The 112,789-nt window shown below is 68.9% G+C and carries 79 protein-coding genes and 2 pseudogenes (1 of these 81 cut by a window edge); 39 read left to right on the forward strand and 42 right to left on the reverse strand.

The window, feature by feature from the left end; genetic code table 11:
• The 6 genes from IEX18_RS16800 to IEX18_RS16825 all read left to right on the forward strand — a co-directional run.
• A protein-coding gene (locus tag IEX18_RS16800) for a 2Fe-2S iron-sulfur cluster-binding protein (protein WP_188660568.1) crosses the window boundary here: on the forward strand, positions 1-180 show its 3' end. The gene continues 360 nt to the left of window position 1, outside the view; only the last 180 of its 540 coding nucleotides appear in the window; the start codon falls outside the window, past its left edge; the stop codon is at positions 178-180.
• Positions 177-1,163: an FAD binding domain-containing protein gene (locus IEX18_RS16805; RefSeq protein WP_188660571.1), complete on the forward strand. Its 987-nt coding sequence runs from the start codon at positions 177-179 to the stop codon at positions 1,161-1,163. The genes IEX18_RS16800 and IEX18_RS16805 overlap by 4 nt, the downstream gene beginning before the upstream one ends.
• Positions 1,163-3,400 (forward strand): xanthine dehydrogenase family protein molybdopterin-binding subunit, encoded by a 2,238-nt coding sequence (locus IEX18_RS16810; RefSeq protein ID WP_188660840.1) that lies wholly within the window; start codon positions 1,163-1,165, stop codon positions 3,398-3,400. Before IEX18_RS16805 ends, IEX18_RS16810 begins: the two co-directional genes overlap by 1 nt.
• 126 nt (positions 3,401-3,526) lie before the next feature.
• The gene (locus IEX18_RS16815; protein WP_188660575.1) at positions 3,527-4,519 is read left to right on the forward strand and encodes an MBL fold metallo-hydrolase; all 993 of its coding nucleotides are present in this window, start codon (positions 3,527-3,529) and stop codon (positions 4,517-4,519) included.
• 154 nt (positions 4,520-4,673) lie between these two features.
• The gene (locus tag IEX18_RS16820; protein ID WP_188660578.1) at positions 4,674-5,297 is read left to right on the forward strand and encodes a hypothetical protein; all 624 of its coding nucleotides are present in this window, start codon (positions 4,674-4,676) and stop codon (positions 5,295-5,297) included.
• A 124-nt stretch (positions 5,298-5,421) separates the two neighbouring features.
• Positions 5,422-7,338: a hybrid sensor histidine kinase/response regulator gene (locus IEX18_RS16825; protein ID WP_188660581.1), complete on the forward strand. Its 1,917-nt coding sequence runs from the start codon at positions 5,422-5,424 to the stop codon at positions 7,336-7,338.
• Positions 7,339-7,534: 196 nt separating this feature from the next.
• On the opposite strand, the gene IEX18_RS16830 is transcribed toward IEX18_RS16825, so the two are convergent.
• Entirely contained in the window at positions 7,535-10,324 is a 2,790-nt protein-coding gene (locus IEX18_RS16830; protein ID WP_229664669.1) for a M16 family metallopeptidase, read from the reverse strand.
• A 273-nt stretch (positions 10,325-10,597) separates the two neighbouring features.
• Between IEX18_RS16830 and IEX18_RS16835 the strand changes: the two genes are divergently transcribed.
• Entirely contained in the window at positions 10,598-13,525 is a 2,928-nt protein-coding gene (locus IEX18_RS16835) for a TonB-dependent receptor domain-containing protein (protein ID WP_188660589.1), read from the forward strand.
• A 67-nt stretch (positions 13,526-13,592) separates the two neighbouring features.
• Here IEX18_RS16835 and IEX18_RS16840 read toward each other — a convergent pair whose 3' ends face one another.
• Positions 13,593-15,398 (reverse strand): DUF885 domain-containing protein, encoded by a 1,806-nt coding sequence (locus tag IEX18_RS16840; RefSeq protein WP_188660592.1) that lies wholly within the window; start codon positions 15,396-15,398, stop codon positions 13,593-13,595.
• 108 nt (positions 15,399-15,506) lie between these two features.
• Positions 15,507-16,847, reverse strand: coding sequence for a chloride channel protein (locus IEX18_RS16845; RefSeq protein WP_188660842.1), 1,341 nt, complete (start codon positions 16,845-16,847; stop codon positions 15,507-15,509).
• A gap of 148 nt (positions 16,848-16,995) precedes the next feature.
• Between IEX18_RS16845 and IEX18_RS16850 the strand changes: the two genes are divergently transcribed.
• The 12 genes from IEX18_RS16850 (at position 16,996) to IEX18_RS16905 (ending at position 29,930) form a co-directional block, all read left to right on the forward strand.
• Entirely contained in the window at positions 16,996-18,162 is a 1,167-nt protein-coding gene (locus IEX18_RS16850) for a DUF389 domain-containing protein (protein WP_188660595.1), read from the forward strand.
• A 3-nt stretch (positions 18,163-18,165) separates the two neighbouring features.
• The gene (locus IEX18_RS16855; RefSeq protein ID WP_188660598.1) at positions 18,166-18,477 is read left to right on the forward strand and encodes a hypothetical protein; all 312 of its coding nucleotides are present in this window, start codon (positions 18,166-18,168) and stop codon (positions 18,475-18,477) included.
• A 75-nt stretch (positions 18,478-18,552) separates the two neighbouring features.
• Positions 18,553-19,536, forward strand: coding sequence for an SDR family oxidoreductase (locus IEX18_RS16860; protein WP_188660601.1), 984 nt, complete (start codon positions 18,553-18,555; stop codon positions 19,534-19,536).
• Positions 19,536-19,724, forward strand: coding sequence for a hypothetical protein (locus tag IEX18_RS16865; protein WP_188660604.1), 189 nt, complete (start codon positions 19,536-19,538; stop codon positions 19,722-19,724). Before IEX18_RS16860 ends, IEX18_RS16865 begins: the two co-directional genes overlap by 1 nt.
• A 55-nt stretch (positions 19,725-19,779) precedes the next feature.
• Positions 19,780-20,391 carry a TetR/AcrR family transcriptional regulator gene (locus IEX18_RS16870; protein WP_188660609.1) on the forward strand — a complete coding sequence of 204 codons (612 nt, stop codon included), beginning with the start codon at positions 19,780-19,782 and terminating at the stop codon, positions 20,389-20,391.
• 319 nt (positions 20,392-20,710) lie between these two features.
• Positions 20,711-21,100 carry a hypothetical protein gene (locus IEX18_RS16875; protein WP_188660615.1) on the forward strand — a complete coding sequence of 130 codons (390 nt, stop codon included), beginning with the start codon at positions 20,711-20,713 and terminating at the stop codon, positions 21,098-21,100.
• 90 nt (positions 21,101-21,190) lie between these two features.
• Positions 21,191-21,556 (forward strand): hypothetical protein, encoded by a 366-nt coding sequence (locus tag IEX18_RS16880; RefSeq protein WP_229664670.1) that lies wholly within the window; start codon positions 21,191-21,193, stop codon positions 21,554-21,556.
• Positions 21,557-21,567: 11 nt separating this feature from the next.
• Positions 21,568-23,163: a methyl-accepting chemotaxis protein gene (locus IEX18_RS16885; RefSeq protein WP_188660622.1), complete on the forward strand. Its 1,596-nt coding sequence runs from the start codon at positions 21,568-21,570 to the stop codon at positions 23,161-23,163.
• Positions 23,164-23,292: 129 nt separating this feature from the next.
• Positions 23,293-25,518 carry a glycoside hydrolase family 3 N-terminal domain-containing protein gene (locus tag IEX18_RS16890; RefSeq protein WP_188660625.1) on the forward strand — a complete coding sequence of 742 codons (2,226 nt, stop codon included), beginning with the start codon at positions 23,293-23,295 and terminating at the stop codon, positions 25,516-25,518.
• Between the two features lie 204 nt (positions 25,519-25,722).
• Entirely contained in the window at positions 25,723-26,820 is a 1,098-nt protein-coding gene (locus tag IEX18_RS16895) for a helix-turn-helix domain-containing protein (RefSeq protein WP_229664671.1), read from the forward strand.
• Positions 26,821-26,904: 84 nt separating this feature from the next.
• On the forward strand, positions 26,905-28,362 hold the full coding sequence (locus IEX18_RS16900) for a S41 family peptidase (RefSeq protein WP_188660629.1): 1,458 nt from the start codon (positions 26,905-26,907) through the stop codon (positions 28,360-28,362).
• Positions 28,363-28,466: 104 nt separating this feature from the next.
• Positions 28,467-29,930 carry an MDR family MFS transporter gene (locus tag IEX18_RS16905; protein WP_229664672.1) on the forward strand — a complete coding sequence of 488 codons (1,464 nt, stop codon included), beginning with the start codon at positions 28,467-28,469 and terminating at the stop codon, positions 29,928-29,930.
• Between the two features lie 42 nt (positions 29,931-29,972).
• On the opposite strand, the gene IEX18_RS16910 is transcribed toward IEX18_RS16905, so the two are convergent.
• Genes IEX18_RS16910 through IEX18_RS16945 form a run of 8 tightly spaced genes read right to left on the reverse strand, consistent with a single transcriptional unit; the run spans position 29,973 to position 37,759 of the window.
• Positions 29,973-31,649, reverse strand: a complete 1,677-nt coding sequence (locus IEX18_RS16910; RefSeq protein ID WP_188660637.1) for a GMC family oxidoreductase — start codon at positions 31,647-31,649, stop codon at positions 29,973-29,975.
• 27 nt (positions 31,650-31,676) lie between these two features.
• The gene (locus IEX18_RS16915) at positions 31,677-32,510 is read right to left on the reverse strand and encodes a sugar phosphate isomerase/epimerase family protein (protein WP_188660639.1); all 834 of its coding nucleotides are present in this window, start codon (positions 32,508-32,510) and stop codon (positions 31,677-31,679) included.
• Positions 32,507-33,082 (reverse strand): gluconate 2-dehydrogenase subunit 3 family protein, encoded by a 576-nt coding sequence (locus IEX18_RS16920; protein ID WP_188660641.1) that lies wholly within the window; start codon positions 33,080-33,082, stop codon positions 32,507-32,509. Before IEX18_RS16920 ends, IEX18_RS16915 begins: the two co-directional genes overlap by 4 nt.
• Positions 33,079-33,909 (reverse strand): 3-keto-disaccharide hydrolase, encoded by an 831-nt coding sequence (locus IEX18_RS16925; protein ID WP_188660847.1) that lies wholly within the window; start codon positions 33,907-33,909, stop codon positions 33,079-33,081. Before IEX18_RS16925 ends, IEX18_RS16920 begins: the two co-directional genes overlap by 4 nt.
• Complete coding sequence (locus IEX18_RS16930; RefSeq protein WP_188660644.1) at positions 33,909-34,298, reverse strand: c-type cytochrome; 390 nt, start codon at positions 34,296-34,298, stop codon at positions 33,909-33,911. The genes IEX18_RS16925 and IEX18_RS16930 overlap by 1 nt, the downstream gene beginning before the upstream one ends.
• Complete coding sequence (locus IEX18_RS16935) at positions 34,295-35,443, reverse strand: Gfo/Idh/MocA family protein (protein ID WP_188660647.1); 1,149 nt, start codon at positions 35,441-35,443, stop codon at positions 34,295-34,297. The genes IEX18_RS16930 and IEX18_RS16935 overlap by 4 nt, the downstream gene beginning before the upstream one ends.
• A 4-nt stretch (positions 35,444-35,447) precedes the next feature.
• Entirely contained in the window at positions 35,448-36,512 is a 1,065-nt protein-coding gene (locus IEX18_RS16940; RefSeq protein WP_188660650.1) for a sugar phosphate isomerase/epimerase family protein, read from the reverse strand.
• Positions 36,509-37,759, reverse strand: a complete 1,251-nt coding sequence (locus IEX18_RS16945; RefSeq protein ID WP_308419359.1) for an MFS transporter — start codon at positions 37,757-37,759, stop codon at positions 36,509-36,511. The genes IEX18_RS16940 and IEX18_RS16945 overlap by 4 nt, the downstream gene beginning before the upstream one ends.
• A gap of 122 nt (positions 37,760-37,881) precedes the next feature.
• Between IEX18_RS16945 and IEX18_RS16950 the strand changes: the two genes are divergently transcribed.
• Both IEX18_RS16950 and IEX18_RS16955 read left to right on the forward strand, forming a co-directional pair.
• On the forward strand, positions 37,882-38,895 hold the full coding sequence (locus IEX18_RS16950) for a LacI family DNA-binding transcriptional regulator (RefSeq protein ID WP_188660653.1): 1,014 nt from the start codon (positions 37,882-37,884) through the stop codon (positions 38,893-38,895).
• Positions 38,896-39,089: 194 nt separating this feature from the next.
• Positions 39,090-42,056 carry a PAS domain S-box protein gene (locus tag IEX18_RS16955; RefSeq protein ID WP_188660665.1) on the forward strand — a complete coding sequence of 989 codons (2,967 nt, stop codon included), beginning with the start codon at positions 39,090-39,092 and terminating at the stop codon, positions 42,054-42,056.
• Between the two features lie 51 nt (positions 42,057-42,107).
• On the opposite strand, the gene IEX18_RS16960 is transcribed toward IEX18_RS16955, so the two are convergent.
• Positions 42,108-42,479, reverse strand: coding sequence for a hypothetical protein (locus IEX18_RS16960; protein ID WP_188660669.1), 372 nt, complete (start codon positions 42,477-42,479; stop codon positions 42,108-42,110).
• A gap of 107 nt (positions 42,480-42,586) precedes the next feature.
• Here IEX18_RS16960 and IEX18_RS16965 point away from each other — a divergent pair, with 107 nt between their 5' ends.
• The 3 genes from IEX18_RS16965 to IEX18_RS16975 all read left to right on the forward strand — a co-directional run bounded on the left by IEX18_RS16965 (position 42,587) and on the right by IEX18_RS16975 (position 48,380).
• The gene (locus IEX18_RS16965) at positions 42,587-43,426 is read left to right on the forward strand and encodes a hydroxypyruvate isomerase family protein (protein ID WP_188660672.1); all 840 of its coding nucleotides are present in this window, start codon (positions 42,587-42,589) and stop codon (positions 43,424-43,426) included.
• 258 nt (positions 43,427-43,684) lie between these two features.
• Positions 43,685-46,243, forward strand: coding sequence for a TonB-dependent receptor domain-containing protein (locus tag IEX18_RS16970; RefSeq protein WP_229664675.1), 2,559 nt, complete (start codon positions 43,685-43,687; stop codon positions 46,241-46,243).
• An 85-nt stretch (positions 46,244-46,328) separates the two neighbouring features.
• Entirely contained in the window at positions 46,329-48,380 is a 2,052-nt protein-coding gene (locus tag IEX18_RS16975; protein WP_188660678.1) for a hypothetical protein, read from the forward strand.
• On the opposite strand, the gene IEX18_RS16980 is transcribed toward IEX18_RS16975, so the two are convergent.
• From IEX18_RS16980 to IEX18_RS17025, 10 genes and pseudogenes are all read right to left on the reverse strand, one after another.
• The gene (locus IEX18_RS16980) at positions 48,355-49,023 is read right to left on the reverse strand and encodes a DUF6445 family protein (RefSeq protein ID WP_188660681.1); all 669 of its coding nucleotides are present in this window, start codon (positions 49,021-49,023) and stop codon (positions 48,355-48,357) included. The genes IEX18_RS16975 and IEX18_RS16980 overlap by 26 nt on opposite strands.
• Positions 49,020-50,525: a tryptophan halogenase family protein gene (locus IEX18_RS16985; RefSeq protein ID WP_188660684.1), complete on the reverse strand. Its 1,506-nt coding sequence runs from the start codon at positions 50,523-50,525 to the stop codon at positions 49,020-49,022. Before IEX18_RS16985 ends, IEX18_RS16980 begins: the two co-directional genes overlap by 4 nt.
• Before the next feature lie 42 nt (positions 50,526-50,567).
• Entirely contained in the window at positions 50,568-52,679 is a 2,112-nt protein-coding gene (locus IEX18_RS16990) for an acetyl-CoA carboxylase biotin carboxylase subunit (protein WP_229664683.1), read from the reverse strand.
• 74 nt (positions 52,680-52,753) lie between these two features.
• A complete protein-coding gene (locus IEX18_RS16995) occupies positions 52,754-53,017 on the reverse strand; it encodes a DUF2442 domain-containing protein (RefSeq protein ID WP_188660690.1) in 264 nt (87 codons plus the stop codon).
• A pseudogene (locus tag IEX18_RS17000) lies at positions 53,001-53,207 on the reverse strand (DUF4160 domain-containing protein). Before IEX18_RS17000 ends, IEX18_RS16995 begins: the two are co-directional and overlap by 17 nt.
• A 25-nt stretch (positions 53,208-53,232) precedes the next feature.
• Positions 53,233-54,234, reverse strand: a complete 1,002-nt coding sequence (gene bioB, locus IEX18_RS17005) for a biotin synthase BioB (RefSeq protein ID WP_188660693.1) — start codon at positions 54,232-54,234, stop codon at positions 53,233-53,235.
• Entirely contained in the window at positions 54,231-56,471 is a 2,241-nt protein-coding gene (gene scpA / locus IEX18_RS17010) for a methylmalonyl-CoA mutase (protein ID WP_188660696.1), read from the reverse strand. The genes bioB and scpA overlap by 4 nt, the downstream gene beginning before the upstream one ends.
• Positions 56,472-56,595: 124 nt before the next feature.
• A complete protein-coding gene (gene mce / locus IEX18_RS17015; protein WP_188660855.1) occupies positions 56,596-57,015 on the reverse strand; it encodes a methylmalonyl-CoA epimerase in 420 nt (139 codons plus the stop codon).
• Positions 57,012-57,263: a hypothetical protein gene (locus IEX18_RS17020; RefSeq protein ID WP_188660699.1), complete on the reverse strand. Its 252-nt coding sequence runs from the start codon at positions 57,261-57,263 to the stop codon at positions 57,012-57,014. The genes mce and IEX18_RS17020 overlap by 4 nt, the downstream gene beginning before the upstream one ends.
• Entirely contained in the window at positions 57,260-58,786 is a 1,527-nt protein-coding gene (locus tag IEX18_RS17025; RefSeq protein WP_188660702.1) for an acyl-CoA carboxylase subunit beta, read from the reverse strand. Before IEX18_RS17025 ends, IEX18_RS17020 begins: the two co-directional genes overlap by 4 nt.
• Before the next feature lie 117 nt (positions 58,787-58,903).
• Between IEX18_RS17025 and IEX18_RS17030 the strand changes: the two genes are divergently transcribed.
• From IEX18_RS17030 to IEX18_RS17040, 3 genes are all read left to right on the forward strand, one after another.
• Positions 58,904-60,274, forward strand: a complete 1,371-nt coding sequence (locus tag IEX18_RS17030; protein ID WP_188660705.1) for a helix-turn-helix domain-containing protein — start codon at positions 58,904-58,906, stop codon at positions 60,272-60,274.
• A gap of 106 nt (positions 60,275-60,380) precedes the next feature.
• A complete protein-coding gene (locus IEX18_RS17035; RefSeq protein ID WP_188660708.1) occupies positions 60,381-61,916 on the forward strand; it encodes an alpha-L-fucosidase in 1,536 nt (511 codons plus the stop codon).
• 38 nt (positions 61,917-61,954) lie between these two features.
• On the forward strand, positions 61,955-64,030 hold the full coding sequence (locus IEX18_RS17040) for a beta-galactosidase (RefSeq protein WP_188660710.1): 2,076 nt from the start codon (positions 61,955-61,957) through the stop codon (positions 64,028-64,030).
• Between the two features lie 6 nt (positions 64,031-64,036).
• Here the strand turns inward: IEX18_RS17040 and IEX18_RS17045 are convergent, their stop codons facing one another.
• The 4 genes from IEX18_RS17045 to IEX18_RS17060 form a co-directional block, all read right to left on the reverse strand.
• Positions 64,037-64,855 carry an IclR family transcriptional regulator gene (locus IEX18_RS17045; protein ID WP_229664676.1) on the reverse strand — a complete coding sequence of 273 codons (819 nt, stop codon included), beginning with the start codon at positions 64,853-64,855 and terminating at the stop codon, positions 64,037-64,039.
• 44 nt (positions 64,856-64,899) lie between these two features.
• Complete coding sequence (locus tag IEX18_RS17050; protein WP_188660713.1) at positions 64,900-66,396, reverse strand: tryptophan halogenase family protein; 1,497 nt, start codon at positions 66,394-66,396, stop codon at positions 64,900-64,902.
• Between the two features lie 253 nt (positions 66,397-66,649).
• Positions 66,650-69,679, reverse strand: a complete 3,030-nt coding sequence (locus IEX18_RS17055; RefSeq protein WP_188660716.1) for a TonB-dependent receptor — start codon at positions 69,677-69,679, stop codon at positions 66,650-66,652.
• A gap of 238 nt (positions 69,680-69,917) precedes the next feature.
• Complete coding sequence (locus tag IEX18_RS17060) at positions 69,918-72,230, reverse strand: glycoside hydrolase family 31 protein (protein ID WP_373284596.1); 2,313 nt, start codon at positions 72,228-72,230, stop codon at positions 69,918-69,920.
• Between the two features lie 214 nt (positions 72,231-72,444).
• Between IEX18_RS17060 and IEX18_RS17065 the strand changes: the two genes are divergently transcribed.
• Positions 72,445-73,455, forward strand: coding sequence for a zinc-binding alcohol dehydrogenase family protein (locus tag IEX18_RS17065; protein WP_188660722.1), 1,011 nt, complete (start codon positions 72,445-72,447; stop codon positions 73,453-73,455).
• Positions 73,456-73,532: 77 nt separating this feature from the next.
• On the opposite strand, the gene IEX18_RS17070 is transcribed toward IEX18_RS17065, so the two are convergent.
• Positions 73,533-75,176 carry a DUF5597 domain-containing protein gene (locus IEX18_RS17070; protein WP_188660726.1) on the reverse strand — a complete coding sequence of 548 codons (1,644 nt, stop codon included), beginning with the start codon at positions 75,174-75,176 and terminating at the stop codon, positions 73,533-73,535.
• A gap of 10 nt (positions 75,177-75,186) precedes the next feature.
• The gene (locus IEX18_RS17075; RefSeq protein WP_229664677.1) at positions 75,187-76,785 is read right to left on the reverse strand and encodes a GH39 family glycosyl hydrolase; all 1,599 of its coding nucleotides are present in this window, start codon (positions 76,783-76,785) and stop codon (positions 75,187-75,189) included.
• Positions 76,786-76,941: 156 nt separating this feature from the next.
• Between IEX18_RS17075 and IEX18_RS17080 the strand changes: the two genes are divergently transcribed.
• Both IEX18_RS17080 and IEX18_RS17085 read left to right on the forward strand, forming a co-directional pair.
• The gene (locus tag IEX18_RS17080) at positions 76,942-78,321 is read left to right on the forward strand and encodes a mannitol dehydrogenase family protein (RefSeq protein ID WP_188660729.1); all 1,380 of its coding nucleotides are present in this window, start codon (positions 76,942-76,944) and stop codon (positions 78,319-78,321) included.
• Between the two features lie 125 nt (positions 78,322-78,446).
• Positions 78,447-79,646: an MFS transporter gene (locus IEX18_RS17085; RefSeq protein ID WP_188660732.1), complete on the forward strand. Its 1,200-nt coding sequence runs from the start codon at positions 78,447-78,449 to the stop codon at positions 79,644-79,646.
• 41 nt (positions 79,647-79,687) lie between these two features.
• Here IEX18_RS17085 and IEX18_RS17090 read toward each other — a convergent pair whose 3' ends face one another.
• A complete protein-coding gene (locus tag IEX18_RS17090; protein ID WP_188660735.1) occupies positions 79,688-80,857 on the reverse strand; it encodes an NF038122 family metalloprotease in 1,170 nt (389 codons plus the stop codon).
• Between the two features lie 365 nt (positions 80,858-81,222).
• Between IEX18_RS17090 and IEX18_RS17095 the strand changes: the two genes are divergently transcribed.
• Together IEX18_RS17095 and IEX18_RS18680 are read left to right on the forward strand one after the other, a co-directional pair.
• Positions 81,223-81,468 carry a hypothetical protein gene (locus IEX18_RS17095; RefSeq protein ID WP_188660737.1) on the forward strand — a complete coding sequence of 82 codons (246 nt, stop codon included), beginning with the start codon at positions 81,223-81,225 and terminating at the stop codon, positions 81,466-81,468.
• Between the two features lie 32 nt (positions 81,469-81,500).
• A pseudogene (locus IEX18_RS18680) lies at positions 81,501-82,019 on the forward strand (SDR family NAD(P)-dependent oxidoreductase); the annotation flags it as partial.
• Here IEX18_RS18680 and IEX18_RS18685 read toward each other — a convergent pair.
• The gene (locus IEX18_RS18685) at positions 81,936-82,199 is read right to left on the reverse strand and encodes a hypothetical protein (RefSeq protein WP_229664685.1); all 264 of its coding nucleotides are present in this window, start codon (positions 82,197-82,199) and stop codon (positions 81,936-81,938) included. The pseudogene IEX18_RS18680 and the gene IEX18_RS18685 overlap by 84 nt on opposite strands.
• Before the next feature lie 202 nt (positions 82,200-82,401).
• Positions 82,402-83,901 carry a glucuronyl esterase domain-containing protein gene (locus IEX18_RS17105; protein ID WP_229664678.1) on the reverse strand — a complete coding sequence of 500 codons (1,500 nt, stop codon included), beginning with the start codon at positions 83,899-83,901 and terminating at the stop codon, positions 82,402-82,404.
• Positions 83,902-84,091: 190 nt separating this feature from the next.
• Between IEX18_RS17105 and IEX18_RS17110 the strand changes: the two genes are divergently transcribed.
• Positions 84,092-84,238, forward strand: coding sequence for a hypothetical protein (locus IEX18_RS17110; RefSeq protein ID WP_188660740.1), 147 nt, complete (start codon positions 84,092-84,094; stop codon positions 84,236-84,238).
• 11 nt (positions 84,239-84,249) lie between these two features.
• Here the strand turns inward: IEX18_RS17110 and cobA are convergent, their stop codons facing one another.
• From cobA to IEX18_RS17145, 7 genes are all read right to left on the reverse strand, one after another.
• On the reverse strand, positions 84,250-85,035 hold the full coding sequence (gene cobA, locus IEX18_RS17115) for a uroporphyrinogen-III C-methyltransferase (protein ID WP_188660743.1): 786 nt from the start codon (positions 85,033-85,035) through the stop codon (positions 84,250-84,252).
• Positions 85,025-87,613 carry a nitrate reductase gene (locus IEX18_RS17120; protein WP_188660746.1) on the reverse strand — a complete coding sequence of 863 codons (2,589 nt, stop codon included), beginning with the start codon at positions 87,611-87,613 and terminating at the stop codon, positions 85,025-85,027. The genes cobA and IEX18_RS17120 overlap by 11 nt, the downstream gene beginning before the upstream one ends.
• 40 nt (positions 87,614-87,653) lie before the next feature.
• Positions 87,654-87,992, reverse strand: a complete 339-nt coding sequence (gene nirD, locus IEX18_RS17125) for a nitrite reductase small subunit NirD (protein WP_188660749.1) — start codon at positions 87,990-87,992, stop codon at positions 87,654-87,656.
• Complete coding sequence (gene nirB / locus IEX18_RS17130) at positions 87,989-90,469, reverse strand: nitrite reductase large subunit NirB (protein WP_188660753.1); 2,481 nt, start codon at positions 90,467-90,469, stop codon at positions 87,989-87,991. Before nirB ends, nirD begins: the two co-directional genes overlap by 4 nt.
• A gap of 21 nt (positions 90,470-90,490) precedes the next feature.
• Complete coding sequence (locus IEX18_RS17135; RefSeq protein ID WP_188660757.1) at positions 90,491-91,726, reverse strand: nitrate/nitrite transporter; 1,236 nt, start codon at positions 91,724-91,726, stop codon at positions 90,491-90,493.
• A 281-nt stretch (positions 91,727-92,007) separates the two neighbouring features.
• Positions 92,008-93,219, reverse strand: coding sequence for an ABC transporter substrate-binding protein (locus IEX18_RS17140; protein WP_188660759.1), 1,212 nt, complete (start codon positions 93,217-93,219; stop codon positions 92,008-92,010).
• Complete coding sequence (locus IEX18_RS17145) at positions 93,216-93,797, reverse strand: ANTAR domain-containing response regulator (protein WP_188660762.1); 582 nt, start codon at positions 93,795-93,797, stop codon at positions 93,216-93,218. Before IEX18_RS17145 ends, IEX18_RS17140 begins: the two co-directional genes overlap by 4 nt.
• Positions 93,798-94,009: 212 nt before the next feature.
• On the opposite strand from IEX18_RS17145, the gene IEX18_RS17150 reads away from it, so the two are divergent.
• From IEX18_RS17150 to IEX18_RS17160, 3 genes are all read left to right on the forward strand, one after another.
• A complete protein-coding gene (locus IEX18_RS17150; RefSeq protein ID WP_188660765.1) occupies positions 94,010-96,634 on the forward strand; it encodes a TonB-dependent receptor in 2,625 nt (874 codons plus the stop codon).
• Between the two features lie 10 nt (positions 96,635-96,644).
• Positions 96,645-97,856, forward strand: coding sequence for a histidine-type phosphatase (locus IEX18_RS17155; RefSeq protein WP_188660768.1), 1,212 nt, complete (start codon positions 96,645-96,647; stop codon positions 97,854-97,856).
• Between the two features lie 113 nt (positions 97,857-97,969).
• Positions 97,970-98,470, forward strand: a complete 501-nt coding sequence (locus tag IEX18_RS17160) for a DUF2721 domain-containing protein (RefSeq protein WP_188660771.1) — start codon at positions 97,970-97,972, stop codon at positions 98,468-98,470.
• A gap of 83 nt (positions 98,471-98,553) precedes the next feature.
• Here IEX18_RS17160 and IEX18_RS17165 read toward each other — a convergent pair whose 3' ends face one another.
• Positions 98,554-101,013 (reverse strand): glycoside hydrolase family 3 protein, encoded by a 2,460-nt coding sequence (locus IEX18_RS17165; protein WP_188660868.1) that lies wholly within the window; start codon positions 101,011-101,013, stop codon positions 98,554-98,556.
• Between the two features lie 212 nt (positions 101,014-101,225).
• Here IEX18_RS17165 and IEX18_RS17170 point away from each other — a divergent pair, with 212 nt between their 5' ends.
• Together IEX18_RS17170 and IEX18_RS17175 are read left to right on the forward strand one after the other, a co-directional pair.
• Positions 101,226-104,606 (forward strand): glycosyl hydrolase 2 galactose-binding domain-containing protein, encoded by a 3,381-nt coding sequence (locus IEX18_RS17170; RefSeq protein WP_229664679.1) that lies wholly within the window; start codon positions 101,226-101,228, stop codon positions 104,604-104,606.
• On the forward strand, positions 104,603-106,090 hold the full coding sequence (locus tag IEX18_RS17175) for a carboxylesterase/lipase family protein (RefSeq protein WP_188660777.1): 1,488 nt from the start codon (positions 104,603-104,605) through the stop codon (positions 106,088-106,090). The genes IEX18_RS17170 and IEX18_RS17175 overlap by 4 nt, the downstream gene beginning before the upstream one ends.
• 57 nt (positions 106,091-106,147) lie before the next feature.
• On the opposite strand, the gene IEX18_RS17180 is transcribed toward IEX18_RS17175, so the two are convergent.
• Positions 106,148-107,068, reverse strand: a complete 921-nt coding sequence (locus IEX18_RS17180) for an ROK family protein (RefSeq protein WP_229664680.1) — start codon at positions 107,066-107,068, stop codon at positions 106,148-106,150.
• A 225-nt stretch (positions 107,069-107,293) separates the two neighbouring features.
• Here IEX18_RS17180 and IEX18_RS17185 point away from each other — a divergent pair, with 225 nt between their 5' ends.
• Positions 107,294-108,532 (forward strand): ROK family transcriptional regulator, encoded by a 1,239-nt coding sequence (locus IEX18_RS17185; RefSeq protein ID WP_188660782.1) that lies wholly within the window; start codon positions 107,294-107,296, stop codon positions 108,530-108,532.
• 7 nt (positions 108,533-108,539) lie between these two features.
• Here IEX18_RS17185 and IEX18_RS17190 read toward each other — a convergent pair whose 3' ends face one another.
• A complete protein-coding gene (locus IEX18_RS17190; RefSeq protein ID WP_188660784.1) occupies positions 108,540-109,562 on the reverse strand; it encodes a cupin-like domain-containing protein in 1,023 nt (340 codons plus the stop codon).
• 103 nt (positions 109,563-109,665) lie between these two features.
• A partial coding sequence (locus tag IEX18_RS17195) for a TonB-dependent receptor (RefSeq protein WP_188660786.1) occupies positions 109,666-112,789 on the reverse strand: 3,124 nt, incomplete at its 5' end.

Below are 112,789 nucleotides of genomic sequence, written 5' to 3' on the forward strand. Positions count from 1 at the left end.
CACGTCTCGCCCGATCTCGCCGCGCCGGAACTGTCGACCGAGGAGATCGCCGAACGGATGAGCGGCAATGTCTGTCGCTGCGCCGCCTATCCCAATATCCGCGCCGCGATCGCCGAGGTCGCGGAGGATGGCGGCCTGGAGGCGGCCCCCGAACCCCGTCGGCAGGAGGCGCTCGCATGAGGCTGTTCCAGTATGAGCGCGCCGCGACGCCTGAGGCGGCGGTCGCCGATTGCCTGGCGGAGGACGCGCGCTTCATCGCCGGCGGCACCAACCTGCTCGACCTGATGAAGCTCCAGATCGAGACGCCGGCCAAGCTGGTCGATATCAGCCGGCTCGATCTCGGCGCGATCGAGGAGGCGGAGGATGGCGGGCTGCTGATCGGCGCGCTAGTGCCGAACAGCGATCTCGCCGCCGACCCGCGCATCGTCGCACGCTACGAGGTGCTGGCGCGCGCGCTGCTTGCGGGGGCAAGCGGGCAGCTGCGCAACAAGGCGACGACCGGGGGCAATCTGCTGCAGCGGACCCGCTGCTATTATTTCTACGATCGCCATACCCCGTGCAACAAGCGCGAGCCGGGATCGGGCTGTTCGGCGATCGGTGGCGAGAACCGCATCCTGGCGGTGCTCGGCACCAGCGAGCATTGCATCGCCACGCACCCGAGCGACATGGCGGTGGCGATGCGCGCGCTCGACGCGACGGTGGTGACACTGAAGCGCGACGGCGACAGACGGCGGATTCCGCTCGGCGACTTCTACCGCCTGCCGGGCGACACGCCGCAGATCGAGACGGTGCTGGAGCCGGGCGAACTGATCACCCATGTCGCGCTGCCGCCCGCGGTCGACGGTGCGCGCCACGTCTATCGCAAGGTGCGCGACCGCGCCTCCTATGCCTTCGCCCTCGTCTCGGTCGCGGGCGTGGTGCGGATGGATCAGGGACGAATCGCGGCGGCGCAGCTCGCCTTCGGCGGACTGGCGCCGATGCCCTGGCGCAACGCGGAAGTCGAGGCCGCGCTGGTCGGGCAGGAGCCTTCGCCGGCGCTGTTCGAGCGCGCGGCCGATATCCTGCTCGCCGACGCGCGCGGGCAGGGCAGCAACGATTTCAAGATCCCGCTCGCCCGGCGCACCCTCGCCGCGACGCTGCGCGAGCTGACGGAGGCACGATGATGTTCGGTTTCGGCGAGGACAACGTAACGCTGACCATGGACAAGCCCCAGCCGGTGAGCCGGCTGGACACGACCGTGCAGGGTCTGGTCGGCACCGGCGTGGAACGGGTCGACGGGCCGGCCAAGGTCTCGGGTCGCGCGACCTATGCGGCGGAATACCGGATCGACGATGTCGCCTATGGCGTGCTGGTCGGCGCGGGGATCGGCAAGGGCAAGGTCGTGTCGATCGATGCCGATGCGGTGAAGAGCCTGCCCGGCGTGATCGACGTGGTCACCGACTACGATACCTTCATCCGCGTGTCGCAGCAGGGCGGCGAGACGGAGGCGCCGACGCAAGGTGTTCGCGATGTCGAATATTTCGGTGAGATCGTCGCGATCGTGCTCGGCGAGACCTATGAGGCGGCGCGCGACGCGGCGCTGCGGCTGCCGATCGACTATGAGACGGAGGAAGGCGTCTTCGCCTTCTCGATGGAGGCGGAGCGTGACGGCGACCTGCCGCCGAACAACACGCCCGCCCAGTCGGCGCAGGGCGATGTCGAGGCGGCGATGGCCAAGGCGGCCGTCACGATCGATGCGACCTATACCACGCCGAGCCAGAATTCGGCGGCGATGGAGCCGCACGCCAGCCTCGCCATGTGGGGCGAGGACGGGTCGCTGACGCTCTATGGCGCCTATCAGATGCCGACGTCCGATGCGCAGCAGCTCGCCGACGCGCTCGGCCTGTCCAAGTCGAAAGTGCGGATCGTCTCGCGCTATATCGGCGGCGGTTTCGGCTCGAAGCTGGGCATCGCCCCCGAAAGCGTCGCGGCGGCGGTCGCGGCGAAGCGGCTCGGCCGTCCGGTCAAGGCGGTGATGATGCGCCAGCAGGTGTTCGATGCGACCGTGCGCCGCTCCAATACCTCGCAGCGGATGCGGCTCGCCGCGACCGCCGACGGGCGGCTGACCGCGATCGGTCACGAGACCACCGCCTCGAACCTGTCGACCGAAGACTATTTCGAACCCGCCGGCATCTCCACCCACTTCCTCTATGCCGGTGAGAACCGGCTGATCAGCCACGATCTGGTGCGGGTGAACTGGCTCCTGTCGGGCTCGATGCGCGCGCCCGGCGAGGCGGTCGGCCTGCTGGGCCTCGAATGCGCGATGGACGAGCTGGCGGAGGCGCTGGCGCTCGATCCGATCGAGCTGCGCATCCGCAACGATCCGGGGCGCGATCCGGAAAAGGACGTACCCTTCTCGTCGCGGGCGCTCAAGGAAGCGCTTCGCCACGGCGCCGACCATTTCGGCTGGGACAGGCGGCAGGCGGCGGGCACGCGACGCGAGGGCGACTGGCTGGTCGGCATGGGGGTCGCCTCGGCGGCGCGGGCCAATATCCTGATGAAGGGTTCGGCCAAGGTCGCGCTCGATCCCGACGGGACGGCGACGGTCACCTCGGCGATGACCGATATCGGCACCGGCAGCTATACCATCCTCGCGCAGATCGCGGCCGACATGCTCGGCCTGCCGCTCGATCGCGTCCGGGTGGAACTGGGCGACACCAACCATGTGCCGAGCGGCGGCTCGGGCGGGTCCTGGGGCGCGGCCTCGTCGGGCTCGGCGGTCTATCTGGCAGCCCAGGCGCTGCGCGCCAAGCTCGCCAAGGCGATGGGCGTGGAGGAAGAGGAGCTGACGCTCAAGGACGGACAGGCGATCGGCGCCAACCGCCAGGTGGCGCTGGCCGAGCTGCTCGACGGCAAGCCGATCGAGGCGGTCGGCACGATCGACAAGGGCGCGCAGGAGAAGCTGACGACCCAGGCGTCCTACGGTGCGCATTTCGCCGAAGTGGCGGTGGACGTCGTCACCGGGGAAGTGCGGGTGCGGCGGATGCTCGGCGTGTTCGCCGCCGGGCGCATCCTCAACCAGCAGACCGCGCGGTCGCAGTGCCTGGGCGGCATGACCTTCGGGATCGGCGGGGCCCTGCACGAGGAGCTGATGCACGACGCGCGGACCGGCAAGCTCGTCAATCGCGATCTTGCCGAATATCACGTGCCGGTGAACGCCGACGTGCCCGATCTCGAGGTGATCTTCCTGCCCGAGCGCGACATCCACGCCAATCCGATCCACGCCAAGGGCATCGGCGAGCTCGGCATCTGCGGCGCGGGCGCGGCCGTCGCCAATGCGATCTACAATGCCACCGGGGTTCGCATCCGCGACTTTCCGATCACGCTCGACAAGCTGCTGCCGCACCTGCCGGCGATGTGAGGGAAGGGGGTCATCGGCCCCCTCCCAATCCGAGCACCGGAAATAACTGGCCTCTCGACGGATGACGCTGGCGAGCGGCCCCCTCCCTCCTCGCCCTGACGAGGTTCGCATGCCATAGGCATCACCATGAAGCGCAACCGCTATTATGACGGTCCGCCGTCCGACCATTATGACGGCACCCGCTTCTTCAACCCCGGCCAGCCCGCGACCGACCGCGGCCTGCGCGACATGCTGCGGTGGAAGCTGGCGGGCGGTGCGGCGACGTGGCCGCGATCCGTACCCGTCACGCCGGCGAAGCCCGAGGCGCGGGTGGACGGACTGCGCGTCACCATGGTCGGTCATGCCGCCCTGCTGGTGCAGGCCGCCGGGGTCAATCTGCTCACCGATCCGGTCTGGTCGGAGCGCGCGAGCCCGTTCCGCTTCGCCGGGCCGCGGCGCGTCACGGCCCCGGGCATCGCCTTCGACGACCTGCCGCCGATCGATGCGGTGCTGCTGAGCCATTGCCACTACGATCATTGCGACGTGGCGACGCTGCGCAGGCTGCACGATCGCGACGCCCCGCTGATGGCGATGCCGCTTGGCAACGACGCGATCGTCCGCGCCGCAATCCCCGGCGCGCGATGCGTGACGGGCGACTGGTGGGAGCGCTTGCCGCTCGCCGACAGAATCTCGTCCACGCTGACGCCCGCCTATCATTGGGCGAACCGCTGGCCGAGCGACGTGCGCATGGCGCTCTGGTCGGGCCACTGGCTCGACACGCCGGCAGGGCGGATCTGGTTCGTCGGCGATACCGGCTATGGCGACGGGGCGATCTTCGGCGAGATCCACGCGCGGCTGGGCGCACCCGATGTCGCGCTGATCCCGATCGGGGCCTATGAGCCGCGCTGGTTCATGGCTGCCCAGCATGTCAATCCGGCCGAGGCGGTGCGCATCCTGCGCGAGGTGGATGCCGGCCATGCGCTCGGCATCCATTGGGGCACGTTCCAGCTGACCGACGAGCCCCGCGAGGCCCCGCGGCTCGCGCTCGCCTCCGCGCTTGCCGCCGCCGGCATCCCGCCCCGCCGGTTCGTCGCGGCGCAGGTCGGAGGCACCTACGACTTCGATCCCGTTCGGCGTTGAACGGACGGGCCAGCAGCACCCGCGCACCTGCCATCTGTGTCACTTTACCCGCCACCGCCGGGTAAAGTGACATGGGTGTCAAAAGGCGAGGCCGCCCTTGCTTCCGCCATTTGGGGGATTCACACGAGTCGGCTTTTGTGCTGGATTCGTTCGCATGTTCCAGCCCGACCTTTTCGCCGCGCCGCCCCCCCGGCCCCGGCCCGTCGCGATGGGCCTGGCCGATGTCGTCCGCCGGATCGCAGAGCATTCGGCGCGCCCGCGCTATACGTTCATGGTGCTCGACCTGATCGCCCGGATCGCCCGGCCGAACGGCGAGGCGGGACCGCTGGTGCGGGACGGCGCGGCGCTGGTGCCGATCCGCGAATGGCTGGCCGCCGCGATCGCACCGAGCAGCCATCGCCATTCCAGTCGGCGTGCCGCGAGCGAGAAGGTGCGCCGCGCGCTGGCGGCGGCGGGCGCGCTGCCGGCCGATCCCGAGGATGCGGAGCGGCTGGTCGAGCAACAGGTGCAGGAGCGGCTGCGCGACACGGGCAAGACCGCGGTCAGCCGCGCCGTATCCGAACTGGTCGCGGCCGGGCTGGTCCGCCGCCACTATCAGGGTCATGTCGTCGATCACGAGAATCGCGGGGCGCAGCGGCACGCGGTCTACAGCGTCACCCCCGCCGTGCGGGCGGCGCTTGGCGGGACCGTCCCGACCAGCGAGGACCGGCGCGATGTCTATAGCCGTGGCACCCATGGTCACCCGCAGGCGGGCAGTGGCCGCCGCCGCCATCCTTAATCTGCGGCTATAACAGTTTTGTTGACGCTAAGCCGCTACGTGTCCGAAAGCGGAGGCGAGAGGATCGTGGCCCGCTCGGACGGGATTTCCCGCGGCGTACCTCCGGCAGGCAAGAGCGGTTGGCGTGAACGATTGGCAGATACCGGTTGAGTTGAGCGGTTCGGAGCGGTTCGAGCGGCTGGTCAACTCGATCAGGGACTATGCCATCTACCTGCTCGATCGCGACGGGCATGTCGCCAGCTGGAATGCCGGTGCGGAACGCTTCAAGGGCTATACCGCGTCCGAGATCATCGGCCAGCATTTCTCGCGTTTCTATACCGAAGAGGATCGCGCCGCCGGTCTGCCGGCGCGCGCGCTGCGGATCGCTGCGGAGACGGGCACCTTCGAGGCGGAAGGGTGGCGAGTCCGCAAGGACGGCACCCGCTTCTGGACGAGCGTGGTGATCGATCCGGTGCTCGACGAGACGGGCCGGCTGATCGGCTTCGCCAAGGTGACCCGCGACGTGACCGACAAGCGCGCCGCGGCGCGCGCATTACTGGAGAGCGAGCAGCGTTTCCGCCTGCTGGTGCAGGGCGTGCGCGACTATGCGATCTACATGCTCGATCCGGAAGGTTATGTCACCAACTGGAACCGCGGCGCGCAGGCGATCAAGGGCTATGCCGCCGAGGAGATCATCGGCCGGCATTTTTCCACCTTCTATACCGAGGAAGACCGGCAGGCCGGCGAACCGGCGCGGGCGCTGCGCGTCGCGATCGAGCAGGGCAAATATGAGGTCGAGGCCTGGCGAGAGCGCAAGGGCGGGCAGCGCTTCCGCGCCGGGGTGCTGATCGATCCGATCCATGACGAAGAAGGGCGGCTGATCGGTTTAGCCAAGATCACCCGCGACCTGACCGAGCGCTGGCAGGCGCAGCAGGCGGTGGAGCGCGCGCGGGAGACGATGGCGCAGGCGCAGAAGATGGAGGCGGTCGGCCGGCTGACCGGCGGCGTAGCGCATGATTTCAACAATCTGCTGACGATCATCCGTTCCTCCGCCGACCTGCTCAAGCTGCCGACCCTGTCCGCCGAGAAGCGCGACCGCTATGTCGACGCCATTGCCCAGACGGCCGATCGCGCCGCGGCGCTGACCTCGCAGCTCCTCGCCTTCTCGCGGCGCCAGCCGCTCAAGCCCGAACTGTTCGACGTCGGCGAGCGGTTGGCGGCGATGCAGCCGCTGATCCAGACCAGCGTCGGCCCGACCATCGACATCGCGATCGGCGCCGGCGAGGGGACGGTGGTGAACGCCGACCGCAACCAGTTCGAGACGGCGATCCTCAACTTGGTGATCAACGCACGCGACGCGATGCCGGCAGGCGGCGCCTTGTCGCTGACGCCGGGGATCGTCGATGCGCTGCCTGCGGCGCGCGGCCATGGCGGGGCGGAGGGACGGTTCGTCGCCGTGCGCATCGCCGATACCGGCAGCGGCATCGCGCCGGACACGCTGGAGAAGATCTTCGAGCCCTTCTTCACCACCAAGGCGCTCAACAAGGGCACCGGACTGGGATTGAGCCAGGTCCACGGTTTCGCCAAACAGTCGGGCGGCGATATCGATGTGCAGAGCGAACCGGGCGTCGGCACCGCCTTCACCCTCTATCTGCCGCAGGTCGCGCATGTCGGGGCGCTTCAGCCATTGTCCGAGCGCATCGGCGATCGCACCATGGCGACCCGGCGTGTCCTGCTGGTCGAGGACAACGAGGCGGTCGGCCAGTTCGCGCGCAGCCTGTTCGAGGAGCTCGGCCAGATCGTCACCTGGGTGCAGCACGGCGAGGCCGCGCTGGAACTGCTGGAACGGGCGCACGACAAGATCGATCTCGTCTTCACCGACGTGATCATGCCCGGAATCAGCGGCCTCGATCTGGCGCGCAGCATCCGCGAGCGGTGGCCCGCCCTCCCGGTGGTGCTGACCACCGGATACAGCCACGCCTTGGCCGCCGAGCAGGATCACGGGTTCCCGCTGCTGCGCAAACCCTATTCGGTCGAGGGCATCGTCGAGATTCTGGGCTGAGTCTGGATCGGCCGTTACGAAGCGTCGTCACGGAAATGGCCGGTGCCCCGGGGGAGCCGATGCTGGAGTCAGTGCGAGGAAGCCGCAGGCTTAGGCGGAACGACGACCTGCCGGGATTGATCGGATCGAAGGAGAGGTCCGGAAGTGGGCGGTGTTGGGGCGCACCCGCCCCGACACCGCCCACCGCCATCGCCGATCAGCGAATGCGATGGCCGTAGACGTCCTGCACCTCGACGGGGCCGAGATTGAGCGCGCGGATCTCCGGCTCGATCTTGCGCAGGTCGCCCGCGATCGCCCACACGAAGTCGTCGGCATGGAAGGTCTCGCGCGCGACCTTCTGGGCCTCGTCGAGCGTGATGCTGTCGATCACCGCGGGCATCGACTGCAGATAGTCGAGCGGCATGCCGCGTTCCTGCGCGTCCATCATCGCCATCACATAGTTGCGATTGCTGGTCAGCACGGTCTTGAGCTTGTTGAGCACCGTGGTCTTCTGATCCTGCAGCTCGGTGGCGGTCAGCGGCCGATCGGCGTTGAAGTCGCGGATCTCGCGCAGCACCTCCCGGATCGCATCGGCGGTGTGATCGGCCTGGATCGCTCCCTTGACATAGAAGGTCCGCTGCGACCGCAGCGATCCGCCCAGGTTCGAGCGGATGCCATAGGTCCAGCCCTTGTCCTCGCGCAGGTTGAGGTTGATCCGGCTGGTGAAGGCGCCGCCCAGCGCGCCGTTCGCCAGCACCTCCGCCATCGAGCGGCGCGGCTCCCACATCTCCATCAGCCGGCCGCCGAGCACCTGGCTCTGCGTCGCGCCGGGAATATCGATCAGCACCACCCGCACGCCGGTCGGCCGGGCGGCCGGAACGTCGACGGTCGGCGCCGGCTTGACGCCCTGATGCCAGCCGGCGAGGTTCGCCTCCATCAGCGCCCGCGCATGCTCCAGGGTGATGTCGCCGACGAAATAGGCGGTCATGTTCGCCGGGCTGAGTTCGTGCTGGTAGAAATCGAGCATCGCCGCCCGCGAGATCGACTTGGCCTCGTCCCGCGTTTCGATATGGCCGACCGGATGGTCCTTGCCCCATAGCGCCTGGCTGAACACCGCCTCAAGCGCCCCGGACGGATTGCGTTCGTAGCTGTCGAAGCTCTGATCGACCGCCAGCCGATGCTCGTCGACCTTCTTCTGCGGGAAGAGCGGCTCGCGCAGCACCTCGGTCGTGAAGGCGGTCGCCTGGTCGAGACTGGCGCTGTCGGTCGAGAAGGTGACCGAGCTTTGCCGCTGGTCGCCGATGCCGACGGGATAGAGGGCGAGATCGCGCATCGTCGCCTTGATCGTCTCGGCCGGGTAGCGCTTGCTACCCTCGAACAGGCTGCCCAGCGTGAGGCTCGACAGGCCGCGCGGATAGTCACGGCCGATGAAGCGGCCGGTCGCGAAGGCGAAGGTCACCGACACGAGCGGCAGCTTGGGCCGGCGTACGACGACCAGCTGTGCTCCGTTCGACAGCGTCGCCCGCTCGATCGGCGGCAGCGTTGCGGGCGACGCGCCCGTCACCGCGGGGGTCGCGGCGACGGCCGGCGAACGGGTGCGATCGACGCTGTCGGCCACGGCCGGCGTGGTCGTCGGCTCGGGATCGGTCCGCGTCGTGATGTAGGGGCGGGTCAGCCATTTGCGCGCGACCGCGGCGATCGTGGCCGGTGTCGCCTCCGTCTGCCAGCGACGCTCGGTCTTGAACAGCAGCGGATCGCCTCCGGCCAGTTCGCCCTCCTCGAGGATGCCGCCGACCGACTGTGGATCCTCGAGCCCGGCCAGCAGATCCTTGTCGGCGGTCCGGCGATATTGCTGGAGCATGCGCGCATTGGGTCCGTCGCGCAGTTGCGCGGCCATCACCGCATCGATCCGGCGCTCGACCTCGGCGATGTCCGCACCCGGCTTCAGGTCGACGCTGACGGTGAAGATGCCGTTGACGAACGAGTCCTGGAATATCGCGCCCACGGAGAGCGCCGGCCCGTCATGTTCGACGAGCGCCGCGTTGAGCGGCGCGTCGGGGCTGCCCGACAGGGTGCTGGCCATCAGGTTGAGCAGCGTGCCCTCGCGCTCGTCGCCGCTCGGCACGGGCCAGGTCCGCGAGAGCGTGACATGGCCGTCCTTGCCGTAGAAGTGCAGATCCTTGTGTTCGCCCAGCGTCGGCACCCAGCGGGCGATCGACTGGGTCCGGCTGCCCGGGCGGACATCCTTGAAATATTTGGCGACCTTTTCGCGGGCGGTCGAGGCATCGATATCGCCCGCCAGCAGCAGGATGGCGTTGGACGCGCCGTAATAGCTGTCGAACCAGCTGCGCGCATCCTCCACCGAGGCGGCGTCGAGGTCGCGCATCGAACCGATCGTGCTGTGCGCATAGGGGTGGTTCGCGGGGTAGAGCGCGGCGAGAAAGGCGTCGGACTGGGCGTCGCTCGCCGCCGTCCCGTGCTGGCGCTTCTCGTTCTTCACCACCGCGCGCTGACTGTCGAGCGCCTTGGCATCGATCGCGCCGAGCAGATACTGCATCCGGTCGCTTTCCATCCACAGCGCGAGGTCGAGCGCCTGGGTCGGGATGATCTCGAAATAGCGGGTGCGATCGGTGGTGGTGTTGCCGTTGATGTTGATCGCGCCGGCTTGGTTGAGGCGCGAGAAATACTCGTCCTTCCGATTCGGCGTCTCCTGGAACATCATATGTTCGAACAGATGGGCGAAGCCGGTTTTTCCTTCCGGTTCGTCCTTGGAGCCGACGCGGTAGGTCAACGAGACCAGCACGGTCGGGGCGCTATGGTCCGTGTACACGATCACGGTCAGCCCGTTGGGCAGGGTGAAACGCTCATAGGGCAGCTTCAGCTGGTCGACCGGATCCGCCGTCGTCGCGGCAGGGGCCGCGGCGACAGCCGCACGCGCGTCCGACGCGTCCGCCACGAGCAAGCAACCAGCTGCAAAGAAACCGTATTTGACCACGCCGTACTTCATCTTTCCCCCACTTCGTGACGATAGCGGGAGTCGTGTCCCGCTATCACGTCGATGACATCGTATAATTCATATCTTGAAATTCAAAATGGATTCTCACTAGAAGTCTGTCGGGGTGTCCTCATCATCAATTGCTAGATTAACTACCGCAAAATCCGAAAAGGATGTCGGCTGTGATCTATGTATTTGATTTTCATTCGAGGACGTTACTGCTGAGGGGGAAGAATGATCTGTCGGACACGGTTGGGTCGTAACCTGTTGCTGGGTGCCGCGGCGATGAGCGCCCTTGCGGGCGCCGATGCGGCGGCCAAGACGCGCGGCAAGCCTGCGCCAGCGCCGGCGTCTGCCGAACCGGTGCCGGCGTCTGCCGAAAAGGCCGGCGACGATGCCTCGGGCGAAAACATCACCGTCACCGGCTCCCGGCTGAGCGGCTATGATCCGACCAGCGACGTGAGGGTCTATACCGCGGACGACATCAAGGCGCTGGGCGTCTCCAGCATCCAAGACTTCATCCGCACGCTGCCGCAGAACCAGGCCTCGGTCGGCTACGGCATCAACAATCGCGAGCGTACGGAGGTAAAGTTCGACGCCGGCGGGCTAGGGGGCCTGGGGGTCGCCGGCGTCAACCTGCGGGGCCTCGGCACGCGCAACACACTCGTGCTGGTCAACGGGCGCCGCATCGCCGGCGCGGCCGGCATCGAGGACGGATTCGCCAACATCAACACCATCCCGCTCGCCGCGGTCGACCGGGTCGAGATCAACCTGAGCGGCAGCGGCGCGATCTACGGCGCGGACGCGCTGGGCGGCGTCGTCAACTTCATCCTGAAGAAGGGGTACAAGGGCCTGTCCTTCACGGTCCGCCACGAATTCTCCAGCACGGGCGCCGACATCACGCAGTCGACCGGGACGGCGGCGACCAGCTGGGGCACGGGCTCGATCACCGCGACCCTGTCGGCGACGAAGACGGACCCCGCCCGCAATGCGAAGCTCGGCTATGTCACGCGCGACTACAGCAGCTATTTCACGCCGGACGATCTGGCGGCGCTCGGCCGGACCTATTTCCCGCTCGATCAGCGTTCGGCGCTCGACGGCGCCCAGCCCGCAGCGCTGTTGTTGAGCTATTCCGCGCTGTCGAACGGCAAGCGCCGCAATGTCACCCAGGTCCTGCAATATCGCGGCCGGCCCGGCAGCACGCCGCAGTTCGCCGATCTCGGTCCGGTCGACCGCGCGACGATCGGCAGCGTCATTCCGCCGGACGCCGGGGAATATCACCGCGACATCGGCATGTCGGTCAATCTGGAGCAGAAGGTGACCGACCGGCTGCACCTGACGCTCGACTATCTCGGTTCGCGCGGCCGTTCGCTGCTGCGCGAGAGCTGGGACTATCTGCTGCTGAGCAAGGTTCCGTTCGAGCAGGCCTATAGCCCGATCCGCCGGAGCGACCTGCCTGCCAGCGCCGATTTCGGCGCGATCGCGGGATACAGCGCCTATTACTTTCCGCGCGCCGAATACGACTCGGGGAGTCAGACCCCGGGGTTCCAGCGGTCGCGGATCGTGTCGGACTCGGTCACGCTGGGCGCTGCCTATGAGTTCAGTCACGACACCGTCCTGCGGGCCAACTATACCGCCTCGAACAACCGGGCGAGCGGTGTCCAGCGCGGGCTGGTCAACGTGGTCGAGCGGTCGCGGACCGACGGCAGCTGCCGAGCGAACCAGAATTACGTCGGCAAGGTGCGCGATCTCGATCGTGTCGCAGCGAGCCAGTGCGCTGCCCTGACGAGCAGCGACCCGAACCTGGCCTTCAACTTCCTCAACGACGGCTCCAGCACCCGGGGTGCGCCGCTCTCCGTCTTCTTCCTGGACCAGTATCAGCTGGCGAACACCGCCCGTCTGCGCAACGCCGATCTGCTGCTGACCTCGGCGCCGCTCACCTTGCCGGCCGGCAAGCTGCGGCTGGCGATCGGCGGCGAGACCTATAGCAACGGCGTGACCGGCGAACGCATCCGCCAGGTGACGGCGGAGGCGGTCAATACCCGCATGTATGCCGGCTATGTCGAGGCGCGCGTCCCGGTGATCGGCAAGGCGATGGGCGTTCCCCTGATCTGGTCGTTCGATCTGTCGCTCAAGGCGCGTTATGACCGCTACGACACGCGCGGGCCGGTCGGCACCGTCGACAACATCCCTTATGAGGAGGGTGGCAGGCTGATCCGGGGCAAGTCGAGCTTCAGCCGGGTGAGCCCCGATCTTGCCGCCGCCTGGTCGCCCTTTCACGGGCTGCTGATCCAGGGATCCTGGGCGTCCACCTTCTCGCCGCCGCCCTTCACCAACCTGTACAATGTTAAGGGCGGGCAGGTATCGCCCGAATTCCTGTTCCTCGATCCGCTCGCGCCGGACGGCAACATCTTCCAGTTCCGCGATATCGACGCCGAATATCGCGGCAATCCGAAATTGCGGCCGTCCGTTTCGAGCAGCTACCATCTCGGTGCGACCCTGACGCCGCCGCGCTTCCTCCAGAACCTGTCGGTGCAGGTCGATTATTACAACACTCGCATCCGCGACCAAATCGGTCTGTCCACCGATCTCGAAAACCTGCTCAAGCCGGAAGTCTATTACGGCCTCAAGGACTATTTCATTCGCGATACCGGCGGCAACATCGTCAAGCACGTGCTTACGTCGATCAATATCGGCTGGGCTCGCAGCGAGTCGATCGACGTCAACGCCAGCTACGCCATACCGACGGCCTTTGCCGTGATCACTCCGGCCATCGTCTACTCGCGCAACCTGCGGCAGGAGACGTCGTACGACGGCAGCAACGTGATCAGCATGCTCGGCACGGCGCAGGGGCTCGACCGGTACAAGCTGATCGGCAGCCTGAATCTGGCATCCGCCAACTGGTCGGCGCGGTTCACGGCGCGTTACACGCCCGGCTATGACAACAATTACAACCTGCTGTACGACGACGGCCAGATCAGCGATGCCGATGGCGACGGGGTGATCGACAAGCCGTTCCCGGTACACAGTCTCACGACCTACGATCTCGCCGTGCGCTGGCGGGCGATGCCCAAGCTGACCTTGAGCTGCGGTGGCCGCAACATCTTCCATGCCAAACCGCCGTTCGCGCTGATCGATCGGCGGCCGTTCGACGCCTCGCGTTACGATCTTCGCGGACGGGTGCTGTACCTGGAGGCGAGGGCCGACTTCTGAGGCGATGCCCGGGCCATCGCCGCCGGCCTATGTCCGGGCTGGCGGCAATGGTCCCGTTCGGCGCAGGTCAGGTCGCCGTCCGTGCGGCCACTTTCTCCAGTACGGTCAGCGGCATGGCGCCCATCGTCAAGAGGCGGTGGAAGCGCTTGGGATCCCAGTTCGCGCCCGCCCGGCGGCGGGCGGCATCGCGGAGGCGGACCCAGACGGTGTGGCCGATCTTGTAGCTGCACGCCTGGCCCGGCCAGACGGTGTAGCGATCGATCTCGCCCTGGCTTCGCCCGCGCGCGATGCCGGTGGTGGCGATCAGATAGTCGGTCGCGGCTTCGCGGCTCCACCGCTTGGCGTGCATGCCCGAGTCGACCACGAGCCGCGTCGCGCGGAACAGCAGGGACTGGAGATAGCCGATCTGGCCGAGCGGATCGCCTTCATACACGCCCATTTCGTCGGCGAGCTGTTCGGCATAGAGCGCCCAGCCCTCGGAATAGCCCGAATAGAAGCCGCGGCGACGGATCAGCGGGATGTCCTCGCTTTCCAGCGCCGACATGACCTGGAGATGATGGCCGGGCACCGCCTCGTGGTAGCTGAGCGTCGCCAGGCCGAACTTGGGCCGGTCGAACGTATCGCGCAGGTTGATGAAGTAGATGGCCGGCCGGCTCCCGTCGAGCGACGCCGACTGGTAATAGCCGCCCGGCGCCCCGGCCTGGATCGCCTCCGGCACGCGCCGTACCTCGACCGGCGCGCGCGGCAGGATCGCGAACTGCTCGGGCAGGCGGCGCGTCATCGCCGCGATCTGTCCGCGCAGTTGCTCGAGCAGCGCCTCGCGGCCGGGATCGGTATTCGGATAGAGCTGGTCGGGCCGCCGGTTGAGCGCCACCAGCCGCTCGCCGACGCTGCCCTGGCTCATGCCCTGCGTGCGCAGGATTCGGTCGATCCGCGCCCCGATCTCGCCGACCTGGGCGAGGCCGAGCCGGTGAATCTCGTCGCCGCTCATCTCGACCGTGGTCGCCGCGCTGGCGGCCGCGGCATAATAGGCCTCGCCGTCGGGCAGTCGCCATACGCCGGCATCGTGGCTCGCCCGCCCGCGCAGCTCGCCGACAAGCGCCCGCTGGCGGTCGAGCGCGGGAAAGACCTGCTCGCCCATCAGCCGGGCGACCGTCGCGGCCCGGTCAGGTGGCAGGCCGGCCGCCTTCAGCTTGGCGGTGAGGTCGGTGGCGGGTCCGGTGGTCTCCGGCGCGCGGTCGCGCACCGCCGCCAGCTGCTTGAGCGTGGTATCGAGGATGAAGTCCGGCGCGAACACGCCCTTGGCGGCGTCCTCGCGTTGACGGCCCGTCTCGGCGTCGATCGCGCCGGCGAACGCGCGCACCCGTTCGACATAGGCGTCGGCATCGGCCGCGTCGCGCACGCGATGCTGATTGGCGAGGAAATCCGGGACGTCGCGATAGGCGCCGGTCAGCTGCGAGAGGACATAGGGCGCATAGCGGCCGGCGCTGGCGCCAAAGTCGAACCGCGCGCCGGCGACGACCCGCTCCAGCCCGTATTCGACCACGTCATAGTCGAGCTGCGCGGCCTCGCCCAGCGAGTCGCGTCGCACCGTGCGCAGGGCGGCGAGCTCCTGTCGCGCCCGGGCGAATTGCCGGGCCTGGCCGGCGCGAGAGGTATCGTCGAGCTGCGACTTCAGCGCGGCGCGGTCACCCGTGTCGAGGCCGAGCGAGGTCGCCTGTTCGGGGCTGTCCTGCAGTCGGGCGTAGAAGAGGCGATCGAGCATCGCCCGGAAATCGGCATCGGGCCGGGCCGGCGCGACCGCGGCGAAACCCGGCGCGGCGATCGCCGAGGACAGCAGACCGGTCGTGGCGAGGAAGTGACGACGATCCATGAATGCTCGCTTCTCAAATTCTTGCCGCTGAGGACGCGGCATGTCCGATGTGCCTGCGCGACGGCGCCTTGTCGACCGGATAGCCGCGCCGGCGGGATCGGCGACGGCTCAGGCGGCGCGACCCGAGGCGTCCGTCACGGGCATGGCGAAGGTGCGGGACAGGCCGTGATAGAGCTTTTCGCGGCAGACGAGCTGGCTCGTCGCATCGGCGATGAACGCGACGGCGAACATCGGCAGCATCAGGCCGCGGCTCGCCGTGGTTTCGGACAGGATGATCACCGCCGTGAGCGGCGCGCGGACCACGCCCGCGAAATAGCCGACCATGCCGAGGATCACGATCGCCGAGGCGGGCGAGCCGGGGAAGAGCGGGTGGAGGAGGTTGCCGATCCCGGCGCCCACCGCGAGCGAGGGCGCGAAGATGCCGCCGGGTAGGCCGGCGACGGCGGTCGCCAGCGTCGCCAGGAACTTGGCGGGACCGAACCAGAGTGGGGCGTCGACGCCCGCGATCATCGCCCGCGCCGCGCCATAGCCGGTGCCCCAGGTCAGCCCGGTCGCGATCCCCAGCGCGCCGACCACCAGCCCGCACAGGCCGGCGAAGGCGACCGGATGCCGCCGGGTCCAGCCGGTCGCGGCGTTGGTGCCGGTGGCGAGGATCAGCATCAGCCGCGAGAACAATCCTCCGGCCAGCCCGCCCGCAAGCCCGGCGACCGGGACCGCCGCCAGCGCGGCGGACAGGGGCATGTGCGCGCCGATCAGCCCGAAATAGACGTAATCGCCCTGCACCGACTGGGCGACCATGCCGGCGATGACGATCGCGGCGATAACCAGCAGCGTGACGCGCTGTTCATAGGCCGAGGCGAGCTCCTCGATCGCGAACAGGAGCCCGGCGAGCGGCGTGTTGAACGCCGCGGCGACACCGGCCGCCCCGCCGGCGATCAGCACCGCGCCGCGCAGCGGCACGCGCAGGATGCGGTGGCTGAGGCCCATCACCGCCGCGGCGATCTGCACCGTCGGCCCCTCGCGCCCGACCGACGCCCCGCCGAGCACCGCGGCGAGGGTCAGCAGCGCCTTGCCGGCCACGGTGCGGATCGAGACCAGCGCCCCGGTCGCGCGTTCGGGATCGGCCTGCGCGGCGATCACCTGCGGGATGCCGGAGCCGCGCGCGAGCGGAACGAAGCGGCGCGTCAGCCAGACCAGGGCGGCGAAGAGGGCTGGGGTCGTCAGCAGCGGCGCCCAGCGATAGCGCGCCGCATAGGCGCCGAAGATGTCGGCCGCGAGATCGGCGGCCTTGGCGAAGACGGTCGCCGCCAATCCGATCGCCACGGCGCCGGTCAGGATCGCCAGCCGGGTCCTGAACCGCACCGATCGCGGCCCCTGCGCGCGCAGCAGTGCGCGGTAGCGGGCGGCCGTCCAGCGGCGGTCGCGGCTGCGCAGTATGTTTTCGACCATCGCCAGGGTCTTTTCCACGGATCGGCGAGGGTTACCAGCGAAGGCGACAGAAGCGGCGGTGCCGCCCCTCGACCGGCGGCATGCGGCCCCCATCGCGTCTTCGGCGCGTTCTTCGACCCTGACGCGGGTTAAAGGGAGACGATCGGGAATGACGGATGGCACGACCCTGCACCCGGGAATGGCGCGGCGCTGGTGGTCGCAATGGGTCGTCGGCGGGGTCGATCACGACGCGGTTCTGAAGACCATCGCCGAGGATTCGGGATGGTCGGGCCGCTATGCCTTTCTGATCGTCGTGTCGGCCGCGATCTCGCTCCTCGGGCTGCTGATGCCCTCGGTCGCGGTGCTGATCGGGGCGATGCTGCTCTCGCCGCTGATGATGCCGATCATCGGACTGGGGTTCGGGATCGCGACGCTCGACACGCGGGAGATTCGGCGGACGACGACCGCGCTGCTCGCCGGAGCGGCGATCGCCATCGCGTTGTCGGTCGTGCTCGTCAGCCTGTCGCCGATCCAGACGATCACCAGCGAGATTGCGGGCCGAACCCGGCCGACGCTGTTCGACCTGCTGGTCGCGCTGCTGTCGGCGATCGCCGGCGCTTACGCCCTGATCCGCGGGCGGGGCGGGGCGGTGGTGGGAGTCGCGATCGCGATCGCGCTGATGCCGCCGCTGGCAGTGGTCGGCTTCGGCATCGCGACGCTCAACTGGACCGTGTTCGCGGGGTCTCTGCTGCTCTTCCTGACCAATGCGATCACCATCGCGCTGACCGCAGCGCTGGTCGCGCGCGTCTATGGCTTCGGTGCGCATCTCTCGCCCCAGCATACCGGCTGGCAGCTGCTGCTGTTCGTGGTGGCGCTGGGCGTGCTGTCGGTGCCGCTCGGCACCGGGTTGCGCCAGATCGCGTTCGAGGCGGTCGCGCAGCGCCAGGTCCGCGACACGATCCGCGATCGGTTTCCCGACGCGTCGCGCCTGGGTCAGCTCGACATCGACTATGCGGCCTCGCCGATCCGGATCCGGGCGATGGTGCTGACCCCGCGCCTCGATCCGCAGGCCGACCGGGCGCTGGCGAGCGACCTGCAGCGCCAGCTGGACCGGCCGATCGACCTGCATGTCGACCAGTTGCAGGTGGATCCCGATGCCGGCGGCGTCGAGGTCGCCCAGATCGCGCAGGCGGGGGCGAGCGCGCCCGATGCCGACCGGCAGCAGCAACGCGCCGCCGCCGATCTGGCGCTGATCGCAGGCGTGGATGCCGACCAAGTGCGCATCGATCCGCAGGCCCGGACGATGACGGTGCAGGCGGCGCCGCTGCCCGGATAGACGATGGAGGGCTATCGTGCGCTGGAGACACGGGCACGGCAGGCCCTGCCCGCGTGGACGGCCACGCTGTCTCCGCCGGCCGCGACCGCGCCGCCCGCCGTTCCGATCGATGCCGGCGTGATCGGCAGCGCGGCGCTCGATGCCGCGGCCTGGGGCTCGGCCCGGCTCGGCCGCGCGCTGCGGATCGAGGGGGGCAGCACGGCGCAGCGCCGCGCGGTGTCGGCCGGGATCACGGAACGGGGCGGATCGGCCGAGGCCGGTCGACCCGGCGGAGCCTTGCGACTGACCTGGACGCCGCAAGGGGATGATGCATGACACTCCGGCGAGATTTGGCTGCGGAACACAGCGGGCCGGCGCGCGCTGTGTAGCGGCATCAACCGGGAGCGCTTCATGCCTGACACCGATCGCCGTACATTGCTGACCGGCGCGGCGGCGCTCGCCGCGGCGTCGACCACCGCCGCGGCCGCGCAGGACGGGCAGGGGGCCGCCGCGGCGACCACGCCCGCCGCCTCGGCCTATCCCAAGCCGCCCTTTCCGGTGCAGCGCCAGCCATGGCCCGGCCTCGCCTCCAAGATGAATCCGCGCCCCGACCATGGCGAGCGCAGCTACAAGGGCTCGGGCAAGCTGGCGGGCAAGAAGGCGCTGATCACCGGCGGCGACAGCGGCATCGGCCGCGCCGCGGCCATCGCCTATGCGCGCGAGGGCGCCGATGTCGCGATCAACTATCTGCCCGCCGAGGAACCCGATGCGCGCGAGGTCGTCGCCCTGATCCGCGCCGAGGGACGCAAGGCGGTGGCCATCCCCGGCGACCTGCGCGACGAGCGCTTCTGCCGCAAGCTGGTGGCGCAGGCCGCCGACCAGCTGGGCGGTCTCGACATACTGGTGAACAATGCCGCCCGTCAGCAGACCCGGCCGACCATCGCCGATATCTCGAGCCAGGATTTCGACGATACGATGAAGACCAACGTCTACGCGCCCTTCTGGCTGACGCGTGCGGCGCTCGAGCGGATGGGTCCGGGCGCCGTGATCGTCAACACCTCGTCCGAGCAGGCGGGCGACCCCTCGAAGGACATCATCGACTATGCCATGACCCGTGCCGCGGTGCTGAACTTCACCAAGGGCATGGCCAAGCAGCTCGCCCCACGCGGTATCCGGATGAACGCCGTCGCACCCGGCCCCTTCTGGACACCGCTGCAGGTCAGCGGCGGTGCGACGCCGGACAAGCAGCGCAGCTTCGGCGAGAGCGCGCCGCTCGGCCGGCCGGGGCAGCCGGCGGAGATCGCCGCGCTCTACGTCGCCGCCGCCGACCCGGCGCTGAGCTTCTCGACCGGGCAGATCTTCGGGGCGACCGGCGGCAACGGCCAGCCCGCCTGATGGTGGCGCCGATCGACGCGACGACGCTGGCGGAAGCGATCGCGCACCTGCAGGCGTTTCGCGCGACCCTCTACGACGGCGACGAGGTGGATGTCGCTAGCGGCCTGCGTGCGGAGGACCTCGACATCGTCCTGGCCGCCGCGGAGCGGCAATGGGAGGCAGACCGCTCGGCCAGGGCGAGCGGCTGACCGCCAGGTCCGTCGCCCTTGCATAAGTCGCGCAAGGCAATATGTACCGGTCGTTATGGAAACCGCAACTGCTCCCGCCGCACGGGGGCGCCCCAGAGAGTTCTGCACCGACCGCGCGCTGGCCGCGGCGCTCGGCGTGTTCTGGTCGAAAGGCTATGAGGGCACGTCGATGGCCGATCTGACGGAGGCAATGGGGATCACCAAGCCGAGCCTCTATGCCGCTTTCGGCAACAAGGAGGCGCTGTTCCACAAGGCGCTCGACCTCTACGAGGCGGAAAAGCTGCAATATACCCGCGCGGCGCTGAAGCAGCCGACGGCCCGGGCGGTGGCCGAGCATTTCATGCGCGGCGCGATCGAGGCGCAGCTGAGCAGCTGCGATCCGCGCGGCTGCCTGGGCGTGATCAGCGCCACGGCCTGCGGCGCGGAAGCCGAATCGATCAAGGCGGACGTCATCCAGCGCCGCGCCTCTTCCCAGGCGGCGCTGGTCGAACGGTTCGAACAGGCCAAGCGCGACGGCGATCTGCCGTCGCATGTCGATGTCGCCGGGCTGACCAGCCTGCTCTACGCCATCCTTCAGGGGATGGCGGTGCAGGCCGGGTCCGGTGCGAGCCGTGCCGATCTGGAGCGGGTGGTCGAGACGAGCCTGGCGCTCTGGCCGGGCCGCTAAAAAACGTACCGGGCGGTATAGAAAGCCATTGACGCTCCCGGCTTCCGCTTATATACCGACCAGTATAGAAAGTGGCGCCGGATGATCGGCCCCCGGCCTTCGACAGGGGGCCGCAGGCCGCCACCCGACGACGACGATGACAGCGTCCCGTAACCGGCGTCGTCATTGATCAGCGTAACGACTGCAAGACACCGATCGCTCGCCCCGTTCGCGGCGGGTAGGTGCGATGCCATGCCCGTCTGCCGCCGGCTCGTCCGGACGGCGAAGGATGGATCGCGCCTGCCTGCCCCGCGGCCGGGGCCATGAAGGGAGACAGATCATGGCCTATATGGATTTCACGCGCGATCCGCTGCTCGCCCCCAGCCTCGACGCGCCCCGTCACGATCCGGTCGAGCCCGAGCAGACCGGCCTGAGTGCGCTGGAGTGGCAGGTGGTGGCGCTGGCGCAGCGCGACCGCATGTCGTCGCTGAACAAGCCCGGCCGGCTCGCCATCGCGCTTGGTACGGTCTTCGGTCCGCTCCAGCACAACCCCCGCCTGGCCGACCCGAAGCTCGAGGCGCTGCGCCGGATGGCGGTGCTCAGCTGGCATCGCGGCTTCTCGGTGCCGGTCAGCGAGATCAAGGCGTTCCACGGTGCGGGCTTCTCGCCCGCCCAGTATGAGACCCTGGTGAGCAGCATCCTCGCCGCCCGTCCGCGGGTGCGGGCCTGATCCATGACAGCGAAATATCCTCGGCACGCTAACGTACCCGTCACGGTTTGACGCAAGTCTCGTTAACCATTGGTCCCTAGACGGGACCGTGTGAAAAACGCGTCGAATACGAGCAGTTTGGAGAGCAACGGTCGCCATCGGCGGGCGCTTGGCGTCCAGATCGGGCTGATCCTGATCGGTGCGCTCATGCTGATCGGCTGGCCGCGCGAGGATGGCGACGTGCTGCTCGTGCCACTGGCCGCCAGCCTGCCCTCGACGATCAACCTCGCCCTCGCCCATCATGGCCGCATCGTCGCGGCCGCGCCCCGCGTCGGCGGCGTGATCGTGCGCAGTCCGAACGGCGGGGACGATGCGGCGACCCTGATCGCCGCGCAGGTCCGCCACGGAACGCTGGCGATCGGCGTTCCCGCCGCGATGTGCGGCGCACTGGCCAGCCTGCCCGGGGCATCGGGCTGATGGCCCTCGCCATGCGACACCGCGCCCGCCGGCCGCTCGTCCACGCGCGGATCGGCTGGCTGCAATCCGCCAACAGCCTGGGCGAACTGCGCCAGCGCGGCATGGAGGCGATCGTCCTGCTCGCCTGGGCGGCGTTCGTCACGATCGCGATGACCAGCCTGGTCCTGCATGCGCCGGTGCTGCCCACCGTGGCGGCCGGACTGGCCGCGCTGTTCCTGCCGACCAAGCTGGCGCTGGAAGGGCGCCACGACGCGCCCGCGCGGCTGATCGTCGGCACGCTGGCCGCGGCGATCCCGGCGCTGCTCGTCTTCGCCCTGCGCGGGCACGACTGGCAGATGGACGCCCATATGTACTTCTTCGTGGCGCTCGCCACGCTGACCGTGCTGTGCGACTGGCGGCCGATCGCGGTCGCCGCCGTGCTGATCGCGGCGCATCATCTGGCGCTGCAATGGGCGTCGCCCGACTGGGTATTCACCGGCGACAATCATTTCGGCCGCGTGGTCTTCCACGCCGTCGCGGTCATCCTGCAATTTGCGGTACTGGCGGCGCTGGCGAGCTGGCTGACCCGGATGTTCGAGGCGCAGGCCGCGGCGGTGCGCACCAGCGAAGCGCTGATCCAGGAGGCCGAGGCGGCACGCGAACGTGCGACGTCGGCGCTGGAGGAGGTGAGGCGCTCGACCGCGGCGCTGGACGATGCGCGTCGCCACAGCCATGCGGCCGAAGAACGCCACGCCCGCCAGCGGCAGACCGAACTCGCGCAGCTCGCCACCGAGTTCGACGGCCGGATCGCGGCGATCATCGTCACGCTCGAACAGGCGGCGGGAGGCCTGGAGGCGATGTCGTGCAAGCTCGAAGCGCTGGCGAACGACGTGCAGGGGCAGGCGCGCGACGTCAGCGCCAGCACCGCCGATGCGACGGCGGAGATCAGCCATGTCGCCAGTGCTCTGACGACGCTCGGCTCGTCGATCGGCTCGATCGCGGCGGGCGCGGATCAGCAACGGAGCCTGACCTCCGCCGGCCGCGTCCAGGGGCAGCGCAGCGTCGAGACGATCGCGCGTCTGGTCTGCGGGGTCGACGAGATCGAGGCATTCCTCGACCAGATCCGGGCGATCGCGGCGAAGACCAACCTGCTTGCGCTGAATGCGACGATCGAGGCGGCGCGGGCGGGGGATGCAGGCCGCGGCTTCGCCGTGGTCGCGACCGAAGTGAAGGGGCTGGCCGGTGAGACCAACCGCGCGAGCGGCCGGATCATCGATATTCTCGGTGACATCCGCCAGGCGGTAGAGGCGGCCTCGACCGACGTGAACGCGGTCGGCGACGCTGTCGAGGAGGTGGCGAGCGCGGCCAAGGTGATAGCAGAGGATGTCGAGAGCCAGCGCCTGATCGCGCAGAACGTTCGCGAAAGCGCGGCCTTTGCGGCCGAGCGGGGCACCGACATCCGCGCGCGCATGTCCGACCTGACCGCGCATATGGCGTCTGCCGTGCACCTGTCGTCGGAGGTACGGGCGAGCACCGGTGCACTCTTCGCCGGGGCCAAGGAGCTGCGCGCGTCCTCCGACCGGTTCGTCTCCGCGCTGCGGCTGATACCGGGTGGGCACGCGGCGTAGCGGCGGGCAAGGCTCCGATCGCTCGGGGCGGACGCCGGCCGCGCCTTTGACAAAGCCGTCCCGGCCTCTACCGCTGGGTGAGTCGACGGCCCGGACGATGTCCGTCCGGCCCGTGCGGCGGAGGGCGCGATGATCCATCGCCGGTCGATCCTGCTCCACGCGCTGGCGCTGCCCGCCTGGCCGGCGCTGGCCCGCGCGGCGCAGGAGCGGATCGAGGATCTGCTCGCGCGGATGACCCTGGCGGAGAAGGCGGGGCAGCTGTCCTGCTTCTCCGACACGGTGCGGCCGCTTGGCCGCGCGACCAATCCCGGCGAGGCGGCGCGCGATGCGGATGCGATGCTCGCCGCCATCCGCGCGGGGCAGGTGGGAATGCTGTTCAACGGCCATGGCGTGGCGGGTGCGCGGCGGGCGCAGCGCGCGGCGTTGCAGAGCCGGCTGGGCATCCCGCTCGTCTTCGCGGCCGACGTGATCCACGGATACGAGACGATCTTTCCGATCCCGCTGGCCGAGGCCGCCGCCTTCGATCCCGCCCTGTCCGAACGGGTCGCACGCGCCGTCGCGCGGGAGGCGACGGCCGGCGGGCTCCACTGGACCTTCGCGCCGATGGTCGACGTGGCGCGCGATCAGCGCTGGGGCCGGGTCGCCGAAGGGGCGGGAGAGGACGTGCATCTCGGCGCCGTGCTCGCCGCGGCGCGGGTGCGCGGGTTCCAGGGCAACGACCTGTCGGCCGAGGATGCGCTCTGCGCCACGCCCAAGCATTTCGCCGGCTATGGCGCGGTGACGGGCGGGATGGAATATGGCGCTGTCGACATGGCTCCGACGACCTTGCAGGCCGTGCATCTGCCGCCCTTCGAAGCGGCGTTCGCGGCAGGGGCGGGAGCGGTGATGGCGAGCTTCACCGACGTCAACGGTGTACCCGCCACGGCCAACCGGCCGCTGCTGACCGGCATCCTGCGCGACCAGCTTCGTTTTGCGGGACCATGCGTGTCGGACTATGCCGCCGACCGCGAGCTGATCGCGCATGGCGCTGCGGCGGACGAGGCGGATGCCGCGCGCCGCGCGATCCTTGCCGGCACCGACATCAGCATGCAGAGCGGGCTCTACAATGCCCATCTCCCGGCGCTGGTCGCGGACGGGCGCGTGCCGATCGCGCGGGTGGACGAGGCGGTGCGGCGGGTGCTGGCGCTCAAGCTGCGGCTGGGCCTGTTCGACCGGCCCTATCGCTCGCTCGACCCCGATGCCGAGCGGACCCGGATCGCCACCCCCGCCACCCGGCAGCTGGCGCGCGAGGCGGCGGAGCGCGAAATCGTGCTGTTGCGCAACGAGGGCGCGGTACTGCCGCTCCGTGCCGATGTAAGCCGCATCGCGCTGATCGGCCCCTGCGCCGCCGGCGTCGACCAGCTGGACGGCCCGTGGAGCTTCGCGGGATACCGGCGGACAGGTGTCGACCTCGCCACCGCCTTGCGCGAGCGCCTGGGAGCTCGGCTGGTGGTCGAGCCAGGCTGCGCGATCGACGCGCCGGTCGCGGGCAGCCTCGCTCGCGCGGTGGCGGCCGCACGCGCGGCCGACGTGGTGCTGCTCGCGATCGGCGAGGGCGCCGATATGTCGGGCGAGGCGAACAGCCGCAGCGCCATCACCCTGCCTGCCGCGCAACAGGCGCTCGCCGAGGCGGTCGCCGCCACGGGCACGCCGATGGTCGTCGTGCTGCGCCATGGCCGGGCGCTGGCGCTCGAAGGCGCGGTGGCGGATGCGCCCGCGATCCTCGCGACCTGGTTCCTCGGCTGCGAGACCGGTCCGGCGATCGCCGCCATCCTGTTCGGGGACCGCGAGCCGACCGGACGGCTGCCGGTCAGCTTCCCCTTCGCCACCGGGCAGCAGCCATGGTCCTACGATCGACTGCCGACCGGCCGGCCGCCGCCGGATCCGCCTGCGCCGCAGGGCGGCACCGGGCGGTGGCGCGACGCGCCGGATGCGCCGCGTTACGCCTTCGGCCATGGGCTCGGCTATACCCGCTTCACGCTGGACGACGTGACCGTGCCGCCGGTGCTGGGCAATGCCGGCGCGGTCCGGGTGACGGTGCGCAATCGCGGTGCGCGGCGCGGCAGCCATGTCGTGCAGCTCTATGTCCGCCAGCGGGTGGCGAGCCGGGCACGGCCGGTGCGCCAGCTCAAGGGCTTCGCGCGGGTGACGCTCGATCCGGGCGAGAGCCGGACGCTGGCGATCCCGCTTGGGCGGCAGGATCTGGCGATCGTCGACGAGGCGGGCGTGCGGCAGGTCGAGCCCGGTACGGTCGACCTATGGGTTGCGGCGAGCGCGAGCGATGCGGGGCTGCACGCGACCACGCAGCTCGCCTGATCGATGGGGCCGGGCAGCACCCGGCCACCGCGCACAGACCGTGCTTCCGGCGCAGGCTGGGGCCTGCTGCAGGCCTCGCGCCGACGCTATGACCGCTGGGTTCGCCTGGCTGGCATGAGGATTTTGTTACCCTCGACGGATCAAAGTCTTAGGTTCGGCCGGGCGACTGGCATTCGCGCGCGCCTCGGCTAAGCTGGCCGGGCGATGGATCTGGTCTTCGGCTGGCGCACCGCTGTCCTCTCCGTAGCCGCCGCCGTGCTGCTGCCGCTGGCGGCTGCGCTGTCGACGTCGCTGCGCAACCGGTTGGCGGCGCGGACCCTGGCGGCGCTGCTCGTGGTCATGACGGGCGTGTTCGTCCCCTGGCTGATCGGCTTTGCCGGTTTCTACGATCGCTGGTGGTGGCTGACCTTCGCGCCCTTTGCCAACGCGCTGTTCGTGCCGCCGCTGCTCTGGCTGCACGCACGCGCGCTGACCGACAGGCGGTGGCCGCGCGGGGGATGGCGGCATCTGCTGCCCGGCGCGGTGCAGTTCACCTATCAGACGATCGCCTTCCTCCTGCCGCTGCCGCTCAAGCGGCGTTGGGCGGAGATGAGCTTCAGCGCCGGCGACATGCTCCTGGCGGTGCTGCTCGCGATCAGCTTCGCCGTCTATGGCACCTGGACGCTCAGGCGGCTGCGCCTTTATCGCCATGCGCTCGCGCAGGAGCGAAGCGACGATGCGCGGTTCGCCACCGCATGGCTGGCGCGGACCGCGACCGTGTTTCCACTGCTCGCCCTGGTCTGGGCGGGGCACCTGCTGGTCGATGCGGTGACGCCGCTCGGCTATGCGGGGCTGATGCCGCTCTATGTCGCGATCGCGGGCTTCGCGCTCTATCTCGGCATTTCGGGCTGGCGCTATCTGGTGCTGCCCTTTCCGACGCTCGACCAGCTGCGCATCGCGGCCGCGCCGCCGCCGCCGACGCGCGACTGGCACGCGCAGGGCCGGGTTTGGGCGGCGCGCACGCGGGAGGCGGGCTGGTATCGCGAGGAGGCATTGACGCTGCGCCAGCTCGCCGGGCGGCTCGGCAGTAACGAGAGCTATGTGTCGCGCGCGCTGAACGAGGGGCTGGGCATCGGCTTTTCGGATTTCATCAACAGCCTGCGCTGCGAGGAGGTGGCGGCGCTGCTGGCGGCGGGGGACGGGCGCGGGCTGCTGGAGATCGCACTCGAAACGGGATTCGCGTCCAAGGCGAGCTTCAACCGGGCGTTCCAGCGGCGCTATGGCCAGTCACCGAGTGCCTATCGCGCGTCGCATCGCACGTAAAAGGCAGCGTTGGGGCGATGCTGAGACGATCGCCGGCGGAAAGCGTGCTGCTGTCGGGCACGTCCATCCACCGTCGGAGCCGCCATGATCCCGTCCACCCTCACCCGTCGCACCTTGGTCGGCGGCACCGGACTTGCCCTGACCGCCTTCGCGTTGCGAGCGCATGCCGCGGCCGGTCCGGACCGGCTTTCCCCCGCCGCGATGCAGGGCGATCTGGCAGTGTTGCGGCGGGCCTATGAAGCGCTGCATCCGGGCCTCTACCGCTACAACACGCCCGCGCAGATCGCGTCCCTGTTCGCGGCGGCGGAGGCGGCGACCCGGTCTCCGCTGACTCTCCGCGCCTTCTACCTCCTCCTGTCGCGCTGCCTCGGTGCGATCCGGTGCGGGCACAGCTACGCCAATTTCTACAACCAGCGACCGAGCGTGGCGGCGGCGTTGTTCGAGGCGCCGGACCGGCTTCCCGTCGACTTTTTGTGGCTGGGAGAGGCGATGGTCGTCACCGCCGATCCCTACGCCACCGGCATCGTGCCGGGCAGCCGCATCCTGAGCATCGACGGACGCCCCGCCGCGGCGGTCCTCGCCGCGCTGATGCCGCTGGCGCGCGCCGACGGACACAATGATGCCAAGCGCCGCCGGCTGCTGTCGGTGCAGGGGGATGATCGCTACGAGAGCTTCGATATCTACTTCTCGCAGCTGTTCGGGCGCACCGCGTACCGGCTGACGGTCGAGGATCCGGCCGGCCGACGGCGCACCGCGCTGGTGCGCGCGGTCACGCTCGCGCAGCGTCAGGGCAGCGCGCATGCGGGGGTCGAAGCGACCGGCGCCGCGCCAATCTGGACGATCACGCGGCAAGGCGATGCCGCGATCCTGTCGATGCCCAATTGGGGCCTCTACGACAGCCAGTGGGACTGGCGCGGATGGCTCGATGCGGCGATCGACCGGCTGATCGCCGAGCGGGTGCCGCGGCTGATCGTCGACCTGCGCGCCAATGAGGGCGGGCTCGATTGCGGCGACGTGCTGGCGCAGCGGCTGATCGCGCGCGAGACGCTGGCGGAGGATGTCGACCGGCTGGTCCGCTATCGCACCCTGCCTGCGGACCTGCGTCCCTATTGCGATACCTGGGACCGCAGCTTCGACCGGTTGGGGGAGGGCGCGGCGCAGGTCGGTGCGCGCTTCTTCCGGCTCGACCGGTCGGATGCACGGATCGCGCCGCGCGGGCAGCGCTATGCGGGCAACGTCCGCGTGCTGATCGGGCCGCAGAACAGTTCGGCGACCTTCCAGTTCGCGGACTTCGTCCGTCGCACCGGGATTGCGACGCTGGTCGGCGAGACGACGGGGGGCAACCGGCGTGGGATCAACGGCGGCTGCTTCTATTTCCTGCGCCTGCCTGGCACCGGACTGGAGGCCGACCTGCCGCTGGTCGGGCGGTTTCCAACGAGGCCACAGCCCGATCTCGGGGTGGAGCCCGACATCGCGGTGCCGGTCACACCGGCGGACATCGCACGGGGGGTAGATCGCACGATGGAACGCGCGCTCGCCTGAGGGGCCGCGGCGCAGGTGGCCATGCCCGCCGGGGCACTCTAGGAAGCCCCGGAATCACAGGTCATTGGACGGGCATGCGCTGGCGGCGACGCAATCTGGCTTCGATGAGTGCCGATGTCGGCGACGGTCTGGCGCCCGGCGTGGAGGCGATCATCGCCGGCGCAGGTCCCCGGTCGACGCCCGCCCGCGGCTATCGGGTGACCGCGCTCGTCGTCGCCTCGGCGCTGTTCATGCAGCAGCTCGACGGCACCGTGCTGACCGTCGCGCTGCCGACCATGGCGCGCGACCTTGGCGCGTCGGCGACCAGCCTCAGCCTGGCGCTGACCAGCTACCTGCTGGCGCTGGCGCTGTTCATCCCGGCCAGCGGCACGCTCGCCGACCGGTTCGGATCGCGGACGATCTTCTGCGGAGCGATCGGCGTTTTCCTGCTCGGCTCGGTCGCCTGCGCGCACGCGGAGACGCTGCCGCTGCTCGTCGGGGCGCGGTTCGTGCAGGGCATCGGCGGCGCGATGATGGTCCCGGTCGGCCGGCTCGTCCTGCTGCGCAGCGTCGCCAAGGAGGACATGGTACAGGCGCTGTCATGGCTGGTGATGCCGGCGCTGGCCGGGCCGATCCTGGGCCCGCCGCTGGGTGGCCTGATCGTGACGTGGCTCGACTGGCGCTGGATCTTCTACCTCAACCTGCCGATCGGCATCGTCGGGGCGCTCGGCGCCTGGCTGCTGGTGCCCGAGGTGCGCGGCGATGCGCGCGCCCGCTTCGATCTGGCCGGTTTCCTGCTGTCCGGCGCGGCGCTGGGCTGTCTGCTCTTCGGGTTCGAGCTGGCGAGCCAGCCGGGGACCGGGCGGCGCGCGCTGGGGCTGCTGGCCGCAGGCGTGCTGCTGGCGCTCGCCTATGTCCGCCATGCGCGGCGGGCCGCCGACCCGATCCTCGACCCCTCGCTGATGCGGGTGCCGACCTTCCGTCTGTCGGTCATCGCCGGATCGCTGACGCGGATCACCCAGGGCGCGCAGCCGTTCCTGCTGCCATTGATGTTCCAGCTGGGCTTCGGCCTGTCGGCGGCGACCACCGGTGCGATCACCATGGCAGGGGCGGTGGGCGCGCTGGCGATGAAGGCGCTGGCGCCGCGCGTGCTGCGCCGCTGGGGGTTCCGCCAGAGCCTGATCGTGTCGGGCGTCGCGAGCAGCCTGGGCTATGCGATCTGCGCGCTGTTCCGCCCGGACTGGCCGGTCGCCGCGATCGTCCTGGTGCTCGGCCTCTCGGGCTTCTTCACCTCGTTCCAGTTCACCGGCTACAATGCCATCGCCTATGCCGATATCGACAAGACGCGGATGAGCGCGGCGACGAGCTTCTACGCGACCTTCCAGCAACTGACCCTGTCGTTCGGCATCTGCACCGCGGCGACCGTGCTCGAGCTGGGAACGATGCTGGGCGGACGGGGGCAGCCGGCGCTGGCCGACTTCTCGATCGCCTTTCTGACGGTTGCCACGATTTCGCTGACGACGCTCATCTGGAACCGGCGCTTCGACCCCGAGGCGGGCAGCGACATGAGCGGCCATCGCACCGCCTGACCCGGGGCGTCGCAAACCCCGGTGTCAGGAAGCCCTGCGCGATCAGGCCATGGCGCGGGTGCGCACCGCATGATCCGCGGCGCGGGCGGTGAGCGCCATGAAGGTCAGCGACGGGTTGACGCACGAGACGGACGCCATCTGCGCGCCGTCGGTGACGTAGAGGTTGCTGGCCTCATGCGCCTGGCCCCAGCCGTTGAGCACCGATCGCCGCGGATCGCGCCCCATGCGCGCGCCACCCATCTCGTGGATCGCGTCGCCGGGGACATGCTCGCCCTCGTAGCTGGTCACGTTCATGAGGCCGGCGCCCTTCAGCATCGCCTCGCCCTGCGCGCGCGCATCGGCCATCATCTTCAGTTCGTTGTCGCGGAAGGTGACGTCGAACTTCATCAGCGGCATGCCGAACCGGTCGACCTTGCTCGGGTGGAGCGACACGCGGTTGTCGGCATAGGGCAGGCATTCGCCGAACGCGGTCATGCCGAACTTCCACGGGCCGTAGCGGCGCATCCCCTCCTTCATCGACGCGCCGAACCCGACCGGGCCGGCGGCGTTGCGGAAGGCGCTGCCCTGATAGCCATAGCCGCGGCGGAAGCCGACGCCTTCGTCCCCGCCGATGTTGCGGAAACGCGGGATGTAGACGCCGCCCGGCCGCCGGCCATATTCGATCAGGTCCTGCATCCCCGGGATCTCGCCGTTGATGCTGACCCGGAAGATATGGTCCATGACGTAGCGGCCGAGCGTGCCGCTGGTGTCGAACCAGCTTCGCCCGCTGCCCGGCGCGCGCGAGTTGAGCAGGATCTGGTTCGACGCCATCGCCGAGGCGCAGAGGAAGACGAGGTCGGCGTTCACCACCTCGGCCTGACCGGTCTTGGCATCGACCAGGCGGACGCCGGTGACGCGCTTGCGCTGCGGATCATATTCGAGGTTGGTGACCACCGCGTCCGACCGCAGCGTCAGCCGTCCGGTCGCGCGCGCGGCGGGCAGGGTGACCGCCTGGGTCGAGAAATAGGCCCCGAACGAGCAGCCATTGCCGCACTGGTTGCGGAACTGGCACTTGGTGCGGTTCTGATCCGGCTTGTCCTCGGTCATGTTGGACAGGCGGGTGTTGATCAGCTTGCGCCCCGGGAACTTGCTCTCCAGCCGCGCCTTCAGCCACTTCTCCGCGACATTCATCGGCATCGGCGGCTGGAATTCGCTGTCCGGCAGATAGGGCAGATTCTCGCGCGAGCCCGAGACACCGATATATTTCTCGACATAGCTGTACCAGGGCGCGACGTCGTCATAGCCGATCGGCCATTCGCCATCGATCTTGTCGCGGGCGTTCGCCTGGAAGTCCTCCGGCGCCCAGCGGAACGACCAGCGGCCCCAGATCAGCGACTTGCCGCCGACCGCGGCGGGGCGGATCCAGTAGAATTTGCTGCCCTCGTCGAAGGCATAGGGGTTGAGCCGGTCGTCATTGTAGAAGCCCTGGTTGCTGGGCGAGACATAGCCGTAGCGCGCGATGAAATAATCGCTCTCGATCAGCGGCTTGGGCATCATGTTGCGCGCCGGCACCTCATAGGCGGGCTTGCCGTCATAGGGATAGCCCTCGCCATGCTCGACCATCTTGCCGCGATCGAGCATCAGGACGCGCAGGCCCTTTTCGGTCAGTTCTTTCGCAGCGAACCCGCCGCTGATGCCGGAGCCGATGACGATCGCATCGAACCTGTTGGTGGCAGCCATGTTCTTATCCTCTCCCCGCCGCGACGGTTAGTATTGGAGCGCGCGCAGCGTCCGGAAGCTGGTGGTGATGTCGGGCAGATAGGGCGCCGGCGCCTGATCGTTCTCGACATAGAAGTGGCGCACGCCCGCGCTGCCCTTCAGCCGGAACAGCGCAGCGAAGTCGGTCTTGCCGCTGCCCACCGCGGCCATGCTGCCGTCGGCGCGCATGTCCTTGACGTGATAGGCATAGATGCGGCCGCCCAGCCGGTCGATCAGCGCCGCCGGGCTCTCGCCAGCCCGTGCGATCCAGTAGAGGTCGAGCTCCAGCTTCACCAGCGCCGGATCGGTCTCCTTCAGCAGCCGCTCGTAGAGGCTGACGCCGCCGGGCTTGTTGGTGAACTCGAAATCGTGGTTGTGATAGGCGAAGCCGAGGCCCGCCTTGCGCAGGTCGCGTGCGAACCGGTTGAAGTTGGGCAGCGCCGCCTGCCAGCCCTGCTCGGTGCGGTGCTGGTCGGTCATATAGGGAAGCACGACGGTGTCGGCGCCGAGCGTCTTGGCCATCGCGACCTGCTTGTCGAAGTCGCCGAGCAGCGCATCATAGCCGATATGGACCGACGGCGAACGCAGCCCCGCGCCGTCCATCGCCTTGCGCAGCATGGCGGGATCCATCGCGTCGTAGCCGCCGCCGCCGAACTCGACCTCGCGATAGCCGATCTTCGCCACCGCGCGGAGCGTGCCGACCGGATCCTTCTGGAAGATCTCGCGGATCGTATAGAGCTGGAGGCCGATCGCCTGGAGGCGCGCGGCCGGGGCGATGCCGGCGAGGCCGAGCGCGGCGACGCCGCCCGCACCGGCGAGAAGCTGCCTGCGATGAAGGATCATGCGCTGTAGACCTTGTTGACCTGGGAATAGGGGAAGGCGCCGTTATACTCGCCCGGCACCGGCAGATATTCGCGCTCCTGCGTCATGCCGATCTCCGACGTGTAGTAGCCGGCGATGACGAGCTGGCGGAATGCCTCGAAAAAGGGAGCGCCGCCGGGGATCTGGCCGTTCATCGCCAGCGTCAGCAGCGCATCCTGCTGCGCCGGCGTCGCCTTGGCGGCCGAGACCTTATAGTCCTGCTGGCTGCGCGCCTCGATCGCGTCGAGCCCCGCGACGATCGGCACCCGGTCGCCGGGCAGCGCCCAGTCGGCGAGCAGCTTCTCGATATAGGCGGGCACGCCCGCGGCGATCGCGCCGGGCGTGTCGGTGGTGGGGATCACCCGTTCGCTCAGCGCGGTCATCAGCGCGCGCTGGGTCGGGGTGAAGACGGCCACGCTGGGCAGCCCCTCGCTGATCACGGGCGGGGCGAGCGCCGCCGCGGGGGCGAGCCCGGCGGCGCGGGCGATGGGGGCGAACAGCGATGTGCCGAACATCGCCGTCACCCCGGCGAGCGCGGTCCTGCGGTCGATCACTTGGCGGGCTCCTTCAGATCCTGCGCGATGGCGGAGGCGGGCAGCGGACGTACCCAGATGTTGCGGAAGGCGACGGGCGAGCCGTGGTCCTGCAGCTTGATCGGCGCGGCATCGCCATGCGCCTGATAGCTGGCGACCTGCCGCCAGATGGTGGTGCCCAGCATCGCCTGGTGGTTCTGCACGACCACGCCGTTGAGGATGGCGGTGACATAGGCGGGACGGACCAGCGAACCGTCGGCGGCGAAGCGGGGCCGCTCGAAGACGATATCGTAGCTCTGCCATTCGCCGGGCTTGCGCGACGCGTTGGCGAGCGGCGGCTTCCAGCCATAGACGGCGCCGACCGTGCCGTCGGAATAGGTCGGATTGTCGTAGCCATCCAGGATCTGGACCTCGTACCGCTCCATGAACCAGATGCCGCTGTTGCCGCGATCCTGCGAGCTCCTGGTCGGCGGTGTGGGCGAGCGGAATTCGAGATGGAGCTGGACATCGCCGAAGCTCTGCTTCGAGAACAGGTTGTTCTCGCCGCCGCTGCTCGCGCGCGACGGAACGACGAGGGCGCCGTTCTGGACCGGCCAGGGCTTGCGCTCGGCGCGCCACGCATCGGTGGAGCGGCCGTCGAACAGGATCACCGCGTCCGACGGCGCACCGCCGGGCTGCGCGGCCGGGGTCACGACGGGCGGGGCGGGGCGGTCGGCATCGTGGACGCGCCACTGGCCGCCCGGCAGCATCGGCGTATCGCGGAAGCCCGGCTTGTCCTGTGCTGCACCCGGGGCCGCGAGCAGCGGTGCCAGCGCGACGATCAGGGCGGTGGCGGCGCGCGTCGTCATCATCGGCTGCCCTCCGCCTTCAGATAGGCGATGATCGCGGCGCGCTTCGCGGGATCGGGCGTTGCGATCGGCATGCGCGTGCCGGGCACCTTCTTCTGCGGGGCGGCGAGATATTCGTCGAGCGTCTTGTCGTCCCAGCGCAGCTTGGAGGCCTTGAGCGCAGGCGAATAGTTGAAGCCCGCGACCGACGCGGCGGGCCGGCCGACGACCTTGTAGAGATTGGGGCCGATGCCGTTGCGCCCACCCTGATTGACCGTGTGGCAGGCGCGGCAGGCCGCAAACGCGGGCGGCGCGGCGGCGGGGGCCGTCTGGGCCAGGCCGGGGCCGGACAGGGCGACGAACGCCGCGGCGCCGAGGCCGGTCGCGCCGAGGGCAAGGAACAGCTTCATGCTAGGTCTCCGCTTTCGATCTCTGTCCATTTCGCATCGCCCTGCGCGTTGGCGATGACCGCCTCGATGAAGCCCATCGTGCGCAGCCCGTCGCCGACACCGGGGAACCAGCGCTCGCGTCCGCCGTCGATCGCGGCGGCGAAGGCACGGTAAAGATTGCCGAAGGCCTCGATATAGCCCTCCGGATGACCCGCGGGTGTACGGAGCAGCGCGACGGTGCGCGGGTCGAGGCCTGGACCTCCGGCGCGCACGACTTCCGCCGGACGGTCGAGCCAGCGCAGCGTCAGCGTATTGGGCTCCATCTGCGACCATTCGAGGCCGCCGCGGGTGCCGTAGACGCGCAGGCGCAGGCCATTTTCCTCGCCCGCCGCGACCTGGCTCGCCTTCAGCGTGCCGGTGGCGCCGTTGGCGAAGCGCAGCAGCGCGCTGACATCGTCGTCGAGCCGCCGGCCCGGCACATGGATGGCGAGATCGGCCGAGACCGCGGCGACGCGCTCGCCCGAGACATGTTCCGCAAGCTGGAAAGCATGGGTGCCGATATCGCCGAGGCAACCGCCCAGGCCCGCCTGCGCGGGATCGGTGCGCCACGCGGCCTGCTTGTTGCCGCCGGTGTCGATCGGCTGGCTGAGCCAGCCTTGCAGATATTCGACCTGGACGACGCGGATCGCGCCGAGATCGCCGCGGGCGACACGCACGCGCGCCTCCTCCACCAACGGATAGCCGCTATAGGTGAAGGCGAGCGCGAAGAGCTTGCCGCTCGACCGCGCGGCGGCGGCGATCGCGCGCGCCTCGTCGCCGGTCATCGCCATCGGCTTCTCGCAGAAGACGTGGAAGCCCGCATCGAGGGCGGCGATCGCCATCGGCGCATGGACATGGTTCGGGGTGACGATCGCCAGCGCGTCGATCCGCTCGCCTTCGGGCAGCGCGCGCTCGCCCGCGATCAGCGCGTCGAACGAGGGATAGACGCGCTCGGGGGCGAGGCCCAGGGCCGCGCCGCTGCGGCGGCTACGCTCGGCATCGGTGCTGAATGCGCCGGCGACGAGCCGCCAGTCGCCGTCGAGCGCGGCGGCGTGGCGGTGGATCGCGCCGATAAAGGCGCCTTCGCCGCCACCGGCCATGCCCAGTCGGAGTGGACGTGCCGTCATCGCCTCAGGCCTCCCGCCCGTCGAGCCCGAGCACGCGGCGGATCGCCGCCCGGTCGACGCCGCTCGCGGCGAAGTCGTCGAAGGCATGGTCGGTGAGGTGGATGATGTGGTCGCGGATGAAGGGCGCACCCTCGCGGGCGCCGTCTTCCGCCCGCTTCAGCGCGCACTCCCATTCCAGCACCGCCCAACCCTCATAGCCATATTGGGCGAGCTTGCTGAAGATAGCCGAGAAATCGACCTGCCCGTCGCCGAGAGAACGGAAGCGGCCGGCACGGTCCACCCAGCTCTCATAGCCGCCATAGACACCCGAGCGGCCGGTCGGGTTGAACTCCGCATCCTTGACGTGGAAGCAGGAGATGCGGTCGTGATAGCGGTCGATGAAGTCGAGATAGTCGAGCTGCTGCAGCACATAATGCGACGGATCGAACAAGAGGCGGGCGCGCGGATGATGGTCGACCGCGACCAGGAACCGCTCCCAGCTCGCGCCATCGTGCAGATCCTCGCCGGGATGGACCTCGAACGCGCAGTCGACCCCGCACTCCTCGAACACGTCGAGGATCGGCAGCCAGCGCCGCGCCAGCTCGGCGAACGCCTCTTCCACCAGTCCTGCCGGGCGTTGCGGCCAGGGATAGACATAGGGCCAGGCGAGCGCGCCGGAGAAGGTGGCGTGCGCGTTGAGGCCGAGATTGGCGCTCGCTCTCGCGGCGAGCTTGACCTGCTCCACGGCCCAGGCCTGCCGTTCGGCAGGCTTGCCGTGCAGCTCGGCCGGAGCGAAACCGTCGAACAGCGTGTCATAGGCCGGGTGAACGGCGACGAGCTGGCCCTGGAGGTGCGTCGAGAGCTCGGTGACGGCGATGCCGTGCCGGTCGAGCCGGGCGCGCAGGTCGTCGCAATAGGCGCGACTTTCCGCCGCCTGTTTGAGGTCGATCAGCCGGTCGTTGCAGGGGATCTGAACGCCGACATAGCCCAGGCCCGCGGCCCATTCGGCCATGTTGTCCAGCGTGTCGAACGGCGCGGCGTCGCCCATGAACTGCGCGAGGAAGATCGCGGGACCCTTCATCGCGGTCATGCGGCGGTCTCCATGCGGCGGTCGTCCCGGAAGGTGAGCTGGAAGAGGAGCGCGATCGCCGCGGCGGCGATGGCGGGATACCACCACATCGCATGCCAGTCGGCGATGGTCGGGGTCGCGGGCAGCTGCGCGTAGAGGAGCGCGCCGATCTGCGAGCCGAGCAGCATGCCCACGCCATAGGTGAACAGCGTCAGCATGCCCTGCGCCTGCGCGTTGACCCCCTTGGGCGTCGCGATCGTGCCGGTGTAGATCGCGCCGGCGACGAAGAAGAAGTCGTAGCAGACGCCGTGGAGCGCCACGCCGAGATAGATCGCCCACAGATTGCCGCCGCCGTCGCCGATCGCGAACAGCGCGTAGCGCAGCGCCCAGGCGACCATGCCGACCAGCAGCAGCGGCTTCACCCCGAAGCGGCGATAAAGCCAGGGCATCGAGAACATGAAGGCGAGTTCCGACATCTGCCCGATCGCCAGCGTGCCGCCGACATTCTCGATCCCCGCCGCGCCGACATAGGGCGAGGCATAGGCATAATACATCGCGAGCGGGATCGAGATCAGCGTAGCGCAGAGGATGAAGATCAGGAACGAGCGCTGGCGCATCAGTCCGAATGCCTCGACACAGAAGACCTGCGCCACGATCCCCTCGTCACGCGGCGCATCGGAGGGCACGTCGGGCAAGGTGAGGCTGTAGAGGCCGAGCGCGACCGACACGACCGCGGCGACCCGGAAGATCTCCGGGCTGGCCGACAGCCCGGCCCAGCCGACGATCAGCCCAGCCGCGATCCAGCCGAGCGTGCCGAAGGCGCGGACGAAGGGGAAATTGTCGGTGCGCTCGCCGAAGCTCTTGAGCGCGATGGTGTTCGCCAGGCCCACGGTCGGCATGTAGAGGATCATGTAGCCGAGCAGGACCCAGACGAAGGTCGCGCCGTTCTCCGGCGTGACCAGCCCCGGCATCGCGAACAGGATCGCACCGCCGACGAGGTGCAGGATCACCATCAGCATCTTCGGACTGACATAGCGCGCCGCCGCCATGCCGAGGAGGAAGGAGCCGGCGATGGAGGCGATCGGCCCCATCGAGAAGGCATTGCCGATGAGGTTGCCGATGCCCACCGTCTGCATCGCCAGGCCGAGCGTGACGTTCCACGCACCCCAGACGAAGAATTGCATGAACATCAAGGCACTAAGCCGAGCGGTCAGCCCGCTGCCGGCCGGGCGCACGGCAGCACCCATCGCTTCATTCGCCAAGGCCATCGAACGCCCTCTCCCCGCGCAGTGTGCCTGCTGTCTGACAAAAGGCTAGGCAGATCGCGCGGCGATGTAAAGGTTTACATCGTGACCATCGACTTCACTGCGTTTCGCCGCCATGACGGGGCATGCCGACGATCATCGACGTCGCCGCCCGGGCGGGCGTGTCCACCGCGACGGTGTCGCGCGTGCTCAGCCGGCCCGAGCGCGTCAGCGAGCCGACGCGGCGGCGCGTGCTGGAGGCGGTGCGCGCGCTGGACTATGTGCCGAACGTCGCCGCGCGAACGCTGCGCACCCTGCGCGCGGCCAAGATCCTGCTGACCGTGCCCGACATTTCCAACCCCTTCTTCGCCAGCGTGATTCGCGGCGCGGAGGAGGCGGCGCGCGATGCCGGCTATGCCGTCGTGGTCGGGGACACGCGCCACGATCCCGAGGTGGAGGATCAATATGCCGGCATGCTGTCCCGCCGCGAGGTCGACGGGCTCATCTTCCTGGGCCATCGGCTGCCCGCCAGCCTGGCGCCGCTGCTCGGGCAGCCGGGCGCGCCGCCGCCGATCGTCAACGGCTGCGAGTACAGCCCCGATCTCGGCGTCCCGAGCGTCCATATCGACAATGCCGCGGCCAGTTGCGACGCGATGGAGCATCTGATCGCCCTGGGGCACCGCGACATCGGGGTGATCAGCGGCCCGGCGATCAGTCCGATCAGCCGGGACCGGCTCGCCGGCGCCCGCGCGGTGGCGCAGGCCCATGGGCTCGGCGAGCGGTTGCTGGTGCGCGTGGCCGACTATTCGGCGCCCTCCGCATGCGAGGCGACGCGGGAACTCCTGTCGCGTCGTGTCACCGCGATCTTCTGCTTCAGCGACGAGATGGCGCTTGGCGCGATCAGCGCGGTGGGGCGGGCGGGGCTGCACTGCCCGCGGGACGTGTCGGTGATCGGCTTCGACGACCTGCCGTTCGCCCGCTTCTTCGAGCCGCCGCTGACCACCATCGCCCAGCCCCAGGCGATGATCGGCCGGCGCACCGTCGCACTGCTGGTCGACCTGTTGCAGGGCATCCACTGTCCGGACCGTCAGGAGACGTTGCGCCACGACCTGATCGTCCGCGCCAGCACGGGACCGGCACGGAGCGGCGGAGCGGGTTGAACGAACGCCATCAACGCCGGACAATACGATAATAACCGTTATGTTAAGTCGTAGGTCAGGCTGGTTTGCCAAAGCAGATTAGCGACCATGGCCGCCGCCAGCCCTATTCTTTTATGCCTCCGGGGGCGAGCAAGGTACTGATGTTGGACGGGAACTTCAGCGGAGCACAGCGCTGGCCCCACGCCGGAGGCGAAATGGCGGAACGGATCCGGCGCCATCCATGGCGTTCCACGCCGCTCGGCGCGATCGATCGGTGGCCGCAAGCGTTGCGCACCGCGCTCGACATGATGCTTGCCATGCCCGGCCCGGCGACGATCCTGTGGGGTGCCGACCACCTGCAATTCTACAACGACGCCTATATTCCGATCGCGCGCGATCGGCATCCGGCGCTGCTCGGCTGTCCGGTGGAACAGGGCTGGCCCGACGCCTATCCGACGATCATCGCCGACCTGCTGGCCGCCGTGGAGCGTGGCGAGGCCTGCCGGCTCGTTGCGCATCCGGTCCGGCTGATCGGAGCGGACGGGCGGCCGGAGGACCGGATGTTCGACACCGACTGGTCCCCGATCCGCGACCGCGCCGGACGGATCGCAGGCGCCCTCCAGACCCTGACCGAAGCGACCGATCGGGTTTGCGCCGAGGCCGCGATGCGGGAGAGCGAGGCGCGCCATCGGCTGCTGGTCGGCAGCCAAGCACAGGCAATTTGGGAGACCGACCGCGACGGGGTCGTCGTGACCGACAGCGAGAGCTGGCGGCGCTATACCGGGCAAACGCTGGACGAGTGGCTGGGCTATGGCTGGCTCGACGCGATCCACCCCGACGACCGCGGCTATGCGGAGGCGCAATGGCGTGCGGCGGTCGCGGTGCGGGGCCTGGTAAACGCCGAGTTCCGGCTGCGCGCACCCGATGGCGGATGGCGCTGGACCAACGTGCGCGCCGCGCCTGTTATAAGCGACAATGGCGCGATCGAGAAATGGGCCGGCATCAATATCGATATCGATGCCAGCAAGCGTGCCGAGGGGAACCTGCGCGAAAGCGAGGCCAAGTACCGCGCACTGTTCGAGTCGATGAACGAGGCCTTTGCCGTGGTCGAGATGTTGCGCGAGGCCGATGGCGGCTGGCGCGACCTCCGCTTCGTCGAAGCCAATGCCGCGTTCACGAGCCATAGCGGCCTGCCCTGGCCCGTCGGCAGGATCGCCACCGAATTGCTCGGGACGCCCGATCCGCGCTGGACCAGGCTGTGCGGCCGGGCGCTCGATACCGGCCGGTCGATCCGCAGCGAGGAGAGCGAGCCCGCCCTCGGGCGGATCTTCGACCTCAACGTGTTCGCGCTCGACCGGACACGCGACCGGGCCGCGATCCTGTTCACCGATGTCACCGCACGCCGCCGTGCCGACGCGGCGCTGCGCGAGAGCGAGGAGATACGGCGGCTGGCGCTCGATAGCGGGCGCATGGGGGCGTGGACCTGGGACACCCGGGCCGGAACGGTGCGCGCGGACGCCACCGTCCAGGCCCTGTGGGGCGTGTCCGCGACCGAGCAGCCGCATCCGGTCTCCCTCTATGCCGGCCTGATGTATGCGGACGGCGCCGCCTGGCTCGCTTCCCTTGCGGAGCAGGACATCGCGCCGGGTGCCGACGTCCAGATCGAGGTCCAGATAAAGAGCGGCCCGACCAGCGGCCATTGGGTCGAGATCCGCGGCCGGGCCGAACGCGACAAGCCCTGGATCATCAACGGCGTCAGCTTCGACATCACCGAGCAGCGGCTGGCCAGCCAGAGGCTGAAGAAGAGCGAGACGTTGTTCCGGACCATGGCCGAAGCGATCGAGGACGTATTCTACGTCACCGATCTCGATGCGGGGCGGCTCGACTATCTCAGCCCGGCCTACGAGAGTATCTGGGGCCGGTCGGCCGCAGCCTTGCAATCCGATCTGTCCGGCTTCGTCGACACCATCTTCCCCGACGATCGCGAAGGCATCGCAGCGGCCAAGGCCGCGCAGGCGCGTGGCGAGGCGGTCCATAGCGAATACCGGATCGTGCGGCCGGACGGCGAGATACGCTGGATCCTCGATCGCTGCTTCCCCGTTCCCCATGAAGGTCGTCGCCTTTCGGCCGGCATCGCGTCCGACATCACCCGGCGGCGCGCCGGGCAGGAACGCCTGCGCGCGAGCGAGGAGCGGCTGCGGCTGTTGATCGAGGGGATACCCCAACTGGTCTGGCGCTCCGCGGCCGGAGGTCATTGGACCTGGTCGAGCCCCCAGTGGCAGAGTTTTACCAGGCAGACGCTCGCGGAAAGCCTCGACCTGGGCTGGCTCGATGCCGCTCATCCCGAGGATCGTACGCTCGTCTTGCAGGCCTGGGAGCGGGCGCCGGCGCGCGGCCGCATCGATGTCGAGTTCCGCGTCCGCCGCGGCCGCGACGGAGCGTATCTCTGGCACCGCATGCGCTCGCTGCCGGTCCGCGCCGCGTCGGGGGAGGTACACGAATGGCTGGGCACCACCACCGATGTGCAGCAGCTCAAGGAATTGCAGGAGCGGCAGGCCGTGCTGGTCGCAGAGCTTCAGCATCGCACCCGCAACCTTCTGGGCGTCGTCCACTATCTTGCCGACATGACCGCACGGTCGAGCGCCGATCTGGAGGATTTCGGGGCGCGGTTCCGCGATCGGCTGGAGTCGCTCGCACGGGTCCAGGGGCTGTTGTCGCGACTGAGCGACGTCGATCGCGTCACCTTCGACGATCTGGTGCGCACCGAGTTGTCGGCGATGAGCGACGGGCTGGCGCGGGTGACCCTGGACGGACCGGCCGGCGTGCTTCTGCGGTCGTCCACGGTCCAGACGCTGGCGATGGTGCTGCACGAACTCGCCACCAATGCGGTGAAATATGGCGCGCTGGGGCAATCGGACGGCCGGCTGGCGGTGCGATGGCGGCTCGATTCGCCGCGCGACGGCGACCGGCCCTGGCTCCATGTCGAATGGCGCGAGAGCGGCGTTGCGATGCCCCCGTCGGGCAGCGCGGCGACCGGCGGCGGACAGGGGCGTGAATTGATCGAGCGGGCCCTTCCCTATCAACTCGGCGCGCGCACCTCGTATCGCATGGAGCGGGACGGCATCTGCTGCACGATCGCCATGCCGGTATCGATGCCGGTCGATGCCGCGCCGGCCGGATGATTGCGCCACACCGCGCCGGGCGAGCCGACAGGATGCGCGACAGCGATGCGGCTAGCGATCCTGCGCGCCGGTGCCCTGCCTCGCCCGGGGGATCCAGACGGTGCAGGAAAGGCCGCCGGTCGCCGCCGATCCGTCGGGCATGCGCGTCCGCCTGAAGCAGCCGCCCAGCGGGAACTCCCGGCCGAGCCACTTTCCCTGCGGCGTATCCTGTTCATAGGGGGCGATCCCCGCCCCTTCGAGAAAGGTCCAGAAGCGCAGCGCGACATCGCCGCCGCAGATATATTTGTGGCTGTCCTCGGTCTCGCTCACCTCGCCCGACGCGACGGCGGTGTCGAGACAGGCCGCGATCAGGCCGGGAACCTGTTCCGGAAAGGCGGGGGCGGCAGGTTCGGCGAGCAGCAGGGCGGCAGCGAGGATCGGCATGGCGGCCGTGTTTCTGCGGCGTGCCGGGCCCGGCGGCAAGGCCGGTCTGCGGCGGCGACTGTCACGATCCGGCTTGCGCGAGGCGTCGTCTTCGTTAGCGTTTGGGCATGATCACGCGACGCCATGTCATCGGTTCCTCGCTCGCGCTCTGGGCGGCGGCGGGGGGATGTGCCGCTCCCGCCGTGAAGGGCCGGCTGAGACAGTCGGTCAGCCGCTGGTGCTACCAGGACATACCTCTGGACAAGCTTTGCGCCGCGGCGGCGAAGATGGGGCTGCAGGGGATCGACCTGCTCCAGCCCGCCGAATACGAGACGCCGCGCCGCCACGGGCTGCGCTGCACGATGGGCTATGCCGCCGAGCTGATGACCATCCCCAACGGCCTCAACCGACGGGAAAACCACGACGCGATCGAGCGCGCCTTCCGGGTCGGGATCCCGCAGGCCGCCAAGGCCGGCGTGCCCAACGTCATCGCCTTTTCGGGCAATCGTCGCGGCCTGTCGGACGCGGAAGGCGCGGCGAATACGGTCGCGGGGCTCAATCGCCTCAAGCCGATCGCCGAGGATCATGGCGTGACGATCTGCGTCGAGCTGCTCAACAGCAAGCGCGACCATCCCGACTATATGGCCGACCACACCGAATGGGGTGCGAGCGTCGCCCGCGAGGTCGGCTCGCCGCGGGTTAAGCTGCTCTACGACGCCTATCACATGCAGATCATGGAAGGCGACCTGATCGAGACGATCCGCAAGAACATCCAGTGGATCGGCCATGTCCATACCGGCGGGGTGCCCGGCCGACACAATCTCGACGGCACGCAGGAGGTCGACTGGCGCGCGGTCGCGCGGGCGCTCGCCGATCTCAACTTTCAAGGTTATGTCGCCCATGAGTTCGTGCCGCAGGGCGATCCGCTGACCGCATTGGAGCAGGCGGTCCGCATCTGCACCGTCTGATCAGACGATCCGGTATCGCACCGATTCGCCATCGGGCTCCCGCCATTCCGTATTGCGCATCCGTCAGACCGTTCCGGCGGCAGCCGAACGGAATTGATGTATGCGCTATCATGGCATCAGCCTGTTGCGCGGCTGCCACATAGCTTCGACGAAGCGCGTTCTGTCCCTTGGATATCGTTGTTCCCACATGGGTTAGGGTCTAGCCGGAACCGGTTACGCCGCAGGGCGGACCCGAGAAACGTGTTTGGGGTGGAGAGGATGATGACGAAGCTGGACCGATTTGGCGTGCGCGCCGTGCTGCTCGCGGGAGCCGCGCTGATGCCGGCGAACCTCTGGGCGCAGACGACCACGACCGCCGATAGCCAGACCGCGCCGGCGGCAGGCGATACCGCGACATCGGGCACGCAGAACGACGATCAGGACGTGATCGTCGTCACCGGCACCACCTCGCGCGATCGTCCGCTGATCACCGCTTCGGCCGACATCACCTATGCCAATCGCGAGGCGATCGACCGGCGCGCGCCGCGGTCCACCGCCGACATGCTCGAGCTGGTGCCGGGCATCTTCGTCGAAGGCACGGCCGGCCAGGTTTCGAACAACTATTCGGTGCGCGGCCTGCAGGGCGGCGGCCAGCGCTTCGTCCAGCTCGAAGAGGACGGCATGCCGATCCTCTATGGCGGCGGCGGCGCCGACTTCTTCTTCGACCAGGACCTGACCATCGACCGGCTCGAGGCGGTCAAGGGCGGCTCGTCGGGCGTGCTGACCGTCAACGGCGCGGGCGCGACGATCAACTTCATCTCCAAGCGCCCCAATTTCAGCCAGGCCGAGGGGCAGGCGCGGGTCACCGCCTATAATTACGGGATGAAGCGCGGCGACTTCTACTATTCCGCGCCAATCACCGACAAACTGGCCTTCAACGTCGGCGGCTATATCCAGTCGAGCCCGGGCGTGCGCGACAATCCGTTCGACTATGCCGGCTGGCGGCTGAAGGGGATGCTGGAATACCGGCTCGACGGCGGCGGCTATATCCGCCTGTCGGCCAAGGGCGGCAATATCGAGAACGCCTATTATGCCGACCAGCCCTACAGCTTCACCAACAACAAGCCGGGCGGCATTCCGAGCCTCGACACGCAGTTCGGCAATGTCGGCGGCGACGCCTTCTCGAACATCGCGGTGCCGGTCTCGACCTTCGCGCATCCCAGCGGCTTCCGCGAGTTCCGCTATCGCGACGGCATCAAGTCGAAGACGGCGCAGGTGCGGCTCGACATCGAGAAGCCGGTGACGGACTCGATCGACCTGTTCGCCCATGCCCGCTACCTGAAATATTCCTACGACTTCAACGGCCTGTTCCCCGGCTCGGGTACCGGCAATGCGGGCCTGACCAGCGCGGTCAACTATCTGACGCCGGGCGCGAACTCGCCGATCAACGACCTGCTCACCGCGGGTGCGGCCGCCTATCCGAACGCTGTACGCTTCGGGATCAAGAACCTGCGCAACGGCGTGGTGCTGGGCGCCAACCAGACCGCGGCGCTCAACGCGCTGAACGGCAACGGCTTCCTCCAGCGCACCACGCTGAACCACGACTATATCGACGGTCGCGACTTCGGCGCGAACGTCGGCGGCCGCTGGGAGTTCGAGACCGGCGGCTTCAAGAATTCGCTGACCGCGGGCGTCATGTACTATAACGTCAAGCGTTCGCAGGATCAGTCGGCGACCGCCAGCGTCGTCAACGACGTCCGGACCAACAGCGACATCTACGATGTGGTCGCACTCGACGCGAACAACCAGGTGGTCGGCGTCCTCTCCGACAACGGCCTCGTCTCCTATGGCGACTGGGGCGCCGGCATCCGCGAACGCAAGGACTCGGCGGTCTCGCTCTACGCCAATGACGAGCTGGCGATCGGCGACCTGCGCATCGACGGCGGCATCCGCTGGGAGAGCGACGATGCGACCGCGCGTGACGGCAACGCGCTCACCACCAACCAGGCGGTGCAGCCGGGTGTCGTCGGCGTGATCCGCAACGTGGGGTCGAGCTTCGACGGCACCTATACCAGCCGCCAGCAGACCCGGCGCAAGGCGGCCTATACGGTCGGTGCGAACTACCTCATCACGCCGGACTTCGCGATCTATGCGCGCTATGCGAACGGCTTCCAGACGAACAATGTCGACCCGATCACCACGATCGAGCTGTACGAGGCGGGCGTCCGCTATCAATATGGCCGCCTGTTCTCGGGTTCGGCGACGGTGTTCCGCACCAACTTCCGCAACCAGAACTACAATTTCGCAAACCCGGCCAACCCGACCCAGCAGCAGAACATCAATGCCGACCTGCGCACCAACGGCGTCGAGATCGACTTCGCGCTGCGCCCGATCGAGTGGTTCACGCTGAACTTCCAGGGCGTGTTCCAGGACCCCAAGCTCCTGAACCTCGAACTGGACGGCGTCAGCCAGGGCGCGCAATATGAGGGCAATCGGCCGGAGCGGACCCCGGCGCGGCTGTTCACCATCACCCCGACCGCGCAGCTGCCCAACGGGCTGGGCGAGGTCTATGCCCGCTACAAGTATATCGGTCGCATCTATGCCGATGCGGGCAACGGCATCGCCCTGCCCAGCTATGGCGTGACGGGAGTCGGCGTGAACCTCAACCTGTCCGACCGGATCCAGCTCAACCTCAATGCCGACAACATCTTCGACGTGGTCGGCCTGACCGAGGGCAATCCGCGCCAGGGCCAGACCCAGGCGGTGACCAACGGCTATTTCTACGCCCGCGGCATCGTCGGCCCGACCTATGGCGGCTCGCTGACCTTCAAGTTCTAAGGGCGTTCGGCTTGCACGTCCGGGCGCGGCGGCTCACCAGCTGCCGCGCCCTTTTTATCGTCCCAGCTTCGAGGGAAGATTGCATATGAAGCGGATCACCTATGCCCTGCTGGCCGGCGCGCTGGCGGCTAGCGCCGGGATCGCCATGGCCGGACAGGCCGCGCCCGAACTCGCCTATCAGCTGACCGAGGGGCAGAACATCAACGCCTTCGTCCGCGAGGGACCGGTCGCCGCGCACCTGTTGCTGCGGAACGGCGTCGATCCTCGCATCCTTGTCGCGTTTCCCGCGGGAAACAGCGGCGTGGGCCTGTGGTTCAAGCCGCTCGCCGCGCCCGCCACATGGCGGCTGGAGCAGGCACCCCAGCCGCTGACGCTGCGCGATGCCAAGGGACGCGCGCTCCACGGCGTGCGCGCCGTCGCCACCATCGCCGCGCTTCGGCTGGAGGTGAAGCAGGCGGTGCTCTCCAACGTGCGCTTCCTGCGCGACTATCAGTCGGTCGGGCGCTTCCCGCCCGAGGTCGCCGTGCCGCTGCGCCGTGATGGGGCGCGGATGGTCTGGCAGCGCGATCGCCTCGACGGCGCGCCGGGCTATCAGCTAGTGCTTCGCGTCCTCGAAGGCCGGATCGTGGACGAGGCGATCGTCGCCGGGCGGGGCGGGCGCATCCGGCTCGAGATCGTCGCGGCGAGCGGCGAGCCGCCACTCGCCGGCATTCCCCTGCCCGAGCTGCTCAACGCCCGGGCCGCCGACGATCCGGTCGCCCGCAACGCGCTGCGCTTTCTCAGCTATCGCGAGAAGTTCAACGCCGGATCCTGGCGCTTCAACACCTATTTCGGGCGCGACACGCTGATGTCGCTCCGCCTGCTGATGCCGGCGCTGCGCCCGCCCGCGATCGAGGCGGGACTCGGCGCCGTCCTCGCCCGGCTCGGCCCTGCGGGCGACGTCGCCCACGAGGAAGGGATCGGCGAGTTCGCGGTGCTCGAGCATCGCCGCGCCGGCGGCAGCGGCGATGCCGCGACGCTCGACTATGGCATGGTCGACGACGACTATATGCTTGCGCCCGTCGCGTCCGCCTATCTGCTGGGCGATCCGGCGGCCGCGCGGCGCTTCCTGGCTCGCGCCATCCCCAGCGAGGCGCGGCAGGGAACGAGCGAAACGGCGGGCAAGGCGCTCGTCCGCAATCTGCGCTTCGTCGCGGCGGCGGCTAAGCCCTTCGCCGCGGCTCCGGTTGCCGCCAATCTGGTCGGCCTGCACGACGGTCGATTGACCGGCCAGTGGCGGGACAGCGAAGAGGGTCTGGGGCGCGGCAAATATGCCTATGACGTCAACGCGGTCTTCGTACCTGCCGCGCTCGAGGCGGGGGCGAGGCTGGTCGCCGCGGGATTGCTCGACCCCTATCTCGCTCCAGAGGACCGCGCCGCCCTGGCCGAGGCGGGGGCAATGGCGGCGACATGGCGGGCGCGGGCACCGGAGCTCTTCCGCGTCAGCGTGCCGGCCGGCGAAGCCGCGCCCCGCATCCGGCGCTATGCGCAGACGCTCGGCATCCCTGCCGGGCCCGCGCTCACCGCGTTGGGCGACCGCCCGCTCGTCTATCACGCCATCGCACTCGATCAGGCGGGGCGGCCGGTGCCGATCCTCCATTCGGACGAGGGCTTCGCGCTGCTGTTCGGCAATCCCTCGCCGGCGGAACTCGACACGGCCGTGCGCGCGATCGCGCGGCCCTTTCCGGCCGGACTGATGACCGATATCGGCCTGCTCGTCGCCAATCCCGTGCTGGCGAGCGGCGAGGTCCAAGCCCGCTTCACCCCGGCCGCCTATCACGGCGCGGTCGTCTGGTCGTGGCAGCAGGCGTTGCTCGCCGCAGGGCTGGAGCGCCAGCTTGCCCGCACCGACCTCCCGCCCTCCACACGCCAGCTGCTCGTCGAGACGCAGGCGCGGCTGTGGCGCGCAATCGAGGCGACGCGGGCGACGCAAAGCTCCGAACTCTGGTCCTGGGCCTATGAGGGCGGACGCTACAAGGTCGTCGCCTTCGGCGCGGGCAAGCAGGACGTCGACGAGTCCAATGCCGCGCAGCTGTGGAGCACCGTCTATCTCGCGGTGCAGCCGCCCCGGGTCAGCGGGCGGACAGGAAAGCGGTGATCGTCAGCCGCCCCTGCGCCGGATCGTCGCTCAGGGCGGCGTCCGGCGCGATCGCGCCGCTGTGGAGTAGCCGGCTGCGGTAGAGGACCGCGCGGTTGTACCGCGCCTCGACCAGTGCGATCCGCTCGAACAGCGGCGTGCTGTCGGCGATATAGGCGGGCGGCGGCGGGGCGGCGGCGAGTTCGTCCCGCAGCGTCTGCCGGTAGCCGGAGCCGCGTGCCGCATCGACCGTCTCGAACCCGGTCGAACGATGCCGGTAGAAGGCGGTGCCGTCGCCGGGGCCGAGATAATGGACCAGCGCGATCCGGTCGATGTCCACCGCATCGACATGCGGAATGCGCTGGGCGATCGCCAGACTGTCCGGCGGCTGCGTCACCATCGCGAAGCTGGCATCGAGTAGTGCGAGCTGCGTACCCTGCGCGAACACCTCGCGTAGCGTCGTGAGAAGCGGCGCGCGCACCGCCGCGAAATAGTCCTGCGGCAAGGCGGCGCGGATGCCGGGATAATGATGGCGACCCGGCTCGAAGATCGCGACGCATGCGGCGGTGCGCAGGGCATCGGGATCGGGATGGAATTGGTCTATGATCGCGATCGGCTGGCGCTCGGTGCCGATGCGGCGCGCGGCGATCGCAGGCGATGTCATGCGGAAGGCCGAAGGATCTGCGCCAGCGCGGCATCGTGAAGCGGCAGGGTCGGCGCGGCGCGCGCAATCACGTCGGCGACCTGTTGCACCTGGGCGCGGTTGGTCGCGGGATCGAGCGTGTCGGCGAGCGGGTTATAGCCGCCGGCGAAGACGCCCTGCCCGTTGAGCACGGCGAGCCAGCTCGCCTCGCGAAACAGCTCGTCCGCGTCGAGGATCAGCCGCCCGGACCGGCGATATTGCGCCTCGCGCGCCGACAGCGTCTCGGGCAGCGCCATGGTGCGGCACTGCTGCCACAGGGGCTCCGGCCGGCTCTGCGCATGATAATGGAGGATTAGGAAATCCTTGATCCCGTCCATGTCGCGTCCGAACACGTCGTTGAAGCGATCGGCCAGCGCCGGGTCGCAGTCGGTGTCCGGAAACAGGGTCAGCAGCTTGGTGATGCCGCTCTGGATCAGGTGGATGCTGGTCGATTCCAGCGGTTCGAGGAAGCCCGAGGACAGGCCGATCGCGACGACGTTGCCCCGCCACGGTCGTCGCCGCGTGCCGGCGGTGAAACGGAGGAAGCGGGGGTCGGCCAGCGCCTCCCCGTCGAGATGGCCGAGGAGCGTCGCCGCCGCCTCGTCGTCCGAAAGGTGCCGGCTGGCATAGACATAGCCGTTGCCGGTGCGGTGCTGGAGCGGGATGCGCCACTGCCAGCCCGCCGCCCGGGCCGTCGACCGGGTATAGGGGGTGGTCGTGGCCGCCCGGGCGCAGGGCACGGCGACGGCGCGGTCACAGGGCAGCCAGTGCGACCAGTCCTCATAGGGTTCACCCATCGCCCCCGCGATCAGGAGGGCGCGAAAGCCCGAGCAGTCGATGAACAGGTCACCCGCCAGCCGCTCGCCGCCTTCGGTAGTGAGCGCGGTGACGAAGCCGCGCTCCCCCTCGCGTTCGACATCGCGCAGCCGGCCCTCGACCCGGCGAACGCCGGCGGCCTCGCTCAGCCCGCGCAGATAGGCGGCGTAGAGGCCGGCATCGAAATGATAGGCGTAGCCGAGCGTCGACAGGATGGACCGTCCCTCGCCTGCCGGCTTGGCGAAGCGCCCTTCCGCCGCCAGCCGCGTCGCCAGGGACAAAGCGGACAGCGGCAGGTCGAGGCCGTCGGCCCGCGCCTTGAGCCAGCGATGGTGGAAGGCGACGCCAGGCAGCGTCACGCCATATTGGCCGAAGGGATGGAAGTAGCGATGCCCGGGCGCCGTCCAGTCGACGAACTCGATGCCGAGCTTGAAGGTTGCCTTGGTCGCCTGCAGGAACGCCGCCTCGTCGAGGCCGATCAGCTCGTTGAACCAGTGGATGGTCGGGATCGTCGCCTCGCCGACGCCGACCGTGCCGATCTCCTCGGACTCGAGCAGCGTCACCTCTACCGTGCGGCCCAGGCTGCGCGACAGGGCAGCAGCCGTCATCCACCCGGCGGTGCCCCCGCCCAGAATCACGACCCGCTTGACCCGCTCCGGCGCGCTCATCCGATCGTCCCTAACCGTTCGGCGGCACCGCGCAACCGTGCCTCATTCCAGCTCCAGGATCACCTGGTCCACCGCCAGGCTGTCGCCCGTCCGCGCCTCCACCGCCTTGACCGTCCCCGCCTTGCCGGCGCGCAGGATATTCTCCATCTTCATCGCCTCGACCACTGCGAGCGGCTGACCGAGCTCAACCCGGTCGCCGGGCGCGACGTCGAGTCGGACGAGCAGGCCCGGCATCGGCGCGATCAGGAAGCGGGAGAGATCGGGCGGCACCTTCTCGACCAGATGCTGCGCATATGGCGCGATATGCGCCGGCAGGACGCGCGCGACATGCGCCGCCCCGCGGGTGGTCAGGCGGAAGCCGGTGCGGGTCGGCGCCAGCCTCACGATCAGCGGCGCGCCGCCGACTTCCGCCTCCACCACCCGGTCGCCGGGCGTATATTCGGCCGACAGATCGAGCGGCGTGCCGTCGATCGCGATCGCGTCCGGCGACACCGAGACGGCGTGGTCGATGCCGCCGATCCGCACCATCCAGTCGGCAGGGGGGCGCAGCCGGCGGCCGAGCTGGCCATCGATCCGGCGCGCCCGATCGGCCTGCGCGGTGGCGGCGAAGGCGGCGATGCCGGCGAGGTTGCGCAGCAGGTCGGGGCTGGCCGGTGCGCCGTGAAAGCCGTCCGGATATTCCTCGGCGATGAAGCCGGTGGTCAGCCGCCCTTCGCGGAAGCGCGGATGCTGCATCAGCGCCGACAGGAAGTCGAGGTTGGTGCCGGGCCCGTCGATCTCGAACGCATCGAGCGCCGCGATCTGCGCATCGATCGCCGCTTCGCGCGTCGGCGCCCAGGTGACGAGCTTGGCGATCATCGGGTCGTAGAACATGCTGACCTCGCCGCCCTCGGCGACGCCGTCGTCGATGCGAACGATGGACAGGTCCTCCCCGCTCGCGGGGAGGGGGACCGCCGACCGCAGGTCGGTGGTGGAGGGGGATGGCCGGAAGCGATCCGCCTGTGGCGTCCCCCCTCCACCACCGGCTTCGCCGGCGGTCCCCCTCCCCACGCTGTGGGGAGGAGCGTATCTGACCAGCCGCCCGATGCTCGGCAGGAAGCCGCGATACGGATCCTCCGCATAGACGCGATTCTCGATCGCCCAGCCATCGATCCGTACATCGTCCTGGGTGAAGCTCAACGGCTCTCCGGCCGCGACGCGGATCATCTGCTCGACCAGATCGAGCCCGGTGATCTCCTCGGTCACCGGATGCTCCACCTGAAGGCGGGTGTTCATCTCGAGGAAGTAGAAGCTCTCGCCCGTCGGGTCCGCGCCGGACACGATCAGCTCGACCGTTCCCGCGCTGTAATAGCCGACCGCCCGCGCCAGCGCGACCGCCTGCTCGCCCATCGCGCGGCGCATCGCCGGGCTGACGAAGGGCGACGGCGCCTCCTCCACCACCTTCTGGTGCCGGCGCTGGATCGAGCATTCGCGCTCGTTGAGATAGACGATGTTGCCGTGCCGGTCGCCGAGCAGCTGGATCTCGATATGGCGCGGGCTCTCGATGAACTTCTCGATGAAGACGCGGTCGTCGCCGAAGCTCGCCAGCCCCTCGCGCTTGGTCGCCTCGAAGCCTTCGCGTACGTCGCCCTCGTTCCAGGCGAGCCGCATGCCCTTGCCGCCGCCGCCGGCGGAGGCCTTCATCATCACCGGAAAGCCGATGTCGGACGCGATCCGCACCGCCTCGTCGGTATCGGCGATCTCGCCCAGATAGCCGGGCACGACATTGACGCCGGCCTGTTTGGCGAGCTTCTTCGATTCGATCTTGTCGCCCATCGCCGCGATCGCCTCCGGCGGCGGGCCGATAAAGGCGATTCCCGCGTCGGCGCAGGCGCGCGCGAAGCTCTCTCGCTCCGACAGGAAGCCGTAGCCGGGATGGATCGCATCCGCCCCCGTCTCCTTCGCGGCGAGCAGGATCAGCTCGGCCTTGAGATAGCTGTCCGCCGCCGGCGCCGGTCCCAGCCGCACCGCCTCGTCCGCCATCAGGACATGGGGGCTGCGCGCATCGGCATCCGAATAGACCGCGACGGTCTTGATGCCCATCCGCTTGGCGGTGCGGAACACCCGGCACGCAATCTCGCCGCGATTGGCGACCAGGATCTTCTTGAACATCAGGCCTCTCTCATTCTTTCTGCGATCCCGCCGGCTGCCGGGATCCAGTCGTTCTCGATCCTCTTGCGGGATCCTGTTCAGGCAGCGCCCTGCGTCGCCGGAAGACCCTGCAAGAGTCCGTCGACGCTCAGGTCCTCGTCTATGTCGGGCCAATGGATGCCATAGCCCGCGCCGGCCCGCTGCCAGTTGTGCCGCTGCTCCGGCGAGGCGCGCAGCAGCCTTGGATACCAGGCAAGCGGCGCGGCGATCGTTCGCCCGTCCATCAGGTCGACGATCAGCCGGGCGTCGTCGAATCCAACGTCGAGAATGCGCTCGTCGGTGACCCTAGCCGAGATATTCATGCCACGCCTCCAACAGCCCGGTGCGATGTTCCTCGACCATGGCAAGGATGTCATCGATCTCATGCGCGCGGAACCCCCGGCTGCGCGCCACTTCCACCGCTTCGAGTCAGACCTTGATCGTCGCCTCGCCCCGATCGACATGACCATGCGGTGGCTCGTTCGGCTCATGGCTGTAGAAGTAGAAGCGAATGCACCGATCCGCAGGACCGTCGGCACTATTCCGCCGCCTCGCATACCCTCGCCCGCATCGGCTCCTCGGCCGCCATCGCCTTCAACCCCAGCTTCGCAAACAGCGCCGCGTCCGCGCTGTCGCCGCGGTTGCCCGTGGTCAGCAGCTTGTCGCCGGTGAAGATCGAGTTCGCGCCGGCCATGAAACACAGCGCCTGCGTCGCCTCCGACATCGACTCGCGGCCGGCGGACAGGCGGACCATGCTGAGCGGCATCGCGATCCGTGCGACGGCGACGGTGCGGACGAATTCGATATCGTCGATCTTGGCGAGCGGCGTATCGGCCAGCATGTCGCCCAGCACCGTGCCCTTCACCGGTACCAGCGCGTTGACCGGCACGCTTTCAGGGTGGCGCGGCAGCGTCGCGAGCGCGTGGACGAAGCCGACCCGGTCCTCGCGCGTCTCGCCCATCCCGACGATCCCACCGCAGCACACGTTGATCCCGGCCGCCCGCACCTGCTCCAGCGTGTCGAGCCGCTCGGCAAAGCTGCGCGTGGTGATGACGTCGCCATAACGCTCCGGGGAGGTGTCGATATTGTGGTTGTAATAGTCGAGGCCCGCCGCCCCTAGCCGCCGTGCCTGATCGGGGGTCAGCATCCCCAGCGTCATGCAGGTTTCCATCCCCATGCCGCGTACGCCCTCGATCATCGCGACGATCGCGTCCATGTCGCGATCCTTCGGATTGCGCCACGCCGCGCCCATGCAGAAGCGCTGCGAGCCTGCATCCTTCGCCTCGGCCGCTCGCTGGAGCACCGCCTGCACGTCCATCAGCTTGGTCGCCTTCACCCCGCTATCGGCATGGACCGACTGCGAGCAATAGCCGCAATCCTCCGGGCAGCCGCCGGTCTTGATCGACAGTAGCGTGCACAGCTGCACCTCGCCGACCGCATGATGGGCGCGATGCACGGTCTGCGCCTGATACATCAGTTCGTCGAAGGGCAAGTCGAACAATACGGCGATCTCGTCGCGGGTCCAGTCGGTACGGATCATTCGGCGGCGTCCTGTGTCTCTTCGGCCTCGGAGGGCATGTTGTGGCCGAGCAGCCGTAGAACGTCTTCGGCCGCGGCGATCAAGTTGGTTCCCGGCCCGAAGATCGCCTGCACGCCCGCGTCGCGCAGCGCCTGATAGTCCTGCGCGGGGATCACGCCGCCGGCGATCACCTTGATATCGGCGCGGCCGGCGTCGCGCAGATGACCGATCAGTTCGGGAATCAGCGTCTTGTGTCCGGCCGCGAGGCTCGACGCGCCGACCACGTCGACGTCCCGTGCCAGCGCCAGTTCGGCGGCCTCTGCGGGCGTCTGGAACAGCGGCCCCGGCACCACCTCGAAACCCAGATCGCCGAACATACTGCTGACGAGGTTCGCGCCGCGGTCATGCCCGTCCTGCCCCATCTTGGCGACGAGCATGCGCGGACGGCGGCCGAGCCGGCGTTGGGTCGCCTCGACCCCACGGCGCAGCCGGTCCCAGCGCGCATCGTCGCGATAGGCACCGCCATAGACGCCGCTGACCGGCGTCGGCTGTGTGCCGTAGCGCCCGAAGGCGACCTCCATCGCGGCCGAAATCTCGCCCAGCGAGGCGCGGGCCCGCGCGCAGTCGACCGCGAGAGCGAGGAGGTTGCTGTCCATGTCACCGCCTGACGGGCGACCCGCCGCCTCGCGCAGCCGCGCCAGCGCCTTCTGGCACGCCGCCTCGTCGCGGGTCTCGCGCATCCGCTTCAGCCGCGCGACCTGCGCCTCGCGCACCGCATGGTTGTCGACAGCGAGGATGTCGATCGGATCCTCGTCCTTCAGCCGGTATTTGTTGACGCCGACGATCACGTCCTCGCCACGGTCGACCCGCGCCTGCCGCGCCGCGGCGGCTTCCTCGATCATCGCCTTGGGCCAGCCCTGGGCGACCGCCGCCGCCATGCCGCCCTCCGCCTCGACGCGTTCGATGATCGCCCACGCCTCGTCCACGAGCTGTTTGGTCAGCGCCTCCACATAGTAGCTGCCGCCGAGCGGATCGACGACCTTCGTCATCCCCGTCTCTTCCTGCAACACGATCTGCGTGTTGCGGGCGATCCGCGCGGAGAAGTCGGTCGGGAGCGCGATCGCCTCGTCCAGGGCGTTGGTATGGAGCGACTGGGTGCCCCCCAGCATTGCCGCCATCGCCTCGATCGTGGTGCGGATGACGTTGTTGTACGGGTCCTGCTCCTGCAGCGACACGCCGGACGTCTGGCAATGGGTGCGCAGCATCTTCGACCGCTCGTCCCTGGCGCCGAGATCGGTCATCACCCGGTGCCACAGCACGCGCGCCGCGCGCAGCTTGGCGACCTCCATGAAGAAGTTCATGCCGATCGCGAAGAAGAAGGACAGGCGGCCCGCGAACCGGTCGATATCCAGCCCCGCCGCCATCGCCGCGCGCGCATATTCGCGCCCGTCGGCGATGGTGAAGGCCAGTTCCTGCACCTGCGTCGCCCCGGCTTCCTGCATGTGATAGCCGCTGATCGAGATGCTGTTGAACTTCGGCATCTCGGCCGAGGTATAGGCGATGATGTCCGCGATGATCCGCATCGAGGGTTCGGGCGGATAGATGTACGTGTTGCGGACCATGAACTCCTTGAGGATGTCGTTCTGGATGGTCCCGTCGAGCTGATGCCGTGCGACGCCCTGCTCCTCGCCCGCGACGATGAAGAAGGCGAGGATCGGGATCACCGCGCCGTTCATCGTCATGCTGACGCTCATCTCGCCGAGCGGGATGCCGTCGAACAGGATCTTCATGTCCTCGACACTGTCGATCGCCACGCCCGCCTTGCCGACATCGCCGACCACGCGCGGGTGGTCGCTGTCATAGCCGCGATGGGTGGCGAGATCGAAGGCGACGCTCAAACCCTTCTGCCCTGCGGCGAGGTTGCGGCGGTAGAAGGCGTTCGACTCCTCGGCGGTCGAGAAGCCCGCATATTGGCGGATCGTCCAGGGCCGGCCCGCGTACATCGACGCGCGCACGCCGCGGGTGAAAGGTGCGAAGCCCGGCAGGCCGGGGTCCCAATCGGCGACATCCTCGGCGGTGTAGAGAGGCTTGACCGTGATCCCCTCGGGCGTCTGCCAGTCGAGGTCGCGGCCCTTCACCTCCTTCGTGGCGGCGGCCTGCCAGTCGGCGAGCGTCGGGCGGGATGTCGGCTCCGGCTGGGGCGGCGCGGACGGCACAGCGCCGGCATCCTCGCCGAGGTTGCGTTCGATCTCGGCCATCTACGCGATGCTCCACCCCGGCGAAGGCCGGGGTCCAGGTGGAAAGGTGGCCGTAACGGAGCGGGGCGTCAGCAAACCCACGTCCCCCACCTGGACCCCGGCCTTCGCCGGGGTGGATGTCGGCTCAATGGCCATCCGGCGTCTCCATCAACTCGACCAGCACCCCGCCCATGTCACGCGGGTGGACGAACACGATCGGCGTGCCATGCGCCCCGATCCGCGGCTCGCCCAGGATGGTAGCGCCCTTCGCCTTCAGGTCCGCGACGGCGGCCTGGATATCCGGCACCTCGAAACAGACATGATGCTGCCCGCCGGCCGGATTCTTTCTGAGGAAGCCGGCGATCGGCGAGCTGTCGTCATAAGGTTCGATCAGCTCGATCTGCGTGTTGGGCGCGTCGATGAAGCATACTCTCACCCCCTGCGCCGGCAGGTCGAACGGCTCCCCGATCGCCGCCGCGCCGAGGAGTGTGCGATAGGTCTCGACCGACCGGGCGATGGAGGGCGTAGCGATGCCGATATGGTTGAGGCGTCCCAAGGTCGTCAGGTCAGCGTTCCCGGGTAAAGCAGCGCCCGCACGCCGAGCAGCATGAATACGGCGCCCAGCACCCCCGCAGCGACGGTGCCGAAGATGACGCTCCAAAAGCGATAGGGCATCGTCGCGCGTGCATAGTCACCGCGCCGGCCCTTCGCCACGCCCGACCGCATTTCGCGCAGCGCCGCCCGCGGACAGTGCGCGACGAGCGCCAGCCCGAACGCCACGATCAACAGCGCGGTGACCGTTTCCCGGCTCATAGCGGGATATTGTCATGCTTCTTCCACGGGTTCTCGAGGCTCTTCCCCCGCAGCTTCCGCAGCCCCAGCGCGATCCGCCGCCGCGTCGAGTGGGGCTGGATCACCTCGTCGATGAAACCCTTGCTCGCCGCGACGAAGGGATTGGCGAAGCGCGCCTCATATTCGGCGGTGCGCTCGGCGATCTCCTCGGGCGTGCGGCCGCGGAAGATGATCTCGACGGCTCCCTTCGCGCCCATCACCGCGATCTCGGCGGTGGGCCAGGCATAGTTGAGGTCGCCGCGCAGATGCTTCGACGCCATCACGTCGTACGCGCCGCCATAGGCCTTGCGCGTGATGACGGTGATCTTCGGCACCGTCGCCTCGGCATAGGCGAATAGCAGTTTCGCGCCATGCTTGATGATGCCGTTATGCTCCTGCGCGGTGCCCGGCAGGAAGCCCGGCACGTCGACGAAGGTCACGATCGGGATCTCGAACGCATCGCAGAAGCGCACGAAGCGCGCCGCCTTCTTCGAGCTGGCGATGTCGAGCACGCCCGCCAGCACCATCGGCTGGTTGGCGACGATGCCGACCGTCCGTCCCTCGATCCGGCCGAAGCCGCACAGGATGTTGGCGGCATGCGCCGGCTGGATCTCGAAGAAATCGCCCTCGTCGACCACCTTGGCGATCAATTCGTGCATGTCGTAGGGCTGGTTGGCGCTGGCGGGGATCAGCGTATCGAGGCTCTCCTCGACCCGGTCCCAGGCGTCCGCCGTCGGCCGCTCCGGCACGGGTTCGCGGTTCGACAGCGGCAGGAAGTCGATGAAGTCGCGCGCCGCCAGCAGCGCCTCGATATCGTCTTCGAACGCGACGTCGGCGACGCTCGTCTTGGTGGTGTGCGTCACCGCGCCGCCCAGCGCCTCCTGGGTCACCACCTCGTTGGTCACCGTCTTCACCACGTCGGGGCCGGTGACGAACATATAGCTCGAATCCTTCACCATGAAGATGAAGTCGGTCATCGCCGGCGAATAGACTGCGCCGCCCGCGCACGGCCCCATGATGAGCGACAGCTGCGGCACCACGCCCGATGCCAGCACGTTGCGCTGGAACACCTCGGCATAGCCGCCCAGCGACGCGACGCCCTCCTGGATGCGCGCGCCGCCGCTGTCGTTCAGCCCGATCACCGGCGCGCCAACCTTCATCGCCATGTCCATGACCTTGCAGATCTTCGCCGCGTGGCGTTCGGACAGCGAGCCGCCGAACACGGTGAAGTCCTGACTGAAGACGAAGACCAGCCGGCCGTTGATCGTCCCCGAACCCGTCACCACGCCGTCGCCCGGGATCACCTGGTCCGCCATGCCGAAATCGACGCAATTATGCTCGACGAACATGTCGAGCTCCTCGAAGCTGCCCTGATCGAGCAGCACGTCGAGCCGCTCGCGCGCGGTCAGCTTGCCCTTGGCGTGCTGGGCGGCGATCCGCTTCTCGCCACCGCCCGCCCGCGCGGCGGCGCGCTTGGCTTCCAGCATCGCGATCGTCGACGACATGCCATTTCCTCCTGCGACCCGGCCGTCGCCCGTCCCTGCCTGCCCGCGACGGCGCGGCGGCGCAAATGTGAACTTGCGAATTTGCGAAGCGGCGGCTTGCGAACTATCCTCGCGGCTATGCCTCCGCCCCGTCTCTATGCCGGCGACTCGCTGCGCGCGCTGCGCCGGGCCGCTGGCCTCAACCAGCGGGCGATGGCGGCGCGGCTCGGCCTGTCGGTCAGCTACCTCTCGCAACTCGAGGGCGGCGAGCGACCGTTGACCGCAGCAGTGATCGCCGCGATCGGTCGCCACTTCCCGCAGGCGCTGGCCGGCATTGCCGATGGCGATACGGCGCGGCGGCTGGTGGCGCTGGGCGAGGCCTTGGCGGATCCGTCGCTGCCGCCGTTGCCGGCGGAGACCACGGCCAGGCTGGCCGAGGATCGTCCCGACATTGCAGACCGGCTGATCGCGCTCCACGCCGCCAAACGGCTGGCGGAGGAGCGGCTCGCGCTGGCGGAGGAAACGCTGGTGGCGGGGGGTGCAGCGCGACTGCCCTGGGAGGCGGTGCGCGACTGGTTTCATGCGGCCGGCAATTACCTCGACCCGCTCGATCGGGCGGCCGAGGCCCTGGCCGCGGCGGCAACAGCGCCGCTCGACCTGACAGACGCGCTTGCACGCCATGGAATCAACGTCGCGACCGATCCCGATGCCGATGCCCCGATCGCCCGCCTCGACGGCGCGACGCTGATCGTCAACGGCGCGCTGCCGCCCGAGAGCCGCCGTTTCCAAATGGCGCACCGGCTCGCCACCCGCGCCTTTTCCCAGGCGATCGCGGCGGTGGTCGACAGCTCCGGACTGGATGCGACCGAGGCGCGGCGACTGCTGGCGATCGGCCTGGCCAATTATGCGGCCGGGGCGATGCTGATGCCCTATGCGGCGTTCCGCACGACGGCGCGGCGACTGCGCCACGATATCGATCAATTGTCGCGGTACTTCGGCGTCAGTTTCGAACAGGCCTGCCACCGGCTGTCGACCTTGCAGAGACCGGGGGCGGAGGGCGTGCCCTTCTTCTTCTGCCGGGTCGACATGGCGGGCAACATCACCAAGCGCCACTCCGCCACGCGGCTCCAGTTCGCCCGCTTCGGCGGTGCCTGTCCGCTCTGGCACGTTCATGAGGCAGCGGCGATTCCGGATCGCATCCTCGTCCAGCATGCCGAGACTCCGGACGGCGTGCGCTACGTGTCCATGGCCAAGGGACTGGTGAAGCCGTCGGGCCGCTTCGCCCGCGCGCCGCGCCGCTATGCCGTGGTGCTGGGGTGCGAGGCGGTCCACGCCGCCGACTTCGTCTATGCGGACGCGGTCGACCGCACGGGTCCCGCGACGCCGATCGGCATCTCCTGCCGCCTCTGTCCCCGGCCCGATTGCGATCAACGGGCCTTTCCGCCGACCGATCGGCGCATCGCGGTGGAGCCCGACACCCGGCGGATCGTGCCCTATCGGCTCGCATGACCGCTAATTAGCCCCTTACCCGTAAAAACATGTTTTCAAATATGTGTGGATGCCGCACAACGCTCCGATGCCGTCCGATCAGTTGACGGCCGCGGAGGAGGGGTGCGTGATCGAGTTGAGCAAGCGCGATGTGCTGGGCGGTTCGCTTGCCGCCTTATGGGCCGGCTCCCGCGGTGCCGCGGCGGCGGCCGCCACCGCGCCGGTGGCGATCCGGCCGGGCCGGTTCGATGCCAGCGTCGCCTCGCTCCAGGCCTATCGCGCGCCCGAATGGTTCCGCAACGCCAAGTTCGGGATCTGGGCGCATTGGGGTCCGCAGGCGGTGCCGGCGCAGGGCGACTGGTATGCGCGCTGGATGTATGTCCCCGGCCATCCCTGTTACGACCATCACGTCAAGACCTACGGTCATCCGTCGGAAAAGGGCTATAAGGACATCATCCCGCTCTGGACGGCGGCGCGCTGGGATCCCGATGCGCTGGCCGCCCGCTACGCCGCTGCGGGCGCGCGCTACCTCGTGTCGATGGGCGTCCACCACGACAATTTCGACCTGTGGCGATCGCGGCATCAGCGCTGGAACGCGACGCGGATGGGGCCGAAGCGCGACGTGGTCGGCGAATGGCAGGCGGCGGCGAAGCGGCACGGGATGCGGTTCGGCGTGTCCGAGCATCTCGGCGCCAGCTATACCTGGTGGTATCCCAACCACCTCTACGACCAGTTCTGGCCGCGGCTCGGGGTGGAGTATGACGGCGCCGATCCGCGCTACGCCGACCTCTACCACGACAACCGGACCGAACCCTTCACCAACAAGCCCGGCACCTGGTACACCAAAAACCCGGCCTATCATCGCCACTGGTTCGACCGGATCAGCGACCTGCTCGACAGCTACCAGCCCGACTTCCTCTATACCGACGGCGGCATCCCGTTCGGCGAGGTCGGGCGCGCCCTGATGGCGCACTTCTACAACAGCCGCACCGGCCCGTCCGGGCAGGTGGAGGCGGTCTATGCCTGCAAGAACCAGGGTTCGGGCGACTTCTTCGAGGGCACCGCGGTGCAGGACGTCGAGCGCGGCGTGCTCAAGGGGATCAATCCCCTGCCCTGGCAGACCGACAGTTCGAACGGCGACTGGTTCCACAAGACCGACGACAGCTGGAAGTCCAGCGCGGAGGTGCTCGCCATCCTGACCGACGTGGTCAGCAAGAACGGCAACCTGCTGCTCAACATCGTCCTGCGCGCCGATGGCAGCCTGCCGCCGGAGTCGGACCGGCTGCTGGCCGATCTCGAGGGCTGGTTCCAGGTCAATGCCGAGGCGATCCACGACACCCGGCCCTGGAAGATCTTCGGCGAAGGACCGACCGAGGCGGCGGGCGGCGCGTTCGGCGAGAATGGCCGCTACACCGCGCGCGACATCCGCTTCACGACGAAGGGCGAGCGACTGTTCGCGCTGACCCTGGCCCCGCCGGCAGGGCCGGTGGCGATCACCACGCTGCGGCGCGGCAGCCGGGTGGAGCCGCGGCGGGTCGGGTCGGTCCATCTGCTGGGGCGCGGTCCGGTTGCGTTCCGCCAGACCGCGAGCGCGCTGGTGGTCGACCTGCCCGCTTCGCTGCCGACGCCGCAGGGCGTCGCGCTTGACATCCGTTTCGCCTGACCGTTCCCGCCACGCCGCGCCTGTTCCGGAGCTTCTCGATGGTTCGTCGCCCCTCCCCCGCCCGCATGACCTTCGTTGCCGCGCTCGCGTTGGCCGCATCGACCGAATCCCTATCGACCGTCGCGGCCGCGCAGAGCATTGTCGGTCACCCCGAATGGCCGGGCGGGGGCCAGCTGTTCGTCGGCACCTGCTATCAGCCGATCGACCGCACGCCCGAGCAGATCCGGCAGGATATCGCGATCATGAAGGCCGCGGGCTTCACCATGGTGCGGATGGGCGACCTGTCCTGGGACTCGTTCGAGCCGCAGGAGGGGCGTTTCACCTTCGAATGGTTCGACAGGGTGCTGGACCAGATGCACGCGGCCGGCATCCGCGTGATCGTGGACATTCCGGGCCAGCCCGCCCCGATCTGGCTGCACAAACATTATCCCGGCGTCGACATCGTCAATCAGAACGGCATGCGCATGAACGCCGCCTCGCGCTACTGGGACAATATCGCCGACCCCGACTATCGTCGCCTCGCCAAGCGCCTCGCGACGCAGATGCTGCAGCGCTACGCCAAGCATCCGGCGGTGATCGCGGTCGGCTACGACAACGAGATCGGCAACGGCCGCATGTCCTATTCGGACGCCGACAGACAGCGCTTCGTCGGCTGGCTGAAGGCGAAATACGGCACCGTCGCGGCGCTCAACACGGCCTGGGCGACGCAGCGCTGGTCGCGCCGGATCAACGACTGGAGCGAGGTCGATCTGCCCTATGGCGAGGGACCGGGACCGAACGAGCGCAACCTCGATCTGCGCCGCTTCTGGTCCGACGACACGATCGGCGCGCTCAAGGATCTGGAGGCGGTGCGCCAGCAATATGCCCCCAATCTCCCGACCCTTTCCAACTTCTGGCCCTATGCCGGGACCAAGGGCTTCGACTTCCTGCGCTCCTATGACCAGCTTTCCACCTACGGCGCGCAGGGCTTCTATCCGGGCGATCCGCTGGGCGCGGCGTTCGACGTGATGATGAACCGCGGCGGGCTCGACACGCCGATCTGGTTCAACGAATTCACCGCTGGCGGCGGCGGCTATTACGGCACTCCGGGCCGCTCGCGCATGTGGGCCTATTTCGGGCTGCTCAACGCCGCGCAGACCTTCCTGGCCTGGACCTTCAATTCGCATCTGGGTGGCGAGGAACAGGCGATCTTCGGCCTGATCGATCACGACAGCCGGCCCTCCTGGAAGGTGAAGGAGTTCGGACAGATGGCGCGCGAGTTCGCGCGCCTGCAGACTTTGGGCTTTCCCCGCTTTCCCAAGCCGGAGGTGGCGATCGGCTACTCCTATCAGACCAACTGGCTGACGAGCCCCCCGCCCGGGCCGAACACGATGCAGGAATATTTCAAGGCCAGCTATCCGGATCAGGCGAAGGCCGCCTTCGCGCCCTTCTTCCGCGACAATATCGACGCGGCGCTGATCGACATCGGCTATACGGCGATCGACCGGTACAAGCTCGTGGTGCTGCCGAGCGCCTATATGATGGACAAGGAAAGCGCCGCCGCCGTGCGCCGCTATGTCGAGAATGGCGGCACGGTGGTGATGACCGGCTATTCGGCCAAGGTCGACGAGACGGGCAAGTGGTTCGACACGCCGCTGCCCGGCCGGCTGAGCGACGTGTTCGGCCTGCGCACCAACGAATTCTACCGTGCCGACCAGCCGTTGCGCATCGAATGGAACGGCCGGACCCTGACCGGTACCGATCCCTATTACGAGGTGCTGGAACCGAGCACCGCGCAGGTGCTGGCGCGCTTCTCGGCCGCGACCGGCGGCACGCCCGCGATCACCGTCAACCGCTTCGGCAAGGGCCGCGCCATTTATCTGGCGACCGCGGCACAGGGTGCATTCCTCGACCCGCTGCTGCGCTCGCTCTACGCCGAACTCCGCATCGCACGTGGCCCGGAGACGCCGGAGGGCGTCTCGGCCCGGACGGTCGAGGGACGCACGCTGTACGTCAATACCGGCACCGGCCCCGCCACCGTATCGCTGACCGGCACGCACCGCGACGTGCTGACCGGCACCCGCCACGACGGCGCGCTGGTGCTGCCCGGCTTCGGCGTGGCGCTGATGGAGTGACCGGATTCAGGCGGGACGATAGCCCAGTCGATCCGACACGCGCGCCGCGGTGCGCGCCAGCAGATCGCGCGCCGCCTCCAGGTCCACCTTCTGCGAGCCGTCGATCAGCTCGAGAAAGGGGATGGTCAGTGCGGCCACCACGTTCCGGTCGAAGCCGAAGATCGGAAAGCTGATATCGGTCACGCCATAGGTGATCGGGCTCTTGCGCATTTCGAAGCCGTTGCGCCGCACCGCCGCCATGCGCTTGGCGAGCGCGTCCCGGTCGACCGGCGCGGCATCGCCATCCTCCTCGATGTCGCGAACGATCTGCTCGACCCGCTGGAGCGTCGAGAAGGCGAGGATCACCTGTCCCGAGCAGCTGCGGACCATGTCGATCCGCGCCCCGACCTTCAGCGAGAAGCCGCGGGTTCCGGGCTGTTCCTCGCGCGCGATCACCAGGCCGTGACCGCTGCCGGCGACCACGAGGTGGCAGGACTGGCCCGCCTCCAGCGCCAGCACCTGCATCTCGGGCAGGGCGGCACCGACCAGATCGTGCGACGGCGTGGCCCGATAGGCGACCTCAAGCAGCTTGTAGGCGACCGTGTAGCGGTCGGTGATCTCCGACTTCTGAAGATAGCCCAGCTGTTCCAGCACCACGACGATCCGGAACAGCTCGCCCACCGAGCGGCCGAGGCTGGCCGCCATATCGCTGATGATCGCCCCCTCCGGTCGCGCCGCGAGAAGCTCGATCACCTCGAACGCCTTCTGGATGGCGGGCGCCGCATAGGTTCCCTTAAGTGCCGCTCGTCCCATCCCCGCCGTCGCCCCAACGATTGATCTGTCCATGCTGTCGCGCGTTGGATCGGAGGACGCAAGCGCCCGCAGCGCCCTCAGCCGGTCGCGCGGCGCGGCCCCTGCAGGACGTCGGCATGGCGCGGCATCCGTTCCACACCACGGCGGATCATCTCGCCCATCCGCCGCAGCTGCTCGCGCATCGTCGCTTCGGGAAAGCCGTCCGCCTGGCCGTCATAGCCGCGCGGGACGAGCCCCTGGCCCAGCATCACCGCGGCCCAGCTCGTATCGGTGAACAGCTCGCCCGGCTCCGGCATGATCCGGCCGTTGGCGGCGAACAGCGCCATGCGCTGCGCCAGCGTGTCCGGCACGGGCATTGCCGCCGCCATCCGCCAGAAGGCCGTGTCGCGCCGCAACGTCTGCTTGTAGTGAAGGATCACGAAGTCGCGCACCTGCTCGAAATCGCGCTGCATCAGCCGGTTGTACTCGGCCACCTCCGCCGGCACGATCGCGTCGCCGGGAAACAGCGCCATCAGAGTCTGCACGCCCTGCTGCACCAGATGGATCGACGTCGATTCGAGCGGCTCGATGAAGCCGGCGGCAAGGCCCAACGCCACGACATTGTGGTTCCAGGCGCGCCGCCGCCGCCCGGTAGTGAAGCGCAGCCGGCGCGATGCCGCCAGCGCGGGCGCGTCGAGACCGGCGAGAAGCTGCGCCTCGGCGGCATCGTCGTCGAGGAAACGGCTGCAATAGACATGCCCGTTGCCGGTGCGGTGCTGGAGCGGGATGCGCCAGCGCCACCCCGCCTCTCCCGCAGTCGAGCGGGTATAGGGGGTCGGCGGTCCGGCCGGGGCACTGGGTACCGCGATCGCGCGGTCCATCGGCAGCCAGTGCGACCAGTCCTCATAGCCCGTGCCCAGCGCCTCCTCGATCAGCAGCCCGCGAAAACCCGAACAGTCGAGGAACAGATCACCCGCAAGGCTGCGCCCGTCGGAGAGCCGGACACGGGCGACGTCGCCGCTCTCCCCGTCGCGCTCGACCGCGACGATCCGCCCCTCGATCCGGACAGCGCCCTCAGCCTGCGCGCGCTCCGCAAGGAAGGCAGCGTAGAGGCTGGCGTCGAAATGGAGGGCATAGGCCATCTTCGACAGGAGGTTGCGTGGATCCTCGGCCGGGCGCGCGAAGCGGCCGGCATAGGCGGCAGCCGTCGGCAGCGAATAGTCGGCCAGCTCGCCCTCGCGCAGGCGCAGCCAGTGATGGTGGAAGGCCAGGCCGCCGATATCGGCGCCATAGCGACCGAACGGGTGGAAATAGCGCGTCCCGATCTCGCCCCAGTCGCGGAACTCGATGCCCAGCTTGTACGTGCCCTGGGTACGGTGGATCAGCTCGTCCTCGTCGATGCCGAGCAGGCGATTGAAGTCCAGGATCGGTGGAATCGTCGCCTCCCCCACTCCGACCGTGCCGATCTCCGCGGATTCGATCAGCGTGACGTGGAGGCGCTCAGGTGGAAACCGGCTGGCCAGCATCGCTGCCGCCATCCAGCCCGCGGTGCCGCCACCGACCACGACCACGTCCCGGATGGACTTGTCTGTCACCAGTTCGTCTCCCTTGCCGGGCCCAGGCGCCGGTTCTCCGTCCGTCCGTGCCGGGCTTGTCGAAGCACCGCCGTTCCTTGAGCCCTATGCGAAGCGGTTGGAAGGGACGAACAGGGCTTCGACAAGCTCGGCGCGAACGGGTTAAAGGCCGTCTCCAATCCATTGGTTGCTAACAAAAAGGTGGCCGCCCTTCCTGACAAGGCGGCCACAGAGGAGCTCGTGGTGGGGCGGGACGCCGGATGCGTCCTTCCCCTCAGAACCGGACCCGGACCCGCGCCGACAAACGACGATCGTTGACCTGGAAGTCGCGCGGGGTCGCCGGCGTCGCCAGATAGCTGTGATATTCGGCGTTGTTCAGATTGGCCGCGTCCAGCGTCAGCGACAGATTGGGCGAGAAGTCGTAGCTGATCGAGGCGTCGAGCACGCCATAGGGCTTCACGAACTCCGGCAGAGTCTGCGTGCCGACGCCGGTCGTCGTCAGCAGGTAGCGGCTGCGCCAATTATAGGCGATGCGCGCGTTGAAGCCGTATTTGTCGTACAGCGCGATCAGATTGTAGCTGTATTTGGACAGGCCGATCAGCGGCACGTTGACCAGGTTGGTGCTGCCGGCATTGCCCTGCGCCACCACGCCGGCATCGCTGTCCGCCAGCGTGAAGTTCGCCTGTATGCCAAGGCCGGAGAGCGGCCCCGGCAGGAAGTCGAAGAAGCGCTGGCCGCCGACCTCGAAGCCCTTCACGCCTCCCTTGGAGACGTTGACGACCGACGTCACGTTGAACTGGACCGTACCCACACCCGGGATCACCTGGGTCACCGGGAAGGTTCGGTTGTCGAGCAGATCGACCAGGTTCTTCTTGAACACCGTCGCGAAGACATAGCCGGTCGGCGCGAAATACCATTCCAGCGCGCCGTCGAACGACGTCACCTGCTGCGGTCGCAGGTCCGGGTTGCCCGAAACGCTGCCGGTCCCCGCATAGGGATTGGTCGTGGCGTCGTAAGGCAGGTTGGGATTGACCGTCTGTGGCGTGTTGGCCGACCCGTTGTAGATCGGGCTGAGATTGAAGCTGGGATTGAGCTGGTTGAAGTCCGGCCGGTAGATGTTCCTCGAGAAGGCGAACCGCGCCTGCAGCTTGTCCGTGACGTGCAGCCTGAGGTTCACGCTCGGCAGCCATTTGGTGTAGTTGCGGCCGCCCGTGAACGGCTCGCGCACCGTGATGTTGGGCGGGGCGGTAACGGTACCGTCGGGATTGGTCACCGGCCCGGTGGCCGGGTCGCGGTAGGTCAGCCCGCGCGAACCGATGCCGGTTTCCTCGGTGCGCACGTAGCGGAGGCCGGCATTGCCGTCGAACTCCATCCCCGCGATCCTCCCGCCGAAGGCCGCGCGGAGGTAGGCGGAGATATCCTTTTCCTCGACGGTGCCGTTGAAGGCGCTGGGATCGTCGAACGGGGTGAAGCCGATCGTCTGCCCGGAGATCGCCTTCACATCGGCAAAGCCCTGCTCGGGATTGGCCGCGGAGCTCAGCCGCCATTGCAGCACCGGCCCGAAGTACAGGTCCGCCGCGCGGCCGCGCAGCAGCGTGCTCTGCAACGGATTGAGTTCGATGAACTGCGGAAAGCTGCTCGGCTGATAGCAGCCGGCCGGCGACGACCAGTTGGCGCAGGTCGAGCCGATCGTCGACCAGGTGCTCGAATTGCGGTTCACCGCCTCCTTCACCGAGTAGCGGCCGCCGGCGCTGACCTTGCGCAGGAAGGAGCTGTCATCGAAGTCCCAGTCCAGATCGGCGCGGACCGCGTCGGCATTGGCCCGGTTCTTTTCCTGGAATGGCTGGATCGCGGTAAATTCGAAGTTGCGCGGGTCGGTCAGATAACCTGGCCGGTCGATGACCATCGACGGGATATCGCCGCGCGTGTCGAACAGAAGGTTAAAGTTGGAGCCCAGCCCCGGCAGCGAGGTCGACGGGTTCACGACGTTCATCGTCAGGTTCAGGCTACGGTTGTCCGCCGTCGAATGGATATGCTGGTAGTCGACCGACGCATGCAGCCGATCGGTCACCGTCCATTTCGCGCCCGCGGCATAGTCGCTCGTCATGGTCTTGCGGTTGCCCTGATAGACCACGTTGCTGCTCGACGGATTGCTCAGCGAGCCGGACGTCGCGACCCCGTCTTCCACGGTGAAGGTCGACCCCGGCGTCGGCGTCATCGGCGTGCCCGCCGCGAAGAAGGAGAGGCCGTAGTCATGGTAGCGATAGTGGGCGGTCAGATATTGCGCGTAGATCTCCAGATTGTCCGCCGGCTTCCATTGCAGCGCCGCTGCCGCGCTGAACCGCTTGCGATTGCCGACCGCATCGTTGAACCCGCCGCCATGCGGGACCAGGATGTCCTGCGTTTCGTATCCGGGCACGAGCGTGTTCTCGACGGTCGCACCCTCGATCGGGGTGGGGCCGTGATAGTGATAGGGCTCGATCTGGACCTTGTCCTCGCGGAACGCGGTCTGCTGCCATGAGGCGTTGGCGAGGATGCCGATCTCGCCCAGCCCGGTGCTCCAGCGATCGCTGTAGAGGCCGGACGCGCCGAAGCGGTTCTTGTCGGCGAAGTCGTAGCGCGTCGCCGACCCGGTCAGCGACACGACCCGGCCCGGTGAGTCGAACGGCATGCGGGTACGCAGGTTGACGGTGCCGCCCAGCGAGCCCTCGATCAGCTCCGCCGAGGGATTCTTGTAGACGTCGACGCCGGCGAGCAGGTCGGGTCCGATCTCCTCGAAGGACAGGCCCCGGCCGCCATTGGCGGAGAAGATGTCGCGGCCGTTGAGTTCGGTGCGGACCTGGGTGAGTCCGCGGATGGCGATGGAGCTGCCCTCGCCGCGATTGCGCGTGATCTGGATGCCGGAGATGCGCTGGAGCGCCTCGGCGACCGTGGTGTCGGGCAGGCGACCGATATCGGTCGCGGTGATCGAGTCGACGATCTGCTCGGAGTTGCGCTTGATCGCCTGGGCCGATGCGAGCGACTGCCGAAGACCGGTGACGACGATATCGGCGTCGTTCGCGCCGGCGCTGACATCGCCGCCCTCGCTCGTTCCGGACGCCGCCCCCGGCGTCACCGGCCGACCCGATGCGGTTGCCGGATCGCCGGCGGGTACGCCGGGCTGGGGCGGCGCGTCGGCCGTGCTGGAGCTGTTCGCCCCTGCCGGGTCGCCGGTCGCTACCTGCGCCGCGGCCGGTATCGCAACCATCGCGGCCACCACCGCCAGCGACGACACGCCTGTCTTGCCGAACTGCCCCTTTGCCATGCCCTCACCCCTCCGTTGCGCCGCTCTCGGACGGCCTCGTTGGTGATGCGCTAACATTCTTCCATGAAAATGAAAATGCATATTCACTAGTAGAATAGTATTTTTATAGTGACGCAGCCGTCATGTAGTACGGGCGCATACGACAAAGCGCGACGGTGGGCCTCACCATCGCGCTTTGCATCCTTGGAAGCGATCTTGCGGTGAAAGCGGGTCGGTACGAACCCGCTTCCGTCGACGGTCAGCGGCCGACGACCTCCACCAGCCCGTCCAGGCTCTGACCGGTCGGCAGCTTGCCCGAGGCCGTGAGCCGGCCGCTTGCCTCGTCCCAGCGAAGGACCGTGCTGCGGCCCTTGCCCGTCTTATAATCGTTGGTAACGCCATCATCGTCATAGAGGGTGAAGCTGGCGTCGCGGCCGGGATAGACGCGGATCTTCTCCAGCCGCTGCGCGGTCGCGGTATTGGGCACTTGCGCGCCCAGCGGCACGATCGAGCCCGCCTTGACGAACACCGGGATGCGATCGATCGGCGCCGCCGCGTCGATCGTGCGACCGCCGGCCTGCTTCTCGCCCGTCCACCAGTCGTACCAGTCGCTGCCCGCGGGGAGATAGACGGAGCGGCGGATCGCGCCCTGCTCCGTCACCGGTGCGACCAGCATGGCGGAGCCGAGCATATATTCGTCGCCGATGGTCCGCACGCGCGCATCGTCCGGGAAGTCCATCCACAGCGCGCGCATGAAGGGCGCGCCGGTCATATAGGTCGTCCGGCCGAGCGCGTAGAGATAGGGGATCAGCGCGTAGCGCAGCCGCAGCCAGGTCGCCAGGATCGGCTCGGCCGCCTTGCCATATTCCCAGATCGCCGTGCCCGGACGCTGGCCATGGATGCGCAGCGTCGGCGACAGGGTGTTGTACTGGAACCAGCGCACGAAGAGTTCGGGATAGTCCGCATAGCCCGGGTTCATCGCCGTCGCGCCTGCCGGGTCGACCAGCGGTGCGTGCAGCGCCTTGGGCCCGTTGGGATATTGCCAGCCGCCGGTGTCGCTGCCGGTATAGGCGATGCCGCTTGCCGCCATGTTGAGATTGGCCGGGATCTGGCGCTGCAACGCCTCCCAGGTCGCCTGCACGTCCGAGGTCCAGAAGATCGCGCCCGACCGCTGCGCGCCCAGATAGGCGGCGCGCGCCAGGATCAGGTTGCGCACCCCCGGCCGGTCGCGCGCCGCGCCGTCCGCCACGCCCATGGTATGCACCAGCGGAAACAGGTTGTGGTAGCGATCGCCCGAGCCGATCGAATATTGGAATCCGTCGGGCACCAGATCGGGCTCGGTCTCGTCCAGCCACAGATAGTCGAAGCCCTGGCTCAGGATGTTGTCGCGCACGGTGTTCCAGAACCAGGTGCGCGCCGCCGGGTTGGTCGAGTCGATCAGCGCTCCGGCCCGGTCGGCCCGGAAGGGCAGGCCGTCGACCGGCTTGCCGTCGCTGTCGTGCAGCAGCAGCCCCTTGGCCGCCAATTCGTTGTAATAGCGCGACTCGCGCTCGAACCGCGGCCAGACGCTGATGATCGAGTGCATGCCCTGCCCGTGCAGTTGGTCGTTCATCGCCTTGGGATCGGGGAAATAGGTCCGGTCGATGTCGATCTGCCCCATCCGCGTCCAGTAGAACCAGTCGAGCACCATGATGTCGAGCGGGTAGCCGCGCGTGCGATAGCCGTCGGCGATGCCGAGCAGTTCCTGCTGCGATTCGTAGCGCGCCTTGGACTGGATGAGCCCGAACGCCGCCTTGGGCGGCAGCGGGGTCTCGCCCGTCAGCCGGCGATAGCCGGCATAGAGGTCGTCGGCGCTGCGGCCGGCGATCAGGAAGAAGGAGACGCGCTCGCCCACCTCGCTGGCGATGCGGGTCGCGTTGTGGATGCCCGCCGATACCGTGGTGGCGGAGGGATTGTCCCACACGATGCCATAGCCCTGGTCGGTGACGAGAAAGGGCACGCACACCTGCTCGCCCGCGGGCGCATCGTACCAGTGACGGCAGTCGACCGTCCGGCCGCGCAGGTCGAGCTGCCCCTCCTGATTCTGGCCCAGCCCGTAATAATGGGTATCGCGTGTGTCGGCGAAGCTCGTGCCCGCCTCGAACGTCTTCTCGCCGTTCACGCTATGCGGCGCCATGCTCCACCCGGTCATCCGGGTCAGCGCGCGCCCCCCCGGCCCGGCGAAGCTGATCGAGACCGGCGGCAGCGAGGGCGCGAAATAGCGCTCCATCTGCGACGGCGCCTTGGGCCAGGGCTGCGCCGCCACGGTCACGGTGAGGTCGGACGAGGCGAAGGTGTCGCCATTCGCATCGGCGGTGTGCCGCCAGCCCTGTGGCTGCGGCGTGCCGATCACGCCATAGCCGGGCGCGGCGGTCGCCTGCGCCTTGTCGAGCGCGATCGAGACATGGACGATGTTGGGACCGTAGGGCGTCACCGTCACCACGCTGCCGTTGCGATCGAGAATAGCCAGCGGGTCGGCGGCTGCCGCGCCCGCAATGCCGCTGCCGATCGTGGCCAGCAGCCCGGCCAGCATCCTGGTGGAACGCCTCATCAACACTCTCCCTGTTCGATTTGCCTTCAGCCGCAAGATCATGCCGGCCGTACATGCTGACGACGCCGAGGTCAGCCCTTCTCGAGGTCGTAGTTGAAATCTTAGATATAAGAACGCTGTTGCATATTTGAGGATGTTGCCGCTATCAACCCGTCAATGGCCGGGATCGACGGCCTCGTGCAGCGGGAGGGGTGGGTTGAGGGCCGTCATCTGCCAGGAACCCCATGCGCTCGCGCTGATCGACCGGCCCGAACCCGAGCCCGCGCCAGGCGAGGTGGTGGTGCGCATCCGCCGGGTGGGATTGTGCGGGACGGACTATCATATCTTCGAGGGCCGGCACCCTTTCCTCTCCTACCCCCGCATCATGGGGCATGAACTGGGCGCGGTGATCGAGACGGCGCCGCCCGGCTCCGTCTTCGCGGAGGGGCAGGTCGTCGCGATCAACCCCTATCTGGCCTGCGGCACCTGCATCGCCTGCCGCAACGGCAAGCCCAATGCCTGCACCCGGATCCGCGTGCTCGGCGTCCATATCGATGGCGGCATGTGCGAACGCCTGGCGCTGCCCGAAAGCGCGCTGGTCGCAGCGACCGGCCTGACGATCGACGAGGCGGCGATGGTCGAATTCCTGGCCATCGGCGCGCACGCCGTGGCCCGGGCGCAGCCGCGTGCCGGTCAGCGCATGCTGGTGGTCGGGGCGGGACCCATCGGTATCGCCACCGCGCTCTTCGCGCGGCTGGACGGCGTGGCGGTCACGCTGGTCGATACCCGTGCCGCGCGGCTCGACTATGCGGCCCGCGCGCTGGGCTTCACCGATACCGAAGTCGCCGATGATGGCCTGACGGTACGGCTGCAGGCCGCGACCGCCGGCGAGATGTACGAGCTGGTGTGCGACGCGACCGGGTCCCTGCCGGCGATGGCCGCGAGCCTCGGCTTCGTCGCCCATGGCGGCGCCCTGGTGCTGGTCGGCGTCGCGCCCGGCGACCTCGTCCTGCCGGATCCGATGCTCCACGCCCGCGAGACGACCTTGCTGTGCAGCCGCAACGCGCTAGCCGCCGATTTCACGCGCGTGATCGGAGCCATCCGCCAGCGCACCATCCCGGTGGAGGCGCTCCATACCCACAGCCTCGACGCGGCCGAACTGCCGGCGCAGCTGCCGCGGCTGATCGAGCAGGCCGACCATGTGCTGAAGGCGATCGCCCGCTTCTGAAGGACCATGCCGACGATGTCGGGCCGGGCATGGATGCGGCCCGGCACCGATCCGATCCGGCAAGGCTGGACCGGGTCCTAGCGATACCGCCCCATCGTCACCTTCAGCACCTGCGGCCGGTCGGTCAGATTGAGCCCATAATCGGTCTGGTCGCCGTTCCAGACGCGCGAGGCGACCCAGCGACCATCCCGGAACCCGCCTTCCTCGACCCTGAGGATGATCCCGTTGTCGGTCCCCGGCGCACCGCTGAACTGGACGCGGACATGATCGCCCACCACCAGGAACTCGTCATCGGAGAGCTGCGCGACCGCGACTCCGCCGACCTTGTCGCTGGCCCAGGAGGGCGGATCGGACTTCAGCCAGGTCCAGCTCCGCAGGCCGAACTGCCATTCGCCATAGCTCGCCTCGATCGTCCAGCCGCCCATCCGGGTCGATTGCGCGCTGCCGTCGTCCGGCCGCGAAACCCCCCATGTCGGCCGCTCGAAGGCGATCCGCGCCCAGTCGCGCATGATCGAGCCGAAGCTCGCATAGGCGAGCGCCAGCGGCGCCAGCGTCGCCTCGCTCAGGTCGCGCGCGCCGAGCGGAAAATTGTAATAGCCGCTGTCGTCGAGGCCGAACGGTGCATAGCCGATCGCGCCCCGACCCAGTGCCGCATAGACGAAGCGGTGGAACTCGCGCGCGTTGCCGATCTCCGGCACCATCAGCGCGTTGTCCGGACGGGCATATTTGTCGAGATACTGGACCACGTTCTCGCTCGCCCGATCGTAGATGTCGGGCGCAGCCAGATTGATATGGGGCGCGGCGACCTTCCAGATGTCGAGCACGTCCTGTTGCGGGCCGCCGCTCGCCACGCCATCGGGATCCGGAACGTTGGAGGGGCCGGCGAGCGCCGCGTTGACGTACATCGGCAGCGCCTTTGCGGCCTTGCCGCCCGCCGCGACCGCATCGACATAGGTGGCGACGTACCAGGTGTTGAACATCCGGTCGGCCTGCGCGCCGAACACCTGCGGCCAGGTTCCGCGCTTGCCGATCCGCTTGGCGAGCGCGGCGGGGATCGGCTGGTTGAACAGCGCCGTCGCCGCTGCCGAATAGTCGCGCGGATTGCGGTAGCTGCCCGTCTCGTTCTCCGGCTGGACCATGATCACCGTATTCTGCGGATCGTGATCGCGCAGATATTCGAGCACCCTGGTGAAGGCGCGCCGGTCGGCCTCCATCGTCGCCCGGCCATGCGCGCTCAGCACGCCATGATCCTTGCCGTCACGGGTCTTCATCCGCGGGAAGCGACGATTGTCGAGCTTCACCCAGTCGGGCGTGTAGCTGTACGAGGTATTCTTCCACGTGCCGAACCAGAGCAGCACGACGCGCTTGTCGTGCGCGCGCGCCTGATCGAGCAGCGTCTGGAGGAAGGACAGGTCGAACTGCCCCTCCCGCGGCTCGACCTGCTGCCAGGCGATCGGCACCTCGACGGTATTGGCATGGACGCGGTCGAGCACCGCCCAGGCCGTTTCCAGCGCCGCGGGATAGTTGCTGCTGTTGTTCACCTGCCCGCCCAGCATCGTGAAGGGCGCACCGTCGACGATCAGGGCGTGGCGCCCGCCGCGCGTTTCGATCCGCGGCAAGGGCGTCGTCGCTGCAGGGGTCGGGGAGGAGGCGCTCTGAGCCAGCCCGGTCGCAGGAGCGGCAAGGGCGACGGTCGCGAGCAGGGGCAGGATCAGCTTCATCAAGGGTCCTTCAATTTCGAACATGCGCGGCGGCAGGTTCCAGCACCGCCAGCACCACGTCGTTGGTGCGCATCGGCACGCGAACGCTATAGCCGCCATCGGCGCCGATGCGCAGCGTCGCGGTGCGTTCGGGGCGGTCGGCGGTGAGGGCCTGCAACTCGCTCAATTGCGTCGGCGACAGGGCGGAGGGCGAGCCCATTTCCAGATAGCGGCTGTGCGCATCGTTCGCGCGATAGCCGACGCGCCGCACCGTCAGGCGATAGGTGCCCGCCCGCAGATGCGCGAAGCGCAGCACCAGGTCGGGCACCGGGACGGCCGGCTGGAGCCGGGTATAGAATGGCCGGTTGCTGAGCTGCTGCACCGGCTGGGTCCAGTTCCAGGCGAGCACCGCGGTGCGCCCGCTCTCGGTCGCGGCCAGGGCCTGCGCATCGCCGGTCGGGATCGTGCGCCCGGTGACGGCATGCAGATATTTGTACGCGAACCAGGCCGGCTTGCGGATCCCCTCGCGGTTCATCAGCCCGAACCCGCCGTGAAAGGGCGTGGGCGGCGGCCCCGCCTCCTCGAACAGGTCGCTATAGGTCCAGTAGCTCATGCCCTGCGCCAGCCCGCGCGTCGCGGCGAGCTTGGTCAGGATGAAGGGCGCGCTGACATAGGAGTCGTGCACCGGATCGCGCGGATTGTAGCTGGCGGACCACTCGGTGAAATAGAGGGGAATGCGCGGAATGGCGGAGGCGGCGATCTGCGCGCGCACCCGCCGCACGTCGCCGACGATCGAGTCCGGATTGGGCGACAGCTTGTTGTCGTCCTGCCCCTTCTCGTCGAGAAAGCCGCCGTCGACGCCGTAGGTGTGGGTCGCCACGAAATCGACCGGCACGCGCTGCCCGGCGGCATGGGCGAGGAACTCGGGCACCCAGGCGGCACCCGCCGTCGCCGGTCCGCCGACCCTGAGCAACGGATCGATCGCCTTGATCGTGCGCGCGGTAGAGACATAGAGGTCGAAATAGGCCCGCTGGTCCGCCTTCTCCCAGAAGCCGTCGAGATTGGGCTCGTTCCACACCTCGAAATACCAGCGCCGCACCTCCGCGGCGCCGTAGCGGGCGCGCAGGTGCCGGACGAACGCGTCGATCAGCGCGGCCCAGGCTTTGGGCTCGGGATGCGACGTATTGCCTTTCCAGTAGAACAGCGTCTGTCGCGACGTCGCCATCGCCTCGGGCGTGAAACCCAGTTCGACAAAGGGCCTGATCCCGCGCGCGAGCAGCGCATCGTACAATCGGTCGATCTGCGTCCAGTCGTAGCGGATCCGTCCGTCCTGCCGTTTGACCGTCCCGAGCGCATCGTGGAAGATCGCGTGGAAGCGGACATAGCGGAAGCCGAGTTCGCGCGCGGCCAGACCGAGCTGGGCCAGGCTCTCGGGCCGGCCCAGCGTACCCGGAAAATCGGCGCCGACGGACAGGTCGAACGCACGATCGACCGGCGCACCGGCCTTGGCCAGATCGATGGTGAGCGCGCGATCCGGTGCGGCCGGCTCCGCGGCAGAGGGCGACGTGGCCGCGCCCAGCAACGCGCACAGCGAAGCCAATGCCAGACGGCGCTTTCCGACAAGCCTCACCGGCAACTCTCCCCCGCCCCTTACATTGTCGACGATCGCATCGATCCGACATGATTTTCAACAGCCTACTCGCACCAAACCGATCCTGCAACCAGACTTTCATAAGTGAAATACAGCTGTTATGGCACCTGTCGGTCAAGCGGGGAGAGGACGAGGATGAGACTGAGCGCGACGACGCTGCCATCGATCCCCGCCGCTGTGACGCGCCCGGCCTATGACCGGGAGGCGCAGGCGATCGGCATCGTCCATTTTGGCATCGGCGCCTTCCACCGCGCGCACCAGGCGATGTTCACCGACGACGCGATGGCGGGCGGCGAGCGCGACTGGGCGATCGCCGGCGTGTCGCTCCGCTCTCCCGCGGTCCACGCGATGCTGGCGCCGCAGGACGGGCTCTACAGCGTCGCGATCCGCGGCCGCGCCACGGCGGAAACGCGCATCGTCGGCGCGGTTCGGGAGGTGATCGTCGCCACGCACGCGCCGGATCGACTCGCGCGCCTGCTCGCGGCGCGCGAAACCCGGATCGTCTCGCTGACCATCACCGAGAAGGGCTATCTCCGCCAGCCCGACGGCACGCTCGACCTTTCGGCCGCGGCTGGAGGCGCGACCGTCTACGCCGTCCTCGTCGCCGCCTTCCGGGCCCGCCGTGCGGCCGGTCTGCCGGGCCTGACGATCATCTGCTGCGACAATCTCGCCGACAATGGCGGGGTGCTGGACGGACTGATCCGCGCCTATCTCGATCGATACGCGCCCGACCTCCTGCCGTGGTTTGCGCGCGAGTGCGCCTGCCCCGCGACGATGGTCGACCGCATCGTGCCCGCGACGCGGGAGGCTGACCGCGAGGCGGCCGGCATCTCGCTCGGCCTGCGCGACGAGGCCGCCGTGGTGACGGAGCCGTTCCGCCAATGGGTGATCGAGGACCGGTTCGCCACCCCCCGCCCCGGCTGGGAGCGGGTGGGGGCGCAGCTGGTCGGCGACGTTCGCCCCTATGAGACGGCGAAGCTGCGCATGCTCAACGGTGCGCATTCGGCGCTCGCCTATTGCGGCCTCGCCGCCGGCCACCGCTACGTTCATGAGGCGGTCGCCGATCCACGGATCCGCGCGCTGGTCGAGCGGCTGATGCGGGACGAGGCCGCCTGCACCGTCAACCCGGCCCCCGGCCAGGACCTCGCTGCCTATGCCGACACGCTGTTCGTCCGTTTCGCCAACCCCGCCCTGCCCCATGGCCTGGCCCAGATCGCGATGGACGGGTCGCAGAAGATCGGCCAGCGCTGGCTGGAGCCGCTCGCGATCAACCATGGGCGCGGCCTGTCCTGCCCGGCCACCCTCGCCGCGCTCGCCGCCTGGATACGGCATGCGCGCGGCGACGACGGTCATCTGGACGATCCGATGGCGGATCGCCTGCGCGCGCTATGGGCGGAGGCCGGTAGGGACGGTATCGCGGCCGCGCTGTTCGGGCGGGACGGCCTGTTCGCGGCTGCGTGGCAGGCCGATGACGCCGCGATCGAGGCGCTGCGCGCGCTGCTCGCCGAGGCTTAGCGGCGAATACGTAAACATCGGCCCGCCTGGCCGGCGAACGCCTTGCAAGATGTCGCCAAAGGTCTAGCTCCGGGGTTGGACAGCCGAGCCGCGACAGCGCCGGCGCCATCTTCCCGGAGACTGTCATGCATGACGCCCATGGCCCCAGCGCGCGGCCGGCCCTTGTCTTTTTCGCGCTTGCCATGGGCGGTTTCGCGATCGGGACGACCGAATTCGCGACGATGAGCCTGCTGCCCTATTTCTCGCGCGGCCTGGGGATCGACGCGCCGACCGCCGGGCATGTCATCAGCGCCTACGCGCTGGGGGTGGTGGTAGGCGCGCCGTTGCTCGCAGTGGCCGGAGCAAAGCTGGCGCGCCGCACGCTGCTGATCGGATTGATGACGCTGTTCGCCGCCGGCAACGCCCTCAGCGCGCTGGCTCCCTCCTACGAGGCGATGCTCGCCTTCCGCTTTCTCAGCGGGCTGCCGCACGGCGCCTATTTCGGCGTCGCGGCTCTCGTCGCCGCCTCGCTGGTCCCGCCGGAGCGGCGGACGCTGGCCGTCTCGCGCGTGATGCTGGGGCTGACGATCGCGACGGTCGTCGGCGTGCCGCTTGCCAATATGATGGGCCAGCTGCTGGGCTGGCGCTGGGGCTTCGCCATCGTCGCAGCCCTCGGCCTGACCACCGCCTTGTTGGTCGCCCGCTTCGCGCCGCATACCACCGAAGGGCCCGTGGCGAGCGCGCGCGGCGAACTCGCCGCGCTGCGTCTGCCGCAGGTCTGGCTGACACTTGGGATCGGCGCGATCGGCTTTGGCGGCCTCTTCGCCGTCTATACCTATCTCGCCTCCACGCTGGTCGCGGTCACGGGCGTGTCGGCGGGCTGGGTGCCGGTGGTCCTGTGCATCTTCGGCCTCGGCATGACCGCGGGCAATCTCGTCATCCCGCGCTTCGCCGACCGCGCACTGATGCCGACCGCGGGCGCGTTGCTGCTCTGGAGCGCCGCGGCGCTGGCGCTCTTCCCGCTGGTCGCGGACAATATCTGGCTGGTCGCGATCGACGTGTTCGTCATCGGCACCGGCGGCGCGCTGGGCACGGTGCTCCAGACCCGGCTGATGGACGTGGCGCACGGCGCACAGGGCCTGGCCGCGGCGCTCAACCACTCGGCGTTCAACACCGCCAACGCCCTCGGCCCGTGGCTCGCCGGCCTGGCGATCGCCGGCGGCTATGGCTGGACCTCGACCGGCTGGGTGGGCTGCGCGCTGGCGCTGGCCGGGCTTGCGGTGTGGGCGGCATCAATGTTCGTCGAGCGTGCGCCGGCGCAGCCGGTCGCGTGTCCGGCAGAGTGATGCGGCAGGGCCGCTGCGCGCCCCTGCCGGTCTGACCCGATTCAGCCTCGGTAGCTCCCTGCGGCGTCGTCGCGAATGTAACGCTGTCGCAGCAGCATGCCGAGCATCAGGAAGCCGATGCAGAGTTCGAGCCAGCAGCTCGGCTCGGGCAGGGCCGCGACATAGGCTGCATAGATCTGCCCGGTATCCATGCGATAGGCGGCAGACGCGGCCCCGGGCGCAACGTTCCAGCCGATGGCATCCAGTGCGGTAATATCGAGCCCGGTGACCACCCCTTGTCTGCCCGGACAGAGAAAGGGGTTCATGATGCCGATGAGGTCCGCGCAATTCCTCCCCTTCTTCCAATGACCGGTGCCATAGCCGTCGCCACGGGTCTCTCCAGTCGCGAAATGGGCGCCGCCATAGGCGGTCTTGCCGCCGTCGAGCGAGAAATAGGCATCCGTTCCGAAGGTCCAGTCGAGCCTGTCCTCTCCGCTGTAACGGAACAGGTCCAACGCCGAACCGACGACATAGTTGTCGGCCGGGAAGTCCGGCGAACCCGCATTCTGATCGAAGCTCTCGACCCCACTATAAAATCCTAGAGCATGACCGATTTCATGTATTGCTGTACCGATGAAATCGGCGGAGCCGATTGCGATGCCGTCCTCAGGATTGAAGTCAAACGTCACTGAGTTGGAGAATAAGATCTCTGCATCGGTCTTTGCAGCATCAAAATTCGGATCGTCGAACAAAGCTTTGTAGTTCGCCGTCGTCATTCCGATACCTCGCGACAGGAAAGTATTCGTAGGCGCCAGCCTACTGTCATATCCAGCGGTGACGCCGCTGGCGCTGACAGCATCGGCATAGTTCGGCACGATCACCTTGATGCTTCCATTGCTGTCCAAGACGGGCAATGCCGCTGCCGCCAACTGGTCCACCGCGCTTCCACTGCGCGTCTTCGCAAGTTGCGTATAATAATCGGCGATAGTCAGCCCGGTGTAGCTACTGGATGCGACACCCAAGCCGTTCGGGCCGAAGTCATCCAGCCCGATCGCGATGTTGAGCGTGACGTTGTTGGTCAGGACCGATTCCCAGTAGCGAGCCGCTACGGTGAACCCGGTTCGCGCCTCGGCCGTCATGCCAGGCGCGCTGTCCGTCAGGACGATGGTCAGCGCCGAAGCCCGGCCGGCACCCAGAACGAGCGCCGCTCCCAGCGCCATCGCCTTCAACATCTTTGACAACATCCAACCCCCCTCTTTGATTTCGACAGATGACCCGGCGCGAACGACGTACGTCGCCGCGCATCACCAGCGTGGAGGACAAGGCGGGAATGCCTCAAGGCGTCTCTTGACCGGCCTTTGTGTCAAATAGACATCAGAACGCAATTTATAGGAACCAGCTTAAGCACCAATTTTCTACAAGACAGCTAATCCGGTGAATGCCGGTACTTCTTCACCAGAATGCAATACTTTAATCTGTTCGGCCTTGGTCCGGCCGCGCCGGGGAGGGAGCGGTCGGACACGTCGCTGCGGCGACCATCCCCGCCGCAGCGCTTCGGCCGGGTCGTGCGTTGACGGTCGTCAATAAGGAGAGCGACATGTCCGATCCAACCGACCCGCACCGCGAGCCCGAGAGCTTCGCCGACCTGCCGATCCAGCCGACCGGGTCGGGCGTCGCCGATCTGGAAATCGCCTATGAGCAGATGAAGCTGGCGGAGGGCGCCGACGACGCTGCCGGGGCGTCGATTGAGGCGGGCATCGCCGACGAGACCGCCGCCTATGACGCTGCCATGCCCACCGAAACGGGACGCGACGCGGCCGAAAGTGCCGCCCATCCCAGCTGACGGGGGCTCAGCGTGCCGCTACAAGGCCGGGCATGAAGCCCCTTCAAGACCGTATTGCGATCGTCACCGGCGCCGGCGCCGGACTGGGTCGCGCGCACGCCCTGTTCCTCGCCGGACAGGGCGCCCGCCTCGTCGTCAACGACGTCTCGGCCGACAGTGCCGCCGCCGTCGTGGCCGAGATCGGCGAGCGCGGCGGCGAAGCGATGGTCGCGCCCGGCTCGGTGACCGACGAGGCGGGCGTTGCGGCCATGGTTGCGGCGACGCTGTCGCGCTGGGGCCGGATCGACATCCTCGTCAACAATGCCGGTATCCTGCGCGACAAAAGCTTCGCCAAGATGACGATGGCGGAGTTCCGCGAGGTGATGGACGTCCATCTGTTCGGCGCGGCCATCTGTTCGCACGCGGTGTGGGAGCCGATGCGCGCCCAGCGTCACGGTCGCATCGTGATGACTACCTCGTCATCCGGGCTATACGGCAATTTCGGGCAGGCGAACTATGCCGCGGCGAAGATGGCGCTGGTCGGGCTGATGCAGACGCTCGCCATCGAGGGCGAGAAATACGGCATCCGCGTCAACGCGCTGGCCCCGACGGCTGCGACCGGAATGACCGCAGGCGTCATGCCCGGTGCCGACCTCAGCCGGCTCGATCCCGCGCTGGTCAGTCCCGGCCTGCTGGCCCTGGTGGGCGATGACGCGCCGAGCCGGGCGATCCTCTGCGCCGGAGCGGGCCATTTCGCCGCCGCGCACGTCACCCTGACCCGGGGACGCTACATCGGCGGCGGCGACGGAGCGGCAGGCGCAGGTCGTCGCGCACTGGCCGGAGATCACCGACCGCCGCGACGAGGCGGTTCCCGCCTATGGCTTCTTCCAGGCGCAGCAGGAGGTGGCGAGCGCCGACCGGGCGTCGGACTGACGCCCGAAGCCGTGTTCCGCGTCAGCGCGGCGGTCGATGGCCGATCTTCGCGTCCGCCCAGCGCAGGAAATAGGGCATGTTCGGCCCGTCGGTATGGCCGCCGTCATGCTGCCGCCAGGCGAGTTCGCCGTCGAGCAGAGCAGTGCCGACCGGCGGCAGCAGGGCGGCGCGATAGTCGTTGCCGCGGCCAAGGTCGTGAGCACCGAGCAGCGTCCAGGCACGGCCCGCCGCGACCGTCGCCATATAGCTGCCCTGCTGGTCCAGCCACAGGGCGTCGCCCGCCTCGGGCACGCCGTAGCTGACAAAGGCCAGCCGCGGCGCGACCAGCGCCAGCATCTCATGCGCCTCGACCGGCATGTCTGCCGCGGTCTTGCGCCCGAACCGCCCCGTCTCGGCAGCATATTTGAGGAAGTTGCCGGCCATCCAGTGATGCGAGCCGGCGCCGGCGAGATTTTCCACCTGCTCGCCGAAATTGCGGCGATGCGGCTTCACCCCGCCCTCGCCGGACGAGCCGATCAGGACCATGGCGAACCGCTCGTCGAACGCCGCCGCGACCAGCGCGGCTTTGCCCCAGCGCGACACGCCCTCTATCCCGACATGCGCCGCGTCGACCTCGGATCGGGTCGCCAGATAGTCCAGAAGCCGGCTGGCCCCCCAACCCCAGGCGCGCAGCGCGCCCCATTGCTCCGGCGTGCGCGCCCGGCCGCGATTGGCGAGACCGATGATCCCCGCACGCAGGCCGGCGCCATCGTCGGCCTGGATGGTCGCCGTGTCGAGCAGCGCCACGCCCCAGCCATCGGCGACGAGCCTTGCGACGCGCTCGTCGCGCGGCGGCGCAGGAGGAAAACCGCTGGGTTCGACAAAGGCGAAGCCGGGATGGGCGGCGAAGATCGTGGCGAGCGACGGATCGCGCTGCAGCAGCGCCGCCTTCATCGCCGCGTCCAGCCGCTCCGCCTCGCGGGCGTCGGGCAGGCTGGGGACCGGATAGCGCGCGGGCGCGAACATGATCAGCACCGGCACCGGTCCTCGGGCGCCAGCGGGCAGCACGAGGGTCGCGCGGATGTCGACGGGGATCTGCGGCGCCGCACGGCTGTCGACGTGACCGACCAGCTGCTGCGCCACGACCGGCCGCCCGGCGATGAACTCGCGATCCGCAGACTCGACCCGCCAGGCCACCGCGGGCACATCGGCCGGGACGCGGCCGTAGATCTCCCGCTCGAACAGCGCGACCAGCTCGGGTCGCCGCTCGCGGCGCCACATGTCCGGGGTTGTCACCCGCCGTCCGTCCGCCATCGTCAGCAGATCGGGCCAGACGGGATAGGGATTGGCCTTGGCCGGGTCGTAATTGGCGGCGTTCGGCGCCTCCGGATCGCCGCTCGCGCCGGGCCGCAGCGCGGTGATGCCGAGCTGGCGCATCATCGCGGCATGTTCCTGATCGGCGGTCGGCGTGCCGTTCGCCGCGGCCGTCAGCATAGCCGCCGTCAGCAGCCATCCCCCTACCCGCCATCGCGTACCGGCCATGCCCCCTCCTGCTCCCGCCCTGTCACTGGGCAGCTCGGAAATACGCGCCTTTTCCGCGAGCTAGCAAGCGACAAGCATGACGGTGCGCTTTCGGGGAAACAGTCTGCGGCGCGATCGGCGGTGACCTGAAAAATTCATTCGAGGCGGCTCGTTAACCATCCTGATGCGTTGGCGGCGCGGAGGTAAGGTCATGGCGCGCATCATCAAGGGCTGGTTCCGCCGCTGGATCGACCAGGCAGAGGCGATCGACCATGCGCCGCCTGGCGCCTGCGCGATCTGCGGGATCGAGACGCCCGGGGATAATTGCTGCGCGGGCTGCGGCCCCGGCGGCTGGTAAGGTCTGCCCGATCAGGCGCGCTCCATCGATACCGGTACGGATGGCGACATCGACGGCGCAACGGCAGGCCGCACCGCCTCGCCGATGACGAGCAGGGCGGGATCGTCGGCACTGATCGCCTCGACCAGAAAGGCGAGCGAGGACAGGCGACCGCGGATGATGCGCTCGCCGGGCAGCGATGCATTGACCACGACCAGAACGGGCGTGTCGGCGCATCGTCCGGCCGAGAGGAGCCGCTGCATCACCAGCGTCGCTGCGGCCCGGCCCATATAGACGGCGAGCGTCGCTTCGCCCGCCGCCAGGGCGCGCCAATCCAGATCGAGCGCCTCGCCCGTCCGGGCGTGGGCGGTGACGAAGGTCAGCTGCCGCGCCGCGCCGCGCAGCGTCAGGCTGACGCCCGCCGCGGCGACCGCAGCACTGGCGGCGGTCACGCCCGGGCAGATGCGCACCGGGACGCCGGCAGCGGCACAGGCCGCCACCTCCTCCGCGGTCCGGCCGAAGATCGCGGGATCGCCGCCCTTCAGCCGGACGACGCGCCGACTCTCGCGTGCGGCGGCGACGATCAACCGATCGATCGTCGCCTGATCCCGCGAGTGCCGGCCCGACCGCTTGCCCACGCTGATCTGGTCGGCCTCATCGGGGATCAGGTCGAGCACGCCGGGGCCGACCAGCGCATCGTAAAAGACGATATCGGCCGCCGCGATCAGCCGTCCCGCCTTGTGCGTCAACAGGTCCGGGTCGCCCGGACCCGCGCCGACCAGCCAGACGGTGCCGGCGGGAAAATCGTCATGCGGCATGGTGGATCTCCCGGGTAAGCAGGCGACCGAGCGCGGGACGGCACGAACCGCACTGGGTTCCGGCGCCGATCGCCGCCCCGATCGCCGCAACATCGGTCAACCTCTGGCTTCGTATCGCATCGACGATCGTCCGCATCCCGATATCGAGGCAGGCGCACACGGTCGGGCCGCGGTCGACGGTCACGCCCGGCATGCGCCCGGCGAGAACCATCGGCGAAGCCTGCGGCGCGGCGAGTTGCTCGATCAGCCAGTCGCGACCCGGCAGCAACCCGGTCTGCGTGACGAACAGCGCAGCGGCGAGCCGCCCCTCGGCCAGTATCGCGACCCGTCGCGTGCCGCGGGCCGGATCCGCCGCCTCGATCCTGGTGCCGCCGGGCAGGCAGGCTTCCAGTCGCGCCGGATCCTCGTCGCCGGCGAGCTCCCACAGGGTGCCGAGCGGCACCGCGACGCGCGTCGCCCACAGGCAGTCGGGGCGCCGCGCCGCCTCGCCGGCAAGGATCAGGAAGCCCCGCCAGCGCGTCGCCACGGCTTCGATCGCCGCCGGCGTCGCCTTGAAGCCCGGCTGGCCCGAAATGGGGTCGACGTGCGGACGAGGCAGGTATCCGGTGCGGCCGCCGCTCGCGGTGCGGTCGGTCCAGTGGATCGGCACGAACAGCTCGCCCGGTCGCTGCCCATCGCTGATCCGTGCGCGATAGAGGCTGGCGCCCTGCGGCGTGGAGACGTGGGCCAGCCCGCCATCCGCAATCCCCAGCCTTGCCGCATCGGCGGGATGCACCTCGACCAGCGGCTCCTCGCGATGGCGCGCCAATTTGGGGGCGAGGCCGGTGCGCGTCATGCTGTGCCACTGGTCGCGATATCGCCCGGTATTGAGCGTCAGCGGCCAGTCCCTGAGCGGCGCGGGCAGTGCGCGCTGCACCACCGGCACCAGCCGCGCGCGCCCGTCCGCTGTCGGGAATCGCCCTTCGGCGAAGGGTGTGCCGCCCCACCGGAACGGCGCCATCGCCTCATAGCCCTCATTCCCGCCGCCGGAATGCCCGGGCAGCGCGAACAATCGGCTGCCGTCGTTCTGGTAGGTCGACAGGCGCGCATGCTCGCGCCAGATCTCGGCGGGGTGATCATAGGCGAAGGCGGTCTTCCACCCCATGCGCCGGCCGATCTCCTTGACGATCCACCAGTCGGGCTTCGCCTCGCCGGGAAGCGGCAGGACGGCCCGCTGCCGGCTGACCGTCCGATCCGAGTTCGTGACCGTCCCGTCCTTCTCGCCCCAGGCCGCGGCAGGCAGGCGGACATGCGCGAAGGCGGACGTATCGGTGTCGGCGATCACGTCGCTGACCACGACGAACGGACAGGCCGCCAGCGCCGCGCGGACCGACCCGGCATCCGGCATCGACACGGCGGGATTGGTCGCCATGATCCACAGCGCCTTGATCCGCCCCTCCCCGACCGCCCGGAACAGATCGACCGCCTTGAGGCCCGGCTTCGTCGCGATCGTCGGTGCGGCCCAGAAGCGCTGCACGCGCGCGCGATCCGGCTCGTCGAAACCCATATGCGCCGCCAGCGTGGAGGCGAGGCCGCCGACCTCGCGCCCGCCCATCGCATTGGGCTGGCCGGTGATCGAGAAGGGCTGCGCGCCCGGCTTGCCGATCCGGCCGGTGGCGAGATGGACGTTGAGGATCGCGTTGACCTGATCGGTGCCGGCAACCGACTGGTTGATGCCCTGGCTGAACAGCGTCACCGTGCGCGGGGTAGCGGCGAAGAGTTCGTGAAAGGCGCGCAGGTCGGCCGCCGCGACGTCGCAGGTGCGCGCCACCGACCACAGGTCGCTCCCCTCGCCCGTCTGTGCCCAGAATTCCGCGGATGCGCTCACATGGTCGCGGAGGAAGCCGGCGTCGAGCACCCCCGCCTCGCGGCACCAGTGGAGCAGCCCGTTCATCAGCGCCACGTCGCTGCCGGGCCGGATCGGCAGGTGCAGGTCGGCCTCTCCGGCCGTCTCGGTCCGGCGCGGATCGATCACCACCAGCTTTGCCCCCGCCGCGCAGCGGGCGCGCAGCCGCTGATAGACGATGGGATGGCACCAGGCGGTGTTGCTGCCGATCAGCACGATCAGGTCGGCCGCGTCGACGTCCTCATAGCTGGCGGGGACGACATCCTCGCCAAAGGCGCGGAGGTGACCGGCCACTGCGCTCGACATGCACAGGCGCGAGTTGGTGTCGATGTTCGCCGCGCCGATGAAACCCTTCATCAGCTTGTTGGCGACATAATAGTCCTCCGTCAGCAACTGGCCGGACACGTAGAAGGCGACGCTGTTCGGCCCGAACTCCGCCACGGCGTCGCGAAAGCGGCGTGCGACCAGATCCAGCGCCCGGTCCCAGCCCGCACGGCGCTTGCCGATCATCGGATGGAGCAACCGACCGTCCAGCCCCACCGTCTCGCCCAGGTGCGTGCCCTTGGAACAGAGCCGGCCGCGATTGGCGGGATGGTCGGGATCGCCCTCGATCCGCACCGAACGCTCACCGGTGCGCGTCGCGACGATGCCGCATCCGACCCCGCAATAGGCGCAGGTCGTGCGGACACTCACAGCCGCTCCTCCCCGCCAGCCGGGAGGATCTGCGCCATCTTCATGCCGCCGCCTTCAGCGTGCCGGCGCGGCAAAGCAGCACGCGCCCGCCGCTGACCTTCACCGGCACGGTCGGGGTGCAGCCCCGGTCCTCGCCCAGCGCCTCGCCCGTCGCCAGGCTGATCCGCCAGTTATGCAGCGGGCATGCCACCGCGCCGCCATGGACGATGCCCTGCGACAGGCGACCATGCTTGTGCGGGCAGCGGTCGAGCAGCGCGAAGACGCGGTTGTCGCCGGTGCGGAAGACGGCGATGTCGTCGCCGCCATCGACCTGCACCGTGCGGCTGCCGCGCAGCGGGATTTCCTCGACCCAGCCGATATCGAGCCAGTCGCCGGTCATGCCATTTCCTCCACCGGAGTGAACCGCGCCATCGGGGCGTGGATGTCCTGCGCGTCGCCGGCGGCGCGGGCCGCCCAGGGATCGTCCTGCGAGAAGCGCTGCGAGTAGAAGAACCGTCCGGCCAGCGCCGCCCGCGCCGCCGCATCGGGCAACAGCCGCGACTGGACATAGGCAAGGCCGACCCGCTCGATCCACGGCGCCGTGCGCTCCAGATAGCGCGCCTCCTCGCGGTAGAGCTGGATGAAGGCGGCGCACATCTCCAGCGCCTCGCCCTCGGTCGCGACCTTGCAGAGCAGGTCGGTGGCGCGCACCCTGATCCCGCCATTGCCGCCGACATGCAGCTCGTAGCCGCTGTCGACACAGACCACGCCGAAATCCTTGATCGTCGCCTCGGCGCAGTTGCGCGGGCAGCCGCTGACGGCGATCTTGAACTTGTGCGGCATCCACGAGCCCCAGGTCGACCGCTCGATCTTCACGCCCAGCCCGGTCGAATCCTGCGTGCCGAACCGGCACCATTCGCTGCCGACACAGGTCTTCACCGTGCGCAGCGACTTGCCATAGGCATGGCCGCTGACCATCCCCGCCGCGTTCAGGTCCGCCCAGACCGCCGGTAGGTCCTCCTTGCGGATGCCGAAGATGTCGAGCCGCTGGCCGCCGGTCACCTTGACCATCGGCGCATTGTACTTTTCTACGACGTCGGCGATGGCGCGCAGCTCCTTCGGGCTGGTCAGCCCGCCCCACATGCGCGGCACCACCGAATAGGTGCCGTCCTTCTGGATGTTGGCGTGCATCCGCTCGTTGACGAAGCGGCTCTGCTGGTCGTCGATATAGTCGCCGGGCAGCGCGCAGAGCAGATAATAGTTGAGCGCGGGCCGGCAGGACGAGCAGCCGTCGGGCGTCGCCCAGTGCAGCTTCTGCATCACCTCGGGGATCGAGCGCATGGCCTGCGCGACGATCTCGCGGCGCACATCGTCATGGCCGAACGTCGTGCATTTGCACAGGGTCTTCGGCCCGGCCTCCACCTCGCCGCCGAGGCGCAGCGCCAGCAGGCTTTCGACGATGCCGGTGCAGGAGCCGCAGCTCGCCGATGCCTTGCACCCGCTGCGCACCGCATCGAGGCTGTGCGCGCCGCCGTCGATGCACGCCAGCACCCTGCCCTTGGACACGCCGTTGCAACCGCAGATCTCCGCCTCGTCGGAGAGGGCCGCAACGGCCGCCCTAGGGTCCGCCTGCCCTCCTCCCTGGGCGAAGGCCTGGCCGAAGATCAGCACGTCGCGAATGTCGCCGACGCTCTCGCCCTTCTTCAGCAGGTCGAAATACCAGTTGCCGTCGGCGGTATCGCCATAGAGGACCGCGCCGACGATGCGGTCTTCCTTCACCACCACCCGCTTGTAGATGCCGCGGCTCGCATCGCGCAGCACGATGTCCTCCGCGCCGTCGCCGCCGGAGAAGTCGCCCGCCGAGAAGACGTCGAGCCCCGCGACCTTCAGCTTGGTGGAGGTGGGCGCCGGGCGATAGCCGCTCGGCCGCCCGGCCAGCCCGTCGGCCAGCGCACGGCACATGTCCCACAGCGGCGCGACGAGGCCGTAGACCTGCCCGTCATGCTCGACGCATTCGCCGACCGCGAGGATGGCGGGGTCGCTGGTGACCATATGGTCGTCCACCCGGATCCCCCTCCCGATATCCAGCCCGGCCTCGCGCGCCAGCGCGACCGAGGGGCGGATGCCGACCGCCATCACGACGAGGTCGGCGGGGATAGTCGTTCCGTCCTTCAGCCGCACCGCCTCGACCCGGCCGTCGCCGACGATCTCGGCCGTGTCCGCACCGGTCAGGATGGTCTGCCCGCGCGCTTCCAGCGCGGTCTTGAGCAGCCAGCCCGCCGCCTCGTCGAGCTGCCGCTCCATCAGCGTGGGCATGATGTGGAGCACCGTCACCGTCATGCCGCGCAGGCTGAGCCCGTGCGCCGCCTCCAGCCCCAGCAGCCCGCCGCCGATCACCACCGCGCTGCCGCCCCGCTCCGCCGCGGCGAGCATATGGTCGACATCCTTCATGTCGCGAAAGCCGATGACCCCCGGCAGGTCCTTGCCCGGCACGGGGATGATGAAGGGGTCCGATCCCGTCGCGATCAGCAGCCGGTCATAGTCCAGCACCAGCCCGCTGCGGCTCGTCACCGTCCGCGCCGCGCGATCGATCGCTACCACCGGGTCGCCGCTCAGCAGGGTAATGCCGTTATCGGCATACCAGTCGAAACCGTTGAGGACGATCTCGTCGAAGGTCTTCTCGCCTGCCAGCACCGGCGAGAGCATGATGCGGTTGTAGTTCACCAGCGGCTCCGCGCCGATGATCGTCACGCGATAGCGGGCGGGATCGCGCGCCAGCAGCTCCTCGACGGCGCGGCACCCGGCCATGCCGTTGCCGATCACGATCAGATGGTCGCGGGTGTCGCCCGGGGGCACCGCGATGGGCTCGTGCTTCATCGTCCTGTCCTTTCCCGATGCTCAGATGCGCACGCCGGCGGCCGCGCCCCAGCTCTGCCGCCAGCCGCGCTTGACCGCGGTCAGCCCCGCCAGCGCTGCCAGCGCCAGCCCCGCGAAGATCAGGAAGCCGGGGGCGAAGCTTCCCGTCCACTGCTTCGCCAGCCCCAGCGAGGAGGCGAGGTAGAAGCCGCCCACTCCGCCCGCCATGCCGACCAGCCCGGTCATCACCCCGATTTCGGCGGCGAAGCGCTGCGGGACGAGCTGGAAGACCGAGCCGTTGCCAACCCCCAGCGCCAGCATCGCCAGCACGAACAGCGCCAGCGCCGCCTCGATCGTCCCCGCGGCAGCGACCCCGGCCAGCGCGAGGGCGGCGACCATGAACACCGCGGTCAGCGCCTTCACCCCGCCGATCGCATCGGCCAGCGCCCCGCCCATCGGCCGCACCAGCGATCCGGCGAAGACGCAGGCGGCGGTGGCATAGCCGGCATGGATGGTCGACAGGCCGAACCGGTCGGTGAAGTAGATCGGCAGGCTCGCCGCCAGCCCGACGAACCCGCCGAACGTCACCGCATAGAAGGCCATCAGCCACCAGGCGTCCGGCTGGCGCAGCGGCGTCAGATATTCGGTCAGCCGCTTGGGCGCGGGCGGGTTGGGCGCATCCTTGGCCAGCGCCATATAGACGAGGAAGACGAGCGTGAGCGGCAGGCAGGCCAGCCCCAGCACCGCGTTCCAGCCGAACAGCCGGGCGAGCGCCGGGGCGAACAGCGCCGCCAGCACGGTGCCCGAATTGCCCATGCCGGCCAGCCCCATAGCCTTGCCCTGATGCTCGGGCGGATACCAGCGGCTGGCGAGCGGCAGCGCTATTGCGAAGGACGCGCCGGCAAAGCCCAGCACGACGCCCAGCGCCAGCGTGCCGGCGAAGCTCGTCACCCCCGCCGCCGAGGCGGAGGCCAGTCCGGCGATGACGATGATCTGGCTGATCGCGCCCGCCCGCTTCGGCCCGATCCGGTCGACCAGCAGCCCGTTGACGACGCGCAGCACCGCGCCCGCCAGCGTCGGCACCGCGACCATCAGCCCCTTCTGCGCCGGGGTGAGCCCGAGGGTCGCGGCGATCTCAGGCGCCAGTGGTCCGAGCAGCACCCAGACCATGAACGCCAGATCGAAATAGAGAAAGGCTGCGATCAGCGTGGGCATGTGCCCGCTGCGCCAGAAACCGTCGTCTTCGTCCGCCGTCCCGTTCCACACCACCGTCGCCATCGCCCGTCCCCTTCGGCTGAGCCGGAAATGAAAAAAGCCGCCAGGACGGCGACCCGTGGCGGGTGCGTCCTGGCGGCTTCGTTGCCTCATCGGATGCCGGTCAACCCGGCGATCCGTCAGCGGGAACCTCCCCGGCGCTGGAGAGGCATGTCGCTGCTATCTCGTGCCCGACGTCATTGCCGGACGACCATCAAGCTGCCTGATTCGCCCGCCCGCCGCAAGCCCCTTTCGCATGTGCAGCATCCGGCCGGGTCGACGGCTACATTCTGTGTCCCGTGGCTTCAGGGCAAACCCGCCAGATACCCCGGGATATCGTCTGGATTGAACGCCCGCCCGTCGAAGAACCGGTCGTTACCCAAGAGCAGCCGCCCCTGTGTCGAGCCGGCGCCGATCGGCTCGCCCAGCGCCCCCTCCAGCTTGGAACTCGCGCCCGGCAGCGGCGCGCCGGTGCCGGCGAGCGCGGCGCGGTAGAGGTCGGGGCGGAAGGTGGCCGCCGCCGTCGCCGCCTCGCCGGGATCGTAGCCGCGCCCGTCCCAGCGCGTCATCTGGGCGTAGAGCCATGCCGCCTGGCTGCGCCACGGAAAGTTCGCCGCCTCGCGATACTGGAACATGAAGTCGGGATAGGCCACGGGCGCGCCGCCCGGCACCAGCCTCAGACGGTCGGTGATCGCACGCAGGATCGCGTCGACCGGCGCGTCGCAATAGGCCGGCCGGGCGAGGATCGCCGCACTCGCCTCTGCCGTGTCCGGCCGGACGAACCATTCGGCGGCGGCATGGAGCGCGCGGATCAGCCGCTGCGTCGCCTCCCCCCGCTCCGCAGCGACGTCGGCGCGCATCGCCAGCACCTTCTCGACCCCGCGCCGCCAGATCTGTGCGGTGGCCAGCGCGATCCTGCCGACTCCGCGATCGACCGCGATCGAATTCCACGGCTCGCCCACGCAGATCCCGTCCACCTCCCCCGCCGCCAGCGCATCGGCGGCAAAGGTCGGGCTGGTCACGACGATCTCGACATCGCTGTCCGGCCGCACCCCGACCTCGGCCAGCCAGTAGCGCAGCATATAGTTGTGACTGGAATAGCGGTGCACCACGCCGAAGCGCAGCCGCCGCCCGGCCGCCGCCCGCGCCCGCGCAACCTCGCGCAGGGCGGCGCCGAGCGCATGGGGATCGCCCAGCCCGTCGCCCAGCCCGCAGGCCTCGCCCAGCGCGATCGAGAAGGTGATGGCATTGCCGTTCAGGCCGAGCACGAACGGCACCGCCATGGCGGTCGCCGGCCGGTCCCGCCCCAGAGCGGTGGCGATGGCGAGCGGGGCGACCATATGCGCCGCGTCGCTGTGTCCGTAAAGCAGCCGGTCGCGCACCGTCGCCCAGGTGACGTCGCGGACCAGCGTCAGCGCCAGACCCTCCGCTTCGGCGAAGCCGAGCTCGTGCGCCAGGATCGGCAGCGCGGCGTCGACCAGCGGCACGAAGCCGATGCGAAAGGCTTCGGTGCTCATGGCAGGTCCCCCATCAGCGCGTCGCTGGTCACGATCGCCTCGGCCACCTCGGCGATGCGGCGGTTCGACTGCATCGCATGGCCGCGCAGCAGCGCATAGGCGGCGGGCTCGTCGATCCCGCGGCGACGCATCAGGATCGCCTTGGCGCGATCGATCGTCTGGCGGTCGGCCAGCGCGGTCCGCGCCTCGGCCAGCTCGGCCTGCAGGCGGGAAAAGGCCTGGAACCGGCGGATGGCGACGTCGAGCACCGGTTTGATGCGCTGCTTGGCCAGCCCGTCCACGACATAGGCCGACACTCCCGCGTCCACCGCCGCCAGCGCGCTCTCGGCATCCGACTGGTCGACGAACATCGCGATCGGCCGGTCGAGCGCGCGCGACATGGCGAAGAAATCCTCCAGCAGGTCGCGGCTGGGATTTTCCAGGTTGATGAGCACCACCTCGGGCGCACAGGCCTCGATCTGCCGTGCCAGCGGACCTTGCGGGTCGATCACGACCTGATCGTCGAGCCCGGCCTCGCGCAGTCCTTCGGCGATGATCGCCGCGCGCGTGGTGCTGGTGTCGATGATCGCGATCCTCACGGCCGCGCCGCTTAGCGCGGGAACACCGGTCAGGCCAGCGCCCCGGCACGTGCGCGCCGGCGGGGCGGCCCCACACCCCCATCCGGCCCGTCGAGTCGATGCCCGAACCGGTCGTCATATTAGTTTCACCCAAACGTCCCGGATCTGACGTGCTTGGCACCTAAGCGCCCGGAAGCGCCGCGGGGGAAGCGGCCAGGGGGATCGGGATCATCATGAAGAGCTTCGTGCTCCTGGCCGGCGCGTCGACGCTCGGCCTTTGTCTGGCGGGCACCGCCTCGGCACAGACGTTGCCGGCGGCCAGCAACACCGCCGCGGCGGACGAGGCCGCGCAGGCCGATCTGACGACCGACAGCGAGATCGTCGTGGTCGGCACCGCGCAGGGCGAGAAGAAGGCGATCGAGACCAAGCGCCAGGCCGACAATGTCGTCGAGGCGCTCTACGCCAACGATGTCGGCAAGCTGCCCGACCAGAATGTCGCGGAGGCGGTGCGCCGCCTGCCCGGCCTGTCCGTCGCCAACGACCAGGGCGAGGGCCGCTACGTCATCATCCGCGGCGTCAATCCGAACCTCGTCAACGTGGTCCTGAACGGCCTCACCCTGCCCGCCCCCGAACCGGACGGGCGGCAGGTGAAGCTGGACGACATCCCCTCGGCGCTGATCAACTCGGTCATCGTCACCAAGTCGCTGACCGTCGACCAAGACGCCAATGCGATCGGCGGCGAGGTCAATATTCGCACGCTGACCGCCTTCGACCGCAAGGCGCCGCTCTTCGCCGATGCGCGGATCCAATATGGCAGCTACCATCTCAATGGCGGCCATCCCTATGAGGGCGATGCGCAGGTCGGCGGCCGCTTCGGCCAGAACGAGCAGTTCGGCGCGGTCCTCTCGGTGAATTATTCGCGCCGGCCGATCGAGTCGCAGAACTTCCAGGGCTCGACCAACTGGCGCGTGCCATCGGCGAGGAACGGCAACACCGTCACCAATGCCAATCAGAGCTACGTCCTTCCCGACCAGGCGGGGCTGCGCGACTATAATCTGGTCCGCACGCGCAAGGGCGTGGTGCTCAATCTCGACTGGCATCCGAGCGACGTCGCCAAGCTGTTCCTGCGCGGTACGCTGTCCCGGTTCGACGACAACGAGACGCGCGACCAGTTCATCATCGACAACCAGACAGTCTTCAGCAACCAGACCGCGACCACCGGCACCTTCACCGGCCGCGGCAGCGTGCGCGTCCGGCGCCGGCAGGAGGTCGACAACACCAAGTCGGTGCAGGGCGGCGGCAATTTCCGGCTGGGCGGCGCGGCGCTCGACATTGCGGGCGGCTGGACGCGGGCGCAGAAGCGGGATCCGCTCCGCTCCGAATATAATTTCCGCACCGGCGGCACCGCGCTGACCGTCGATTACGACATATCGGACACGCCCTTCCTCTTTACCCCGCGCGTCCGGCCCAACGCCAACCAGACCGCCTATGCGCTTAACAGCGTCAACTACGACACGCGCAACGCGATCGAGACGCTGCGCCAGGGCCGCGTCGACCTGACCCTGCCGGTCGCGGTCGGCAACGACAGCAGCGTGAAGCTCGGCGTCAAATATCTCGACCGCCACAAGACCAATGCCCGCGACTTCCTGACCTATGGTCTCACCAGCGGGCGGACCTTTACCCTCGCCAGCGTCTCCTATCCGGGTGCGACCGATTTCTATAACGGCCGCTACATCTTTCCGGTCCGGGTCAGCTACGATCGCAAACAGGCCTTCATCGCCGCCAATCCCGGCGTGATCACCGCGAACGTCGCGTCGAGCCGGGCCAACAGCCTCGCCAACGACTATGCGGTCCGCGAGCAGATCTGGGCGGGCTATGCGATGGCGACGGCGCATCTGGGGCCGATCACGCTCGTCCCCGGCGTCCGCGTCGAGCATACCCGCGACCGTACCAAGGCGAAGCTGGTCACCGCCACCGCCGCGCTCGACAGCGACTATAACAGCTTCGGCACGCGGAATTACACCAACTGGTTCCCCGGCCTGAACGCCAAATGGGAGATCGCCGGCGGCCTGATCGCCCGCGCCGCGGTCACCACCGCGATCGGCCGGCCCAACTATCCCGACCTCGCGCCCTATGTGCAGGTCGACCTGACCACCTCGCCGACCACGGTGACGCTCGGCAATCCGGCGCTGAAGCCCTACAAGGCGACCAACTACGACGCGGCGCTGGAATATTATCTGCCGGGCCAGGGGCTGATCTCCGTCGGCTATTTCCGCAAGGACATCGATGATCCGATCTACACCGGCACGACGGTGAACGTCGCTGGCACCTTTGCCGGACAGGCGCTGACCGGGATCAACCGCGTCCAGCCGCTCAACGTCGACAGCGCGAAACTGGAAGGGTTCGAGGCGAACCTGCAGGTCCGCTTCACCTTCCTGCCCGGCGCGCTCGACGGCTTCGGCATCGCCGCCAACTATGCCCGCATCACCGGCCATGGCGAGGGCACCATCCCCGGCGGCCGGAGCGGCCGGTTCCCGCTCTTCCTCCAGTCGCGCGACGTCGGCACCGCACAGATCTTCTACGAGAAGTACGGGCTCGCAGCGCGCGCGGCCTATTCCTACCGCTCGCGGTATCTCGACACGATCGGCGCCACCGCGGCGACCGATCAATATACCGACCGCAACGGCCAGCTCGACCTCAACCTGTCCTACGAGGTGACCCCGCAGCTGACCTTCTTCGGCCAGGCGCTCAACCTCACCGACGCGCCGTGGCGGCGCTATATCGGTGTGCCGAACCAGCTGGTCGAGCGGGAGCGCTATGGATACAGCTTCCGCTGGGGCGCGCAGCTGCATTACTGAGGACGCCGTGATGAAGCCGATCCTGCTCGCCGCCGCGCTGCTGACGGCCGCACCGCTCGCGGCGAAGGCGCCGGTCGCCGGCGGGCCCGTGCCGGCCGGGCTGAAGCTCGACCGCGTGGTGCTGATGATGCGCCACGGCGTGCGTCCGCCGACCAAGGCACCGCCGATGCCCGCCGGCACCGCCAGCGCGCCCTGGCCGACATGGCCGGTCAAGCCCGGCTATCTGACCCCGCACGGCCGCGCTGCGGTGGCGACGCTCGCTCGCAACGACCGGTCGGCGTGGATCGCGGCGGGGCTGCTGCGACCCACCGGCTGCATGCGGCTGCGGGTGGTCGCCGACAGCGACGAGCGTACGATCGAAACGGCGCGCGCCTATGCCGGATCGCTCGCTTCGGGCTGTGCCCAAGTCATCGAGCACAAGCCGCAGGACGTGCCCGACCCGCTGTTCGCACCGCTCGACCAGCCGGGCGTGGCCTTCGATCCCGCACAGGCCCGCGCCGCGGTGCTGGCGGATGCCGGCGGCGAGGCCGGACTGGCGGCGGAGGAGGCACGGCTTCGTCCCCTGCTCGCCCGGCTGGACGCGGTGCTCTGCGCGCCCGTGTCGGCGGCCTGCGGCGTATCGCGCGCGCCGAGCGGGCTGGCGGCGGTGGAGCCCGGCAAGCGCCCGAAGCTCACCGGCGCACTCGACCGGGCCTCGACCGCGGCGCAGATCCTGCTGCTCGAATATGCCGACGGCAAGCCGATGGCGGAGGTCGGCTGGGGCCGGGTCAGCGCCGCGGATATCGGCCGCTTCGCCGAGTTCCATGCGGCCGAGTTCCGCCTGCTCGCCCGCCCGCGCTACGTCGCCCGCGCCAATCTGGCGCTGCTCGCCCCGCTGATCGTGGAGGCGCTCACGGCCGCCGACGGACCGGCGGTGACGATGATCTCCGGCCACGACACCAATGTCGCGAGCCTGGGCGGGCTGCTGGGCCTGCACTGGCAGGTACCCGGCGTCGCTGCCGACGATCCGCTGCCGGGCGGCGCGATCGTGCTCGAGCGGCTGGTCGATCGCGCCGGACGGCATTACGTGCGCGCGCGCTACCGGGCCCAGACACTCGCGCAGATCCGCGATCTCGCACCCGCCACGGGCTATGACGCGATACTGCCCATCGCCGGCTGCAATGCGATCGGCGTGACCGGTCTCTGCACGGAGGCGGAGTTCGTCCGCGCGCTGACGCGCTAGTTCCCGGCCAGGCCATATGACCGTCTACGCCGGGAAAGGCCTTGATCCCGAGGAAGAACCGGCACCTGGGCGGTGCGGCGGCGTTGATCCTCGCATGTGGACGAGGTGGAAGCGTGGCTCAACTCGGCGATGTCCTGAAGGCGATCGGCCCCAATGCGTCGATCGTCTTCGCGGCCTGGATCTTCATGGGGTTCCTGCAGCAGCGGTACGACAACGCGATCGATCGGTATCGCGCGGCGGTGGGCGACTTCCGGTCGCACGACCATGAAGGGGGCCGGGCAGGGAACCTCGAGGACCAGATCCTGACCTATCAGCATCGCTGCCGCCTGATGGGGACCGCGACGCTGCTCGGCCTGGTCGCCGCGATCCTGCTGATCGCCGCGCTGATTTGCGGCGCCGCCGATGTGCTCATGCCGCACCAGCCGCTGATCACCGCCGCCGGCATCGCCGCATCGGTGATCGGGTGCGCCCTGGTCATCGCGGCGGCCGGCTTCGTCATTGCCGAGGGCCGGATCGTCCGCCGACAGCTCGACGACGAATTGCGCGACCTGCCGGCCCTGGCCGGACATGCGAGACACCGGGTCGAGGGAGCGGGTCGCGATACGCCGGGGTGAGCCGCCTAGCCCCCGATCCAGTCATCCTGGATCGGGGTCGCTTGGGCGTTACCGGATCGGAGCCCGGCGGCCGGTCCTGCCGCTCAATCCGCCCCGCAGCTAACCGGTCCGGCCGGCGCGCTGCCGATCCGCACATCGGAGATGTCGATGCCCAGCGATCCGGCCGCGGTCAGGATGAAGGGTTGGGTCACCTTGTCCATCGCGATGCCCCGATCGGCGAAGCAGCGCAGCGGCACGGCGGTGGTGGCCCAGTCGCCCGGCTTCAGCGCACCCGTCAGCGGCACGGTCGCCACCTTGCCGGCATTGGCCATGCCCAGCGTCACCGGACCCGCTGGGGCGGCGGTGACGCGATAATCGAGGATCAGGCTGAGCTGGCCGTTCGATTCGCGCGTGAGATCGATCGGCGTCGCCTGTTCGATCGCGACGCTGCCCGGCCCCTTGGCGCTGATCCGCAGGCTGTCCTCCTGCCCCCGTCGGTCGGTGCGAGCGACGACCGCCGCCCCGCCGCTGTTGATCCGCGCACCGCCGGCGACCCGCCCGCGCACGAACAGCGCATTCTGGTCGCCCGCCGCGACCTTCGGTTTGGTCTCGTCGAGCCGGGCGACGGTGCTGCGGTCGGCATAGGTCAGGCCGTAGCCGATCGGGAAGAGCGGATCGTAATTCGCGTCGCGCCGGTTGAGGACGTTCTGATCGACGCGCCTGGGCCAGCTGAACGACAATTTGCCGCGAAAGTCGTGCGCCGCCCGCCCGTCCTTCCCAGCGATCAGCACATCGGCGACGCCGCCGCCCTCGGTTCCCGGCAGGAAGGCCGCGACGAAGGCGTCGGCCGCGTTCAATTCCGGATTCACCCAGAGCGGCCGGCCCGACAGAAAGACCGCGACGGTCGGGATGCCGGCGGCCTTCAGCTTGCGGAGCAGCGCCAGATCGGCCTTGTCGTCGGGACTGTATTCCAGCGTCGGCCGGTCGCCGGTGAACTCGGCATAGGGCGTCTCGCCGAAGACGACGATGGCGACGTCCGGCTTGGCGGTGAAGGTGCCGTCGACCGCCAGCGTCGCCCGGCCGCCCGCGGCGCGTGCGGCCTGATCGATCCCCGACCAGATCGACTGGCCGTTGGGAAAGTTCGCATTGCTCACGTCGGTGCCCTGCCAGGTGATGGACCAGCCGCCCGATTGCTGCCCGATATCGTCGGCGCCGCGGCCCGCGACGAGGATCGACGCCCCCGGCTTCACCGGCAGCACGCTGCCATTGTTCTTGAGCAGCACCAGCGATTCCCGCACCGCCTGCCGGGCGATGGCGCGATGTTCCGGCGCGCCGAGCAGCGCGAACTTGCCCGCCATCGGGCGGGACGAGGGCCGCCCCGCATCGAACGTGCCCGCGATCACCTTGACCCGCAGGATGCGGCGAACCGCGTCGTCGAGCCGCGCGGCCGGGATCGTGCCGTCCTTCGCCTCGCGCAGCGTATTGGCGTAGAGCTCCTTCCACTTCGGGCCCGAATACATGAACATGTCGAGCCCGGCATTGATCGCGGGCGCACAGTCTTCGTTGGTGCAGCCGGTCACCTGGCCATGCGCGTTCCAGTCGCCGATGGTGAAGCCCTGGAAGCCCCAGCGCTCCTTCAGCACGCCGGTGAGCAGGCTCTTGTTGCCGGTCATCTTCTCGCCGTTCCAGCTCGAGAAGCTGGGCATCACGGTCAGCGCACCGGCGGGGAGCGCGGTCATGTAGCCGGCGGCATGGACGTCGCGGAGCACCGCCTCGCTGACCCGCGTGTCGCCCTGGTCATGGCCGCCGGTGCCGCCATCGCCCAGGAAGTGCTTGACCGAGGAGATGACGTGACCGGGCTTCATGAAGTCCTGGCCGATCGTGCCCTGAATGCCCTCGACCATCTGCCCGGCATAGCTGGCGACGATCGCCGGATCCTCCGAATAGCTTTCGTAGGTGCGGCCCCAGCGATCGTCCTGCACCACGGCGACGGTGGGCGCGAAGCTCCAGTCGATGCCGGTCGCGGCGGTCTCGATGGCGGTGATCGCGCCGATCTTCCGGATCAGCGCGGGGTCGCGCATCGCGCCGAGACCGATATTGTGCGGGAAGAGCGTCGCACCGACGATGTTGTTGGCGCCATGGACGGCGTCCGTGCCCCAGATCACCGGCACGACCGGCCGGCCGTCGCTGCGCTTCACCGACGCGTCGTAGAGGGCGTCGAACAGCTTGAGCCATTCGGCAGCGGGCGCGAATTCGTCGCGGTTCGGGGCCGAGTTGCCGCCGTTCAGGATCGATCCGAGCTTGTAGGTCTCCAGGTCCCTGGGTTCGATGCTGGCGATGTCGACCTGGATGAGCTGGCCGACCTTGTCCTCCACCGACATCTTCGCGAGGATCGCGTCCACCCTAGCCTCGACCTTGGCGTCGCGCTTCAACCGCATCGGCAGCACCGGCCACTGGTCGGGATGGGCGACCGCGCCAGACGGTCGGGCCTGTTGCGCGGCGCCGGGGGCGGCTGCCACTGATAGCGCAACCATTGCGGCCATTGTGCCGAACTTCAATGCCATCATCCTCTTCCCCATTTTATGCGATGTCGCGGAATGTCTCCGCAGCGACTGGCCGATGCCGTGCCACGGTTGTTGCCCGGCAACAATATCTATTTCAATTTGGCTTTTTCCGCACGCTGTGCTTCCTGTCCGCAATACGACCTCCGGCGCGCTGCCGGGGCATGAAGGGGCGGATGATGACAGCGAAGCGCGGAGCGACAATGGCGTCGGCAATGGCATGGGCCATGATGCTCGGCGCGGGGACGGCGGGCGCGCAGACCTATGGTCCGATCAACGCCGATCTTCCCGCCGGCGGCGAGGCAGTGCGGCAGGCGATCGGCGGCGATGGCGCGCCCGCGATCGCAGCCGAAAGCTGGACCCTCTCGGCCTGGATCGAGGCGCGCGGCACCGGCCCCGGGCTGGTCGAGATCGCCGGGTTCGGCGGCGAGACGGGGCCGCGGCGCTACCTCGCCCTTCGCGACGGCCGTGCCGCTCTGGTCACCGAGGCGGGGACGATCGCAGGCGGTGGACGCCTGGGCTCCGGGCGCTGGCATCTGATCGCCGCCACCGCAGAAGGCGGCATGGTGAGCCTCTTCGTCGACGGCCGGTCGGTCGCGCGCCAAAGACTGGCGAGCGCCCCGGTGCCGGCGGTCGCGACGCTGGCACCCCGGGTCGCGGGCGCCCCCGTCTTTGCGGGCCGGGTCGCGAACTTCCAGCTCGACAGCGGTGCGGTGCCCGCGGCGACCCTGCGCCGACGCGCCGCGACCCCGCCCGATCCGGCGCTGATCGCCTTCATCCAGGGCAGCCCGCGCTGGCCTGTCCAGGTCCGGCAGATGTACGGGCAGGCCGCACCACAGGACGCCTGGACGCTCCCCCGGTCGAAGGCGCCGATCCCCGCCCCCGTCGCCAAGCCGCTGCCGGTGTCGCGCGGTCCGGTGCGACAGGCGGACGGCAGCTGGACCCTCGACGGCTGGCGACTGGCCGAGGCGCCCGGGGTCACCGCGGCGGGCGAGGCGATCAGCCGACCGGGTTTCGATGCGGCTCGCTGGTATGCCGCCACGGTCCCCGGGACGGTGCTGACGACGCTCGTCGATCGCGGCGTCTATCCCGACCCGGCCTATGGCCTCAACAATACGGTCATCCCGGAAAGGCTCGCCCGCCAGGACTATTGGTACCGCACCGAATTCGACGTTCCGGTCGAGGCGGCGGGACGGCGGCAGGTGCTGATCTTCGACGGCGTCAACTATGCCGCGGAGGTTTGGGTGAACGGCCGCCGGATCGGCGCGATGAAGGGCGCCTTCATCCGCGGCCGCTTCCCGGTCGTTCTGGCGCAAGGGCGCAACGCGATCGCGGTCCGCGTCTCGCCACCGCCCCATCCCGGGCTGGCGCACGAGGAGTCGCTGACCGCGGGGGTGGGCGAGAATGGCGGCATGCAGATGCTCGACGGACCGACCTTCGTCGCGACCGAGGGCTGGGACTGGATCCCGTCGATCCGCGACCGCAATACCGGGCTGTGGCAAGGCGTAAGGCTGGCGACGACGGGCGCTGCCGAACTGGGCGATGCGCAGGTCGTCACCGCCCTGCCCCGCGCCGACAATTCGATCGCCGACGTGACGATCGCCGTTCCGGTGACGAATACCTCCGAACGGTCGGTGACCGCGACGGTGCGCGCCGCCTTCGACGATATCGCGGTGGAGCGCGCGGTGACGCTCGCTCCCGGTCAGACCGCGTCGGTGACGATGGCGCCTGCAGACTTCCCCGCACTGCGCGTTCGAAATCCGAAATTGTGGTGGCCCAACGGTTATGGCGAACCGACGCTGCACGCGCTCGCCCTGTCCGCCAGCGTCGATGGCCAGGCGAGCGACGAGCGGCGGCTGCGCTTCGGCATGCGGCAGGTGACCTACGACCTGTCGCTGATGAACCGGAACGGTGCGCTGCGCCGGGTTGGGATCGACCTGACCCGCGCCCGCGCCCTCGGTCAGCGCATCGTCGACGGCAGCCATGACGGGATCCGCAAGGTGCCCAATGGCTGGGCGGCGAGCCTGCGGCCGGAGGCGGAGACAAGCCCGGCCGTGACGCCGGTCGTCGATGCGCCCGGCCTGTCCCCCCATCTCGTCATCCGCGTCAATGGCGTGAAGATCGCCGCGCGCGGCGGCAATATCGGCATGGACGACTTCATGAAGCGGGTCGATCGTACGCGGCTGGAGCCGATGTTCCGCCTCCACCGCGACGCGCATCTCAACATCATCCGCAACTGGGTCGGCCAGGATACCGGCGAGACCTTCTTCGACCTTGCCGACGAATATGGCCTGATGGTGCTGAGCGATTTCTGGGAATCGACACAGGACTACAATATCGAGGCGCAGGACGAGGCGCTGTTCATGGCCAATGCGACCGACGTGGTGAAGCGCTATCGCAACCACCCTTCGATCGTGCTGTGGTTCGGCCGCAACGAGGGGGTGCCGCAGCCGCTGCTCAACGAGCGCCTCGAGGAGCTGATCGCGACCCAGGACGGCACGCGCCTCTATATGGGTTCGTCCAACCGCGTGAACCTGCAGAATTCGGGGCCCTATAACTGGCGGCCGCCGGTCGAGTATTTTACCGAACACGCGCGCGGCTTCTCGGTGGAGAGCGGCACGCCCTCGCTACCCACGCTGGAGGCGTGGCAGCGCGCGATCCCGGCGGCGGACCAATGGCCGATCAGCGATACCTGGGCCTATCACGACTGGCACCAGACCGGGAACGGCGGCGTCGGCAGCTATATGGACGCCCTGGCCGCGCGGTTCGGCGCGGGCACCAGCCTGCCCGATTTCGAGCGCAAGGCGCAGATGATGCAGTATGAAAGCTACCGCGCGATCTTCGAGGGGATGAATGCCGGGCTGTGGACGGTGAACTCCGGCCGGATGCTGTGGATGACGCAGCCCGCCTGGCCCTCTTCGGCCTGGCAGATCTTCTCGTCCGACTATGACACGCATGCCAGCTTCTACGGCGTCAAGAAGGCCTCGGAGCCGGTCCACGTCCAGATGAATTTGCCCGACGGGGAGGTGGTGCTGGTCAACAACCGCCTGGCGGCGATCCCCGGCGCCACGGTAACGGCGAAGGTGGTCGATCTGGCGGGTCGGACCCTGGCGGAGCGGCAGGCGACGCTCACCGCCCGGCCGCAGGCCGCCAACGCCGCCTTCGCGCTCGACCTGCCAACGCTCACTTCCAGCGGCATGGTGCTGGTGCGGCTGACCGCCCGCGACGCCGCGGGGACGGAGTTGTCGAACAACCTCTACTGGCAAGGGAAGGACGATGCCGCCTATCGCGGCCTGGTGGCGCTGCCGCCGGTGACTCTGGCCGCGCAGGCGGAGGCGCGGGCGGCGGGCGACGAGACCGAGATGCGCGTGACGCTCCGCAACCCCTCCGCGACCCCGGCCATCGAGGCGAAGCTCACCGTCTTCGCCGCGGACGGCAGCCAGATCCTGCCCGCCTATTTCAGCGACAATTACGTGTCGCTGCTGCCCGGCGAGACGCGCGCGGTGACGGTGCGCGTTCCCGCCGGGCGCGCAACTGGCGCGCAGGTCGCGATCCGCGGCTGGAACGTCGTCGCCGGCACGGCGAGGGTGCAATGACGCCGCTGCTCGCCCTCGCCGCGCTCGCCGCGGCTGCACCGGTCGCGCCTGCCGCACCGGTCGTGCGCACCGATGACGGGCCGGTTCAGGGAGCGGCGCTCGCGGATGGCGGCGCAGTCTTCCGCGGCATCCCCTATGCCGCGCCGCCTGTTGGCCCTCTTCGCTGGCGTGCGCCGGTCCGGCCCCGCGGCTGGACGCGGCCGCGCGCCACGGTGGCGGAGCATGCCGCCTGCCCGCAGATCGTCTATGGCGACTGGAACCGCGAAGCCGCCCGCACCGGCGACGAGGATTGCCTGTTCGTCGACGTGCGGACCCCCGGCCTTTCTGGCCGTCGCCCGGTCATGGTGTGGATCCATGGCGGCAGCAATCGCGCCGGCGCAGGCGGCGGCACCGTCGAGTCGCGGATCACCGACAAGGGCATCGTGCTGGTCAGCATCCAGTACCGGCTGGGGACGCTCGGCTTCCTCTCGCATCCGGCGCTCAGCCGCGAACAGGGCGGGCATAGCGGCAATTACGGGCTCATGGACCAGCAGGCGGCGCTACGCTGGGTCCACCGCAACATCGCGCGCTTCGGCGGCGATCCGGCGCGGGTGACGATCGCCGGCGAATCGGCGGGCGCGATGGATGTCGGTCTGCATCTGCTCAGTCCCGGTTCGCGCGGCCTGTTCGCACAGGCGATCGCGGAAAGCGGCACCGCCGGCTTCGGCACGCCGCCGCGCAGCCTCGCCGCCAACGAGGCGCTGGGCGTCCGCATCGCACGAAGGGCCGGGCTGTCGGCAACCGCCGGCACCGCGGCGCTGCGCGCCTTACCGGTGGCGGCGATCCTGGCGGCGGACGACCGGGTCGACGTGCCCGGCCTCGACGACGACAGCTTCGTCTGGTTGCAGGCGGTGGTCGACGGCCGCGTCCTGCCCGACACGCCGGCGCGCCTGTTCGCAAGCGGGCGCTTCGCGGCCGTGCCGCTGCTGATCGGGGTCAATGCCCGCGAACTGGGCCTGCATGGCGGCCGCGCCGCCGCGGTGGCGACCGTCCGCCGCGAGTTCGGCCGCGAGGCCGGACAGGCACTCAAGCTGTACGGGCTGGCGCCCGGCTTCACTCCGCTCGATGATCCGCGACTCGGCGACGTGACGCAGCAGCTGGCGACCGACCTGACCTTCCGCTGCCCGACGATCGCGGTATCGAACGCGCTCGCCGCGCGCGGCGTGCCGGTCTGGCAATATCAGTTCGACTTTGCGCCCCCGGGCGGGGCGGTCAGCCATGCCAGCGAGCTGCGCTACGTCTTCGATCCGCCCCGGCCCGGCGAGCCGCCGCTGCAGGACTATTGGGCAGCCTTCGTGCGCGCCGGCCGACCCGCCGGCGCCAGGCTGCCGGACTGGCCGCGCTATTATGCAGGCCGACGCGGCTATATGGCGTTCGATCAGGGCGGCCCGGTGGCGAAGACCGGGTTGCGGCGGGCGATCTGCACGCTGCGCGCGGCGCCCTGAGCATGGTCGAGGGGCCGGGGATCCACCGGCGCGTCGACTGAGCTCTGCGCGGACGGGTCAGGGTGGTGTCACCGGCGCCTGACCGCCCGTCCACAGCCGCGCGGCGCCGCGCACGCCCGAACTGTCGCCCCATTTGGCGGCGACGATCCGTCCGGCCCAGTCGCCGCCGAAGCTGTACCGGTCGATCACGGCGGGCAAACGCGCATAGAGCTCGGCGACGTTGCTCATCCCGCCGCCCATCACGAACACGTCGGGGTCGACGATGTTGGCGATCATCGCCATCGCCCGGCCCAGCCGGTCGATATAGACATCGAGCGCCGCCGCCGCCGCCGCCTCGCCGCGGCGTGCCGCCGCGACGATGCCGGGTCCATCCACCGTCTCGCCGGTGCGCGCCGCCATGTCGCGCTGCAACCCGGTGCCCGAGACGAGGATGTCGAGGCAGCCATGCTGCCCGCACCAGCAGCGCGGGCCCGGAAACTCCGCGGCGCTCATCCATGGCAGGGGCACATGGCCCCATTCGCCGCCCATGCCGTTCGCGCCCTCGACGATCCGTCCGTCGACCACGAGCCCGCCGCCGACCCCGGTGCCGACGATCACCGCGAACACCGATCGCGCCCCGGCGGCCGCCCCGTCGAGCACTTCGGACAAGGCGAGGCAATTGGCATCGTTGGCCATTCGCACCTCGCGTCCGAGCGCGGCCTCCAGGTCCTCGCGAAAGGTGCGGCCGTTGAGGAACGTCGCATTGGCGTTGCGCATGCGCCCGTCGCGTGGATTGATCGAGCCGGGCGTACCGATCCCGACCGTGCCGACCCCGCCCGCCGCCGCCTCGGTGCGGGCGATCAGGTCGCAGACGTCGCGGATCGCATGGTCGTAGCTGCCGGGATTGGGCGTACGGACGCGCGCCAGGAATTGCCCGCCCCCGTCCAGCGCGGCCGCCTCGATCTTCGTGCCGCCGAAATCGATCCCGATCTGAACCACGCCTCTCCCCTTGCCCATGTTTTCGCGGGCGCAACTTCGCCCCGGGCTCGATCCATGCAACCGTTTGCCGGTGGCCGCATCAGTCAGCCTCGCTGCCCACTTGATACCGTTATCTTAAGAAAGGCAAATTGAAATATTCCATCTTTCATGAAGCTTCATCTCGGTCATGGCGGGTGACGCAGCGCCAGGCAGCGGCTAGGATTACGATAACAAAAGGGAAGATGGATGCAGATCAGCTTCGGCAGCAAAGCCAGCCGGCGGGCCGATCCGTCCAGCGGAGGAGGACGCGACGCGCGACTGTCGCGCAGCCTGTCGGGCACCAATCTCGAGCGGGCGGGCGACTATAACCTGCGCACGGTGCTGCAGGCGATCCGGCTGGGCGGCGATACGACGCGGGTCGCGATCGCGCAGCAGACTGGGCTGACCGCGCCGACCATCGCCAACATCACCGGGCGGCTGATCGATATGGGGCTGGTGCGGAACGCCGGGCGCATCCAGGGCGGCCGCGGCCAGCCCGCGCTCAAGCTCCAGATCAACCCGGACGGTGCCTTCGGCATCGGCCTCAACATCGATCGCGACCATCTGACCCTGGTGACGCTGGATCTCGCCGGTCAGGTCCGCAGCCGGGTGACGCGCGAGATCGCCTTCGCCTCGCCCGACGACGTCGTGGCCTTCGTCACCGGATCGATCGACCAGCTGATCGTCCAGGGCGAGGTCGACCGTGCCCGCATTCTGGGGGTCGGCGTCGCCATTCCCGACGATCTCGGCCGGATCGCCCTGCCCCACCGCCCGGACGGCTATGACCGGTGGAATGCGATCGACATCGCCGAGATGCTGTCGGTGCTGCCCTGGCCGGTCCATTGCGACAACGACGCCGCCGCCGCCGCACTGGGCGAGGCCGAATATGGCACGGCCTTCGACAATCCCAGCTTCTTCTACCTGCTGATCAGTGCCGGTCTGGGCGGCGGCCCGGTGATCGACCGGTCCTATTATCGCGGCGCCAATGCGCGCAGCGGCGAGATCGGACTGATGCCCGACATCACCGGAGCACCGGGCGCGACGGTGCAGGACACGGTGTCGCTGTCGGCCCTTCTCGCCCGGCTGGAGGAGGCGGGCTTCGAGCGGCCGGGCATCGCCGATCTCGGCAACGAGGCGCTCGCCTTCTCGCCGGTGATCGAGGCGTGGATCGGCGATGCAGTGCGCGTTCTGACCGCGCCGCTGGTCGCGATCAACTGCCTGCTCGACCCCGACGCCATCCTGATCGGGGGCCGCCTGCCGGTGCCGCTGATCGAACGGCTCGCCGCCGGGCTGACTGCGGCGCTCGACGCGGTGCCCCAGCCCTCGAGGGCGGCGATCATGCCCGCGGTGATGGCGCAGGATGCGCCGGCGATCGGCGCAGCGATCCTGCCCTTCCTGGCCCATGTCCTGCCGTCCGACTCGATCCTGATCCAAAGCGGGCGCTAGGCTCCGCTTAGCCGCGTCCCAGCGCCCGCATCAGATAGGCGCGGATACGGTCGGCCCGCTCGTGCGAGGGCAGGTCGAGGACGCCGCGCGCCGCCTTGGGAAGATGCGCGCCCGCCTGCTGCGCCCCCTCGCCGAAGACATATTGGTCGAACCAGCCGCGCACGGCCTGCCGCTCGCCGGCGGGCAGGTCGCGCACGGCGAGCAGCGCGTGGATCAGCGCCGCGAAGGGCGACGCCGCCGCCTGCTGCCCCCACCAGTAGTTCACCAGAAGGTTGAGCGGACCGGTCGCGGTCACGTCGTGCCACCAGAGCGACGGGACGAAGATGGCGTCCCCCGGCTCCAGCTCGGCGACCTGCATCGCCGCCATCGCCGTGGTGAAGCGCGGGTAGCGGGCGAGATCGGGTGCCTCCAGATCGACCATGCTCGTCGGCTGCCCGGCGATCGTCTGGTCGAGCGGACCGACATAGAGGTTGGGGCCCTGATCGGGCGGAAAGAGCACGAACCGGCGGCGGCCGGCGACGACCGCGGCGATATTGCTCGACACGTCGTAATGGGTCGACACCCGGCTGGCATTGCCGATCCACAGTCGCGGCGTCGCCTCCGGCGTCGCCAGCGGCAGCGGATTGGCCTCGACCCAGCCGGGGACGCTGTCGGCCGCCGTCGCGGCGCCGGCATAGAGGGCCGGGGCGGCGGGATCATCCTGCTGCGCCACCAGCTGGTCGAGCAGGACCGGCAGCATCACCTGCGCGCGGGTGAAGTTGAAGCCCGCCATGTCGGGCGTGTAGAAGAAGCGGCCGCGTTCCTGCGGTGCGGCGATCATCACCTGCGCCGGCTTGCCACCGTCGAAGGACCGGACATAGGCCGCCATCGCCGCCGCGCCGCCACGACCGGCCGCCACCGCCGGCCAGTGGCGCACCAGTCCGCGCAGTACGACGGGGCGATAGGCGGGCACGATCTCGGCCGCGAAACGCTCGGGCGTGATCCCGTCGATCTCGGGCACGCGCGGTGCTGCCTGGATCGCATCGGTCATGACCAGTCTCCTCTCTGCGGTCGGCGGCCTGCCGCCCTTCTCCATACAAAAACGGGTGGAAGGTCCGAAGACCAACCACCCGCAGGAGGGGAAGGGTACAGGATCAGAACGTCAGGCGCGTGGTGATCGACAGCTGACGATCGCTCTTGAAATAGGAGCGCGGCGCGGTGAGCCCCTGCGGATTGAGCAGGAACACCGTCTTGGTCGTCGTATCGAGCAGGTTCTGGCCTTCGAGACCGATCTTGAAGTTCTTGCTGACGGTCAGGAAGATCGAACCGTCGAGCTGCCCGGTCGCCAGTGCATAGACCGGCAGGAACGGGAAGCAGCAGTCGCGATTGGTGAGCAGGAACTTCGAACGCCAGCTGTAGGCGAAGCGCGTGTAGATCCCGCCCTTGTCGTAGAAGGCCGCGAGGTTGAAATTGTAGCGCGACAGGCCGGCCAACGGCAGGTTCGAGTAGATGCCGGTGACGTCGAGCGGCGGGCGCGAGCCGTCCGCCGCGCCGTTGGTCGGCACGCCGTTCGGGATCTTGCTCGGGCTGACGAAGGTGAAGGTCGCCTGCGTGCCCAGTCCCGACAGCAGCCCGGGCAGGAAGTCGTAGGTCTGCTGGTAGCTCAGCTCGAAGCCCTTGACCTTGCCGTGGCCAGGCGCGTTCGCCGGGCCGTTGACCGTCACGTCGAAGGTCTGGCCGTTATTGGTGAACGAGCGCTGGTAGCCGTAATTGTCGAGGATGATGTTGGTGAGGTCCTTGTAGAAGACCGCACCGGTCAGCGAGCCCACCTTGGCGAAATACCATTCGGCGGTGAGATCGAACTGCTTGGCCTCGATCGGCCGCAGATAGGGGTTCCGCGCCGAGGCCTGGAAGCCGTAGCTGCCCGTCGTGTTCGCGCCCGAGGGCTGCACGCCGATATAGTTGCGCAGGTCGCCGAAGTTCGGCCGCGAGATCGCCTTGGACGCGGCGAAGCGGAACAGCAGCTTGTCGTTGACCTGGAGCTTGGCGTTGAGGCTCGGCAGCCAGGTGCCGAACTTCTGCCGCGCGACGTCCGGGCGCGAGCCGCCGTTGGAGAAGGCCTGGATCGCCGCCTGCTGCGCGGCGCCGACCGTGCAGATCACCGGCACGGTACCCTGCTGGGTCGGATTGGCGATCGAATAGGCGCAATAGGAGGCAAGGTCGGTGTAGCGCGGCGGGTTCTGCGTATCCGGCGTGAAGACGTTGTTGGGCGTCGGGAAGGTCAGCGCGCCGAACGAGGCGTCCTTGGTGCGGACGTAGCGGACGCCGATATTGCCCGACAGGCTCATCCCGCCGCCGAAATCGTCCACGCCGAAATCGGCGCGGGCATAGCCGCTCCACGTCGTCTCGGTGTTGCGGTAATATTCGTTCGGCAGGAAATAGCCATCGGTCACGCCGGTGCGATCTTCCAGCGGGGTGTAGTTGCCGCCGCCCGCCTTGGTCACCGTGCGCAGCAGCGCCGTCAGCGCGTCATGGTCGCGCATGATCGCGTCGGGGATGTACCAGGTCGCGGGCGGGCGCACCGCCTGATTGCGGTAGAAGTCGCTATAGCCGAACAGCGACGCCTCGTTCGCGGGCAGCGCGTTGAAGCCGACCGGGCCGCCGCCGGTCCAGGTGTCCGACACCGCGCCCCAATTGTTGTAGTCGTTGGTCCGCACGGTCTGGTCGCGCTTGGCATAGCGACCACCCACCCGCACCTTGCGCAGGAAGCTGTTTTCGCTGACGTCGTACTGCACGTCGCCGCGGAACGCCCATTCGTCGCCGTCATTGTCGGCGCGGTTGTTGAACGCGTCGCGGAAATAGGTCGACGCCTTGTTGCCGAAATAGGCGGCGGTGTCGCGACCCTCGGGACGCAGGTTGATCTGCGGCGTCTTGCCGCGCAGGTCGATGTCGACCCCCGAATAGGTCGCCATGTCGACGATGTCGTCGACGTTCTTGGACGACGATTTCACATACTGCCCGTCGAGATTGATGTGCAGCTGATCGGTCGGATCGATCTTGGCGTTGAGCGAGAAGTCCTGCGTCGTCGCCTTCTGGTAGAAATAGCGGTTCGAGAAGGTCGTGAAGATGCCGTTCGGCGCGAACTGGGTCAGCTCGCCATAGGTGCCGTCAGGCCGGTTGCCGAACACCGGGCCGGACCGCTTGACGATCGAGCCGCTGGTGAAGATCCCGTTCTCGTCATAGGTGTTGGTCGTGCCGGCACGCGGGAAGGTGGTCGTCACGTCGCCATAATAGACGTTCGGCTCGATCGTCTTCTCCAGCCAGTTCTGCTCGCCCTGGGTGCGCAGATATTGCGCGGTCAGCAGGAAGGTCTTGGCCGCATTCTCGAACTGCGCCGCCGCCGAGACGCCGATGCGCTTGCGGTCGAAGCTCTGGGTGCGCGAGCCGCCGCCGACCGGCGCATAGACGGGGCCGGCGCCGCTCGGCACCGGATAGGTGTCGAACAGGGTCGAGGCGTAGCTGGTGCCCGCGTTGATCGTCCGCCCCTCGCCGGCATCCTGCACGCCGTTGCCGTTGCGGTCGTCATTGTAGCGCGGCAGCATCGAGGCGAGGAACACCGAGTCCGAGCGGCTGTACTGCTGCGAATAGCTGGCGCTGGCGAGCAGGCCGAAGCGGCTGCCGCCGGCGGTATCCCATTGCTGGCTGTAGAGGCCGACGACCGAGGGCGCGCCGCGCTGCTCCAGGTCTCCCCAGTTCATGCTGCCCGACAGGTAGATGAGCCGCTGGTTCTGGTCGAAGGGCTTGCGGGTGTTGATGTTGACCGTGCCCGAGATGCCACCCTCGATCAGGTCCGCGGTCAGGTTCTTGAACACCTCGACCGAGCCGATCAGCTCGCTCGGCACGTCGTTGAAGCCGATCTCGCGCCCGCCCGACACGGCGAAGGTATCGCGACCGTTGAACTCGCCGCGCACATAGCTGAGCCCGCGGATGACGACGCCCGAACCCTCGACCGAGAAATGCTGCGAGTCGTTGGGCGCGGCGAAGCGGCTGATGGCGACGCCGGGCACGCGCTGCAGCGCCTCGTTGACCGAGCGGTCCGGCAGCGCGCCGATGTCCTGTGCAGTGATCGCATCGACGACGGTGTCACTGTTCTTCTTGATGTTCTGCGCGGTGGCGAGGCTCTGGCGCACGCCCGTCACCACGATCTCGTCGCGATCGGTGTCGGGCGGCGTGACCGCGGCCTCTTGCGAGGCGCCCGAGGTGCCGGTGGTGGCGGCG

Origin of the sequence: Sphingomonas metalli (assembly GCF_014641735.1) — a bacterium.
Lineage (GTDB): Bacteria > Pseudomonadota > Alphaproteobacteria > Sphingomonadales > Sphingomonadaceae > Sphingomonas > Sphingomonas metalli.

Coding starts and splice junctions, on each gene's coding strand:
- IEX18_RS16805 (WP_188660571.1), top strand. CDS start 177: ATGAGGCTGTTCCAGTATGAGCGCGCCGCGACGCCTGAGGCGGCGGTC.
- IEX18_RS16810 (WP_188660840.1), top strand. CDS start 1,163: ATGTTCGGTTTCGGCGAGGACAACGTAACGCTGACCATGGACAAGCCC.
- IEX18_RS16815 (WP_188660575.1), top strand. CDS start 3,527: ATGAAGCGCAACCGCTATTATGACGGTCCGCCGTCCGACCATTATGAC.
- IEX18_RS16820 (WP_188660578.1), top strand. CDS start 4,674: ATGTTCCAGCCCGACCTTTTCGCCGCGCCGCCCCCCCGGCCCCGGCCC.
- IEX18_RS16830 (WP_229664669.1), bottom strand. CDS start 10,324: ATGAAGTACGGCGTGGTCAAATACGGTTTCTTTGCAGCTGGTTGCTTG.
- IEX18_RS16835 (WP_188660589.1), top strand. CDS start 10,598: ATGAGCGCCCTTGCGGGCGCCGATGCGGCGGCCAAGACGCGCGGCAAG.
- IEX18_RS16840 (WP_188660592.1), bottom strand. CDS start 15,398: ATGGATCGTCGTCACTTCCTCGCCACGACCGGTCTGCTGTCCTCGGCG.
- IEX18_RS16845 (WP_188660842.1), bottom strand. CDS start 16,847: ATGGTCGAAAACATACTGCGCAGCCGCGACCGCCGCTGGACGGCCGCC.
- IEX18_RS16850 (WP_188660595.1), top strand. CDS start 16,996: ATGACGGATGGCACGACCCTGCACCCGGGAATGGCGCGGCGCTGGTGG.
- IEX18_RS16855 (WP_188660598.1), top strand. CDS start 18,166: ATGGAGGGCTATCGTGCGCTGGAGACACGGGCACGGCAGGCCCTGCCC.
- IEX18_RS16860 (WP_188660601.1), top strand. CDS start 18,553: ATGCCTGACACCGATCGCCGTACATTGCTGACCGGCGCGGCGGCGCTC.
- IEX18_RS16865 (WP_188660604.1), top strand. CDS start 19,536: ATGGTGGCGCCGATCGACGCGACGACGCTGGCGGAAGCGATCGCGCAC.
- IEX18_RS16870 (WP_188660609.1), top strand. CDS start 19,780: ATGGAAACCGCAACTGCTCCCGCCGCACGGGGGCGCCCCAGAGAGTTC.
- IEX18_RS16875 (WP_188660615.1), top strand. CDS start 20,711: ATGGCCTATATGGATTTCACGCGCGATCCGCTGCTCGCCCCCAGCCTC.
- IEX18_RS16885 (WP_188660622.1), top strand. CDS start 21,568: ATGCGACACCGCGCCCGCCGGCCGCTCGTCCACGCGCGGATCGGCTGG.
- IEX18_RS16890 (WP_188660625.1), top strand. CDS start 23,293: ATGATCCATCGCCGGTCGATCCTGCTCCACGCGCTGGCGCTGCCCGCC.
- IEX18_RS16895 (WP_229664671.1), top strand. CDS start 25,723: ATGGATCTGGTCTTCGGCTGGCGCACCGCTGTCCTCTCCGTAGCCGCC.
- IEX18_RS16900 (WP_188660629.1), top strand. CDS start 26,905: ATGATCCCGTCCACCCTCACCCGTCGCACCTTGGTCGGCGGCACCGGA.
- IEX18_RS16905 (WP_229664672.1), top strand. CDS start 28,467: ATGAGTGCCGATGTCGGCGACGGTCTGGCGCCCGGCGTGGAGGCGATC.
- IEX18_RS16910 (WP_188660637.1), bottom strand. CDS start 31,649: ATGGCTGCCACCAACAGGTTCGATGCGATCGTCATCGGCTCCGGCATC.
- IEX18_RS16915 (WP_188660639.1), bottom strand. CDS start 32,510: ATGATCCTTCATCGCAGGCAGCTTCTCGCCGGTGCGGGCGGCGTCGCC.
- IEX18_RS16925 (WP_188660847.1), bottom strand. CDS start 33,909: ATGACGACGCGCGCCGCCACCGCCCTGATCGTCGCGCTGGCACCGCTG.
- IEX18_RS16930 (WP_188660644.1), bottom strand. CDS start 34,298: ATGAAGCTGTTCCTTGCCCTCGGCGCGACCGGCCTCGGCGCCGCGGCG.
- IEX18_RS16935 (WP_188660647.1), bottom strand. CDS start 35,443: ATGACGGCACGTCCACTCCGACTGGGCATGGCCGGTGGCGGCGAAGGC.
- IEX18_RS16940 (WP_188660650.1), bottom strand. CDS start 36,512: ATGACCGCGATGAAGGGTCCCGCGATCTTCCTCGCGCAGTTCATGGGC.
- IEX18_RS16945 (WP_308419359.1), bottom strand. CDS start 37,759: ATGGCCTTGGCGAATGAAGCGATGGGTGCTGCCGTGCGCCCGGCCGGC.
- IEX18_RS16950 (WP_188660653.1), top strand. CDS start 37,882: ATGCCGACGATCATCGACGTCGCCGCCCGGGCGGGCGTGTCCACCGCG.
- IEX18_RS16955 (WP_188660665.1), top strand. CDS start 39,090: ATGGCGGAACGGATCCGGCGCCATCCATGGCGTTCCACGCCGCTCGGC.
- IEX18_RS16960 (WP_188660669.1), bottom strand. CDS start 42,479: ATGCCGATCCTCGCTGCCGCCCTGCTGCTCGCCGAACCTGCCGCCCCC.
- IEX18_RS16965 (WP_188660672.1), top strand. CDS start 42,587: ATGATCACGCGACGCCATGTCATCGGTTCCTCGCTCGCGCTCTGGGCG.
- IEX18_RS16970 (WP_229664675.1), top strand. CDS start 43,685: ATGATGACGAAGCTGGACCGATTTGGCGTGCGCGCCGTGCTGCTCGCG.
- IEX18_RS16975 (WP_188660678.1), top strand. CDS start 46,329: ATGAAGCGGATCACCTATGCCCTGCTGGCCGGCGCGCTGGCGGCTAGC.
- IEX18_RS16980 (WP_188660681.1), bottom strand. CDS start 49,023: ATGACATCGCCTGCGATCGCCGCGCGCCGCATCGGCACCGAGCGCCAG.
- IEX18_RS16985 (WP_188660684.1), bottom strand. CDS start 50,525: ATGAGCGCGCCGGAGCGGGTCAAGCGGGTCGTGATTCTGGGCGGGGGC.
- IEX18_RS16995 (WP_188660690.1), bottom strand. CDS start 53,017: ATGAATATCTCGGCTAGGGTCACCGACGAGCGCATTCTCGACGTTGGA.
- bioB (WP_188660693.1), bottom strand. CDS start 54,234: ATGATCCGTACCGACTGGACCCGCGACGAGATCGCCGTATTGTTCGAC.
- scpA (WP_188660696.1), bottom strand. CDS start 56,471: ATGGCCGAGATCGAACGCAACCTCGGCGAGGATGCCGGCGCTGTGCCG.
- IEX18_RS17020 (WP_188660699.1), bottom strand. CDS start 57,263: ATGAGCCGGGAAACGGTCACCGCGCTGTTGATCGTGGCGTTCGGGCTG.
- IEX18_RS17025 (WP_188660702.1), bottom strand. CDS start 58,786: ATGTCGTCGACGATCGCGATGCTGGAAGCCAAGCGCGCCGCCGCGCGG.
- IEX18_RS17030 (WP_188660705.1), top strand. CDS start 58,904: ATGCCTCCGCCCCGTCTCTATGCCGGCGACTCGCTGCGCGCGCTGCGC.
- IEX18_RS17040 (WP_188660710.1), top strand. CDS start 61,955: ATGGTTCGTCGCCCCTCCCCCGCCCGCATGACCTTCGTTGCCGCGCTC.
- IEX18_RS17045 (WP_229664676.1), bottom strand. CDS start 64,855: ATGGACAGATCAATCGTTGGGGCGACGGCGGGGATGGGACGAGCGGCA.
- IEX18_RS17055 (WP_188660716.1), bottom strand. CDS start 69,679: ATGGCAAAGGGGCAGTTCGGCAAGACAGGCGTGTCGTCGCTGGCGGTG.
- IEX18_RS17060 (WP_373284596.1), bottom strand. CDS start 72,230: ATGCTGGCCGGGCTGCTGGCCACGATCGGCAGCGGCATTGCGGGCGCG.
- IEX18_RS17070 (WP_188660726.1), bottom strand. CDS start 75,176: ATGAAGCTGATCCTGCCCCTGCTCGCGACCGTCGCCCTTGCCGCTCCT.
- IEX18_RS17080 (WP_188660729.1), top strand. CDS start 76,942: ATGAGACTGAGCGCGACGACGCTGCCATCGATCCCCGCCGCTGTGACG.
- IEX18_RS17085 (WP_188660732.1), top strand. CDS start 78,447: ATGCATGACGCCCATGGCCCCAGCGCGCGGCCGGCCCTTGTCTTTTTC.
- IEX18_RS17090 (WP_188660735.1), bottom strand. CDS start 80,857: ATGTTGAAGGCGATGGCGCTGGGAGCGGCGCTCGTTCTGGGTGCCGGC.
- IEX18_RS17095 (WP_188660737.1), top strand. CDS start 81,223: ATGTCCGATCCAACCGACCCGCACCGCGAGCCCGAGAGCTTCGCCGAC.
- IEX18_RS18685 (WP_229664685.1), bottom strand. CDS start 82,199: ATGGCCCGCTCCGGCGCAGAGGATCGCCCGGCTCGGCGCGTCATCGCC.
- IEX18_RS17105 (WP_229664678.1), bottom strand. CDS start 83,901: ATGGCCGGTACGCGATGGCGGGTAGGGGGATGGCTGCTGACGGCGGCT.
- IEX18_RS17110 (WP_188660740.1), top strand. CDS start 84,092: ATGGCGCGCATCATCAAGGGCTGGTTCCGCCGCTGGATCGACCAGGCA.
- cobA (WP_188660743.1), bottom strand. CDS start 85,035: ATGCCGCATGACGATTTTCCCGCCGGCACCGTCTGGCTGGTCGGCGCG.
- nirD (WP_188660749.1), bottom strand. CDS start 87,992: ATGACCGGCGACTGGCTCGATATCGGCTGGGTCGAGGAAATCCCGCTG.
- nirB (WP_188660753.1), bottom strand. CDS start 90,469: ATGAAGCACGAGCCCATCGCGGTGCCCCCGGGCGACACCCGCGACCAT.
- IEX18_RS17135 (WP_188660757.1), bottom strand. CDS start 91,726: ATGGCGACGGTGGTGTGGAACGGGACGGCGGACGAAGACGACGGTTTC.
- IEX18_RS17140 (WP_188660759.1), bottom strand. CDS start 93,219: ATGAGCACCGAAGCCTTTCGCATCGGCTTCGTGCCGCTGGTCGACGCC.
- IEX18_RS17150 (WP_188660765.1), top strand. CDS start 94,010: ATGAAGAGCTTCGTGCTCCTGGCCGGCGCGTCGACGCTCGGCCTTTGT.
- IEX18_RS17155 (WP_188660768.1), top strand. CDS start 96,645: ATGAAGCCGATCCTGCTCGCCGCCGCGCTGCTGACGGCCGCACCGCTC.
- IEX18_RS17165 (WP_188660868.1), bottom strand. CDS start 101,013: ATGGCATTGAAGTTCGGCACAATGGCCGCAATGGTTGCGCTATCAGTG.
- IEX18_RS17170 (WP_229664679.1), top strand. CDS start 101,226: ATGGCATGGGCCATGATGCTCGGCGCGGGGACGGCGGGCGCGCAGACC.
- IEX18_RS17175 (WP_188660777.1), top strand. CDS start 104,603: ATGACGCCGCTGCTCGCCCTCGCCGCGCTCGCCGCGGCTGCACCGGTC.
- IEX18_RS17185 (WP_188660782.1), top strand. CDS start 107,294: ATGCAGATCAGCTTCGGCAGCAAAGCCAGCCGGCGGGCCGATCCGTCC.
- IEX18_RS17190 (WP_188660784.1), bottom strand. CDS start 109,562: ATGACCGATGCGATCCAGGCAGCACCGCGCGTGCCCGAGATCGACGGG.